Annotated in this window: 95 protein-coding genes and 3 tRNA genes (2 of these 98 running past the window's edge); 40 read left to right on the top strand and 58 right to left on the bottom strand. The window is 71.1% G+C overall.

Translation table 11 applies throughout. The features are described 5' to 3' along the window. From ACYSUO_RS19495 to ACYSUO_RS19485, 3 genes are all read left to right on the top strand, one after another. Positions 1-1,916: the 3' portion of an MMPL family transporter gene (locus ACYSUO_RS19495; RefSeq protein ID WP_461777424.1), read on the top strand. Its footprint begins 157 nt before the window's first position; the window shows 1,916 of its 2,073 coding nt (coding positions 158-2,073); its start codon lies beyond the left edge, outside the window; it ends in the stop codon at positions 1,914-1,916. 67 nt (positions 1,917-1,983) lie between these two features. Then, positions 1,984-3,234 (top strand): sensor histidine kinase, encoded by a 1,251-nt coding sequence (locus ACYSUO_RS19490; RefSeq protein WP_461777422.1) that lies wholly within the window; start codon positions 1,984-1,986, stop codon positions 3,232-3,234. Continuing rightward, the gene (locus ACYSUO_RS19485) at positions 3,231-3,902 is read left to right on the top strand and encodes a response regulator (RefSeq protein WP_461777421.1); all 672 of its coding nucleotides are present in this window, start codon (positions 3,231-3,233) and stop codon (positions 3,900-3,902) included. Before ACYSUO_RS19490 ends, ACYSUO_RS19485 begins: the two co-directional genes overlap by 4 nt. 4 nt (positions 3,903-3,906) lie before the next feature. On the opposite strand, the gene ACYSUO_RS19480 is transcribed toward ACYSUO_RS19485, so the two are convergent. Beyond that, the gene (locus ACYSUO_RS19480) at positions 3,907-4,254 is read right to left on the bottom strand and encodes a VOC family protein (RefSeq protein WP_461777420.1); all 348 of its coding nucleotides are present in this window, start codon (positions 4,252-4,254) and stop codon (positions 3,907-3,909) included. Between the two features lie 216 nt (positions 4,255-4,470). Further along, positions 4,471-6,543: an ATP-binding protein gene (locus ACYSUO_RS19475; protein WP_461777418.1), complete on the bottom strand. Its 2,073-nt coding sequence runs from the start codon at positions 6,541-6,543 to the stop codon at positions 4,471-4,473. 248 nt (positions 6,544-6,791) lie between these two features. On the opposite strand from ACYSUO_RS19475, the gene ACYSUO_RS19470 reads away from it, so the two are divergent. Next, positions 6,792-7,877, top strand: a complete 1,086-nt coding sequence (locus ACYSUO_RS19470) for a PP2C family protein-serine/threonine phosphatase (RefSeq protein ID WP_461777417.1) — start codon at positions 6,792-6,794, stop codon at positions 7,875-7,877. Here the strand turns inward: ACYSUO_RS19470 and ACYSUO_RS19465 are convergent. Beyond that, complete coding sequence (locus ACYSUO_RS19465; protein WP_461777416.1) at positions 7,855-8,784, bottom strand: LysR family transcriptional regulator; 930 nt, start codon at positions 8,782-8,784, stop codon at positions 7,855-7,857. The two genes, ACYSUO_RS19470 and ACYSUO_RS19465, sit on opposite strands and share 23 nt — an antisense overlap. A gap of 100 nt (positions 8,785-8,884) precedes the next feature. On the opposite strand from ACYSUO_RS19465, the gene ACYSUO_RS19460 reads away from it, so the two are divergent. Further along, complete coding sequence (locus ACYSUO_RS19460) at positions 8,885-10,084, top strand: MFS transporter (protein ID WP_461777415.1); 1,200 nt, start codon at positions 8,885-8,887, stop codon at positions 10,082-10,084. On the opposite strand, the gene ACYSUO_RS19455 is transcribed toward ACYSUO_RS19460, so the two are convergent. Continuing rightward, a complete protein-coding gene (locus ACYSUO_RS19455; protein WP_461777414.1) occupies positions 10,071-12,164 on the bottom strand; it encodes an ATP-binding protein in 2,094 nt (697 codons plus the stop codon). The genes ACYSUO_RS19460 and ACYSUO_RS19455 overlap by 14 nt on opposite strands. Before the next feature lie 236 nt (positions 12,165-12,400). On the opposite strand from ACYSUO_RS19455, the gene ACYSUO_RS19450 reads away from it, so the two are divergent. After that, positions 12,401-13,525, top strand: coding sequence for a PP2C family protein-serine/threonine phosphatase (locus ACYSUO_RS19450; RefSeq protein WP_461777413.1), 1,125 nt, complete (start codon positions 12,401-12,403; stop codon positions 13,523-13,525). Here ACYSUO_RS19450 and ACYSUO_RS19445 read toward each other — a convergent pair. Together ACYSUO_RS19445 and ACYSUO_RS19440 are read right to left on the bottom strand one after the other, a co-directional pair. Further along, positions 13,467-13,748, bottom strand: a complete 282-nt coding sequence (locus ACYSUO_RS19445) for a DUF397 domain-containing protein (protein ID WP_461777412.1) — start codon at positions 13,746-13,748, stop codon at positions 13,467-13,469. The genes ACYSUO_RS19450 and ACYSUO_RS19445 overlap by 59 nt on opposite strands. Continuing rightward, positions 13,730-14,563, bottom strand: coding sequence for a helix-turn-helix domain-containing protein (locus tag ACYSUO_RS19440; protein ID WP_461777411.1), 834 nt, complete (start codon positions 14,561-14,563; stop codon positions 13,730-13,732). The genes ACYSUO_RS19445 and ACYSUO_RS19440 overlap by 19 nt, the downstream gene beginning before the upstream one ends. 354 nt (positions 14,564-14,917) lie before the next feature. Here ACYSUO_RS19440 and ACYSUO_RS19435 point away from each other — a divergent pair, with 354 nt between their 5' ends. Further along, complete coding sequence (locus tag ACYSUO_RS19435) at positions 14,918-15,133, top strand: hypothetical protein (protein ID WP_266719837.1); 216 nt, start codon at positions 14,918-14,920, stop codon at positions 15,131-15,133. Between the two features lie 9 nt (positions 15,134-15,142). Here the strand turns inward: ACYSUO_RS19435 and ACYSUO_RS19430 are convergent, their stop codons facing one another. Then, entirely contained in the window at positions 15,143-16,594 is a 1,452-nt protein-coding gene (locus tag ACYSUO_RS19430; RefSeq protein ID WP_461777410.1) for an MFS transporter, read from the bottom strand. Between the two features lie 65 nt (positions 16,595-16,659). On the opposite strand from ACYSUO_RS19430, the gene ACYSUO_RS19425 reads away from it, so the two are divergent. The 4 genes from ACYSUO_RS19425 to ACYSUO_RS19410 all read left to right on the top strand — a co-directional run bounded on the left by ACYSUO_RS19425 (position 16,660) and on the right by ACYSUO_RS19410 (position 21,382). Further along, the gene (locus ACYSUO_RS19425; protein WP_461777409.1) at positions 16,660-17,181 is read left to right on the top strand and encodes an RrF2 family transcriptional regulator; all 522 of its coding nucleotides are present in this window, start codon (positions 16,660-16,662) and stop codon (positions 17,179-17,181) included. Positions 17,182-17,230: 49 nt separating this feature from the next. Next, complete coding sequence (recO, locus tag ACYSUO_RS19420) at positions 17,231-17,980, top strand: DNA repair protein RecO (RefSeq protein ID WP_461777408.1); 750 nt, start codon at positions 17,231-17,233, stop codon at positions 17,978-17,980. Between the two features lie 37 nt (positions 17,981-18,017). Next, the gene (locus ACYSUO_RS19415) at positions 18,018-18,848 is read left to right on the top strand and encodes an isoprenyl transferase (RefSeq protein WP_266719845.1); all 831 of its coding nucleotides are present in this window, start codon (positions 18,018-18,020) and stop codon (positions 18,846-18,848) included. Between the two features lie 134 nt (positions 18,849-18,982). Further along, positions 18,983-21,382 carry an ATP-binding protein gene (locus ACYSUO_RS19410; RefSeq protein ID WP_461777406.1) on the top strand — a complete coding sequence of 800 codons (2,400 nt, stop codon included), beginning with the start codon at positions 18,983-18,985 and terminating at the stop codon, positions 21,380-21,382. Between the two features lies 1 nt (position 21,383). On the opposite strand, the gene ACYSUO_RS19405 is transcribed toward ACYSUO_RS19410, so the two are convergent. From ACYSUO_RS19405 to ACYSUO_RS19390, 4 genes are all read right to left on the bottom strand, one after another. Then, positions 21,384-21,797, bottom strand: coding sequence for a Fur family transcriptional regulator (locus ACYSUO_RS19405; RefSeq protein ID WP_461777405.1), 414 nt, complete (start codon positions 21,795-21,797; stop codon positions 21,384-21,386). Positions 21,798-21,864: 67 nt separating this feature from the next. Further along, positions 21,865-22,737 (bottom strand): metal ABC transporter permease, encoded by an 873-nt coding sequence (locus ACYSUO_RS19400; protein ID WP_461777404.1) that lies wholly within the window; start codon positions 22,735-22,737, stop codon positions 21,865-21,867. A gap of 1 nt (position 22,738) precedes the next feature. Beyond that, positions 22,739-23,512: a metal ABC transporter ATP-binding protein gene (locus tag ACYSUO_RS19395; protein ID WP_461777403.1), complete on the bottom strand. Its 774-nt coding sequence runs from the start codon at positions 23,510-23,512 to the stop codon at positions 22,739-22,741. 17 nt (positions 23,513-23,529) lie between these two features. Beyond that, entirely contained in the window at positions 23,530-24,495 is a 966-nt protein-coding gene (locus ACYSUO_RS19390) for a metal ABC transporter substrate-binding protein (protein ID WP_461777402.1), read from the bottom strand. Between the two features lie 188 nt (positions 24,496-24,683). On the opposite strand from ACYSUO_RS19390, the gene ACYSUO_RS19385 reads away from it, so the two are divergent. After that, a complete protein-coding gene (locus ACYSUO_RS19385; RefSeq protein WP_461777401.1) occupies positions 24,684-26,066 on the top strand; it encodes a glycine--tRNA ligase in 1,383 nt (460 codons plus the stop codon). A gap of 81 nt (positions 26,067-26,147) precedes the next feature. Here ACYSUO_RS19385 and ACYSUO_RS19380 read toward each other — a convergent pair whose 3' ends face one another. The 3 genes from ACYSUO_RS19380 to ACYSUO_RS19370 are packed head-to-tail and all read right to left on the bottom strand — an operon-like array spanning position 26,148 to position 27,498. Then, positions 26,148-26,414 carry a DUF397 domain-containing protein gene (locus ACYSUO_RS19380; protein ID WP_461777400.1) on the bottom strand — a complete coding sequence of 89 codons (267 nt, stop codon included), beginning with the start codon at positions 26,412-26,414 and terminating at the stop codon, positions 26,148-26,150. After that, a complete protein-coding gene (locus ACYSUO_RS19375) occupies positions 26,411-26,641 on the bottom strand; it encodes a DUF397 domain-containing protein (protein WP_266719861.1) in 231 nt (76 codons plus the stop codon). Before ACYSUO_RS19375 ends, ACYSUO_RS19380 begins: the two co-directional genes overlap by 4 nt. Beyond that, the gene (locus ACYSUO_RS19370; RefSeq protein WP_461777399.1) at positions 26,641-27,498 is read right to left on the bottom strand and encodes a helix-turn-helix domain-containing protein; all 858 of its coding nucleotides are present in this window, start codon (positions 27,496-27,498) and stop codon (positions 26,641-26,643) included. The genes ACYSUO_RS19375 and ACYSUO_RS19370 overlap by 1 nt, the downstream gene beginning before the upstream one ends. Positions 27,499-27,672: 174 nt before the next feature. Here ACYSUO_RS19370 and ACYSUO_RS19365 point away from each other — a divergent pair, with 174 nt between their 5' ends. Next, entirely contained in the window at positions 27,673-28,119 is a 447-nt protein-coding gene (locus ACYSUO_RS19365) for an ATP-binding protein (protein WP_461777397.1), read from the top strand. A 428-nt stretch (positions 28,120-28,547) separates the two neighbouring features. On the opposite strand, the gene ACYSUO_RS19360 is transcribed toward ACYSUO_RS19365, so the two are convergent. The 3 genes from ACYSUO_RS19360 to ACYSUO_RS19350 form a co-directional block, all read right to left on the bottom strand. Then, the gene (locus ACYSUO_RS19360) at positions 28,548-29,147 is read right to left on the bottom strand and encodes a TetR family transcriptional regulator (protein ID WP_461777396.1); all 600 of its coding nucleotides are present in this window, start codon (positions 29,145-29,147) and stop codon (positions 28,548-28,550) included. A gap of 24 nt (positions 29,148-29,171) precedes the next feature. Continuing rightward, positions 29,172-30,182, bottom strand: coding sequence for an aldo/keto reductase (locus ACYSUO_RS19355; RefSeq protein ID WP_461777394.1), 1,011 nt, complete (start codon positions 30,180-30,182; stop codon positions 29,172-29,174). Positions 30,183-30,262: 80 nt separating this feature from the next. Continuing rightward, the gene (locus tag ACYSUO_RS19350; RefSeq protein WP_461777393.1) at positions 30,263-31,693 is read right to left on the bottom strand and encodes an MFS transporter; all 1,431 of its coding nucleotides are present in this window, start codon (positions 31,691-31,693) and stop codon (positions 30,263-30,265) included. 101 nt (positions 31,694-31,794) lie between these two features. On the opposite strand from ACYSUO_RS19350, the gene ACYSUO_RS19345 reads away from it, so the two are divergent. Further along, positions 31,795-32,679, top strand: coding sequence for a helix-turn-helix transcriptional regulator (locus tag ACYSUO_RS19345; protein WP_461777392.1), 885 nt, complete (start codon positions 31,795-31,797; stop codon positions 32,677-32,679). On the opposite strand, the gene ACYSUO_RS19340 is transcribed toward ACYSUO_RS19345, so the two are convergent. After that, a complete protein-coding gene (locus ACYSUO_RS19340; RefSeq protein WP_461777391.1) occupies positions 32,674-34,143 on the bottom strand; it encodes an MFS transporter in 1,470 nt (489 codons plus the stop codon). The genes ACYSUO_RS19345 and ACYSUO_RS19340 overlap by 6 nt on opposite strands. Positions 34,144-34,225: 82 nt before the next feature. Then, positions 34,226-35,659, bottom strand: a complete 1,434-nt coding sequence (locus ACYSUO_RS19335) for an MFS transporter (RefSeq protein ID WP_461777390.1) — start codon at positions 35,657-35,659, stop codon at positions 34,226-34,228. Between the two features lie 101 nt (positions 35,660-35,760). On the opposite strand from ACYSUO_RS19335, the gene ACYSUO_RS19330 reads away from it, so the two are divergent. Next, positions 35,761-36,675 carry a helix-turn-helix transcriptional regulator gene (locus ACYSUO_RS19330; RefSeq protein ID WP_461777389.1) on the top strand — a complete coding sequence of 305 codons (915 nt, stop codon included), beginning with the start codon at positions 35,761-35,763 and terminating at the stop codon, positions 36,673-36,675. Between the two features lie 95 nt (positions 36,676-36,770). Next, a complete protein-coding gene (gene dusB, locus ACYSUO_RS19325) occupies positions 36,771-37,898 on the top strand; it encodes a tRNA dihydrouridine synthase DusB (protein ID WP_461777388.1) in 1,128 nt (375 codons plus the stop codon). A 134-nt stretch (positions 37,899-38,032) separates the two neighbouring features. Here the strand turns inward: dusB and ACYSUO_RS19320 are convergent, their stop codons facing one another. Further along, on the bottom strand, positions 38,033-40,003 hold the full coding sequence (locus tag ACYSUO_RS19320) for an amylo-alpha-1,6-glucosidase (RefSeq protein ID WP_461777387.1): 1,971 nt from the start codon (positions 40,001-40,003) through the stop codon (positions 38,033-38,035). Further along, positions 40,000-41,355, bottom strand: coding sequence for an MGH1-like glycoside hydrolase domain-containing protein (locus tag ACYSUO_RS19315; RefSeq protein ID WP_461777386.1), 1,356 nt, complete (start codon positions 41,353-41,355; stop codon positions 40,000-40,002). The genes ACYSUO_RS19320 and ACYSUO_RS19315 overlap by 4 nt, the downstream gene beginning before the upstream one ends. Before the next feature lie 145 nt (positions 41,356-41,500). Between ACYSUO_RS19315 and ACYSUO_RS19310 the strand changes: the two genes are divergently transcribed. The 3 genes from ACYSUO_RS19310 (at position 41,501) to ACYSUO_RS19300 (ending at position 46,929) form a co-directional block, all read left to right on the top strand. Further along, positions 41,501-42,703 carry an ROK family protein gene (locus ACYSUO_RS19310; protein WP_461777385.1) on the top strand — a complete coding sequence of 401 codons (1,203 nt, stop codon included), beginning with the start codon at positions 41,501-41,503 and terminating at the stop codon, positions 42,701-42,703. A gap of 415 nt (positions 42,704-43,118) precedes the next feature. Continuing rightward, positions 43,119-45,836 (top strand): pyruvate, phosphate dikinase, encoded by a 2,718-nt coding sequence (gene ppdK / locus ACYSUO_RS19305; RefSeq protein WP_461777384.1) that lies wholly within the window; start codon positions 43,119-43,121, stop codon positions 45,834-45,836. 169 nt (positions 45,837-46,005) lie between these two features. Next, positions 46,006-46,929 (top strand): oxidoreductase, encoded by a 924-nt coding sequence (locus tag ACYSUO_RS19300; protein ID WP_461777383.1) that lies wholly within the window; start codon positions 46,006-46,008, stop codon positions 46,927-46,929. A gap of 84 nt (positions 46,930-47,013) precedes the next feature. Here ACYSUO_RS19300 and ACYSUO_RS19295 read toward each other — a convergent pair whose 3' ends face one another. The 4 genes from ACYSUO_RS19295 to ACYSUO_RS19280 form a co-directional block, all read right to left on the bottom strand. Continuing rightward, positions 47,014-48,309 (bottom strand): LPXTG cell wall anchor domain-containing protein, encoded by a 1,296-nt coding sequence (locus ACYSUO_RS19295; protein ID WP_461777382.1) that lies wholly within the window; start codon positions 48,307-48,309, stop codon positions 47,014-47,016. Between the two features lie 212 nt (positions 48,310-48,521). Next, positions 48,522-48,866, bottom strand: coding sequence for a nitrite reductase small subunit NirD (gene nirD, locus ACYSUO_RS19290; protein WP_461777381.1), 345 nt, complete (start codon positions 48,864-48,866; stop codon positions 48,522-48,524). Beyond that, entirely contained in the window at positions 48,863-51,400 is a 2,538-nt protein-coding gene (gene nirB, locus ACYSUO_RS19285) for a nitrite reductase large subunit NirB (protein ID WP_461777380.1), read from the bottom strand. Before nirB ends, nirD begins: the two co-directional genes overlap by 4 nt. 1 nt (position 51,401) lies before the next feature. Beyond that, positions 51,402-52,661, bottom strand: coding sequence for an NAD(P)/FAD-dependent oxidoreductase (locus tag ACYSUO_RS19280; RefSeq protein WP_461777379.1), 1,260 nt, complete (start codon positions 52,659-52,661; stop codon positions 51,402-51,404). A gap of 239 nt (positions 52,662-52,900) precedes the next feature. Between ACYSUO_RS19280 and ACYSUO_RS19275 the strand changes: the two genes are divergently transcribed. Further along, entirely contained in the window at positions 52,901-54,355 is a 1,455-nt protein-coding gene (locus ACYSUO_RS19275) for a ferredoxin reductase family protein (RefSeq protein WP_461777378.1), read from the top strand. 293 nt (positions 54,356-54,648) lie between these two features. Beyond that, complete coding sequence (locus ACYSUO_RS19270; protein ID WP_461777377.1) at positions 54,649-55,431, top strand: sulfite exporter TauE/SafE family protein; 783 nt, start codon at positions 54,649-54,651, stop codon at positions 55,429-55,431. A 22-nt stretch (positions 55,432-55,453) separates the two neighbouring features. Here ACYSUO_RS19270 and ACYSUO_RS19265 read toward each other — a convergent pair whose 3' ends face one another. The 5 genes from ACYSUO_RS19265 to ACYSUO_RS19245 all read right to left on the bottom strand — a co-directional run bounded on the left by ACYSUO_RS19265 (position 55,454) and on the right by ACYSUO_RS19245 (position 62,188). Next, positions 55,454-56,122 carry a class F sortase gene (locus ACYSUO_RS19265; protein WP_461777376.1) on the bottom strand — a complete coding sequence of 223 codons (669 nt, stop codon included), beginning with the start codon at positions 56,120-56,122 and terminating at the stop codon, positions 55,454-55,456. A gap of 100 nt (positions 56,123-56,222) precedes the next feature. After that, the gene (locus tag ACYSUO_RS19260; protein ID WP_461777375.1) at positions 56,223-56,768 is read right to left on the bottom strand and encodes a hypothetical protein; all 546 of its coding nucleotides are present in this window, start codon (positions 56,766-56,768) and stop codon (positions 56,223-56,225) included. 124 nt (positions 56,769-56,892) lie between these two features. After that, positions 56,893-58,452 carry a M4 family metallopeptidase gene (locus ACYSUO_RS19255; RefSeq protein WP_461777374.1) on the bottom strand — a complete coding sequence of 520 codons (1,560 nt, stop codon included), beginning with the start codon at positions 58,450-58,452 and terminating at the stop codon, positions 56,893-56,895. An 869-nt stretch (positions 58,453-59,321) separates the two neighbouring features. Then, complete coding sequence (locus ACYSUO_RS19250; protein ID WP_461777373.1) at positions 59,322-61,421, bottom strand: molybdopterin oxidoreductase family protein; 2,100 nt, start codon at positions 61,419-61,421, stop codon at positions 59,322-59,324. Positions 61,422-61,501: 80 nt separating this feature from the next. Beyond that, positions 61,502-62,188 carry a SanA/YdcF family protein gene (locus tag ACYSUO_RS19245; protein ID WP_461777372.1) on the bottom strand — a complete coding sequence of 229 codons (687 nt, stop codon included), beginning with the start codon at positions 62,186-62,188 and terminating at the stop codon, positions 61,502-61,504. 158 nt (positions 62,189-62,346) lie between these two features. Here ACYSUO_RS19245 and ACYSUO_RS19240 point away from each other — a divergent pair, with 158 nt between their 5' ends. The 5 genes from ACYSUO_RS19240 (at position 62,347) to ACYSUO_RS19220 (ending at position 69,356) form a co-directional block, all read left to right on the top strand. Further along, on the top strand, positions 62,347-63,231 hold the full coding sequence (locus ACYSUO_RS19240) for a sirohydrochlorin chelatase (protein ID WP_461777371.1): 885 nt from the start codon (positions 62,347-62,349) through the stop codon (positions 63,229-63,231). Between the two features lie 46 nt (positions 63,232-63,277). Further along, complete coding sequence (locus ACYSUO_RS19235; RefSeq protein WP_461777370.1) at positions 63,278-64,609, top strand: deoxyguanosinetriphosphate triphosphohydrolase; 1,332 nt, start codon at positions 63,278-63,280, stop codon at positions 64,607-64,609. Between the two features lie 78 nt (positions 64,610-64,687). After that, entirely contained in the window at positions 64,688-65,953 is a 1,266-nt protein-coding gene (locus ACYSUO_RS19230; RefSeq protein WP_461777369.1) for an NAD(P)/FAD-dependent oxidoreductase, read from the top strand. Between the two features lie 55 nt (positions 65,954-66,008). Then, complete coding sequence (gene dnaG, locus ACYSUO_RS19225; RefSeq protein WP_461777368.1) at positions 66,009-67,916, top strand: DNA primase; 1,908 nt, start codon at positions 66,009-66,011, stop codon at positions 67,914-67,916. A gap of 153 nt (positions 67,917-68,069) precedes the next feature. Then, positions 68,070-69,356, top strand: a complete 1,287-nt coding sequence (locus tag ACYSUO_RS19220) for an RNA polymerase sigma factor (RefSeq protein WP_461777367.1) — start codon at positions 68,070-68,072, stop codon at positions 69,354-69,356. Between the two features lie 125 nt (positions 69,357-69,481). On the opposite strand, the gene ACYSUO_RS19215 is transcribed toward ACYSUO_RS19220, so the two are convergent. The 4 genes from ACYSUO_RS19215 to ACYSUO_RS19200 form a co-directional block, all read right to left on the bottom strand. Then, positions 69,482-71,398 carry an ABC transporter ATP-binding protein gene (locus tag ACYSUO_RS19215; RefSeq protein WP_461777366.1) on the bottom strand — a complete coding sequence of 639 codons (1,917 nt, stop codon included), beginning with the start codon at positions 71,396-71,398 and terminating at the stop codon, positions 69,482-69,484. Beyond that, complete coding sequence (locus tag ACYSUO_RS19210) at positions 71,398-73,137, bottom strand: ABC transporter ATP-binding protein (protein WP_461777365.1); 1,740 nt, start codon at positions 73,135-73,137, stop codon at positions 71,398-71,400. The genes ACYSUO_RS19215 and ACYSUO_RS19210 overlap by 1 nt, the downstream gene beginning before the upstream one ends. A gap of 197 nt (positions 73,138-73,334) precedes the next feature. Further along, complete coding sequence (locus tag ACYSUO_RS19205; RefSeq protein WP_461777364.1) at positions 73,335-74,765, bottom strand: xylulokinase; 1,431 nt, start codon at positions 74,763-74,765, stop codon at positions 73,335-73,337. A 67-nt stretch (positions 74,766-74,832) separates the two neighbouring features. Then, positions 74,833-75,144 (bottom strand): YtxH domain-containing protein, encoded by a 312-nt coding sequence (locus ACYSUO_RS19200; protein ID WP_461777363.1) that lies wholly within the window; start codon positions 75,142-75,144, stop codon positions 74,833-74,835. A gap of 180 nt (positions 75,145-75,324) precedes the next feature. Here ACYSUO_RS19200 and ACYSUO_RS19195 point away from each other — a divergent pair. From ACYSUO_RS19195 to ACYSUO_RS19185, 3 genes are all read left to right on the top strand, one after another. Continuing rightward, positions 75,325-75,397 (top strand) — tRNA-Asn (locus tag ACYSUO_RS19195). Positions 75,398-75,402: 5 nt separating this feature from the next. Next, positions 75,403-75,475, top strand: a tRNA-Asn gene (locus tag ACYSUO_RS19190). A 177-nt stretch (positions 75,476-75,652) separates the two neighbouring features. Next, positions 75,653-75,726: transfer RNA gene (locus ACYSUO_RS19185), tRNA-Ile, on the top strand. A gap of 130 nt (positions 75,727-75,856) precedes the next feature. Here the strand turns inward: ACYSUO_RS19185 and ACYSUO_RS19180 are convergent. From ACYSUO_RS19180 to ACYSUO_RS19130, 11 genes are all read right to left on the bottom strand, one after another. Beyond that, positions 75,857-76,894: a rod shape-determining protein gene (locus tag ACYSUO_RS19180; RefSeq protein WP_461777362.1), complete on the bottom strand. Its 1,038-nt coding sequence runs from the start codon at positions 76,892-76,894 to the stop codon at positions 75,857-75,859. A 483-nt stretch (positions 76,895-77,377) separates the two neighbouring features. Then, positions 77,378-77,959 (bottom strand): hypothetical protein, encoded by a 582-nt coding sequence (locus ACYSUO_RS19175; protein ID WP_461777361.1) that lies wholly within the window; start codon positions 77,957-77,959, stop codon positions 77,378-77,380. Next, a complete protein-coding gene (locus ACYSUO_RS19170) occupies positions 77,940-78,767 on the bottom strand; it encodes an FkbM family methyltransferase (RefSeq protein WP_461777360.1) in 828 nt (275 codons plus the stop codon). The genes ACYSUO_RS19175 and ACYSUO_RS19170 overlap by 20 nt, the downstream gene beginning before the upstream one ends. After that, on the bottom strand, positions 78,764-79,006 hold the full coding sequence (locus tag ACYSUO_RS19165) for a Trm112 family protein (protein ID WP_461777358.1): 243 nt from the start codon (positions 79,004-79,006) through the stop codon (positions 78,764-78,766). Before ACYSUO_RS19165 ends, ACYSUO_RS19170 begins: the two co-directional genes overlap by 4 nt. Then, positions 78,996-79,910 (bottom strand): hypothetical protein, encoded by a 915-nt coding sequence (locus ACYSUO_RS19160; protein WP_461777357.1) that lies wholly within the window; start codon positions 79,908-79,910, stop codon positions 78,996-78,998. The genes ACYSUO_RS19165 and ACYSUO_RS19160 overlap by 11 nt, the downstream gene beginning before the upstream one ends. Positions 79,911-79,916: 6 nt before the next feature. Continuing rightward, complete coding sequence (locus ACYSUO_RS19155; protein WP_461777356.1) at positions 79,917-80,663, bottom strand: class I SAM-dependent methyltransferase; 747 nt, start codon at positions 80,661-80,663, stop codon at positions 79,917-79,919. Then, a complete protein-coding gene (locus tag ACYSUO_RS19150; protein WP_461777354.1) occupies positions 80,660-81,958 on the bottom strand; it encodes a condensation protein in 1,299 nt (432 codons plus the stop codon). The genes ACYSUO_RS19155 and ACYSUO_RS19150 overlap by 4 nt, the downstream gene beginning before the upstream one ends. Continuing rightward, a complete protein-coding gene (locus ACYSUO_RS19145) occupies positions 81,955-86,193 on the bottom strand; it encodes an alpha-(1->3)-arabinofuranosyltransferase (protein WP_461777353.1) in 4,239 nt (1,412 codons plus the stop codon). Before ACYSUO_RS19145 ends, ACYSUO_RS19150 begins: the two co-directional genes overlap by 4 nt. Next, positions 86,190-86,945: a class I SAM-dependent methyltransferase gene (locus ACYSUO_RS19140; RefSeq protein ID WP_461777352.1), complete on the bottom strand. Its 756-nt coding sequence runs from the start codon at positions 86,943-86,945 to the stop codon at positions 86,190-86,192. Before ACYSUO_RS19140 ends, ACYSUO_RS19145 begins: the two co-directional genes overlap by 4 nt. Then, positions 86,942-88,096: a glycosyltransferase family 4 protein gene (locus tag ACYSUO_RS19135; RefSeq protein ID WP_461777351.1), complete on the bottom strand. Its 1,155-nt coding sequence runs from the start codon at positions 88,094-88,096 to the stop codon at positions 86,942-86,944. Before ACYSUO_RS19135 ends, ACYSUO_RS19140 begins: the two co-directional genes overlap by 4 nt. A 181-nt stretch (positions 88,097-88,277) precedes the next feature. After that, positions 88,278-89,288: a PorA family protein gene (locus ACYSUO_RS19130; protein ID WP_461777350.1), complete on the bottom strand. Its 1,011-nt coding sequence runs from the start codon at positions 89,286-89,288 to the stop codon at positions 88,278-88,280. A gap of 220 nt (positions 89,289-89,508) precedes the next feature. Between ACYSUO_RS19130 and ACYSUO_RS19125 the strand changes: the two genes are divergently transcribed. The 9 genes from ACYSUO_RS19125 to arfA all read left to right on the top strand — a co-directional run bounded on the left by ACYSUO_RS19125 (position 89,509) and on the right by arfA (position 98,498). Continuing rightward, complete coding sequence (locus tag ACYSUO_RS19125) at positions 89,509-89,661, top strand: hypothetical protein (RefSeq protein ID WP_461777349.1); 153 nt, start codon at positions 89,509-89,511, stop codon at positions 89,659-89,661. Positions 89,662-89,698: 37 nt separating this feature from the next. Continuing rightward, positions 89,699-90,895 carry a helix-turn-helix domain-containing protein gene (locus ACYSUO_RS19120; protein ID WP_461777348.1) on the top strand — a complete coding sequence of 399 codons (1,197 nt, stop codon included), beginning with the start codon at positions 89,699-89,701 and terminating at the stop codon, positions 90,893-90,895. 148 nt (positions 90,896-91,043) lie between these two features. Then, a complete protein-coding gene (locus ACYSUO_RS19115; RefSeq protein ID WP_461777347.1) occupies positions 91,044-91,820 on the top strand; it encodes an IclR family transcriptional regulator in 777 nt (258 codons plus the stop codon). After that, on the top strand, positions 91,817-92,665 hold the full coding sequence (locus ACYSUO_RS19110) for an SMP-30/gluconolactonase/LRE family protein (RefSeq protein ID WP_461777346.1): 849 nt from the start codon (positions 91,817-91,819) through the stop codon (positions 92,663-92,665). The genes ACYSUO_RS19115 and ACYSUO_RS19110 overlap by 4 nt, the downstream gene beginning before the upstream one ends. 177 nt (positions 92,666-92,842) lie before the next feature. Then, positions 92,843-94,192: an extracellular solute-binding protein gene (locus ACYSUO_RS19105; protein WP_461777345.1), complete on the top strand. Its 1,350-nt coding sequence runs from the start codon at positions 92,843-92,845 to the stop codon at positions 94,190-94,192. After that, positions 94,189-95,133 (top strand): carbohydrate ABC transporter permease, encoded by a 945-nt coding sequence (locus ACYSUO_RS19100; RefSeq protein WP_461777344.1) that lies wholly within the window; start codon positions 94,189-94,191, stop codon positions 95,131-95,133. The genes ACYSUO_RS19105 and ACYSUO_RS19100 overlap by 4 nt, the downstream gene beginning before the upstream one ends. Next, positions 95,130-95,993, top strand: coding sequence for a carbohydrate ABC transporter permease (locus ACYSUO_RS19095; RefSeq protein WP_461777343.1), 864 nt, complete (start codon positions 95,130-95,132; stop codon positions 95,991-95,993). Before ACYSUO_RS19100 ends, ACYSUO_RS19095 begins: the two co-directional genes overlap by 4 nt. Next, the gene (locus ACYSUO_RS19090) at positions 95,990-96,952 is read left to right on the top strand and encodes an arabinan endo-1,5-alpha-L-arabinosidase (RefSeq protein WP_461777342.1); all 963 of its coding nucleotides are present in this window, start codon (positions 95,990-95,992) and stop codon (positions 96,950-96,952) included. The genes ACYSUO_RS19095 and ACYSUO_RS19090 overlap by 4 nt, the downstream gene beginning before the upstream one ends. A gap of 40 nt (positions 96,953-96,992) precedes the next feature. Then, on the top strand, positions 96,993-98,498 hold the full coding sequence (arfA, locus tag ACYSUO_RS19085) for an arabinosylfuranosidase ArfA (RefSeq protein ID WP_461777341.1): 1,506 nt from the start codon (positions 96,993-96,995) through the stop codon (positions 98,496-98,498). A gap of 179 nt (positions 98,499-98,677) precedes the next feature. Here arfA and ACYSUO_RS19080 read toward each other — a convergent pair whose 3' ends face one another. The 5 genes from ACYSUO_RS19080 to ACYSUO_RS19060 all read right to left on the bottom strand — a co-directional run bounded on the left by ACYSUO_RS19080 (position 98,678) and on the right by ACYSUO_RS19060 (position 102,460). Further along, on the bottom strand, positions 98,678-99,205 hold the full coding sequence (locus ACYSUO_RS19080) for an SUKH-4 family immunity protein (RefSeq protein ID WP_461777340.1): 528 nt from the start codon (positions 99,203-99,205) through the stop codon (positions 98,678-98,680). A 3-nt stretch (positions 99,206-99,208) separates the two neighbouring features. After that, positions 99,209-99,742, bottom strand: a complete 534-nt coding sequence (locus tag ACYSUO_RS19075; protein WP_461777339.1) for a hypothetical protein — start codon at positions 99,740-99,742, stop codon at positions 99,209-99,211. Further along, positions 99,717-100,541 (bottom strand): hypothetical protein, encoded by an 825-nt coding sequence (locus ACYSUO_RS19070; RefSeq protein ID WP_461777338.1) that lies wholly within the window; start codon positions 100,539-100,541, stop codon positions 99,717-99,719. The genes ACYSUO_RS19075 and ACYSUO_RS19070 overlap by 26 nt, the downstream gene beginning before the upstream one ends. Then, complete coding sequence (locus tag ACYSUO_RS19065; RefSeq protein ID WP_461777455.1) at positions 100,538-101,239, bottom strand: WXG100-like domain-containing protein; 702 nt, start codon at positions 101,237-101,239, stop codon at positions 100,538-100,540. Before ACYSUO_RS19065 ends, ACYSUO_RS19070 begins: the two co-directional genes overlap by 4 nt. A 279-nt stretch (positions 101,240-101,518) precedes the next feature. Next, positions 101,519-102,460, bottom strand: a complete 942-nt coding sequence (locus ACYSUO_RS19060; protein ID WP_461777337.1) for a sulfite exporter TauE/SafE family protein — start codon at positions 102,458-102,460, stop codon at positions 101,519-101,521. Between the two features lie 133 nt (positions 102,461-102,593). Here ACYSUO_RS19060 and ACYSUO_RS19055 point away from each other — a divergent pair, with 133 nt between their 5' ends. After that, entirely contained in the window at positions 102,594-103,058 is a 465-nt protein-coding gene (locus tag ACYSUO_RS19055) for an RrF2 family transcriptional regulator (protein WP_326023324.1), read from the top strand. Here the strand turns inward: ACYSUO_RS19055 and ACYSUO_RS19050 are convergent. Then, a complete protein-coding gene (locus ACYSUO_RS19050) occupies positions 103,055-104,272 on the bottom strand; it encodes a pyridoxal phosphate-dependent aminotransferase (RefSeq protein ID WP_461777336.1) in 1,218 nt (405 codons plus the stop codon). The two genes, ACYSUO_RS19055 and ACYSUO_RS19050, sit on opposite strands and share 4 nt — an antisense overlap. Before the next feature lie 169 nt (positions 104,273-104,441). On the opposite strand from ACYSUO_RS19050, the gene ACYSUO_RS19045 reads away from it, so the two are divergent. Continuing rightward, positions 104,442-105,467 carry an arabinan endo-1,5-alpha-L-arabinosidase gene (locus tag ACYSUO_RS19045; RefSeq protein WP_461777335.1) on the top strand — a complete coding sequence of 342 codons (1,026 nt, stop codon included), beginning with the start codon at positions 104,442-104,444 and terminating at the stop codon, positions 105,465-105,467. Between the two features lie 63 nt (positions 105,468-105,530). On the opposite strand, the gene ACYSUO_RS19040 is transcribed toward ACYSUO_RS19045, so the two are convergent. The 7 genes from ACYSUO_RS19040 to ACYSUO_RS19010 all read right to left on the bottom strand — a co-directional run. Then, entirely contained in the window at positions 105,531-106,703 is a 1,173-nt protein-coding gene (locus tag ACYSUO_RS19040) for an aldose epimerase family protein (protein WP_461777334.1), read from the bottom strand. Between the two features lie 35 nt (positions 106,704-106,738). Continuing rightward, complete coding sequence (mmsB, locus tag ACYSUO_RS19035) at positions 106,739-107,992, bottom strand: multiple monosaccharide ABC transporter permease (protein WP_461777333.1); 1,254 nt, start codon at positions 107,990-107,992, stop codon at positions 106,739-106,741. Beyond that, positions 107,989-109,539: a multiple monosaccharide ABC transporter ATP-binding protein gene (gene mmsA, locus ACYSUO_RS19030; protein ID WP_461777332.1), complete on the bottom strand. Its 1,551-nt coding sequence runs from the start codon at positions 109,537-109,539 to the stop codon at positions 107,989-107,991. Before mmsA ends, mmsB begins: the two co-directional genes overlap by 4 nt. Positions 109,540-109,569: 30 nt before the next feature. After that, positions 109,570-110,685 (bottom strand): multiple monosaccharide ABC transporter substrate-binding protein, encoded by a 1,116-nt coding sequence (gene chvE, locus ACYSUO_RS19025; RefSeq protein WP_461777331.1) that lies wholly within the window; start codon positions 110,683-110,685, stop codon positions 109,570-109,572. A gap of 136 nt (positions 110,686-110,821) precedes the next feature. Then, positions 110,822-111,778, bottom strand: a complete 957-nt coding sequence (locus tag ACYSUO_RS19020; RefSeq protein WP_461777330.1) for a hypothetical protein — start codon at positions 111,776-111,778, stop codon at positions 110,822-110,824. Positions 111,779-111,966: 188 nt separating this feature from the next. Beyond that, positions 111,967-112,974 (bottom strand): zinc-dependent alcohol dehydrogenase, encoded by a 1,008-nt coding sequence (locus ACYSUO_RS19015; RefSeq protein WP_461777329.1) that lies wholly within the window; start codon positions 112,972-112,974, stop codon positions 111,967-111,969. Further along, positions 112,971-113,945, bottom strand: the 3' portion of a protein-coding gene (locus tag ACYSUO_RS19010; protein ID WP_461777328.1) for a mandelate racemase/muconate lactonizing enzyme family protein. Its footprint extends 183 nt past the window's final position; 975 of the gene's 1,158 nt are visible here — the last part of the coding sequence; the start codon falls outside the window, past its right edge — the gene reads right to left on this strand; it ends in the stop codon at positions 112,971-112,973. The genes ACYSUO_RS19015 and ACYSUO_RS19010 overlap by 4 nt, the downstream gene beginning before the upstream one ends.

The raw sequence follows: 113,945 nt of genomic DNA, 5'->3' as shown, positions 1-113,945 counted from the left end.
AGGACCGGTTGCCGGGCGGCGAGACCACCGAGTTGGTGCTCGTGTACCACCGGGACGGCGGGCTCGGCTCCGCCGACCGCGCGGCGGCGTCGGCGCAAGTGGCAGAGGTCGACCGGGAGTTGAGTCTCGTACGGGCGCCGGAGGCGGTGCCGTCCAAGAACGGTGACACGGTGATGTACCCCGTCGCCAGCACCTCCCCGGGGCAGGACGAGGAGGCCCGGGACGCGTTCGTGAACGACGTGCGGGACATCGCCCATGACACCGGCGCCGGGATGAGCGTCGACGTCGGCGGGCCAGGGGCGGTGGCCACCGACGCGTCCGAGGTGTACAAGTCGCTCGACGGGCCGCTGCTCTACACCACCGTGGCCGTCGTCGCGCTGCTGCTGATCCTGATCTATCGCAGCCCGTTCCTGTGGCTCGTGCCGCTCGCCGTCGCCGGGGTCGCCGACTTCCTGTCGATGGGCGTCGCGTACGGCCTCAACCAGGCCTTCGGGACCACGATCAGCGGGCAGAGCCAGGGCGTGATGACGATCCTCGTGTTCGGCGCGGGGACCGACTACGCGCTGCTCATCGTGTCCCGGTACCGGGAGGAGCTGCGGAGGTTCGAGCGGCCGTACGACGCCATGCGCGCGGCCCTGCGCGGCTGCGGGCCCGCCGTGCTCGCCTCGTCCGCGACCGTCGCCGCCGGGCTGCTGTGCCTGCTGGCGGCCGACCTCAACTCCAGTCGCGGGATGGGCCCGTTGGGGGCCGTCGGTGTGCTGTGCGCGCTCGTCGCCATGCTGACGCTGCTGCCGGCCGTGCTCGTGCTGCTCGGGCGGCGGGTGTTCTGGCCGCTGGTGCCCGCGTTCGGCTCGCGGCCGAAGGAGCGCAGGTCGCTGTTCACGGCGATGGGCTCGTCGGCGGGGCGCAGGCCGCTCACCGTGCTGGGCGTCGGGGCCGTGCTGCTCGGGGCGCTCGCGCTGGGGGCCTTCGCGCTGCCCGGCAGTCTCAAGCAGGAGGACTCCTTCACCGACAAGCCGGACTCGGTCGTCGCGATGCGGACCCTCGCCGATGCCTACCCCGAGGCCAGCAGCCAGCCGATCACCGTCATCGCGCCCACCGGCAAGGCCGCCGGGGCGGTCGCCACCGCGCGCGACACCAATGGCGTCACCGACGTGACACGCGGGCGTAGCGGCGGCGGCTGGACCGAGATCAACGTGGTCGCGAAGGCCGCGCCGCAGACCGCCGCCGAGACCGCCACCATCGAGGCGCTGCGCGACGGGCTCGACGGGCAGGGGGCCTACGTCGGCGGGCCGAGCGCCGAGCAGCTCGACCTGAAGGACACCAACGCCCGCGACCGGCTCGTCGTCGTGCCGATCGTGCTCGGCGCCGTGCTGCTGATCCTGATCGCGCTGTTGCGTTCGCTCGTCGCGCCACTGCTGTTGCTCGCCGCCGTGGTCGCGGTGTGGGGAGCGGCGCTCGGCATCGGCGGGCTCGTCTTCGGGCCGCTGTTCGGCTTCGAGGGCACCGACCCCGGGCTCGGGCTGCTGTCCTTCGTCTTCCTCGTCGCCCTCGGCGTGGACTACGGGATCTTCCTGATGCACCGGATGCGGGAGGAGGTGCTCGGCGGGGCGCCCACCGGGGCGGCGGCGCTCACCGCGCTGCGGACGACCGGGGCGGTGATCGCGTCGGCGGGCCTGGTGCTCGCGGCCACGTTCGCCGTGCTCACCAGCATGCCGCTGGTCCAACTCGTCGAGCTGGGCTTCGTGATCGCGGTCGGGGTGCTCCTCGACACCTTCCTCGTACGGACGTACCTCGTGACGTCGGCGTCCTACGCGCTCGGCCGGAAGGTGTGGTGGCCGGGGCCGCTGTCCCGGAAACGGGACGAGGCCGCGCCGCCGTCGGCCACGGAGCGGGAGTTCGTGCCGGCTCCGTGACCGGGGAACCCGCAACGAACGTGCCTCTCCCTGCCGGAGGGGCACGTTCCTCACCGAGGATGGGGCGGTGGATGTGCCACGTGTTCTCCTGAACGGTCCCGCGCGCCGCGCCGGGCCGCCCGACCCCGGCCGCGTACGGCGCCAGGACGCGCTCCTCGCGGCGGGGCTCGCGCTCGTCGACGCCTGTGTGGCGCTGGCCGTGCCCGCCGTCGACGGGCGTCAACTCACGTCTGTGGGCTGGGCGTTGCTGCTGGGTGCGCATGTGCCGTTGATCTGGCGGCGGAGTGCGCCGCTCGGCTCGTTCCTCGTACTCATCGCCTTCGTCCTGCCATATCACGCGATGGACTTCCACCACTCGGCGCCGCTGGCCGCCTCGCTGTTCGCGCTGTTCACCGTCGCCGTGTCCGGGAGGCCGCGGCGTACGGTGCTCGTCGGCGTGAGCGTGATCGGGCTGATGCTCGGGGTCAAGTTCAGCGCCGGTATGGCCGAGGGCACGGACGCGCTCAGGATCTCCGGGTGGGTCGTCGTCGTGCTGCTGCTCGGTGTGTACGTGCGGGTGCACCGGCAGTACCTCGCCTCGATCGTCGAACGGGCTGAGCGGGCGGAGCGGACGCGGGAGGAGGAGGCGCGGCGGCGGGTCGCCGAGGAGCGGTTGCGGGTGGCGCGTGATCTGCACGATCTGCTGGCGCACAGCATCACGTTGGTCGGCGTTCAGACGGCCGTCGCGGCGCATGTCCTGAACGCGGATCCCGATCGGCTCGACCGGGCCGCCGTGGCCGGGGCGCTCGACGACATCGCCGAGACGTGCCGTGCGGCGCGCGGGGAACTCCGGGCGACGTTGGAGGTGTTGCGGTCGCCGGCCGACGAGGCGAGGGGGGCGTTGCCGGGGGTGGACGGGATACCGGAGTTGGTGGAGGCGGCGCGGGCGTCGGGGGCGTCGGTGCGGTGCGACCTTGAGGCGGTCGTGGTGCCGGCGGCCGTGGGTGCGGCGGCGTACCGGATCGTTCAGGAGGCGTTGACGAACGCGGTGCGGCACGGTGGGGCGGGTCTGTCGGTGCGGGTTGCGCTGCGCGCGGCTTCGGGGGTGGTGGAGGTTTCTGTGGTGGATGACGGGGTGGGTGTGAATGCGGATGCCGTCCCGGGGTTCGGGTTGGTGGGGATGCGGGAGCGGGCGCGGAGTGTGGGCGGTGTGGTGGAGGCGGGGCCGCGGGCCGCGGGTGGGTTCGAAGTTCGGGCTACGTTGCCGTTGACGCCACGGGGCGCTGCCCCGGACCCCGCTACCCAATCGCCGCAGGGGCTAGAAATGGGGACCCGGTGACGTCCATTCGTGTGGTGCTTGCTGACGATCAGACGCTCGTGCGGGCCGCGTTTGCCATGCTCGTGGAGTCCGCTGCCGATATGGATGTGGTGGGGCAGGCCGGGACCGGGCGGGAAGCTGTTGAGTTGGCCAGGGAGGCTCGGGCCGACGTTGTCGTCATGGATGTCCGGATGCCCGAGCTCGATGGGATCGAGGCCACCCGGCTGCTCGCCGCCGATGAGGATCTGGCGGGCGTGAAGGTGCTGGTGCTGACCACGTACGACACCGACGAGTACGTCGTCGAGGCCTTGCGCGCCGGGGCCTCCGGGTTTCTCGTGAAGGACACCAGGCCGGCCGAACTCCTCGACGCCATACGGATCGTGGCCGCGGGGGACGCCCTGCTGTCGCCGGGGCCCACCGCCCGGCTCATCGCCCGTGTGCTGCGCGCCCCGGAGGTGCCCGCGCCGTCGTCGGTGGACGCTCTCGGTCAGCTGTCGGAGCGCGAGCGCCAGGTGCTCGCGCTCGTCGCGCGTGGGCTCAACAACACCGAGATCGCCGAGGCGCTGGGGCTCAGCCCGCTCACCGCGAAGACCCACGTCAGCCGGATCATGGGCAAGCTGGCGGCGCGGGACCGGGCGCAGCTGGTGATCGCCGCGTACGAGTCGGGGCTCGTGGCCCCGGCGGGTTAACGGCTCAGGAGTGGGCCGTCCGGTGGAGGGGCTGGTACAGGCCCACCTCGCCGCCGCCCGGCAGGCGGATGGACGTGAGGCGGCCCCAGCGCATGTCCTGGACGGGGGACGTGAACTCGACGCCCTTGTCCGTGAGTTCGGTGATCGTGCGGTCCACGTCGTCGCACATCAGCATCAGCTCGTGCCGGGGCGCGTCCTCCGTCGGATGCACCGCGATCTCGGAGGGCGGCGCCGTGAAGATCAGCCAGCCGCCCCCGGCGTCGACGTTCGGGAAGCCGAGCACGTCCCGGAGGAAGGCCCGGTCGGCGTCCGCGTCGGAGGAGTAGAGGATGGTGTGCGCTCCTGTGATCATGCGGGCGAGCCTAGGGCCCTTCTGACGGATCTTGCTGGAGTCGCGGGCCCTGGCACGCGCATCTGCGGCGTTGTCGTCGGTTGCCAACGCTCCGCGTTGACGCCCTCCTCCGCCTTGCAGCTGCACGCACCAGACCCCGCTCGCCGGCACCGAACGTGACAGCCGACCGCGTCCAGCCTGACCCGTCAGAAGGGCCCTAGCGGCGTAGCGGCGCGGTCACCGGGTGTCGACACCGGTTTCCGTGGCCAGGCTGTAGGCGATGCCGTCCGGGGTGTCCATCTCCAGGCCCGCCGCGTACTGCGACTCGTACGCGCTGTCGCCGACGGATTCCCGGATGCGGCGCTCGGTGTTGTTCCGGGCGGCCACCAGGTCGGGGGAGCCGAGCTGGGGGCGGCCCAGGCTCTGCCACACGCGCTGGCCGATGCCGAGCAGCCGGGCCGCGCGGTGGGGATCGCCGAGCGTGCTCAGCGAGGCGGCCAGCGCGTCGATCGCGACGCCGACGCCCACCCGGTCGCGGAACCGGGACTTGCCCGCGATGGTGGTGAGCGCGTGCCGCGCGGCCTCGGCGGGACGGTCCTGGCCGTTCGCCGCGAGGGCCGCCGTCCAGCTGGCCCAGGCGCGCGCCCACTGCTCGCCGCGCCGGTCGCATTCGGCGACCAGCTTGGCGGCCACCTGGGCGGCTTCCGTGAACTCGCCCGACATGACGTGGACGACCGAGCGGCACGCCGTCACCACGAACCAGGCCGCATCGTAGGGGCCGGTGTACGCAGGGGTGGCCAGGGCGGTGTCGAGCACGACGGCGGACTCGCTCAGGCGGCCCGACAGGCACAGCGCCACGCCTTCCAGGTAGGCCGCCGCCATCATCTCGCCCGGTGTCGGATCCGGCCCGATGCGCTCGCGGAACAGCCCCGACACCCTCAGGCCCGTCTCCATGTCGCCGCCTGTCATCGCTGCCACCCCCCAGGCCCAGAGGGCGAGCGGATGCTCCGGGCCCGGCCGCTCGGACAGGGCCAGCGCCGCCTCCGCGTACCGCCGGCCCTCGCGGGCGAACCCGCAGGGGAACCAGAGGATCCACAGGTGCCCGCAGAGCCGCTGCGCGGCCGGTCCGTCGCGGGTCTCCAGGCAGAAGTCGAGCGCCGTACGGAAGTTGGGGTGGTCGGTGATGAGGCGCTCGTACCACTGCTCCTGCTCGCGCCCCATCCAGCCCGCGTCCGCGCGCCGTGCGAGCTCCAGGTGGAAGTCCCGGTGCCTGCGCCGCGCCCCCGTCACCTCCTCGGGCCCGAGCTGCTCCAGCCACGACGCCCCGAACTCGCGGACCGTGTCGAGCATGTCGTAACGCCCGCCGGGCCTGCGCCGCACCAGTGACTTGGCCACGAGCCCGTCGAGCGCCCCGGACACCGCGTCCTCGCCGAGCGGCCCGCCGCGGCCCACCGCCCGCGCGCCCGCCGGGTCGAAGCCGCCGCTGAACACGGACAGCCGCGCCCACAGCAGCCGTTCGAGCGGCGTGCACAGTTCGTGGCTCCAGCCGATGGTGGCGCGCAGTGTGCGATGACGCGGGGGTCCGGTGTGCCCGTCCGACGCGGTCAGCGCGTCGAGGCGGTCGCCGAGCAGGGAGCCGAGCCGCTCCAGGGGGAGTTCGGCGAGCCGGGCCGCCGCCAGTTCGATCGCCAGCGGGATGCCGTCGAGGTGCCGGCAGACGGCCTCGGCGACGCCCCGCTCGCCGGGCCCGAGCCGGAAGCCGGGGGAGGCGAGCGCGGCCCGGTCGGCGAAGAGCGCGACCGCGTCGCCGGGCCGCTCCTCGTCGCCCTCGGCCGTGACGGGCAGCGGCGCGACCATGAACCGGGTCTCGTCGGCGAGCCCCAGCGGCTGCCTGCTCGTCGCCAGGACGCGAAGGCCGGGCGCGACGTCGAGCAGCTTGCGGACCAGGCGGGCGCAGTCGTCCAGAAGGTGCTCGCACGTGTCGAGGACGAGCAGCACCCGCTTGTCGGCGAGCCACTGGGCGACGACGTCGGTGGCGGCCTCGTTCGAGTTGTCGGCGAGGCGCAGCTCCTCCAGGAGGACGTTGCCGAGCAGTGCCGGGTCGTGCAGCGGGGAGAGCGGTACGAAGCACACCGCGTCCGCCAGGCGCGGGCCCGTGCGCAGGGCCAGGCGGGCTGCGAGCCGCGTCTTGCCGACGCCGCCCACGCCGGTGAGCGTGAGCAACCGATGGTCGCTCAGCTCCTGCTCCAGGTACGCGAGTTCGGCCTCGCGGCCGATGAACTGGGTGGCCTCGACGGGCAGAGTTTCCACAGTGACATTTTGCTCCGTCCGGCGCGCCGACCTGCCGGGTTCGGTCGAGTCGAGCGCCTGCGGCACATCCCTTCTCCGGATACCGGACCGACTGCGACGGAGAGTGATCAGTTCCGGTCCGCACTGGTCCGATGGGGTGCAACGGAACGTGACCGTCCTTGTGTTGGGCCATAGTGGGCCGTTCACGCACGCGGGGCAGGGCGGGGCGGCGAGGTCGAGACATGTTACGAAGTCGGTGGGGAGCCCACGTGCCGTGCGTCGCCCTGCTCGGCCTGTGCGCCGCGCTCGCGGCCTGCGCCGACGCCTGGCGCCCCGCGCATCCCGCTGTCGCGGTCCTGCTCATCGGGCCGCTCCTGGCCTGCGCCCGGCTCGGCGTGCGGGCCACGCTCACCACGGCCGCGTGGGCGGTGGCCCTCGCGGTCGGGGCGGCCGCCGTACGGCACGTCGGCGCGGGTCCGCAGCTCGTGGTCGAGTACCTCGTGCTGTTCGTCGGCGGCCTCGCCGCGGTCCACATCGCCCGCCGGGCCGCGGCCCGTTCGGCCCGGCTGCGGCTGCTCGACGAGGTCGCGCAGGTGACGCAGGCGGCGCTGCTGCGGCCGGTCGACGCGCGGTTCGGCGACATCGACGTGCACACACGCCACCACTGCGCGGTCGCCTCGGCCACGGTCGGTGGTGACGTCTACGCCGTGGCCAACACCCCGTACGGGCTCAGGGTGTTCATCGGCGACGTACGGGGGCACGGGCTCGACGCGGTGTGCGTCAACGCGACGGTCGCCGACGGGTTCCGTGACCTCGCCTACGTCACGGCGGACCTCACGGAGCTCGCCGTGCGGCTCGATGCCCGCATCGCCCCCGTGCTCGGCCCGGAGGACTTCGTCACGGCCGTGTTCGCCGAGTTCGCACCGGGCGAGGTCAGGATCGTCAACTGCGGCCACCCGCCACCGATACGGGTGGGCGCCCGCCCCAAGGTCCTCACCCCGGTGACCTGTTCGCTGCCGCTGGGGCTCGGCTGCGATCCCACCCAGTCCCGGTACTGGTTGCAGTCCGGTGACCGGCTGCTCCTCTACACGGACGGCCTCGTGGAGGCGCGGGACGCGCAGGGCCGGGACTTCCCGCTCTTCGAGCGCGCCCCCGGCGCCCTGTCCCAGCCCCTGCCGTGGGAGGCGCTCGACCAGTTGTACGCGGAGGTGACGGCGCACACGGGTGGGCCGTTGCGGGACGACGTGGCGCTTGTCCTGTGTGAGAGCGGCGCACACTCCGCACCTCCAGCCCCGCCGTGGGACGGGAGGCAGCTCAATCGCCGCAGGGGCTCTAATGCAACGGACGCGCGTTGATGACCGGCCCCAGGTCCCTCGCCAGCGCCGTCGCCAGCGCGCGGAAGATGCGGACCTCCGGGTTGTCGTCGCCCGCCCGCACCGCGAGGTAGCTGCTCTCCCAGGGCGCGTCGAGCACCGGCACGAACACCGCGCCCGGCCACGCGTAATAACGGGCGAAGGACCGGAGCCCCGAACCCGCCGCCCGTCCGGTCACGACGCCCGTGAGGACCTCCTGCGGGGTGAGCGCGCACTCGGTGCTGCGGCGCCGCGCCCGGTCGTCGAAGTACAGGTAGTCGACGAAGGTGTGCGGCGTGTGCCGTGGCACACGGAAGATCGGCAGGTCGGCCACGTCCGCGACACCCACCCCGCTCTCCCGCGCATCGGCCAGCGGCGACCGCTCGTGCACCACCACGATCCGCTGCTCCGTGGTGAGCACGTCGGCGACGACCCGTTCGTCGTCGGGGCTCGGCCGCACGAACGCGACGTCGACCCGGTCTTCGAGGAGCGCGGTCACGTGCTCGGTGAAGTTCAGCTGGCGGATCTCGACCTTCACGTCGGGCCGGGCCCGCCGGTACGCGTTGATGGCCGCCGGTGTCAGCTCGGCAGAGCCGTGTCCCATGATCCCCACCCGCAGCGGCCGGCCGGTCTCCGGTTCCCGGGCGGTGACCTCGGCGACGTCGTCGAGCGCGGCGTTCGCGGCGGCGAGCAGGACGCGCGCGTGCCCGGCCAGGCGCACCCCGGCGGCGGTCGGCACGACAGGGGTCGCCGTCCGGTCGAGCAGCCGCGCGCCGACCTCGTTCTCCAGGCGCCGCACGTGCTGGGTCACGGCGGGCGGCGACAGAAAGAGCCGCCCCGCGGCCCGTCCGAAGTGCCCCTCTTCGACGACCGCCAGGAACGACGACAGAAGCCGCAGGTCAAGCGCCATACGCCCAGCGTAGGCGCACGCGCGCGCGGGTGACGCGTCCCGTTCACGAAACGTGAATGTACGGCGCGCGCCGAACGGTCTCGGCCGTAGGAATGAGGGCATGACCGCAGCATCCGCCCTCGCGCCTCCCACCTCCACAGCGAAGCCCCACGGCACCCGGGCCGCCTGGATCATGCTCGCCTCCGGCTGGAGCGCCAACCAGTTCTCGGCGCTGCTCGGCCCGTACCACTCCGAGCTCGGCCTGACCGCGTCGGCGGTGACGGGCCTCTTCGCGGTGTACGTCGTCGGCCTGATCCCGGCGCTGCTGGTCGCGGGCCCGCTGGCCGACCGGCACGGCCGCCGCCCGGTGGCGCTCGCCGCCCTGGGCCTCAACGTCCTGTCGACCCTGATGCTGATGGCGGGCGCCCTGTGGGGCACCGCGCTGCTGCTGCCCGGCCGCTTCCTGACCGGGATCAGCGCGGGCGCACTGCTCGCGGCGGGCAGCGCCTGGATCAAGGAACTGTCGCACTCGCCCCGCCTCTCCGGCCTATACGTCTCGGCGGGCTTCGCCACCGGCGGCCTGGCGGCGGCGCTCATCGCGCAGTGGGCGCCGGAGCCGATGGTGACGGCGTACGTGCCGCACGTGGTCCTTGGCGTGGCGGCGGGCCTGCTCGCGCTGACGGCCCCGGAGACGGGCAGGCGTCGTACGAAGGCCCCGATACCCGACGCAGAACCGAACGCCGAACCGGCTTCCGTAACAAGGGACTTGGACGCCGAGGCGCGCTCCCGCTTCCGGCGCAGGGTGCTGCCGGTCGCCCCCTGGGTGTTCGTGGCGCCCACCATCGGCTTCGTCACGCTCCCCGGCGCGATCCACGCGGGCCTGTTGTTCACCGGTGTCGCCACGGCCGTCGTCCCCGGCGTCGGCCTGCTCACCGCGCGCCGTGCGGTCGCCACACCGGTGCCGGGTCTGCTCACGACCGCCGTCGGCGCGGCGGCGGCAGCGTTCGCCGCCGCGAGCGGCAGCCGCGTCCTCGCGATGGCCGCCGCGGCGGTCCTCGGCGCGGGCTACGGACTGAGCCTCGCCCACGGCCTGACCCGCACGGCGACCCTCGCCCCGCCGCACCAACTCGCGCGCTGGACCGCCAAGTTCTGGACGGCGGCGTACCTCGGCATGTTCACCCCGTACGTCCTGACCCTCCTCGGCGCCGCGGCCCCCACCTGGGAGCTGCTGGCGGCGGTGGCCGTGCTCGCGCTGGTCGTGGCGGTGGTCACGCGGCTGCGGGCGGCGGGAGCGCGGGTGGCGGAGGTCAGTCGGGCGTGAGGCAGTAGGCGATGGCGTCGTCGGGGGACATCGCGCGGCCCGCGGCGTACTCCGTCTCGTACGTGGCGTCGCCGATGGCCGCGCGGATCTGGCGCTCGGTCGCGGCGCGGGCGTCGATGACCTCCGGGGAGCCCACCTGAGAACGGCTCAGCGCGTTCCACATCCGCTGACAGATGCCGAGCAGCCGGGCGGCCCGTGCGGCCCGGCCGGTGGCTGTGGTGGCGGCGGCCAGCACCTCGACGGCCATGACGAAGCCGAGATCGTCGTGGAACAGCGACTTGTGCGTGAGGGCCTTCAGGGCATGGGCGCGGGCCTCGTCGAGGCGGCCGCAGGAGAGCGCGTTGAGGGCTCGGGCGTAGTAGGCGTACCCGCGCAGCCACAGCTCCCCGCGCCGCTCGCACTCCTCGACCACCTGGCACGCCGTGGCCTCGGCGGCCTCCGACTCCCCCAGGTGGATGTGGGCGTACGCGTGGGTGATCCGCAGCGTGATCCATGCCGCCGGATAGGCGCCGTGCCCCGGAGGCGGGGACTGTGTCGCGGTGAAGGCCGCGGTGGCCTGTTTGTGCTCGCCCGCCAAGCTCAGGGAGATGGCCTGTACGTGGAGGATCGCGAGTCGCGTGGTCGCATCGCCGTCGGCCTCCGCGTACTGCTGCAGGTCGTCCGAGATGCGCTGCGCCGTGGGGACGTCGTTCAGCGTGAGCGCGACAAAGGCGCGGGCCCATGAGCCCTTGGCCCGCTCGGGGCAGGGCTCGCGGCAGAGGTCGAGCGCCAGGTCCAGGTAGTGCGTCCCCTCCCGCGCGTGGCCGAAGCACATCCACATCATCCACAGCGCGCCGCCGATCTTCAGGGCGGTGCGCCCGTCGCCCTGGGCGAGGCAGAACCGCATCGCCGTACGGAAGTTGGCCCGCTCGGCCTCCAGGCGCCGGTACCAGTGCTCCTGGTCGGGTCCGATCCACGCGGCGTCGGCCCGGCACGCCAGGTCCCGGTAGAAGTCCCGGTGGCGGAGGCGTGCCTCGTCCTCCTCGCCCAGCTCGTACAACCAGTGCGCGCCGAACTCGCGCACGGTGTCGAGCATGCTGTAACGCTCGCCGCCCAGGCCGTCGGGGTGCTTGCGTACGAGCGACTTCGTCACGAGTCCCGCGAGCACATCCGCCACCCGCTCGACCGCCAACGGCCCTCCGCAGCCGATCGCCTGTGCGCCCGCGAGGTCGAAGCCGCCGGTGCACACCGAGAGGCGTGCCCACAGCAGCCGTTCCAGAGGCGTGCACAGCTCGTGGCTCCAGCCGATGGTGGTGCGCAGCGTCCGGTGCCGGGGCAGTGCCCGGCCGGCCGTGCCGGACTGGGCGACGAGGGTGTCGAAGCGGTGCTGGAGCCGGTCGTTGAGTTCGTACACCGAATGCCCGGGAAGCTCGGCGAGCTGGGCGGCGGCCAGCTCCACGGCGAGTGGGATGCCGTCGAGCCGACGGCAGACGGCGGCGGCCGCCAGCTGTGCATTGCCGGTGAACCGGAACCCGTCGACCGCGTCGGCGGCCCGCACGGTGAAGAGTTCCATGGCGTCGCCGGAGGCCGGTGCGTCCCCGGCGGCCACCAGGCCCGGCAGCGGCAACGGGTCCACCGCAAAGACCAGTTCACCGGGTGTGCCGAGCCCCTGCCTGCTGGTGGTCAGGATCCGCAGGCCCGGCGCCGCGTCCAGCAGCTTGCGCACCAGACGGGAACAGGCCTCGACTAGGTGCTCGCAGGAGTCGAGGACCAGCAGCAGCTCCTTGTCGGCCAGCCACTCGGCGACGAGTTCCTCGGGCGACCGGTTGTGCTGGTCGGCGAGGCGCAGGTCCTCCAGAAGTACGTGCCCCAGCAGCGCGGGGTCGCGCAGTGGTGCGAGGGCGACGAACCGGGCGCCGTCCGCGAGCGTCGGGGCGACGCGTGCCGCCGCCCGCGCCGCGAGCCGCGACTTTCCGACGCCGCCCACCCCGGTGAGGGTCACCAGTCGGCTGTCCGCCAACGCCTTCTCGATCCCGTCGAGTTCGCGGGCGCGGCCCACGAAGCTCGTGGTCTCGGCGGGTAGGTACCTCGTGGGCGACATGTGCCCTCCACTGTCCGTGTGCACTCCGCAGGCCCGGAAGCAGTCTCCTCCGGTGCGGGGGCGGTACGGGGCCGACCAGGCCTGTTGGCTGCCGGATGGACGCACTTCGGTCATACATGGTCGATGTGTGATCGACTCCGGACAACAGGTCGTGAACGTTCCGTAGTTGGGGCATCGTGGCCGACTTGGTACGGCGGGGTGGAGCGTACGGGGGAAGAAAAGTCAGGAGGCCGCCCATGGCTGAGCAGGACATGGGTCGGGGAGGACGGCCACGGCCGGCGGAGGTGATCCCGCTGTTGGGATCGGGGGTGCTGTTGGCCACGCCGGGACTCCTCGTGCCCGGCTGGCCGCCGATGGTCGCTTCCCTGTTGATCGTGCCGCTGCTGGCCGCGCTCCGTCTCGACGTGCGGTGCACGGCGGGCGCGGCCGCCCTCGCGATGGCCCTCGCCCTCACCGTGACGGTGGTGCGCGATCTGGTGCTGACGCCGTGGGCCGCCGTCGAGTGTCTGGCACTGCTGATGGGCGGCGCGCTGACCGTACGGCTCTCGATGCGCGACGTCGTGCGCGCGGCCGCGCTCTCCCGTGCCACGGAGATCGCCCGCGTCGCCGAAGCCGCGATCCTGCGGCCGGTCGCCGCACGGGTCGGCGGGATCGCCGTGTGCACCCGGCACCACTGTGCCGTGCCCGGGACCACGGTGGGCGGCGACCTGTACGACGTGGTGCACACCCCGTACGGCACGCGGCTGTTCATCGGGGACGTACGAGGGCACGGCCTGGACGCGGTGCGCATCACGGCGAGTGCGCTGAGCGGCTTCCGCGATCTCGCGTACGTGACGCCCGAACTACCGGACTTGGTGCGCGAGTTGGATGTACGCCTGGCGCCCGACCTGGGTGCGGAGGATTTCGTCACGGCTCTGTTCGCCGAGTTCGGGCCGAGCGAGGTCAAGAGCGTCAACTGCGGGCATCCTCCGCCGTTACGCCTCGGGTCGCCGCCCAAACTCCTCGAACCCCACGTCGCGTGCCGGCCCCTGGGCCTCGGCCCGGAACCGGAGCAGAGCAAGTTCTGGTTGCAGCCCGGCGACCGCCTGCTGTTCTACACCGACGGCCTCACCGAGGCCCGTGACCGGCAGGGCGTCGAGTTTCCGCTGGAGGAGACGGCCGCCGACGCCGCCTCCTCCGCGGTCCGGCCCGACGACTTCCTGGACTCGCTGTACGAGGCGGTGACCACGCACACGGGTGGGCCGCTCCGGGACGACGTGGCCCTGGTCCTCTGCGAGGACGCGGGCTCCGCCGGGGGCCGGTTCAGCCCCGCGGCCGCACCGTACCCGTCACAAAGGCGGCCCATGCTGCCGCGCCGATGACGACGACGTGCCCGTCCGGGACCTTGGAGTCCCGGACGGGCACGACGCCGGCGACTCCGTCGGCGACTTCGAGGCAGTTGCCGCCCTCGCCGTTGCTGTACGTCGACTTCCGCCAGCGGGCAGCACCCACGAAGTCGCGGGCAACCTCGACGCAGCTGCCGCCCTCGCCATTGCTGTAACTGCTCTTGTGCCAGCTGGCGTTGCTCAGGTCGTACTCGCGCATCGTCTGTGGTCCTCCGCCGCCGATTCGATCAGGGCCAGTGCCACCTCCGGCGGTAGCGCGTCGCCCCTGACCAGATCGTAAGCGCGCTGCGCACGCTTCACCACGGCCGGATCGTCGATGAGCGTTCCCGAAAACGCGGTCTCTGTATAGGCGACGGGCGGGGCGTCGTTGAACTCCATCAGCTGCAGCATCCCGCCCATCAAGGCGTACGCTCCCACCGCGTACGGGAGCACCGCCACCCACACGGCCCGCTGGCGCATCAACGCCGCGATGTGCTCCAGCTGTTCGGCCATCGCTGCCGCGCCGCCCACCGGCGTGCGCAGCACGCCCTCGTGCAGTGTCACCCAATACTCGGGGCGTGTGGCGTCCCGGAGGACGTCCGCCCGCTCCCGGCGCGCGGCCACCTTCTCCTCGACGTACTCGTCGGTGACGAACGGGTTCGCCGCGATGGTGACGGCCCGCGCGTACGCGGCCGTCTGCAACAACCCCGGCACCACGGTCGGCGCGCACTCGCAGATCTTCGTAGCCGTCCGCTCAAGCTCGACCACCTCCGCGAAATACCCCGCGTAGCGATGGTCGTCGATGAGGCTGCGCCACATCCGCTCGAAAATACCGTCGGATTGCAGCGCCTCGTCAATCCTCTGGGCTACATCCAACTGCGGTTTGCGAATTGCCTGTTCGAACTGGCCGATGTAGCCGCCGGAAACGAATACGCGTAACCCCAACTCCACTTGGGTCAGCCCCGCGTCCTCACGGCGCCGCTTCAACTCGACGCCGAAGAACTCCCACGCCGCCTGCCGCGAACCCTTGGCCATGGCCAACCCCCATGTGAAGCCACGCAGTTGTAGTGCGCAGACCTCTCCCCACTGTAGGGACGGGACGCCACGGTGGAGACGCAAAGCGTGAAATTCAATGAGGCAGGGGAGCCACGTGACGGAACAATCGAAGCACGCCGCGCTGTGCGTGGAGGAAGCCGAGGAAATGGTGGAGACATTGCGAGCCGCACTTGCCGGGGCGGGAATTGTGCTGCCCTCGCTCGGCCTCGATCCCGGGTCAATCGCACGGAGTGCCCCGTGTCCCTTGGTGGAATTGGGGCGTTGTCCGGTTGACGCGGCGGCCCGGCTCGCCGCCGTACTCCTCGCAGGGACGGACGACAGGAGCGCTACGCCATGAAACCGCCGATCGGTTCGTACGCGATCGACACGAGCACGGGTCAGGTGGGACGAGTGATGGGGCACGAGGGGCCGTACGTACAGTTGCGGCCCTTCGGGGGCGGGCGTGAGTGGGACTGTCCGCCGGAGGTGCTGCGCGTGGCGTCGACGACGGAGCGGGTGCGGGCGGCGACGGCGTACGAGAACAGAAGAAGCCGGGGTGAGGTCCCTTAGGTCCTCCGGCTAGGTCCTTCGGTGGGTCGACCACATCAGGGCCGCCGCCACGGCCACCAGCACCGCGAAGACCGCCGATACGGCCGTCATCCCGGCCCGCGCGTCCCGCAGGCCGGGTCCGGACACCGCGAAGAACAGCATGCCGAGCAGCGCGACACCGAGGGAACTCGCGGCCTGCTGAGCCGTGTTGAGCATCCCGGACGCCGCGCCCGCCGTCCCGGGTGTCACCCGCGACAGGGCCGCGCCGATGATCGGCGGCATCAGCAGGCCGTTGCCGAGGCCGTTGAGGAGGAGGGCGGGCGTCAGGGCCCAGGGGGAGACCGTACCGTCGGACGCGGTGAGCTGGATCGCGGCGAGGGCCAGGCCGCCCACCACCAGCGCCCCGCCCGCCACCGGCCACCGCACCCCGTAGCGTGCCGTGAGCCGCCCGCTGAGCAGCGAACCCGTGGTGAACATGACCGCCTGCGGGACGAACACCGCGCCGGCCGTGAGCGGGCTCGCGCCGAGGCCCGCCTGGAGCAGCAGCGCGAGCGTGAACATATAGGCGCCGAAATAGAGCTGGAAGGCGCCGAGGCCCGCGAGCAGGGTCAGGTACGGGCGGTTGCGGAAGAGGGCGGGATTGAGCACGGGCTCCCCGCCGCGAGCCCGCAGTGCCCGCTGCCACCGCCACGTCGCCCACGCCACGGGGGCGGCCGCCGCCAGGCACACCCACGTCCACACCGGCCATCCCTCGTCCCTGCCGAGCGCCAGCGGCACCAGGAGCAGGGCCAGCGTCGCGGTGACACCCAGCGCGCCCAGCACGTCGAACTGCCGCCGGGGCCCGGCGAGATGGGGCGGCAGCATCCGCCAGGCGGCGATCGAGGCGACCACGCCCACGGGAACGTTCACCAGGAACACCGCGCGCCAGCCGAGCCCGAACACGTCCGCCTGGAGGAGTACGCCGCCGAGGAGCTGGCCCGCGATCGACCCGATGCCCGCCACCGCCCCGTTCCAGCCGGTGGCCCGGCCCCGGTGCGCCGCCGGGAAGCGGGCCGTCACCAGCGACAGCACCTGCGGCACCATCACCGCCGCCGAGAGCCCCTGCGCCATCCGCGCCACCACCAGCTCCTCGGCCCCCTGCGCGAGCCCGCACAACAGCGACGTCACCGTGAACGCCACCATGCCCGCCACGAACGTCCGCCGGTAACCGAACCGGTCCCCGAGCCGGCCGCCCGTGATCAGCCCCGCCGCGTACGCGAACGCGTAGCCGGACACGACGAGTTCGAGCGCCGCGTCGCTCGCACGCAGGTCCGCGCGGAGCGCCTCGGTGGCGACGTTCACGACAAAGAGGTCGAAGCTCCCCATGAACGTGGCGGTGAGAGCGACCGCGAGCATGCGCCGGTCGGCGGGGGAGGGTCCGGCGGAGGCGTCCTTCTGCTCGGGCGTGGTGCCGATGGTGGTGCCGATCCGGATGTCAGCCATGAGGCCCATCGGTATCATGGACATTGAATATCCATCAAGTGGCCGGAAGGGTAGCCTCGGACCCCATGAAGTTGTCCCAGGGTGTCGAGTGGGGCGTGCACTGCTGCGTGCTCCTCGTGCAGGCGCCACCCGGTGCCGCCGTGCGCCGCTCCACGCTCGCCGGGTACTACGGGCTGCCCGAGGCGTACCTGGCCAAGCACCTCAAGTCCCTTGCCGCCGCCGGGGTGCTGACCGCCACATCCGGGCCGCGCGGCGGGTTCCGGCTCGCCCGCGATCCGAAGGACATCACCGTGCTCGACGTGGTGGAGGCCGTCGAGGGCTCCGCGTCAGCCTTCGTCTGCGGCGAGATCCGGCAGCGCGGCGCGTGCGCCATCCCGCCGGAGCGGTGCACGGGGCCGTGCGGAGTGGCACAGGTCATGTACGACGCGGACCGGGCCTGGCGGGAGTCGCTGCGGGCCGTGACGGTGGCGGACCTGAGCGCGGGCCTGAGCGAGACGGTGCGCTCGCGCGGGCGCGCATGGCTGGAGGATCCGACCGCACCCCTGCCCCCGTTCCCGCAAACGGGCTCCGTGCGTAAGGGACAATGAGAGGCATGAGCCTGTTCCGCGACGACGACGAGAAGCGCGAGGGCGCGCGATGAGTCTCATTCGGGACGACGGCGTCGTGCTGCGCACCCAGAAGCTCGGCGAAGCCGACCGCATCATCACGCTGCTCACCCGCAACCACGGCCGCGTGCGCGCCGTCGCCCGCGGTGTGCGGCGCACGAAGTCCAAGTTCGGGGCCCGGCTCGAACCCTTCTCGCACGTCGACGTGCAGTTCTTCGCGCGGGGCAGCGAGTTGATCGGCCGCGGGCTCCCGCTGTGCACGCAGAGCGAGACCATCGCCGCGTACGGCGGCGGCATCGTGACGGACTACGGGCGGTACACGGCCGGCACCGCGATGCTGGAGACGGCGGAACGCTTCACCGACCACGAGGGCGAACCCGCGGTGCAGCAGTACCTGCTCCTCGTCGGCGGCCTGCGCACGCTCGCGCGCGGAGAGCACGCGCCGGGCCTCGTACTCGACGCGTTCCTGTTGCGCTCGCTCGCGGTCAACGGCTACGCGCCGAGCTTCGGCGACTGCGCGAAGTGTGGATTGCCCGGTCCCAACCGGTTTTTCTCCGTCGGTGCGGGCGGCTCGGTTTGCGTCGACTGCCGGGTACCGGGCAGCGTCGTACCCTCACCGCAGGCCCTCAACCTGCTCGGAGCGCTGCTCACGGGGGACTGGGAGACGGCGGACACGTGCGAGGCACGGTTCGTCCGGGAGGGCAACGGGCTGGTGTCGGCCTACCTGCACTGGCACCTTGAGCGCGGACTGCGCTCGCTGCGCTACGTAGAGAAAAGCTAGCGAGAGCTGGCACTGAGCTAGGGGAGAGGCCCGGAACATGGCACGTCGCGGAATCCTCGGACGGAACCGCCGTGAGTACACAGCGCCCGAACCGCACCCGTCGGGCGCGCGGCCGCCGAAGATCCCCGGCGAGCTGGTGCCCCAGCACGTGGCGATCGTGATGGACGGCAACGGACGCTGGGCCAAGGACCGCGGCCTGCCGCGCACGGAGGGCCACAAGGTCGGCGCGGAGCGTGTCCTCGACGTGCTCCAGGGCGCCATCGAGATGGGCGTCGGCGCCATCTCCCTGTACGCCTTCTCCACGGAGAACTGGAAGCGCTCGCCCGACGAGGTCCGCTTCCTCATGAACTTCAACCGGGACTTCATCCGCAAGACCCGCGACCAGCTCGACGAGCTGGGTGTGCGGGTGCGGTGGGTGGGGCGGATGCCCAAGCTGTGGAAGTCGGTCGCCAAGGAGCTGGAGATCTCCCAGGAGCAGACCAAGGACAACGACAAGCTGACCTTGTACTTCTGCATGAACTACGGCGGCCGCGCCGAGATCGCCGACGCGGCGCAGGCGCTCGCGGAGGACGTGAAGGCGGGGCGGCTCGACCCGTCGAAGGTCAGCGAGAAGACGTTCGCGAAGTACCTCTACTACGCCGACATGCCCGACGTGGACCTGTTCCTGCGCCCCAGCGGCGAGCAGCGCACGTCCAACTACCTGCTGTGGCAGAGCGCGTACGCCGAGATGGTCTTCCAGGACGTCCTGTGGCCGGACTTCGACCGGCGTGACCTGTGGCGGGCGTGCGTCGAGTACGCGTCGCGTGACCGGCGGTTCGGCGGGGCGACGCCGAACGAGGTGCTGCTTCAGCTGGAGGGCGGGCAGTAGGCCACAGCGACCGGGTCCGACCCGCGGCCGGAATCAGCAGCGGTCAAAACCGGTCGAACCCTCCCGCCACGCACCGCTGCCCCCTACGGTGAGTAACGGCCCACTCGGGGTCGACCGGACAAGGGGGGCGGTGGATGGACGTGGCTGTGCGGACGCAGGGCGAGCTGCCCGCGGAGACCACGAGCTTCGTCGGCAGGGCGCCCGAACTCGCCCGGATCAAGGACGTCTTCACCCGCTCACGCCTGGTCACCCTGACCGGCCCCGGCGGCGTCGGCAAGTCGCGTACGGCGATGCGCTCCGCGCGCGATCAGCTCGGCGACTTCCCCGACGGGGCGTGCGTCGTACCGCTCTCCGGGCTCAGCGACCCCGAACTGCTGCCGCACGCCGTGTGCGGCGCGCTCGGCGTGCCCGAGCAGGGCGGGCGCGGGGTGCACGAGGTGCTCGCCACGCATCTCGCGGGGCGGCGGACGCTGATCGTCCTGGACACCTGCGAGCACCTCGTCGACGCCTGCGCGACGCTCGCCGACGCCCTGCTGAGCGCCGCCCCCGGCCTCCGTCTGATCGCCACCAGCAGGCAGCCCCTCGACATCCCCGGCGAGCAGGTGCTGCCCGTGCCACCGCTGGCGCTGCCGGAACCGGAAGCGGACAGCCGTCCCGGCGCCGAACTCTCCGACGCGGTCCGGCTGTTCGTGGACCGGGCGGAGTCCGCCGCGCCCGAGTTCGCCCTCACCGACGGCAACCGCGCCGCCGTGCACGCGCTCTGCCGCCGCCTCGACGGCATCCCGCTGGCCATCGAACTCGCCGTCGCCCGGCTGCGGGTGATCTCACCGGAGCAGCTGCTGCGCCGCCTCGACCACCGCTTCCGGCTCCTCACCGGCGGCCGCCGCGTCAGCGTGCCGCGCCACCAGACGCTGCGGACGACCATCGACTGGAGCCATGAGCTCTGCACCGACCGGGAGCGGCTGCTCTGGGCGCGGCTCGCCGTGTTCGCCGGCGGGTTCGACCTGGAGGCCGCCGAAGTGGTGTGCGCCGACGCCGAGTTGCCCATGGACGAGGTCTTCGACGCCCTGGTGGGGCTTGTCGACAAGTCCATCGTGCGGCACCTGGAGACCGGAGACGGGTCGCGCTACCGGATGCTCGACACCATCCGCGAGTTCGGCCTGGAACACCTCGTGCCGGCGGAGGAGGAGGTGCGGGCCAGGCGGCGCCACCGGGACTACTACCTGGAGGTCGCCGGACAGTTCGACGCGGAGTGGTTCGGCGACGGTCAACTGCCCTGGGTGCGGCGCCTCGTCGCCGACCACGAGAACCTCCAGGCCGCCATGGAGTACTCGTTCGGCACCCCCGACGAGCCGTACGCGGGACTCCAACTCGCGGTCCGGCTCTGGGGGTACTGGGTCTGCACCGCACTGTTCATCCAGGGCCGGCACTGGATGCGGCGCGGTCTGACCGGATCGAAGAAACCGTCCCCGGAGCGGGTCAAGGCCCTGTGGAGCACCAGCGGTTTCATGGACGTCCAGGGCGAGCGACAGGACAACCGGACCCTGCTGGACGAGGCGAAGGAGATCGCGGAGACCATCGGCGACCGGTCGGGGCTCGCCTGGACGCTGGCGTTCCGCACGTTCAACCGGGTGTTCCTCGGAGACTACGAAGGATGCGAGGAGCAGTACGCCGAGGCACGCCGGATGATGGCCGAACTGGGCGACGAGTTCGGGATGGTGTCGACCACGTACTACGCCGCGGGCCTGTATGTCCTGTCGGGCCAGGACAGCGACCAGGGCATCCGCCTGTGCGACGAGGCGCTGGAGCGCATGGCCGTGATCCCGGAGGAGCGCTGGGCACGCGGGGTGATCCTGTGGGTCAAGTCCATGGGCCTGTGGATCAGGGGCGATCACGCCGACAGCATCGAGTGCGCCCGCGAGGGCATCCGCATCAAGCTCGCCCTGCACGACAGGGTGGGCATCGCCCAGCTCCTGGACGCCTTCGCCTGGCGTGCCGCCGAGGAGGGCAAGGCGTCCCGCGTCGCGGTGCTGCACGGTGCCGCCGACCGGCTGTGGGCGCTGTCGGTCCTGACGCCGCGGTTCGCGATACCGCTCCTGAGCGGCCTGCACGAGGAGGCGGCCCGGGCGTCCCGGGTGGCGCTGGGGGAGCGGGAGTTCCAGCGGTTCTACCGCGAGGGCGAGGCCCTCAGCACACAGGCGGCGGTCGAGCGGGCGCTGACCGAGGATCTGCCGTCGGCCGCCGCGGTACCGACCCCGCGCGCACCGGAGGTGGCCGAGGCGCTCACCCCGCGGGAGCGGGAGGTGGCGTCCCTGGTCGCGGTCGGCCTGACCAACCGGGAGATCGCGGAGCGGCTCGTCATCTCCAAGCGCACGGCGGACGCCCACGTCGAGCACATCCTGGCCAAGCTCGGGGTCGCGACCCGCACCCAGATCGCCGCCCCGTGCGCATCCGACGGCAAGGACGACGGGGAAGTCGGCGACGCGTCCGGGGCCGGCGACGTGTCAGGGGCCGGCGACGCGGCCGGCGGGTGACTCAGCGCGCGGAGGTCGCCGCCGCGCAATCCGCGCACGTGCCGAAGATCTCCACCGTGTGGGCCACGTTGACGTAACCGTGCTCGGAGGCGATCGCCTCGGCCCACTTCTCCACCGCGGGGCCCTCGACCTCGACCGCCTTGCCGCAGACGCGGCAGACCAGGTGGTGGTGGTGCTCACCCGTGGAGCAGCGGCGGTACACCGCCTCGCCCTCCGAGGTGCGCAGCACGTCCACCTCGCCCGCGTCGGCGAGGGACTGCAACGTCCGGTACACCGTGGTCAGCCCGACCGAGTCGCCCTTGTGCTTGAGGACATCGTGCAGCTCCTGGGCGCTGCGGAACTCGTCCACCTCGTCGAGCGCCGCCGCCACGGCCGCGCGCTGGCGGGTCGACCTGCCTCGAACCGGGGCTGCCACGGGTTTCTCCTCACATCCCTGCCACGTACGTACGGCCGCCATTGTGCCAGGCGGCGCCGTGCGCGGGTCAGAGCTTGGCCGCGGCCTGCTCCGGGATCGGGCACTCGGAGTGCGCCGGGACCGACCGCGCCCTGCGCCGGGCGAGCGGCTTCGAGAGCAGCGCGAGGACGATGAACGCCGCGATGGTCAGCAGCACGATCGTCGCTCCGGGCGGCACATCCTGGTAGTACGACGTGGCGGTCCCGCCGAGCGTCACCGCGACGCCGAGCGCCACCGAGATCACGAACGTCGCCTTGAAACTGCGGGTCAGCTGCTGCGCCGCGGCGACCGGCACCACCATCAGGGCGGAGACCAGGAGCAGGCCGACCACGCGCATCGCGACGGTCACCGTGACCGCAGCCGTGATCGCGATCAGCAGGTTCAGGAAGCGCACCGGCAGGCCCGTGACCCGCGCGAACTCCTCGTCCTGGCTCACCGCGAACAGCTGCTTGCGCAGGCCCACCGTCACCAGCACCACGAAGGCCGCGAGCAGACAGATGGCGAGGACGTCGTCCTGCGACACCGTCGACAGCGAGCCGAAGAGGTACGAGTTGAGGTTGGCGTTGGAGCCGCCGGGCGCCAGGTTGATGAACATCACGCCGCCCGCCATGCCTCCGTAGAAGAGCATCGCGAGCGCGATGTCGCCGCGCGTCTTCCCGTACCAGCGGATCAACTCCATGATCACGGCGCCGAGTACGGAGACGAGCGTCGCCATCCACACCGGCGAGGTGGAGAGCAGGAAGCCGAGGCCGACGCCCGTCATCGCCACGTGGCCGATGCCGTCGCCCATCAGGGCCTGGCGGCGCTGCACGAGGTAGATGCCGACGGCCGGGGCGGTGATGCCGACGAGGACGGCGGCGAGCAGCGCCCGCTGCATGAAGTCGTAGGAGAGGAGTTCCATGTCAGCTCAGCAGTCCTGTCCGGATCGGCTCGGCGGCCGCGTGCGTGTGCGGGTGTACGTGGTCGTGTCCGGGCAGCGCGTGCTGTCCCACGGCCTTCGGGGGCGGGCCGTCGTGCAGCACACACCCGTCGCGAAGGACGACCGCACGGTCGATCAGCGGCTCCAGCGGGCCGAGTTCGTGCAACACGAGAAGGACCGAGGCGCCGGCCGCGACCTGCGTGCGCAGCGTCGCCGCGAGGATCTCCTGGCTGGCCAGGTCGACGCCCGCCATCGGCTCGTCCATGATCAGCAGCTCGGGTTCGGCGGCCAGGGCGCGCGCGATGAGCACGCGCTGGTGCTGGCCGCCGGAGAGCGCGTCCACGGAGTCCTTGGCGCGGTCCGCCATCCCGACGAGTTCGAGGGCGCGGGTCACCGCGACCCGGTCGGCCTTGCGCATCATGCCGAACTTCGTGCGCGACAGGCGGCCGGACGAGACGACCTCGGACACCGTCGCGGGCACGCCGCCCGCGGCCGTCGTGCGCTGCGGTACGTAGCCGACGCGCGCCCAGTCCTTGAAGCGCCGCCGCGGCGTGCCGAAGATCTCGATGCCGCCGCCGGTGGTCGGTACCTGGCCTATGACGCTGCGGACGGCGGTGGACTTGCCCGAGCCGTTCGCACCGAGCAGGGCGACGACCTCGCCGCGGTGCACGGTCAGGTCGATGCCGCGCAGCACCGGGCGCCCGCCGAGCTCGGCGGTCACCTTGCTCAGCGAGATGACGGCTTCCCGTTCACCCATGTAGCCCTCCTTCGGGGTCACTTGCTGCCCAGAGCCTTCTGCAGGGCCGCCAGGTTCGACTCCATGACCGAGATGTAGTCGTCGCCCTTGGACTTGTCGGTGATGCCCTCGATCGGGTCGAGCACATCGGTCTTGAGCTTCGCGTCGCCCGCGAGGGTCTTGGCCGTCCTGTCGCTGACGAGCGTCTCGTAGAAGACGGTGTTGACCCCGTCCTCCTTCGCCGTCTTCTGGAGCTCCTTGACGCGGGCGGCGCTGGGCTCGCTCTCCGGGTCCAGGCCGTTGATGGCCTCCTCGGTGAGGCCGTAGCGCTCGGCGAGGTAGCCGAAGGCGGCGTGCGTGGTGATGAAGGTCGAGGACTTGGTGTCCTTCAGGCCCTTCTCGAACTTGGTGTTCAGCTCGTCCAGGTCACCGACCAGGGCCTTGGTGTTCTTCTTGTAGTCGGCCGCGTGGTCCGGGTCGGCCTTCTGAAGGGCCTTGCCGACGCCCTCGGCGACCTCGGCGTACTTCACCGGGTCGAGCCAGATGTGGGGGTCGGCCGCTTCCTCGTCGTGGGTCTCCTCGCCGTGCCCGTGGTCGTGGCCGTCGACCTCGTTGCCGTGCTTCTCGAGGGCGGTCAGGGTGCCGGCGTCGATCTTGGTCTTGATGTCGGACTGGCCGATGGCCTCGTCCACGGAGGGCTGCAGGCCCTTCAGGTAGACGGCGACGTCGGACTCCTCGAGCTGGGCGCGCTGCTTGGCGCTGACCTCCAGGTCGTGCGGCTCCTGGCCGGGCTCGGTCAGGCTCGTGACGTCGACGTGGTCGCCGCCGATCTCCTGGGCGAGGTACTGCATCGGATAGAACGACGCGACGACGCTCAGCTTGCCGCCGCTCCCCTTGTCCTCCGCGGCGGAGCTGCCGCACGCGGTCAGGGCACCGAGACCGAGGGCGGTGACGGCGGCGACGGGTATCAGGCGGCGAGGACTGCGGGGCACACGTACGTTCATGACTGTCATTTTCAACAAAACTGGAAACGGTTGTCAACAAGATGTTCGTCGAGGTCTTCGTCACGCTCGGTCCCGCTCTGTCCCCGGAACCGATTTGGTTCGGGGGGTGGGCCCGCCGGTAACCTGAAGCATTCGCTCCCGGAGCGCGTATCCAGCGCGCTCACCGTCGTCGTAATGAAGAGAGCACCGTGGCCGCCGACAAGATCGACACCATCGTCAGCCTCAGCAAGCGCCGTGGCTTCGTCTACCCCTGCAGCGAGATCTACGGTGGTCAGCGTGCCGCCTGGGACTACGGGCCGCTGGGCGTGGAGCTGAAGGAGAACCTCAAGCGCCAGTGGTGGCGCTACATGGTCACTTCGCGCGAGGACGTCGTCGGTATCGACTCGTCCGTGATCCTGGCGACCGAGGTCTGGCAGGCCTCCGGTCACGTCGCCACGTTCACCGACCCGCTGACCGAGTGCACCTCCTGCCACAAGCGGTTCCGTGCGGACCACCTGGAAGAGGCGTACGAGGCGAAGAAGGGCCGGCTCCCCGAGAACGGTCTGGCCGACCTCTCCTGCCCCAACTGTGGCAACAAGGGCACGTTCACCGAGCCCAAGCAGTTCTCCGGCCTGCTCTCCACGCACCTCGGCCCGACGCAGGACAGCGGCTCCGTCGCCTACCTGCGCCCCGAGACCGCGCAGGGCATCTTCACCAACTTCAGCCAGGTGCAGACGACTTCGCGCCGCAAGCCGCCCTTCGGCATCGCGCAGATGGGCAAGTCGTTCCGCAACGAGATCACGCCCGGCAACTTCATCTTCCGCACCCGCGAGTTCGAGCAGATGGAGATGGAGTTCTTCGTCAAGCCCGGTGAGGACGAGGCGTGGCAGGAGTACTGGATGGAGCAGCGCTGGAACTGGTACACGGGCCTCGGCATGCGCGAGGAGAACATGCGCTGGTTCGAGCACCCGAAGGAGAAGCTCTCCCACTACTCGAAGCGCACCGCTGACATCGAGTACCGCTTCAGCTTCGGCGGCAGCGAGTGGGGCGAGCTCGAGGGCGTCGCCAACCGCACCGACTACGACCTGTCCGCGCACTCCAAGGCCTCCGGCCAGGACCTCTCCTACTTCGACCAGGAGAAGGGCGAGCGCTACACGCCGTACGTCATCGAGCCCGCGGCCGGTGTCGGCCGCGCGATGCTCGCGTTCATGATGGACGCGTACCTCGAGGACGAGGCGCCCAACGCCAAGGGCAAGATGGAGAAGCGCACGGTCATGCGCTTCGACCACCGCATCGCCCCGGTGAAGGTCGCGGTCCTCCCGCTGTCCCGCAACCCGGAGCTGTCGCCGAAGGCCAAGGGCCTCGCGCAGGCGCTGCGGCAGAACTGGAACATCGACTTCGACGACGCCGGCGCCATCGGCCGCCGTTACCGTCGCCAGGACGAGATCGGTACGCCGTTCTGCGTCACCGTCGACTTCGACACCCTCGACGACAACGCGGTGACCGTGCGCGAGCGCGACACCATGAAGCAGGAGCGCGTCTCCCTCGACCAGATCGAGGGCTACCTGGCCAGCCGCCTGGTCGGCTGCTGACCGACTCCGCACGTACGAACGCCCCGGCCCGCCGCTTGTGCGGTGGGCCGGGGCGTTCGGTTTTCGGTCTCGGTTTCAATCTCAGTCGAACTCGCCGTGCAGTGCCCCGAGTTTGAACGCCTCCCACTCATGGGCGGTGAAGCGCAGGACGAGCCCTCGGGGGTCGGCCGGATTGCGCAGGGCCACCGCGCCGTCGCCGAGCGCGGCGATCTCCACGGGGCCGCCCCGGGTCGGACCGCCGGGGGCGCTCAGCCATTGGGCCTCGGAGATGTCGAGCGCATAGAGCCGCTCTTTCTCTTTCTCCAGCGCGATACCGAACGGAATGCTGTCCGTGGTGCCCGTGCTCATAGTGGCAGGACTCCAGAGTTGACGCTTGAAACAAATGCGTGCCACGCCGAGGATTCGAAGACGACCGCCCCGAACTCCCTGTGCTTCGTGTCGCGAATTGCCCGCCGGTCCGATGTGAGTTCGGCGTGCTCGACACATCCATTGGATGCGCCGCTGAACGTACTCTTTCGCCAGACCGCTGACCCGACTTCGACGTGCGAGGCGGTGGGGGCGGAGGTGGGGAGCATCACGGCCCACTTTCTTGCTTGATTCGGTCACTGATGTACAGGCGGGACTGCGCGGGGGACAGCGCGGCGGCCGTCAGGTCGTCCCAGGCCTTCGTGTACATCTCCACGTCGGGGCGCTGCTCGAGGAGCGTGCCGCCGGTCATGTGCTCCAGCCACGCCACCTGCACGGGCGGTTCGCCGCGCATCGTGAAGAGCGTGTACGGAGCGTACTGCGCGAGGGGCAGCGTGATGTCCAATGGCAGCACCTGAATGGTGACATTGGGCAATCCGCTTGCTTCCATCAGGTATTCGAACTGCTCACGGATCAATGCCCGCGGCCCCGGTATGCGGTGCAGTGCGGGCATGTCGATGACCACTCTCAGGCGGAATTCCGCAGGTCCGTCGAGTAGATCCTTGCGCCTCATTCGAGTATTCACAAGGGGTTCGACGCGATCCTCTTCGGCCCCCACGGTGAATATCTCTCGCATATATGCTTCTGTCTGCAAAAGCCCTGGCAGTACGGAAGGTTCAAAGGACCGTACGAGCGAGGAATCCGCTTCGAGGGTGAGGTAGTCGCGCAAGTCGTCGCTCAGCAGCGGCCCTTGGCCCGACCACCAGTCGACCTTGTGGATGTCCCGGGCGAGCCGCTTGAGGTTGGTGCGCTGCCTGTCGTCCTCGACTCCGTACAGATTGAGGAGTGTCGTCAGATCGAGCCGGCGGATGCCCCGTTTTCCGGTCTCGATCTGGCTGATCTTCGGCTGCCCGCATTCGAGTGCCAGTGCCGCGTCGCTGACCTTCAGGCCGGCTTCGGAGCGCAGTCGTCGCAGCTCGGCACCGAGGCGACGGCTCCGCATGGTGGGCATCTCGCTCTGGGGCATGGCCACATGATGTCCCGCGCCTTCAGGCCACACAACTGTCATATGCCTAACCGCTCCATCGGAATGGGGATTCTTACGTAATACTTGCCTAAGGCAGGGTTTCGGCACCAAGATGGCGTTCCAACGCCCGTTGTCCACAAGCGAGTTCACTCCCATGGGACCCCCGGAGGGGTAATGCCGGACCAGTCGACGGATGAGATCGATGTGATCGACATGCTCGATCAGCCGTGCTCGATCCGTATGGAGTACAGCCCGCACCGCCTGGAGCAGATTCGCCGGATCGTCGGTGCCCGCCTGCGCTGCTGGGGCCTGCACGGGCTGGTGTACGACACCTCGTTCGTGGTGACCGAGCTGTGCAGCAATGTGCGGCACTGCGGCGGCGGCACCTTCGAGTTGGCCATCATCCGAACCGTCGATGGTGTCCGGCTCGAGGTGGCCGACACGTCCACCGAGCTCGTGGTCATCCCCATGGAGCCACCGGACTTCCTCGAGCCCGGGGGCCGGGGCCTGTTCCTGGTCTCGGCCTACGCCTCCGCCGTCGGTGTGCGGCCGACGCCCACCGGAAAGGTGGTGTGGGCCGAACTGGCCCTCAAGGACAGAGGCGCGGGCGGATCCGGCTGACGGAGCCGGCGCTCCGCAGGGCGGCACCCTGGTGCGTCTGTGGGGGGTCAACTCAATCCTCTGGTCGCGCCGTCCGCGGGACTGCCGGGGTCGATCCGCTGTCGCGGGGGTCCAGGGGTCGACCGCGCCGGGGTCCGGGGCGCTGCTTCCGTTTGGGGCGGAAGTCGGGAGAGCGTGGGGAAGATCTGTGATCCAGCCCTCGTGCGGAGCGTACGAGCGGCTGCGAAAACTTCACAGTGGCAGCCATGTGGATTCGGTCAGATGTGTGAGGGTGTGCATCGGCCGAAGTCAAGCCATGGCCAACGGTGTTACTGCTGGTATCGGCCGCTGTGATGGCGGCGCATGCCGAGGGCGGGCCTCCTGCTCAGCGCTGAAAACGGCCGCACAGCATGGCCGAGAGTGAATGCACGATTCCGTCGGGAGTTCCGTCAGGAGAGCCCTGGTCGGTGGGCCGAGATCCCGCGCACCACGAGGGACACCAATGTGTCGAAGGCGTGCTGCGCGTCCGGGTGCGACCACTCCGGCGCGTACACCGGGTCGTGGAAGTGGGCCGTCGCCTCGAAGACCGCCCGGGCCGTCGCGGGAAGATCCTCGATCTCGAACTCGCCCGCGGTCACGCCCTGTTGGAGGATCGCGGTCAACTGGCCCGCCAGTTCGTCGATATGGGCGTGGACCACGCCGCCCTGCTCGTCCGTCAGGACGGAGTACGTGGCGAACAGCTCCGGGTCGTCGCCCGCCTTGTGGCGCTTCGCCTCGAAGAGCGTCGCCAGCCAGTGGCGCAGCTTCGTGGCGGCGGGCTCGTCGGCCGCGACGACCTCGGCGAGCCGCGCCGTCGTGCGGTCCAGCCAGCGCTTGGTGACCGCGCCGCGCAGCTCCGCCTTCGTACGGAAGTGGCGGTACACCGAGCCGTGACTGACCCCCAGCGCGCGGGCCACGTCGACGACGGTCGCCTTCGCGGGACCGTGCCTGCGCAGCACGTCCTCGGTCGCGGCGAGGATGCGCTCGGGGGTCAGGGTCTCGGGGGCCATGGCTACGAAGTTACCCGGCGCCGATCAGCGCTCGCTGTCGAGGTGTGCCATCTGGGCCGCCGGGTAGCGCTCGCCGGCCGCGGCGTCGGCGGGCACGGCGGCCTCGATGGCGGCGAGGTCGGCGGCGTCCAGGCGCACGTCGAGCGCGCCGAGGGCCTCCGAGAGCCGCTCGCGGGTGCGGGCGCCGATCAGCGGCACGATGTTCTCGCTGCGGGCGGCCACCCACGCGATCGCGATCTGCGCGACGCTCGCGCCCTTCTGCTCGGCGATCTTGCGGAGCTGGTCGACGAGGTCCAGGTTGTGCTGGAGGTTCTCGCCCTGGAAACGCGGGCTGAAGGCGCGGAAGTCGCCGGCGCCGAGCTGTCGGTCGCGCGTGAAGTGGCCGGAGATCAGACCGCGGGACAGCACGCCGTACGCGGTGATGCCGATGCCCAGCTCGCGGGTGGCGGGCAGGATCGACTCCTCGATGCCGCGCGAGATGAGCGAGTACTCGATCTGGAGATCCGAGATCGGGGCCGTGGCGGCGGCCCGGCGGATGGTGTCCGCGCCGACCTCGCTGAGGCCGATGTGGCGTACGTAGCCCTGCCCGACGAGCTCGGCGATGGCGCCGACCGTCTCCTCGATCGGCACCTCGGGGTCGAGGCGGGCGGGCCGGTAGATGTCGATGTGGTCGACGCCGAGGCGCTGGAGCGAGTACGCGGCGAAGTTCTTCACCGCCTCGGGGCGGGCGTCGTAGCTGTTCCACGAGCCGTCCGGGCCGCGCAGGGCGCCGAACTTCACGCTGGTCAGCGCGTTCTCCCGGGCTGCCGCGGGGGCCGTGCGCAGGGCCTCGCCGATCAGCATCTCGTTGTGACCCATCGCGTAGAAGTCACCGGTGTCGAGAAGCGTGACGCCCGCGTCGAGCGCAGCATGGATCGTGGCGACGGACTCGGCGCGGTCGGCCTCCCCGTACAGCGCGGACATGCCCATGCAGCCGAGGCCGAGGGCGGAGACGTCGGGGCCGGTGGTGCCCAGAGGGCGGGTGTGGAGGTTCATGTCCTCCACCATGACATGACAGGTGACAGATTTCAATATCTGTCACCTGTCACTCGCTCGGGCAGGCAGGCCCGGGCGGGTCAGGTAATTACTCGCGGCAGCCGCAGACTCATGACCACCGTCACCGTCACCGCCGCGAGCTGCACGAGCAGCGTCGTGATCAGGGCGTCGCGCATGCCCTGGGAAGGGGCCAGGGAAAGGAACAGCGAACCCAGCGTGGCCACGCCCAGGGCCAGGGAGGCCTGTTGGGTCGTCGTCATGACGCCGCCGCCCACGCCCGCCCGCGCCGAGGGGACCTCGGAGAGGATGATCCGGAAGAGGATGGGCAGTTGGAGCGCCTGGCCCGCCCCGGCGAGCACCGCGCCCGGCAGCATCTCCAGGACCCCGAGGTCCGGCCAGGCGCGCCACGCGGCGAGCGCGAGCAGCGCCACCCCGGCCGCCTGCAGCAGCCCGCCCACCGTGACGACCCGCGCGCCCCAACGGGACACCAGGCGCGGCCCCGCGAGCGAGGTCACGAAGAAGACCCCCGCCATCGGCGCGATCGTCAGCCCGGCCTCCGTCGCGCCGAGGCCCTCGCCGCGCTGCAACGCCACCGCGATCACGAACATGAAGCCGCTGAAGCCGATGGAGAACGGCACCACCATCATCAACCCCCGGCGCAGCGACACCAGTTGGAGGAGCGACGGCGGGATGAGCGGCGTGTGTCCCGCCCGGTCGGCCCGGCGCTCCACCGCGTAGAACGCGTACGCCAGGCCCGGGAACGCCGCGAGCGACAGCCACGTCCACAGCGGCCAGCCCGCCGCCCGGCCCTCGGTCAGCGGGGCCAGCAGTGCCATCAGGGCGAGGGCGAGCAGCACCGTTCCGGGCACGTCCACCGGCTCGGGGCGGTCGGAGCGGGTCTCGGGGACCGTACGGGCGGTGAGCACCAGGGCCAGGACGACCACCGGCACGTTCACCAGGAACACCGAGCGCCAGCCCGTGCCGAACAGGTCGGCCGAGACGAGCAGGCCGCCCAGCACCTGGCCCGCCACCATCGAAAGGCCCGCCGTGGCGCCGTACTTGCTCATGGCGCGCGCCCGGTGCGGTCCGCTCGTCGTGGCCTGGATGGTGGCGAGGACCTGCGGCAGCATCAGGGCGGACGCGGCGCCCTGCGCGATCCGGGCGGCGACCAGGGTCCATGCGGTGGGGGCAAGACCGCAGGCCAGCGAGGTGAGGCCGAAGGCGGCCGTGCCGAGGACGAACAGGCGGCGGCGTCCGAGGAGGTCGCCGAGCCTGCCGCCGAGCACGAGCAGCACCGCGTACGTGATGCCGTAGCCCGCCACGACGAGTTCGAGGACGGGTTCGCTCGCGTGCAGATCGCGGCCGATGGTGGGCAGGGCGACGTTGACGATGAAGAAGTCGATCAGAGGAAGGGCCGCGCCGAGCAGCACGGTGAGCAGGCCGAGGCCGCCGAGTGCCGGCGGCGTCAGGTCACCGGTGTGCGCCGGGCGGGCCTGGGTGTGGGTCGTCATGCCACTGAGCGTCGGCCGGATCCGAGACGGGTACCAGAGTGTTCTTATCCTGGTAGAAGCGCTACCTGGAAACAGGCTCCGGCCGGGTCCATCCTGGGTGAATGGCCACGATGACACGGGACGTACCGGATGTGCGGGACAGTGGTTCGGCCGACATCCGGCGGCACGAGCTGGGGGACTTCCTGCGCAGCCGCCGCGAGCGGATCGCGCCCGAGGACGTGGGCCTGCCGCGCGGTCGGCGCCGCCGCACCCCAGGGCTGCGCCGCGAGGAGGTCGCGCACCTCTCGGCGGTCGGCGTCACCTGGTACACGTGGCTGGAGCAGGCCCGCGACATCCAGGTCTCCGCGCAGGTCCTCGACGCGCTCGCCCGCACGCTGCGGCTCGACGGGAGCGAGCGGGCCCATCTGTTCGGCCTCGCGGGCGCCATCGACCCGACACCTGCGGCGAGCTGCGCGACGCTCACCCCTGAACTGCTCGACCTGATGGACCGGTTGGAGCCCGTCCCGGCCTGCGTACAGAACAGCCGCTACGACATCCTCGCCTACAACCGCACGTACGGGATGCTGCTCTGCGACCTCGACGAGATCCCGCCGGAGGACCGCAACTGGATGCTGCTGGCGTTCACGCACGAGGGCTGGCGCTCCGCGATCTCGGACCTCGACAGCGTGCTGCGGATCATGGCGGCCAAGTTCCGCTCCGGCATGGCCGAGCACCTCGGCGAGCCCGCCTGGAAGCTGGTCCTCAAGCGGCTCACCGAGGAGTCCGCCGAGTTCCGCGAGCTGTGGGAGCGGCACGAGGTGGTGCAGTCCGTGCCCAGCAAGGTGAAGCACTTCCACAACCCGTACGTGGGTCCGCTCTCCGTCGTCCACACCGATCTGTGGCTCGGCCGGGACTGCGGCGCCCGCATGGTCACGTACACACCGGCGGATGCCGTGACCGGTGAACGCCTCGAAGCGCTCAGGGAGTTGGCGGCCGCCCGGTCATGAGCCGGTGGACGCCTTCGTGACGGCCGCGTCCTCCGCGTCCTCAAGGCGCTCCGCCGTCCGCCGCGCCGTCTCCCGCGCCCAGTGCCCGCTGGTCAGCGCGCCGAGCACCAGGACCGCGAGGCCGCAGCCCGCGATGATCCACCAGCAGGAGCGGCTGGCTTCGACGAAGGCCTTCGCGTACGAGGATCCGGCGACGCCCGACGCGAGCACCGCGCCGATCACCGCGACGCCGAGGGTCTGGCCGATCTGGCGGCTGGTGGAGGCGACCGCCGCCGCGACGCCCGCCTGGGCGCGCGGCATTCCGGAGACCGCGGTGTTGGTGATCGGGGCGTTCACGAAGCCGAAGCCGATGCCGAACAGGACGTAGCCGATGAACAGCGTGACGTTCGAGGTCTCCGCGTCGAACGCCGCGAAGAGGGTCCCGCTCGCCGTCATCATCACGCCCGCGACGAGGAGGGGCAGGCGCGGTCCGTGGCTGCCGACCAGACGGCCGGAGAGCGGGGCGCACACCAGCGTCATCGCCGCCATCGGCAGCATCCACAGGCCCGCGTGCAGCGCGTCCAGGCCGCGTACGTCCTGGAGGTAGAGCGTCGAGAGGAACAGGAAGCCGCCGAGCGCCGCGAAGCCGCAGATCGCGATCACGGTGGCGCCGCTGAACGGCGCCGAGTGGAAGAACCGCAGGTCGATGAGGGGTTCCTCGCGCCGGGGCTCGTACAGCAGGATGCCGATGAGCGCGGCGACGGCGATCGCGGCGAAGACGATGATCCGCACGGAGGTCCAGCCCGCCGAGGGCGCCTCGATGATCGCGTACGTCAGCGAACCGAGCAGCGCGATGATCAGGAGCTGGCCGACCGGGTCGGGGCGGCGGGCCTTCGGGGCGCGGGACTCGGGGACGTAGCGGATGGTGAGCAGGAGCGCGGCGAGGCCGACCGGCAGGTTGATCCAGAAGATCGAGCGCCAGCCGACCGAGTCCACGAGCAGCCCGCCGACCAGCGGCCCGGCCGCCATGGAGATGCCGACGACGCCGCCCCACACACCGATGGCGCGGGCCCGCTCGCGCGGGTCCGTGAAGGTGTTCGTGATGATCGACATCGCGACCGGGTTGAGCATCGAGCCGCCGACGGCCTGGAGCATCCGGAACGCGACCAGGGACTCCAGGTTCGGCGCGAGGGAACAGGCCACCGAGGCGGCCGTGAACACGATGAGGCCGATCTTGAAGACCTTGCGCCGCCCGATCCGGTCGGCGGTCGAACCGGCCAGCATCAGCAGGGCCGCGAGGACCAGCGTGTAGGCGTCGATCGTCCACTGCATGCCCGAGAGCGTGGCGTCGAAGTCCTTCGCCATGGACGGGAGGGCGACGTTCAGGACGGTGTTGTCGAGGCTGACGATCAGCAGGCTCATGCAGCAGATCGCCAGGACGAGCATGCGCCTGCGGTGGGGGAGGGGGGTGGGTGCATCGGGCATGTGTTTGACGTTAGCCGGAGGTGCTGTGTGCGGGCATGTGCGGTGGGCGTGGGCGGATACGTGCGGCGCGCGGAGGGTGGTCTCAGTCCAGGCTTCGCGGCAGGCGCAGCGCCAGGGCCGCGAGGCCGAGCAGTCCGGCCGCCTGCACCGCGAGGACGACGGCCAGCGCCGTCCGCATCCCCGCGCCCGGCACCAGCGCCAGGAACAGCGAGCCGAGCGTGGCCACGCCCACCGCGAGGCACGCCTGCTGCACGGTGGCGGCGAGGCCGCTGCCCGCCCCGGCCCGCGCGGCCGGAACGGCGGCGAGCACGATCCGGTAGTAGAGCGGCAGCTGGAGGCCGCCGCCGACGCCGATCAGGGCGAGCCCGGGCGCCAGGACCAGCGGAGTGATCCGGTCCCAGGGCACCCACAGCGCGGTCAGCGCCACCGTCGCGAGGCCCGCGATGTGCACGGCGGCGCTCAGCGCCAGCGTCCGCGCGCCGAACCGGGCCGCGAGCCGCGGCGCGAGGACCGAGGCCGCGAACTGGGCCACGCCCATCGGCACCAGCGTCAGGCCCGCCTTCAACGCGCCGTAGTGCAGGCCCTGTTGGAGGGTGACCGCGCTCACGAACATCCAGCTGGCGAACCCGACGAAGACCGGAAGGCCGAGGATCAGCCCGCGCCGCACCGCCGGGGCGGCCACCAGCGAAGGCGGCAGCAGCGGGCTCCCGCCACCGCGCTCGGCCTGCCGCTCGACGGAGACGAAGGCCCAGGTCAGGAACGGCGCGGCCAGCAGCGTGAGCACCGACCACAGCGGCCAGCCCGCCGCCCGGCCCTCGGTCAGCGGCAGCAGCAGCGCGGTCAGCGACGCCGCGAGGAGCACCGTCCCGGCGAGATCCCCGCGCGCGGGCCGCTCGGCCCGGCTGTCCGGCACGGTGCGGACGGCGAGGAGCAGGGCGGCTGCGGCGACCGGCACGTTCACCAGGAAGACGGCCCGCCACCCGGTCCCGGCGAGATCGGCGGCGACGAGCACCCCGCCGAGGACCTGCCCGAGCACGACGGAGACGCCGCCCACGGACCCGTACAGGGACACGGCCCTCGCCCTGCGCTCCCCGCTCGTCGTGGCGTGGATGGTGGCGAGGACCTGCGGCAGCATCAGCGCGGACGCGGCGCCTTGCGCGACGCGGGCGGCGACCAGGGTCCATGCGGTGGGGGCGAGGCCGCAGGCCAGCGAGGTGAGGCCGAAGGCGACGACGCCGAGCAGGAACAGCCGGCGCCGCCCGAAGGTGTCGCCGAGCCGGCCGCCGAGGACGAGCAGCACGGCGTACGCGACGGCGTACCCGGCGACCACCATCTCCAGGCCGGCGGGGGAGGCGTGGAGATCGCGGGCGATGCTGGGGAGGGCGACGTTCACGATGAAGAAGTCGATCATCGGGAGGGCGGCGCCGATGAGGACGGTGAAGAGGCCGACGGGGCCGAGAAGCGGTGGCGCGGCGGGGGTCGGCCGCGTGGGGGCGGTGGTGGTGACGGTGGTCATGACGTCGACGATCGTCGCCCGCGCAGCCTGGTACCAGAGTCTCCTCATCCTGTTACAGGCAGTACCTGGCAACCGGATGAGGGGCGGGGCATCCTGGTGGCATGAGTGGCACGACCGATCGCATCAGTGGCACGACCGACGTGAGGCCCGTGAAGCGCGTGAGCACCCGCCCCGTTTCCGAGGACCCCCGCAGGCTGGAACTCGCCGCGTTCCTGCGCAGCCGCCGCGAGCGGATCACGCCGGAGCGGGCCGGACTGCCGCGCACCGCGCGCCGCCGCACCCCGGGCCTGCGCCGCGAGGAGGTCGCGCACCTCGCCGCCGTCGGCGTCACCTGGTACACGTGGCTGGAACAGGGCCGCGCGATCAACGTCTCGCCCGCCGTCCTCGACGCGATCGCCCGCGCCCTCCAGATGGACCCGACCGAGCGCTCCCACGCCTTCGCGCTCGCGGGCACCACCGACCCGCACGCGGAGACCGTCTGCCCGGCCGTCACGCCGACGATGCTGCGCCTCATGGAAACCCTGGCGCCCTACCCGGCGTCCCTCCAGAACGCCCGCTACGACGTGCTCGCCTCCAACCCCGCCTACGCCGCCGTCTTCGGCGACCCCACCGAACTCGCCCCCGACGAGCGCAACTGCATGTGGCTGCTCGCCATGAGCGACCGGTGGCGCGAGGAGTTCCTCGACCGCGACGAGATGCTGAGTGACCTGGCCGCGAAGTACCGCACGTCGATGGCCGAGCACGTCGCCGAACCGGCCTGGAAGGCGCGGGTGGCGCGGCTCCTGGAGGCGTCGGCGGAGTTCCGCGCGATCTGGGAGCGGCACGAGGTCGCGCCGATGGCGCCGCACGTGAAGCGGTACCGGCACCCCGAGGTGGGGCTGCTGCGCCTGGAGCACCGCAACCTGTGGCTGTCGCCGGAGAACAGCGCGTACCGGCTGGTCGCGTACGTTCCCGCGGACGAGGAGACCGGCGGGCGCCTGGAGAAACTGGCGGCGCTCACGGCGGTGACGGGCTGAGTCGGCGGCCGTGACGGGCTGGGCGGGGGCCGGGCGGAGAGTGAGGGACAATGGATGCTTGCCCCCTCCCGTCGTCCGTCCCGGAGAGCCCTGAGATGTCCGCTCTGACCATCGGCCCCCACCTGGTGCAGCCCCCCGTGGTGCTCGCACCCATGGCGGGGATCACGAACGCGCCGTTCCGCACCCTGTGCAGGGAGTTCTCGGGCGGCAAGGGCCTGTTCGTGAGCGAGATGATCACGACGCGGGCGCTGGTCGAGCGCAACGAGAAGACGATGCAGCTCATCCACTTCGACGAGACCGAGAAGCCTCGTTCGATCCAGCTGTACGGGGTGGACCCGGCGACCGTCGGCAAGGCCGTCCGCATGATCGCGGAAGAGGATCTGGCCGACCACATCGACCTGAACTTCGGCTGCCCGGTCCCGAAGGTGACGCGCAAGGGCGGCGGGTCCGCGCTCCCGTACAAGCGCCCGCTGCTGCGCGCGATCCTGCGGGAGGCGGTCTCGGGCGCCGGTGACCTGCCGGTCACGATGAAGATGCGCAAGGGCATCGACGACGACCACATCACGTTCCTCGACGCGGGCCGGATCGCGGTCGAGGAGGGCGTCACGGCGATCGCGCTGCACGGGCGTACGGCGGCGGAGCACTACGGCGGCACGGCGGACTGGGACGCGATCGCTCGGTTGAAGGAGCACGTTCCGGAGATCCCGGTGCTCGGCAACGGCGACATCTGGTCGGCGGACGACGCGCTGCGCATGGTCCGCGAGACCGGGGTCGACGGGGTGGTCGTGGGACGTGGCTGCCTGGGGCGGCCGTGGCTGTTCGCGGACTTGGTGGCGGCGTTCGAGGGACGCGAGGAGCGGGTCCGGCCTACGTTGCGGGTGGTGGCGGACGCGATGGTGCGCCACGCGACGCTGCTCGGCGAGTGGATCGGCGACGAATCCCGCGGTGTCATCGACTTCCGCAAGCACGTGGCCTGGTACCTGAAGGGTTTCGCGGTCGGCGGCGAGCTCCGCAAGCGTCTGGCGACGACGTCGTCCCTGGCCGAACTCCGTTCCGGGCTGGACGAGTTGGACCTCGACCAGGGGTGGCCGGCGGGTGCGGATGGCCCGCGCGGCCGTACGTCGGGCAACGGTCGGGTGGTCCTGCCGGACGGCTGGCTGAACGACCCCAACGACTGTGCGGGGGTCTCGGCCGACGCGGAACTGGACACGTCCGGGGGCTGACCGGGTCCTCTTGACCGGCACCGCGCCTACGCCACGGGGCTCCGCCCCGGACCCCGCGCCTCAAACGCCGGCGGGGCTGGAAAGATCGGGGCTCCGCCCCGGACCCCGCGCCTCAAACGCCGGCGGGGCTTGATTTACCCGCCCACCGCACTGAGCAGTGCCAACGGTGCCGCCGCCGAGCGCGATTCACGCTGGCACGCGTGGGGGTAAGGGACCGGCGCCGGGTAGGCCGAGCTTGCGTAGCCCGCCATCACCTCCGGCAACCGGCCGCCGCACGCGGTCGACGCCGCGATCAGGCCGCCCGCCACCGTCCGCGCCTCGTCATGCAGCCCGTACCGCGCCAGGCCCAGCGCGATCAGGGCGTTGTCGTGCGGCCACACCGAACCCCGGTGGTACGAGAGCGGGTGGTACGCGGCCTGGCCGGAGGCCACCGTGCGGACGCCCCAGCCGGAGAAGAAGTCCGGTTCGAGGAGGCGACGGCCGACCGCCTCCCCGTACTCCTTGTCCAGCAGGCCCGACCACAGCAAGTGGCCCGCGTCGGAGGCGAGCGCGTCCAACTGGTGGCCCTCGCCGTCGAGTGCCAGCGCGGGGAATCCCGCCTCCTCCATCCAGAAGTCCCGTACGAAGCGGTCCCGCAGGTCCGACGCCGCCTGCGTCAGCAGATCCGCGTACACCGTGTCGTCCCAGATCGTCCGGGCGAGCAGCGCCGTACGGCGTAGCGCGTCGTACGCGTAGCCCTGCGCGCCCGCCGCCATCACCGGGCCCGTCGCCCTACCGCCGTCCGCCGAGCAGATCGCGCCGGGGGAGTCCTTCCAGTTCTGGTTGGCGAGGCCGCCCCGGTCGGCGCGGTAGACCAGGTAGCCGCGGGACGTGAGGCCGCCGTGGTCCAACATCCAGCCCACCGCCGCCCGCGCGTGGGACTCCAGACGCCGGGCGAGCGTCACGTCCGCCGTCTGTTCCACGTACGCCCCGAGCAGGATCAGGAACAGTGGCGTCGCGTCCACCGAACCGTAGTAGCGCCCGTACGGCACCTGCCCGAAGTGCGCCAACTCCCCGTGCCGCACCTCGTGCACGATCTTCCCGGGCTGCGCCACCGCCCCCTCCACCTGCTCGGTCGCCTGCGTCGCGGCCAGCACGGGCAGCGTCGCCGCGGCCAGTTCAGGCCGGTACGGCAGCGCGAAGAGCGAGGTCAGCGCCGCGTCCCGGCCGAGCAGCGTCAGGAACCACGGCACCCCGGCCGCCGGCACCAGATGCCGCTCCCCGTCGGGCCCCGCCGCCGGCACCCGCAGCACCGCCAGATCGGCGAGGCCCCGCGTACAGGCGTCCGCGAGCTCCGGCCACGCACCCGGCAACTCGACGCCCTCCGTGAACTCCCTTACCGTCGCAGCCAGTTCGGCCGCCACCGATGCCGGGCTCGTCGCCCCCGGGCTCGCCACCGCCTCGGCCGGCTCCGCCCCCGACGGCCGCGCCACCACCCGCAGCGCCAGCTCCGCACCGCCCTGCCCCGCGAGGTCCAGCGTCCACACGAGGCGGCGCGCCCCGGTCCCCGTCTCCTCCACCGCGTCCGGCGCGGGCTCGCTCGTCACCGTCGACGACGAGCGCCAGTCGCCCCGCGTGTACGTGAACTCCACGCCGTCGTCCAGGACTTCACGCGTGCGCACCGCCCCGGGCTTCTGGTACGTACGGTGGTCGGAGCGCAGCTCGAACTGGTCGGTGAAGTCCGCGTCCACCGTGAGCGCGACACGTACCGTCGTCGGCACCGGGCGGTTCGAGACGACCTTCAGGAGCTCCACGAACGAGCCCTCCGTCACCGCCTGTTCGCGGAACAGGGCGTACGCCGGCGGCTCCTGGCGCCCGCCGCGCGGCACGAGGACGCAGCGGCCGACGCCCTCCTCCTCGTACGACATCGGCGTCAGCACCTCGGGCGCCGCCCCGTCGACCGTGAGCTGCCAGCGGCACAGGTGGCGCGCGTCCCGCACGAACAGGCCGTCCGGCGAGGAGCCGCCGCGCACCGCGGTCAGCGCCCCCGACGGGTCCGTCGCCACGAACGTCCCTCCGTGCACCAGGAGTTGACGCCCCTGCCCGTGTCCGTACCCGTCCGTCATCGTGTCGTCCTCTCGGCCAGCAGATCCAGCGTCAGCGCGGCCGTCCAGCCGAAGCCGCGGGCGCCGCAGCCCGCCCCCGTTCGGGGATCCACGTACTCGGCGAAGTCCGAAGCCCCCGCGACGTCGAGCATGGCGGTGCGCAGGCGCCCGGCCCGCGCGTGCTCGCCGTGCAGCCGCAGCCCGTGCTCCAGAAGCCAGTTGGTGTTGAACCAGGCCGGGCCGCGCCAGTAGCGGTGCGGGTCGAAGGCCGGCCCGAGCAGGTCGTAGCTGGGCGCCATCCGCACCAGGCCCCCGACGCCGAAGTGCGGTCCGCACGCCGTGTCGACGAGCGCCCGCACCACCTCGCGCGGCAGCGTCGGCAGGATCAACGGCAGCAGCCCGGAGATGCCGTACTCACGGACGAGGCCGCCCCCGCCCCGTAGATCCCGGCAGAAGAACATCCCGGCCCGCGGATCCCACAGCCGCCGCACCAGCGCCGCCGTCAGCCGCTCCGCGCGCGCATGCCGCGCCGTCCCCGCGGCCCCCAACTCGCAGGCGATCCGGGCCAACGCGTGCTCGGAGGCCGCGAGCAGCGCATTGAACGAAGGGTCCTCGACCGCGAACTCCCCGCCCCCGTCCGCGTATTCGGCGTCCCGGTAGTCGGCCGCAAGCCGTACGTACCGTCCGTAGTCGAGGTCCGTCGGGCGGTCGTCCGCCGCGCCGTGCTCCAGATCCGCGCGGCGGAACGAGCGTGCCGGGGCGGGGGAGATCCGGTTCAACGGGGCGTCCCAGCAAGGGCTGTTGTCCATGCCCTGCTCCCAGGGGTGGACCACGGAGACGAGGCCCGCGCCGCCGTGGTCGCGGCGGTGGAGGAGATAGCGGTGCCAGGCGGCGAGGCCGGGGTACACGCGCGCCAGGAAGCCGCGGGAGCGGGACAGACCCGGGTCCGCGCGGTGCACCAGCCAGGCGGCCAGCGCGTGCACGGGCGGCTGCACGATGCCGGAGGTCTGCACGGCGGCCGGGGCGCCCGCGGCGCGGCCCGCGGTGGAGGAGCGCCAGAAGTCGGGGCTCGGGAAGTAGGCGTCGAGCGCGACGGCGGGGTTGAAGACGATGTGCGGGATCCGGCCGTCGCCCCACTGCGCGGCCAGAAGCGTCTCCAACTCGCCCTGGGCGCGCAGCGGAGAGACATGACGCAGGCCGATCGCGATGAACGCCGAGTCCCACGACCACTGGTGGGGGTAGAGCGTGCGCGAGGGGACGGTCGAGGTCCCCGTCCAGTTCGCGTCGAGCACGCGCGCGGCGCGGTCCCGTAAGGAGGAGCGTGGCCGCGCAGGCCGCAGCGCTGCTCCTCGCCGCTCGGTCGTGTGCTCCACAGGCTTTCCCACACCCCTTCCAACGGGTGTCGGTTACGCGGTTCGCCGCATAGGGTTACGTCTATTTAACACGCAAAACCTAGAATGTAACGCACAGTTGATGAACGCAAGGGGGCCGGACGGCCCGTGAGGGGGTCGGAACGGGATGGCGGGGAATCAGGCGAGCGCCGGAGAGCTGCTGCACCTGGTGCGCAGCGGCAGAGCGACCACGCGAGGTGCCCTCCAGGAGGTCACGGGCCTGTCCAGGGCCACGGTCGGCCAGCGGCTCGAACGGCTCTTCCGCGCGGGCTGGCTGCGCGAGGGTGCGGCAGGCCCCGTCAACTCCCGGCTCGGCGGCCGCCCTTCGATCCACCTGGAGTTCGACGACGCGCACGCCGTGGTGCTCGCCGCCGACCTCGACACCCGGCACGCCCGCGCCGCGGTCCTGTCCCTGACCGGCGAGGTGCTCGCGGAGCACATGGACACCCTCACCGTCGACGACGGCCCCGAGCGGGTTCTGTCCCAACTGGGCGGCTGGTTCGGTGACTTGCTGCGGAAGGCCGACCGATCGCCGGACCTGGTGTGCGGGATCGGCCTCGCGGTGCCGGGCCCCGTCGACTTCGCGTCCGGCCGGGTCGTCCAGCCGCCGATGATGCCCGGCTGGGACGGCTACGACATCGTGGGCCGGCTCGCCCGCGCGGCGGCCGAGGGCGCGGGCACCGCGGCGGACGTCCCGGTCCTCGTCGACAACGACGCCAACCTCATGGCGTACGGGGAGCAGCGCACCGCCCACCCCGACTGCCGCGCCTTCGCCCTCGTCAAGGTCTCCACCGGCATCGGGGCGGGCGTCGTCGTGGACGGCGCGATCTACCGGGGCATCGACGGCGGCGCGGGCGACATCGGGCACATCCGCGTGCCGGACGGCGCGGACGCGCTGTGCAAGTGCGGCTCGTACGGCTGCCTGGCCGCCGTCGCCAGCGGCCGGGCCGTGGCGCGCCGGCTGACGGAGGCGGGCGTGCCCGCGACGTCCGGCTCCGATGTGCGCGAGCTGCTGGCCGCCGGGCACCCGGAGGCGCTGCGGCTCGCGCGGGAGGCGGGGCACTCCGTCGGCGAGGTCCTCGCCACCGTCGTGACGCTCCTCAACCCCGGCGTTCTCATGATCGCCGGAGATCTGGCCGGAACCGCCTTCCTCACGGGCGTCCGTGAACTCCTGTATCAACGGGCCCTGCCGCGCTCGACCGCGCACCTGGACGTGGTCACGTCCCGGCTCGGCGAGCGCTCGGCGCTCATCGGAGCGGGAGCGCTGGTGGTGGAGGAGCTGTACGGCCCCGCGCGGGCCGAGCGGCGGCTGGCGGCCCTGGGCCTGTGACGCGCCCGTTTCGTCCCCGAGGCGCGTCCGCATGCTGGAACGGGAGCGTCCGGGAGCCGCTTCAAACGGCGTGATTCTCGCCACCCCTGATCGGGGTTGCGCTCAGATGAGCGCTTAAAACCCGTCTGCACTTCTCCAAGCCCTGGCACTCAGTGCCACCGTTCGATCATTTACGACCTGAACGCACAAACGAGCAGGGCGCGCTCAAGTGAGCGTTGAGCCGGGTCTACGGGGGTAGTACCTTCAAGTAATGAACAAATGGCCGAGAGGGGCACCTGCCGTCCGCCACTTTCGATCTCCTGGCGGACGGGTGGTTACGCCCGTGTGACAGCTGAGTGGACGTACCCACAGGCCTTGGATCTGGGTATGTTCCTCGCCGTCAGGGCAGCCACCGAGCCTCGAGGAGTCGAGACACGTGTCGGAGAACAAGGATCCTCAGGTAGCGAAGTTCGTTTACGACTTCACCGAGGGCAACAAGGACCTCAAGGACCTGCTGGGCGGCAAGGGTGCCAACCTCGCCGAGATGACCAACCTGGGACTTCCCGTCCCGCCCGGCTTCACCGTCACCACCGAGGCCTGCAAGGTCTACCTCGACAGCGGCGAGGAGCCGGTGGCACTCCGTGACGAGGTCTCCGCGCACCTCGACGCGCTCGAGAAGAAGATGGGCAAGAAGCTCGGCCAGGCCGACAACCCCCTTCTGGTGTCGGTCCGTTCGGGCGCGAAGTTCTCCATGCCCGGCATGATGGACACCGTCCTCAACATCGGTCTCTCCGACAAGTCGGTGCAGGGCCTCGCCAAGCAGGCCGGCGACGACCGCTTCGCCTGGGACTCGTACCGCCGCCTCATCCAGATGTTCGGCAAGACCGTCCTCGACATCGACGGCGAGCTCTTCGAGGACGCCCTGGAGAAGGCCAAGGAGGCGAAGAAGGTCGCGGTCGACACCGACCTGGACGCCGCCGACCTCAAGAAGCTCGTCACGCGCTTCAAGAAGATCGTCAAGACCGAGGCCGGGCGGGACTTCCCGCAGGACCCGCGCGAGCAGATGGACCTGGCCATAAAGGCCGTCTTCGAGTCGTGGAACACCGACCGCGCCAAGCTGTACCGCCGCCAGGAGCGCATCCCCGGCGACCTGGGCACGGCCGTCAACGTCTGCTCGATGGTCTTCGGCAACCTCGGCGCGGACTCCGGCACGGGCGTCGCGTTCACCCGCGACCCGGCCTCGGGCCACCAGGGCGTGTACGGCGACTACCTGCAGAACGCGCAGGGCGAGGACGTCGTCGCGGGCATCCGCAACACCGTGCCGCTCGCCGAGCTGGAGCAGATCGACAAGAAGTCGTACGACCAGCTCATGCAGATCATGGAGACCCTTGAGAACCACTACAAGGATCTCTGCGACATCGAATTCACCATCGAGCGCGGCCAGTTGTGGATGCTCCAGACCCGCGTCGGCAAGCGCACCGCCGGTGCCGCCTTCCGCATCGCGACGCAGCTCGTCGACCAGGGCCTGATCGACGAGGCCGAGGCGCTCCAGCGCGTCTCCGGCGCCCAGCTCGCGCAGCTGATGTTCCCGCGCTTCGACGACGAGGCGAAGGTCGAGCTGCTCGGCCGCGGCATCGCCGCCTCGCCGGGCGCGGCGGTCGGCAAGGCGGTCTTCGACTCGTACACGGCCATCAAGTGGTCTCGGTCCGGCGAGAAGGTCATCCTGATCCGCCGTGAGACCAACCCCGACGACCTCGACGGCATGATCGCCTGCGAGGGCATCCTGACCTCGCGCGGCGGCAAGACCTCGCACGCGGCCGTCGTCGCCCGCGGCATGGGCAAGACCTGTGTCTGCGGCGCCGAGGAGCTGGAGGTCGACACCAAGCGCCGCCGGATGACCATCGGCGAGACCGTGGTCGAGGAGGGCGACGTCGTCTCCATCGACGGCTCCACCGGCAAGGTCTACCTCGGCGAGGTGCCCGTCGTGCCCTCCCCGGTCGTCGAGTACTTCGAGGGCCGGATGCACGCCGGCGCCGACGACGCCGACGAACTCGTGGGCGCCGTGCACCGGATCATGGCCTACGCGGACCGAGTACGCCGCCTGCGAGTACGCGCCAACGCCGACAACGCGGAAGACGCGCTGCGCGCCCGCCGCTTCGGCGCGCAGGGCATCGGCCTGTGCCGCACCGAGCACATGTTCCTCGGTGACCGGCGCGAGCTGGTCGAGAGGCTGATCCTCGCGGACACCGACGCCGAGCGCGAGGAGTCCCTCAAGCAGCTCCTCCCGCTCCAGAAGCAGGACTTCGTCGAGCTGTTCGAGGCGATGGACGGCCTCCCCGTCACCGTCCGCCTGCTCGACCCGCCGCTGCACGAGTTCCTGCCGGACATCACCGAGCTGTCGGTCCGTGTCGCGCTCGCCGAGTCCCGCAAGGACAACAACGAGAACGACCTGCGCCTCCTCCAGGCCGTGCACCGGCTGCACGAGCAGAACCCGATGCTGGGCCTGCGCGGTGTCCGTCTCGGCCTCGTCATCCCCGGCCTGTTCACCATGCAGGTCCGCGCCATCGCCGAGGCCGCGGCCGAGCGCAAGGCCGCCAAGGGCGACCCGCGCGCCGAGATCATGATCCCGCTCGTCGGCACCGTCCAGGAGCTGGAGATCGTCCGCGAGGAGGCCGACCAGGTCATCGCGGAGGTCGAGGAGAGCCACGGCGTCAAGCTGAAGCTCGCCATCGGCACCATGATCGAGCTGCCCCGCGCCGCCCTCACGGCCGGGCAGATCGCCGAGGCGGCCCAGTTCTTCTCCTTCGGCACGAACGACCTCACGCAGACGGTCTGGGGCTTCTCCCGCGACGACGTGGAGGCCTCGTTCTTCACCGCGTACCTGGAGAAGGGCATCTTCGGGGTGTCGCCGTTCGAGACGATCGACAAGGACGGCGTGGGCTCGCTCGTGAAGTCCGCCGTCGAGGCGGGACGCGCCACGCGCCCCGACCTCAAGCTCGGCGTCTGCGGCGAGCACGGCGGCGACCCGGAGTCGGTCCACTTCTTCCACGAGGTGGGTCTGGACTACGTCTCCTGCTCCCCGTTCCGCATCCCGGTCGCCCGTCTGGAGGCGGGCCGCGCGGCCTCCACCTCCGTGGGCAGCGACCACCGCTGACCGGCGGCTGAACTCCGGGGCCGTCGCGAGTCCCCGACCCTCACCGATTCGCGACGGCCCCGGTTTCCACGAAGGGCGGCACCCCGTGCGGGGGGTGCCGCCCTTTTCCGTGCGTGCGTACCCTTCGGTAACCCCCACTGATGACGTCCCCCCGAAGGAGAGCCGACCCATGAGCGGCTGGAGCGCGACCGACATCCCCGACCAGCAGGGCCGTACGGCGGTGGTCACCGGAGCCAACACCGGCATCGGCTACGTCACCGCACGCGAACTGGCCCGCGCGGGCGCCCACGTGGTCCTGGCCTGCCGCAGCGAACGGCGGGGCGTCGCGGCCCTGGAGCGTCTGACGTCCGAAGTGCGCGGCGCGCAGGCCGAGTTCGCGCGGCTCGACCTCGGCGACCTCGCCTCGGTACGGGGCTTCGCCGAGGCCCGTGAGGACCGCCCGCTCGACCTCCTGGTCAACAACGCGGGCGTGATGGCCCTCCCGTACGGCCGCACGGCCGACGGCTTCGAGACCCAGTTCGGCGTGAACCACCTGGGGCACTTCGCGCTGACCGGGCTGCTGCTGCCGGGACTGCTCGCGGCGCCCGCGCCCCGCGTCGTCTCCGTCTCCAGCGGGCTGCACGCTCTCGCCAACATCGACATCGCCGACCTCAACAGCGAGCGTAAGTACGGGCGTTGGGTGGCCTACGGGCGGTCCAAGACGGCCAACCTGCTGTTCGTGCACGAACTGGCGCGCCGCGTGGAGGCGGCGGGTGCGGGGCTCGTGGCGGCCGCGGCGCACCCCGGCTACGCGGCCACGGAGCTGCAGGCGCGCAGCGCCCGGATGGAGGGCCGCAGGGGCATGGAGCGGTTCTTCGAGGTCGGGAACCGGTTCTTCGGCCAGCCCGCCGCGGACGGTGCGCTGCCGACGCTGCGCGCGGCCACCGCCCCCGACGTACGGCCCGACGACTTCTACGGCCCGCGCGTGGCGATGTGGCGCGGTGCCCCCATCAAGTCCTGGCGGGCGTCGTGGACGGTCAACGACGCGGCGGGGGAGCGGCTGTGGGCCGCGTCGGAGCAGCTGACGGGAGTGAACTTCAAGGCGCTGGGCTGAACAAGGCGCTGGGCCGAACAAGACGTTGGACCGGCACCCCCTCCAGCAGGGGTGCCGGTCCAACGTCGGCTATCGGTGTGGGCCTCAGTTGTTGGCGTCGGCCTTGCGGCGGCGCATCACGTACACCGCACCGGCGCCGAGCACGACGGCGGCGCCGCCCGCCAGGCCGATCGTCGGCAGGGCGGAGGAGGAACCGGTGGAGGCGAGGGAGCCGTCCGTGGTGCCGGAGCCGTTGCCCGAGCCGGGAGTGGCGACGGGGGAGGCGCTGCCCTGCGGCTTGGGCTTGTTGCCCTCACCGGCGGGGGTGTCGGAGTTGCCGGCGCCGACCGGGTTGATCGTGAACTCGTACACGGCGACGTCGCCGACGCCGCAGCTCATGTCCTCGTTGAGGTACTGACCCAGCGCGAGGCTGGCGCCGTAGCCGGCCGGGGCCGAGCGGTCGATCGACAGGCGCAGCGGCAGGTCGACGTGCGCGCCCGCCTTCACGTTGGTGAACTCGCCCGCGTAGTCCTCCGCCGTGACGGACTTCCACTGGCCGCCCTGCTTGGACTTGAGGTGCAGCTTGCTGCTGATGTCCTTGTCGGACTTGTCGATCGCACCCACGACCACGAACGGCAGCACCTCGTCGAGGGTCTGCTTGGTGTTGTTGGTCAGGCGCATCCGGAAGTCGACCGTGGAACCGGCGGCGATCTTGGAGGGCAGGCCGGAGAGCGTGGTGTTCAGCGCGGCGTCCTCCGAGCACTCGGCGGGGTCCGTCGGCTCCTCCGGCTCGCCGGGCTCGCCCGCCTCGTCCTTCGCGTCGGCGAGGGCCTTCTCGGCGGCTTCCTTCGCGGCGAGCGCGGACTTGACGTCCTTCTGGGCCTGGTCGAGCTTCCGGAGGATCTCGACCCGGTTGTCGTCGACGGCCGTCTGGGCCGCAGTGGCCTTGGCGTCGGCGGCGGTCTTGGCGGCGGCGGCGTCGGTCGCTGCGGTCTTGGCGTCGGTGAGCGCCTTCTCGGCGGCCTCCTTGGCGGCAGCGTCCTCGCCGGCGTTGGCCTCGGCCAGCTTCTGCTCCGCGGCGACGACGGCCGCGTCGGCGTCGTCCTTCGCCTTCGCGGCGGCCGCGGCCTCCTTCTTCGCGTCGGCGAGGGCGACCATGAGCGGGTGCTCCGGAGCCGTCGTGGCGTCGATCTCCTTCTCCAGGGCCTGCTCGGCGGCGACGGCCGCGCGGTACGCCGCTCTCGCCTCCTTCACAGCCTTCCGCAGCTTGGCTATGGAGGACTTCTCCTGGGTCTGCACGGTGGACTGGGTCCCGGCGTACGCCGGAGAGACGGACAGCAGCGCCACCGGAGCGGTCACGGCGGCGACTGCGGCTGTCGCGAGAATCTGACGGATCTGCACGGAACGCCCTCTGTTCGAAGTCGGAGTAAGGCGCGTGTAAGCGCTGAGGTCCGAGATCCTAGGACGGTTCGAGGGCGCCCGTGCGGGGCTTTCTGTCCGGGTGTAAGCGGTGTTCTGTGCTTACTGGAGTTGAAATATGGACAGATTGTGAAAGTTGCTCTCTATCCCTGTGTTTTCTCTGTGACTGATGTCACGGCGCCGTGCGGGCGGTGTCAACGCACCGCGTACGTCCGGACGGTGACCTCGTCGTCGTCCAGGCACCGCCCCGTCTCCAGGTCGAACCGCTGCTTCAGCAAGGGTGAGGCCACGAACGGCCGCCCCTCCGCCGAGCCGAGCAGTCCTCGCGAGAGTACGGACGCCCCGGTGAACGGGTCGGTGTTGTCGATCGCGTAGATGCGGCCCGCGCGGTCCATGAAGACCGCGGCCTGCCGGCCGTCGGGCAGCAGGACGGCGACCCCGCGCCCCGCGTCCAGGCGGGACGGTTCGCACACGGCCAACAGCTCGCCGTCCACGTCGAGTTGCACGAGAGTGGTCGTCAGTTCAGGAGCGATGGTCATCGGACAGCCAGTCCTTCCAGGGGAATCAGCGGCAGCTCGGGCTTGATCTGGTCGCGCTCGGGCATGAAGCGGACCGTCGGGTCCGGGGTGTCGGGGGCGTTGACGAAGGAGACGAAGCGGGAGAGGCGCTCGGGGTCCTCGATGGTCTCGGCCCACTCGTCGCGGTAGTGCGCGACGTGCGCCCGCATCAGGGCTTCCAGCTCGTCGCAGATGCCGAGCGAGTCGTGCACGACGACGTCCCGTACGTGGTCGAGCCCGCCCTCGATCCGCTCCAGCCAGGCCGCGGTGCGCTCCAGGCGGTCGGCGGTGCGGATGTAGAACATCAGGAACCGGTCGATGAGCCGGATCAGCTCGGCGTCGCTCAAGTCCTGGGCCAGTAGGTCGGCATGACGCGGCGTCATGCCGCCGTTGCCGCCCACGTACAGGTTCCAGCCGTTCGCGGTCGCGATGACGCCGAAGTCCTTCGACTGGGCCTCCGCGCACTCGCGGGCGCACCCGGAGACCGCCGACTTCAGCTTGTGCGGCGCCCGCAGGCCCCGGTAGCGCAGCTCCAGGTCGATCGCCATCCGGACCGAGTCCTGCACCCCGTAACGGCACCAGGTCTGCCCCACGCACGACTTCACGGTCCGCAGCGCCTTGCCGTACGCGTGCCCGGACTCGAAGCCGGCGTCCACCAACCTCGCCCAGATCATGGGCAGTTGATCGACCCGCGCGCCGAACAGGTCGATGCGCTGACCGCCCGTGATCTTCGTGTAGAGACCGAAGTCCTTCGCGACCTCCCCGATCACGATCAGCTTCTCGGGTGTGATCTCGCCGCCGGGGATCCGGGGCACGACCGAGTACGAGCCGTTCTTCTGCAGGTTGGCGAGGAAGTGGTCGTTGGTGTCCTGGAGGGCGGCCTGCTCGCCGTCGAGGACGTAGCCGTCCGCACCGATCGAGGGGGCGAGCGAGGCGATGATCGAGCCGACGGTCGGCTTGCAGATCTCGCAGCCCTCGCCGCCGCGCGCACCCTCCCTGCCGTGCTCGTCGAGGAGCTGCGCGTACGTCGTGATCCGCTTGACGCGCACGATCTCGTACAGCTGCTCGCGGGTGTGCTTGAAGCAGCCGCACAGTCCGTCGTCACCGCTCTTCGGCAGCAGCTGGCCGATGAGCTTGACGCAACTCCCGCAGCCGGTACCGGCCTTGGTGCACTTCTTCACCTCGGGCAGCGAGGTGTGCTCGCAGATCGCGCCCTTCGTGACGTTGTGGCAGGAGCAGATGACGGCGTCGTCGGGCAGCGCCTCCGGGCCGAGCTGGGCGGGTGCGCCGGCGCCCGCCGGGAGGACCAGCTGCTCGGGGGCGATCGGCGGCACGGTCCCGGTGAGCGCGCGCAGCGTCCCGTAGGCCTCCGCGTCGCCGACGAGGATGCCGCCGAGCAGCTCGCCCTCGCCGCCGATCACGAGCTTCTTGTACGTGCCCGAGCGCGAGTCCGAGTAGACGACGTCGAGGCAGCCCTCGGTGGCGCCGTGCGCGTCGCCGAACGAGGCGACGTCGACGCCGAGCAGCTTGAGCTTGGTGGAGAGGTCGGCGCCGGTGAACGACGCGTCCTCGTCGGCGATGGTGTCGGCGACCGCGAGCGCCATCTCGTAGCCGGGGGCGACGAGTCCGTACACCCGGCCGTCCGAGGCCAGCGCGCACTCGCCGATCGCGAAGATGTCGGGGTCGCTGGTGCGGCACCGCTCGTCGACGGTGATGCCGCCGCGCTCGCCCACCGACAGGCCCATGTCGCGGGCGAGTTGGTCGCGGGGACGGACACCCGCGGAGAAGACGACGAGGTCGGTGGCGAGTTCACTGCCGTCCGACAGCTTCATGCCACGCACCGCGTCCCCGTCGTCCGTGACGATCTCCTGGGTGCCGACGCCCGTGTGCACGTCGAGCCCCATGTCCGAGATGGTCCGCAGCAGGGCCGCGCCGCCGCCCTCGTCGACCTGCACCGGCATCAGGCGCGGCGCGAACTCGACGATGTGCGTGGCGAGTCCGAGCCCCTGGAGCGCGCCCGCGGCCTCGAGCCCGAGCAGGCCGCCGCCGACCACGGCGCCGACCGTCGCGTTGTTCTTCGCGTACTCCTCGATCGCGTACAGGTCCTCGATCGTCCGGTACACGAAGCAGCCGGTCGCGTCCTTGCCGGGCACCGGCGGGACGAACGGGTACGAGCCGGTGGCAAGCACCAGCGTGTCGTAGGGCACCTTGAGGCCGGAGCGTGCGTGCACGACGCGGGACTCGCGGTCGACGACCACGGCGGGGTCGCCGACGTACAGCTCGATGCCGTGCTTCTCGATGAACTCCGGGTCCGTCATGGAGAGTTCCTCGGGCGTGGTGCCCGAGAAGTACGAGGTGAGGTGCACGCGGTCGTAGGCGGGACGCGGCTCCTCGCACAGGACGACCACGCGGTGCGAGTCCGTGAGCCCGCGCTCGGCGGCGGCCTCGAGGAAACGCTGGCCGACCATGCCGTGGCCGATGAGGACGATCGTGGGCAGTGCCTTGTCGGTCGGCATGTCAGAGGCCTCCGTCGTGGGTGAGCAGGTGCAGCAGAGGCGCGCCGACAGCGTCGTCGGCGGGCAGCGATTCGTTGGACTCCCAGGCGTGTGCGAGCGCGCCGACCGTGGCCAGTTCCCCGATCAGCACCCCGCCGACGAGCCGGTCGCCGCGCACGACGACCTTCCGGTACGTGCCGCGGGTGGCGTCGGCGAGCTGCACGACGTCGTCGCCGGGCAGCGCCTCGGTCTCGCCGAACGCGGCGAGGTCCAGCGGACCTGCCTCGTGAGGGAGCGTGAGCCGGGTCAGGGTGCGGGTGCCGGTGTACCCGGGGTGCGCCGCGTCGGACCCGGTCAGCAGGTCGGCGAGCGCGTCGGCCTGTTCCAGGGCCGGGGTCGCGAGGCCGTAGACGGTGTCGGCGTGCTGGGCGCAGTCGCCGACCGCCCGGATGCGGGGATCGCTGGTGCGCAGCTCGTCGTCGACGACGATCCCCTTGCGGACGTCGAGCCCCGCGGCCTGCGCGAGACCGGCGCGCGGTCGGACGCCGCAGGCGAGGACGGTGACATCGGTGCCGAGCACGTAGCCGTCGTGCAGCTCGACGCGGCGTACGTGTCCGTCGACGACGCCGACGCCGCGCACCCGGCACTCGGTGTGGATCTCCACGCCGAGCGCGGTGAGATGGCGGCGGACGAGTTCGGAGGAGCCCGGGTCGAGCTGGCGCTCCATCAGCCGCTCGGACTGCTGGGTGAGGACCACCTGCGCGCCGCGTCGGGCGAGCGCGCGGGCCGCCGAGACCCCGAGGAGGCCGCCGCCGATGACGACGGCGCGGGTGCCATCGGTGACGGCCTCGGTCAGCGCCAGGCAGTCGTCCATCGTGCGGAACGCGTGGACGCCGCCCGGCAGTTCGGTGGCATCGGGCGCGAACAGGCCGCGCAGCGGAGGCAGTACCGGGTTCGAGCCGGTGGCGAGGACGAGGGTGTCGTAGCCGACCTCGTCCCCGTTCTCGCACTGCACGAGCCGCCGCTCGCGGTCGATGCGGACGGCGCGGGTGCGCAGGTGCGGCCCGGTGGCGCGGGGCAGCTCGATGACCTCCGGCGCGTACGTCCCGGCCAGCACCTCCGCGAGCAGCACGCGGTTGTACGGGGCGTGCGTCTCCTCGCCGATCAGCATGGCCCGCTCGCCCAGGCGGTGGGCGATACGGGTCCCGGCGAGGCCGGTGCCGATGACGACGACGCGGCCGGGGCCGGTCGTGGCGTCGTCGTGCTCGTACGGTGCGGTCATGCTTCGCAGCGTGCGGGGCGGGTGTTTCTCGGTGGCGTCTCCTTCGTTTCCCACGAGGAACGCTGCGCTCAGCGGGGGGCGGGTGACGGTGTGAGGGTTCCGTACGGGCGCGGCGGCGGGCCTGTGAGGGGCGGTTCGCCGCCGATGGCTTAACCCGTGTTCAGTCCGCCCTCAAGAGCGCCTTAAGGATCGGCCGTACGGCGCTGACCAGCCGAAATCCGGTCCCCTCGGAACCTAGTGTGCCGGTCGTGACCACCAAGGCCGTCGATCCCGAACTCGCCCGCTACCCCGCTCTGGCGTCCTACCGCAGGCAGACCGAGCCGCGCCGCAAGGCCCCGCCGATCCCGCCGCGCCCCCGCAGGGCACCCCGCGTGCGGCCCGCCGCGCCCGCCCGGCTCACCGCGTACCAGCTGCGGGCCGGGATCCGCGCGGGCGCGCTGCTCGTGACCGCCCTGTGGATGGCGCAGGTCCGCCCCTCGGCACGGATCGACGCGCTGTTCACGACCGGCGCCCATCTGACCGGACTGCTCGCCGGGTACGGAATCCTGGTCATGCTCTTCCTCATGGCCCGGGTGCCCGCCGTCGAACACGGCATCGGCGCCGACCGGCTCGCCCGCCACCACGCGCGCGGCGGCCGCCACGTCCTCACCCTCTGCGCCGCCCACGTCCTGCTCGCCCTGTGCGGGTACGCGGCGCACACCGGAACCGACCTGGTCGGCACGGTCACCGAACTGCTCGGCTACCCGGGGCTCGCCGCCGCCGCGGCCGGCACCGCGCTGTTCGCCGCGGTCGGCGTGAGCAGCGCCCGCGCCGTCCGCCGCCGCGTCGGGCACGGCGCGTGGCGTGGGCTGCACCTGCTGACGTACATCGCCGCCGCGCTGGCCTTCGCCCACCAGCTGTCCGGACCCGACATCGCGTCCAATGCGCTCAGCCTCGGACTGTGGTCGCTGCTGCACGCAGTCGTCGCGGTGCTGCTCGTCTGGTACCGGCTGGTCGTGCCGGTGCGGCAGGCGCTGCGGCACCGGCTGCGGATCGTCGACGTACGGCAGGAGGGCCCCGGCGTCGCCTCGGTCCTGATGCGCGGCACCGACCTGGGCCGACTGCGTGCGGAACCGGGCCAGTTCCTGCGCTGGCGGTTCCTGACGCGGCGGCTGTGGCACACGGCGCTGCCGTTCTCCCTGTCCGCGCCGGTCGACGGAGACCACATCCGGATCACCGTGAAGGCCGTCGGAGACCACACCCGGCGGGTACGGAGGCTGCGGCCCGGGGTGCGGGTGGTCGCGACCGGACCGTTCGGCGCGCTCACGGCGCACCGCCGCACCCGGCGCAAGGTGCTGCTGCTCGCCGGGGGAGTGGGCATCACGCCGCTGCGGGCGCTGTTCGAGACGCTCCCCGGCGAACCCGGGGACATCACACTCCTCTACCGCGCGAGCAACGCCGAACAGCTGGTCCTGCGCGAGGAGTTGGAGGCCATCGCCCGCACCCGCAAGGCGGCCCTGCACTACCTCCTCGGCCCCTCGGGCGCGGCCTTCGACTCCCTGGCCCCGGGGGCCCTGCGCGACCTCGTGCCCGAACTCGCCGACCACGACGTCTACTTGTGCGGCCCGCCCGGAATGACGCAGACGGCGACGGCGGCACTGACCCGGGCCGGCGTCCCCGAGAACCGCATCCACGCGGAGTCCTTCACGTACTGACGCGCCCCACCCGCCCCGTCTACCGGAGAAGAGAAGACACACCGCCATGGGCCGCCACACCAGACCCACCCGCACCGCACACGCCCCCACGATCCAGGCCCGCCGCAGGCTCACCGCCGGGCTCGCCTCGGCCAGCGCCGTGGTCGCGGCGTGCCTCGCGCTCACCGTCGAACCGGCGGCGCCCCCGGCCCCCGACCGGGCCGTCCCACATACCGGTACGGAACCCTCAGATCAACCTCAGCCTTCCAGGGGGCCGTGGGCCGTGCAGGCGGCGGATCCGTAGAGTCCCGATCATGCCTGACATATCCCTGACCACCGTCGTCGTGCTGTGCATCGCCGCGCTCGCGGCGGGCTGGGTCGACGCGGTGGTGGGCGGCGGCGGACTGCTCCTGCTCCCGGCCCTTCTCCTCGGTCTGCCGAACTCCGCCGCGGCGGGCCACGCCCTCGGCACCAACAAGGCCGTCGCCATCGTCGGCACCACCGGCGCCGCCGTCACCTACGCCCGCAAGGCCCCCGTCGACGTACGGCTCGCTGTACGCATCGGCGTCGCGGCCCTCGCCGGATCGACCTTCGGGGCGCTGCTCGCGACGGGCATGAGCACGGAGGTGCTGAAGCCCATCGTGATGGTGGTGCTCGTGGCGGTGGGCGCGTTCGTGATCTTCCGCCCGGCGTTCGGCACGGCGCCGACGGCGGTCCCCGCCTCGCCCCGCCGGATCTGGGCGGCCATCGGCTTCGCGGGCCTCGGCATCGGCTTCTACGACGGCCTGATCGGACCGGGCACCGGTACGTTCCTGGTCCTCGCCCTGACCGCGATCCTCCACCTCGACCTGGTCACCGCCTCCGCCACCGCGAAGATCGTCAACTGCTGCACCAACGCGGGCGCGTTGGCGATGTTCGCCTGGAAGGGCCAGGTGTACTGGCAGCTCGCGGGCCTGATGGCGGTGTTCAACCTGGCGGGCGGCATGGTGGGCGCGCACACCGCGCTGAAGCGGGGCGCCGGGTTCGTGCGGGTGGTGCTGCTGACGGTGGTGTGCGCGCTGGTGGTGAAGATGGCGTACGAGCAGTGGGTGGCGTGAGCCGCATTGTTGCGGTCGGTGGTCAGCGGCTGCCCGTCAGGTGCGCGAAGACGACGACGTTCCCCTGATAGCCCGTCTTGCGTGAGTACGGGCCGCCGCAGGTGATCACCCGGAGTTCGGGTCGGCGGGCCGCGCCGTACACCTTCGCGTCGGGGAAGTGCTTCGTGTCGTACACCTCGACCGCGTCCACCGTGAACACCGCCGCCGAACCGTCCCGCCGTTCCACCTCGATCGTGCGGCCGCGCTTCAGCGAGCCCAGGGCGTAGAAGACGGACGGGCCGCGCGCGTTGTCGACGTGGCCCGCGACCACCGCCGTACCCGTCTCTCCGGGCTTGGTGCCCGCCTCGTACCAGCCCGCGAGGTTCTTGTTGCCGGCCGGAGGCACGTCGAGGCTGCCGGAGCGGGTCAGGTCCAGGCCCATCAGAGGGGCGTCGACCTCGATCGACGGGATGCGGATGCGGTCCGGCGGGGACGGGGCCAGGGGAGCGGCGGCCGGTGGTTCGCGGCCGGTGTCGACGTGGGCCTGTGCGGCGGACGGCTGGGGCGGCGGCTGCCCCTCCGCCCCGCCGGCCAGGAGCCAGGCGCCGGCGGCGAGGGCCAGGGCGGTGGCTGCTCCTATGGTCGCGTTGACGCGGTTCGTGGCGCGCGGGCGCGGGCGCGTGTGCGTGCCGGTGCGCTTGGGGGTGCGCATGGGGGCTGGGGTTCCTCGCAGTTCTTCATGGGGCGGTTCTTCACCGGCTCGCGGGGCGGTTCTCCGGGAGCCGGGCGGGGAGAGAGGGGGCGCCCCGGGCTCAGATGCGGTCGCCGCGCGCCCTGCGGTGCAGCAGCCAGGTGCCGCCCGCGGCGGCAAGCGCCAGCGCCGCGACGCCGGCGGAGGTCCGCGTGGGTTCGGGGCCGAGCGCGCCGCCGACGCCCGTGTTCACGTGCCCCTTGGGGAGCTGGGCCACGGAGGTGCCGGTGCCGGTCACGGAGACGATGAGGTCGCCCGTCACCTCGGGGCCGCCCGCGCACTTCGCGACGATCTCGTACGTTCCCGGCTGCGCGGAGACCGGGATCCGGAAGCGGCCTGTGGCGTTCGAGGCGTTCGGGGCGGCCGGCGCCAGCGTGAAGGTGCCCGCGCCGACCGCGCTGGCGTCACCGGTCGCCGTGTCGCTCCCGCCGCACGCGGTGGTGCCCACCGTGACCCGGTCGCCCGGGGCGGCCGTCGCCGGGTAGATCTCCAGGCCGCCCTGCGCGGCGGTCGCGGGGGCGGCGACGGCGAGCAGCGCCGTCGTGGCCGCGGTGGTGAGGAACGCCGCCGCGGTCAGCGGTCGGCCCATGCCCCTGCGCACGCGCATCGTCCAAGCTCCTTCGCGGGCGTCGGGCGCGCCCTGCCAAGGTCGAGGTAAGTGCCAGTCGTGGCCGCCCGCCTCCTGATGCGTGCGACCGGGTGACGGAGGCGGGCGTGCGAGTGACGACCGGTCAGTTCACCGCCACCGCCGACCAGGTGGCCGCCACCGCCGCGTACTCCTTGCCGTCCGCCCCGTACAGGTCCTTGGCGGCCTTCAGCGTCGCCGTGCGCGCGCCCTTGTAGTCCGTCGAGGACGTCATGTAGACGGTCAGCGCGCGGTACCAGATCTTGCCGAGCTTCTCCTTGCCGATGCCGGTGAGCTTCGACTTGTCGCACGTAGGGCTGTCGTTGCGGACGCCGCCGATCGTCTTCGGGCCGCTGCCCTCCGCGAGCAGGTACGCGAAGTGGTTCGCGACGCCGGAGGAGTAGTGCACGTCCAGGCCGGCCACCTTGGAGTTCCAGCAGTCCGCCGACTTGCCGTCCCGGCTCGGCCTGTCCATGAAGCGCAGCGCCGCCGTCTTCGCGCCGGGCTTGACGATCTTCTCGCCGATGAGCCAGTCGCCGGGGTCGGAGTCGTTCTTCGCGTGGAACTCGACGAGCGTCCCGAAGATGTCGGAGGTGGCTTCATTCAGGCCGCCGGACTCGCCGGAGTAGGTGAGGGCCGCGGTGGACGAGGTGACGCCGTGGGACATCTCGTGGCCCGTGACGTCGAGGGCGACGAGCGGGCCGAACGTCTTGCCGTCGCCGTCCCCGTACGTCATGCAGAAGCAATTGTCGTCCCAGAAGGCGTTGTTGTAGCTCTTCCCGTAGTGGACGCGGTTGTACGAGCCCTTGCCGTCGTCGGCTATGCCGATCCGGCCGTGGACGTCCTTGTAGTAGTCCCACGTTTGGTCGGTGCCGTACTGGGCGTCGACGGCGGCGGTGCTCCGGTCCGCGGCCTTTCCGGTGCCCCAGTGGTTGTCGGCGTCCTTGTAGACCTTGGCGGGGGCGCGCTCCAGGCAGATGCCGAGGATGCAGGTGTCGGTCTTGTTGGCGGCGTCGCCGGTGTACGTGTTGCCGCGGGTGGAGTCGTCCAGCCGGTAGTCGCCGGAGGAGGCGCGGGTGGTGGTGAGGGGGACGGTGCCGGAGTAGAGGGAGCGGCCGTCGCCCGTGGCCGTGGTGGAGGTGGCGGTTTCGAGGCTGTCCCAGGAGTCGATCCCGGCGCCGGTGGTGGCGTCGGTGAGGACCGTGCGGGCCATGGGGTTGCCGAGCGAGTCCTTCGCGGCGGCGGTCGTCCGCCAGGCCAGTTTGGGGCTTCCGTGCAGGGCGTCCACGACGAGCTGCGGCTTGGCCATGAGGCTGTGCAGCACCCTGCCGGGGTTGGCCTCGCGCAGGAGCGTCGTGGCGAGGTCCGCGGCCTTGGGGGCGGAGAGGCGGGGCGTGGTGCTCGGCACGGAGACGCTGCCGGAGACGGCGCGGTCGGTGCCCTCGTACGTGCCGTCCGCGGCCTGGTGCACGACGAAGTCCCCGCCGAGTACGGGGAGTTGACCGTACGTACGGTCGTAACGGGTGTGCCGGGTCCCGTCGGGGTCGGTGATCACGTCCCGTACGGAGGTGGCCTCGGCGGTGGTGGGGGCCGCGGTCGCCGTGGGGGCGAGGGCGAGGGTGGCGGCGAGGAGGGTGGCCAGGGTGGTGGCCCGTATGTGTCTCATCAGGCGGCTCCGTGGGGATGGTGAGACGAGCGGCGGCGACGGCTTCCTGACGCTGGTTCAGTTTTAGGCGGTCATGACAAATGGAGTCCATGGATCCGCGGTGTCGGCCCTGTGAAGGACCGGGTCACCTTCGCCCACGCCACGGGGCTCCGCCCAAGGGGAGGGCTTGCCCACGCCACGGGTCTCCGCCCCCGGTAGTCGTCCCCCTACGCCACGGGGCTCCGCCCCGGCCCCCGCGCCTCAAACGCCGGCGGGGCTGGATGTGCCGAACCGGCGTTACGGCCTCGGGGCTCCGCCCCGGCCCCGCTGCTCAATTGCCGCAGGGGCTTGATTGGCCCACCCGCCGTACGCCTCGAATTACCCACCTGCCGAAGCGGCTTGATTTGCCCCGCCCATCTCCCACCCACCCGCCCCCTCCGGGGGCGTCGGCCCGACGGGGCGCCCGCCCCGCCCGGGGCAACTTGCCGCCTGGGCCTACGGGTGGCCGCCGTCCGACCGGGGCAACTTGCCGCGCAGGTCCACGTGTGGCCGCCCCCGCCTTGGGCAATCTGCCGCCTTGGGCGGCAGGGTGGGCAAGGCGGCGCCCGGTGCGGCGCACCAGTTACGAGGGGTTCGGCCCCGGCCGACGTGGCGAGTCCCCGGTGCGGCGCACCAGTTGTGAGGGGCCCGGCCCCGGACAAGGCGGCGGCCGGTGCCGCGCGCCAGTTACGAGAGGCCCGGCCCCGGCCGACCTGGCGAGACCCCGGTGCCGCGCACCAGTTACGAGAGGCCCGGCCCCGGCCGACCTGGCGAGACCCCGGTGCCGCGCACCACGCACGACGGCCCCCGCCCCGCCGCAGGTGACACGGAACCGGTGCTGCGCAGCACCGTCACCCCACCCGCTCCACCCGCACCGCACACACCTTGAACTCCGGCATCCGGGACGTGGGGTCGAGCGCCGGATTGGTCAACGTGTTGGCCCGCCCCGCCCCCGGCCAGTGGAACGGCATGAAGAGGGTGTCCGGGCGAATCGTGGAGGTGAGGCGCGCCGGCGCCTCGACCCGGCCACGGCGCGACGTCACCGCGACCACGTCCCCCTGCCCGACCCCGAGCCGCCCCGCGAGCCGCGGATGCAGCTCCACGAACGCCCCGGGCGCCGCCTTGTTGAGCTCCGGCACCCGCCGCGTCTGGGCCCCGGACTGGTACTGGGCCACGACCCGCCCCGTCGTCAGATACAGCGGATACTCCGCGTCCGGCTCCTCCGCCGCGGGCCGATGCGCCACCGGCACGAACCGCGCCCGCCCGTCCTCCGTGGCGAACCGTTCGAGGAAGAGCCGCGGCGTCCCGGACCCACCGGGCTCGGCGACCGCGTCGTCCGAGGAGTACGGCCAGAAGATCCCGTCCCCCTCGGCCAGCCTGTCGTAGCTGATCCCGGAGTAGTCCGCGGGACCGCCCGCCGACGCCCGCCGCAACTCGTCGAACACCTCCCGCGCATCCGTCGGGAAGCCCTTCTCCAGGTCGGGCGCGAGACGGGCCGCGAGTTCCTGGAGGACATAAAGGTCCGTACGCACCCCCGGAGGGGGTGTAAGGGCGCGCTGCCGCAGCAGCACCCGCCCCTCCAGGTTCGTCACCGTGCCCGTCTCCTCGGCCCACTGCGTCACCGGCAGGACCACGTCGGCCAGTTCGGCGGTCTCGGAGAGGACGACATCGGCGACGGCCAGGAAGTCCAGCGAACGGATCCGGGACTCGACGTGCGCCGCGCGCGGCGCCGAGACCACCGGGTTCGAGCCCATCAGCAGCAGCGCCCGGATGTCACCGCCCAGCGCGTCGAGCAGCTCGTACGCCGACCGGCCAGGGCCCGGCAGCGTGTCCGGGTCCACGCCCCAGACCTCCGCCACATGCGCCCGCGCCGCCGGATCCGTGAGCTTGCGGTAGCCGGGCAGCTGGTCCGCCTTCTGGCCGTGCTCGCGGCCGCCCTGACCGTTGCCCTGACCCGTCAGGCACCCGTAACCGGAGTACGGCGTGCCCGGCCGCCCCGTCGCGAGCGCCAGGTTGATCCACGCGCCGACCGTGTCCGTGCCCTTGGACTGCTGCTCGGGCCCGCGCGCGGTGAGGACCATCGCCCGCTCGGCCGCCGTGAACATGCCGACCGCCTCGCGCAGTTGGGGCACCGGCACGCCCGTGACCCGCTCCACGTACTCCGGCCAGTGCGCCATCGCCGCCGACCGGGCCTCCTCCCACCCCTGCGTACGGCCGCGTACGTACTCCTCGTCGACCCGGCCCTCCGCCACCACCAGGTGCAGCATCCCGAGCGCGAGCGCCAGGTCCGTGCCGGGGCGGGGCGCCAGGTGCAGGTCCGCCTGGTCCGCGGTGCGGGTGCGGCGGGGGTCGATCACGATCAACGTGCCGCCGTTGGCCTTGAGTTCGCTGAGGTAGCGCAGGGCCGGGGGCATGGTCTCGGCGAGGTTCGAGCCGACCAGGATCACGCAGCCCGTACGCGGAATGTCCTCCAGCGGGAACGGCAGACCCCGGTCCAGGCCGAACGCCTTCTGCCCGGCGGCCGCCGCCGACGACATGCAGAACCGGCCGTTGTAGTCGATCTGCGACGTGCCGAGCACGATGCGGGCGAACTTGCCCAGCGCGTACGCCTTCTCGTTCGTCAGGCCACCACCACCGAACACGCCGCACGCGTCCGGACCGTGCCCGGTACGCGCGCGTGCCAGACCGTCCGCGACCTTGTCCAGGGCCTCCTCCCAGGTGGCGGGTGTGAGCCGACCGGTGGCGGGGCTGCGGACCAGTGGCTCCGTGAGCCGCACCTGGGAGGAGAGCACGGAGGCGGCGCTCTGCCCCTTGCCGCACAGCGCGCCCTGGTTGACCGGGAACTCCGCGCGGCCCTCGACCGTGGGGGCTTCGGTACCGGGCAGCACGTTCATGCCGCACTGCAGGGCGCAGTACGGGCAGTGGGTGGGCGTCGCCGTGGTGTTGAGCATGCCCCTGAGGGTGCGCCGGGTGTGTTGCCGGTCGGCGCGCCTGGAGGTTACGTAGCCGGAACGAGCATCTCCCGGCCGTCCTACGGACGGCGTGAGGTCGCGCCCAGGGCCTCGCGCACGCCCCGCTCCTCGCGCCCCAGGAAGTGCGGATCAGGCCGCACCACCACATCGAGCGCCGCCTTCGCCGCCGCGAGCGTCTCCCGCGCCCCGCCCGCGTACCAGGTCACGTCGTGCGGTTCGGCGACCCCGATCCCGTACGAGGAGACGCCCGCGGCCTCGCACAGCGCCACCGCGCGCCGCGCGTGGAAGTCCTGGGTGACCAGGACGGCGCGGTCGACGCCGAAGATCTTCTTCGCGCGGACGCAGGAGTCCCAGGTGTCGAAACCCGCGTAGTCGCTGACGACGGCCCGGGACGGCACCCCGTGGCGGGTCAGGTACGCGCGCATGGCGTCGGGTTCGTCGTACTCCTCGCGGCTGTTGTCGCCCGTGACCAGGAGCACACGGACCTTTCCCGTGCGGTACAGCTCGGCCGCCGCGTCGAGCCGGTGCGCCAGGTACGGCGAGGGCTCCCCGTTCCACAGGCCCGCCCCGAACACCACCGCCACCTCGCCGCGCGGCGCGTCCGCCACCGTCCGCAGCCGGTCCCCGGTCGACACGAACAGCCAGGTCGCCGGCAGCAGCGCCAGCACACAGGCCGCCATCACCGCCTGCACCGTCCTGCGCTGCGCCCTCCTGGTACGTGGCAGGCGTGGACGTGGCAGACGCATTCGGGACCCCCGGGGCAGGCGTGGCTCGGTGCTGACAGGAGACGCGCGGCGCGGCCGCGTGGTTGCTCACCGCCGCGCGACCCGCCCCGTGAAGGACCGGCAACCACCCGTCACCGCGCGGCAACAGCCCGGCAACCGGGGACCGGCACGATCTGTTCATGACGGACGAGTCGTACGGCCCCAAGGACCACGGCACGACCTACCTGGATCACACAGTCGGCACGGCGGGACTCCTCACCATGATCAGCGACCAGCTCGGCAGCAGACTCAGTCACGTGTCCCCGCTGCGCGGGCACCGGCAGCCGCCCGCCCTCGTGCTCGTGGCGCACGGCAGCCGCGACCCACGGGCCCTCGCCACCGTCTCCGCGCTCGTCGAGCGGATACGCGAGCGACGCCCCGGCCTCACCGTCCGCCTCGGCCACATCGAGCTCAACGAGCCGCTGCTGAGCGACACCCTCGCCGACCTGCCCGCCGGCCGGGCCGTCCTCGTGCCGCTGCTCCTCTCCCGCGGCCACCACGTCAAGCACGATCTGCCGCGGGCCGCCGACGCCGCCGGGCACCTGCGCACCCGCGTCGCGGACCCGCTCGGCCCGCACCCGCTGCTCGTCGACGCCCTCCACGACCGGCTCGTCGAGGCCGGCTGGCCCGAGCGGTCCACCGACCGTGACCGCCGCCGCTCCGGAGTCGTCCTCGCCGCCGCCGGATCCCGCGACCCGCATGCTGCCGACGACGTCCGCCGCACGGCCGCGCTCCTCGCCGACCGCCTCGGCGTCCCCGTCGTAGCCGGATACGCCTCCGCCACCGCCCCCGACGTCGCCACGGCCGCGCGCTCCCTCGCCGCACGCGGCCGCGACCGGATCGCCGTCGCCTCCTACTTCACCGCCCCCGGCCGCTTCGCCACGGAGACCGCCGCGGCCGCACCCGGCATCGCCGCGGCCCCGCTCGGCACCCACCCGTCCCTGGCCCGCCTCGTCCTGCACCGCTACGACCGGGCCCCGGCCACCACCGCGTACGCCCCTGTGGCGCAGACCGCATCCGTCTGAGCCATCACAAGCCCCGGTTGTCGGTGGCTGCCCTTACTGTCAGGACATGGAAGGCAGCGACACATACGACGAGGTGGCGGTCGAGCGCTGGGCCCCCGAGCCCGACAAGCGCCCGGGGCGCACGGCGTTCCAGCGCGACCGGGCCAGGGTGCTGCACTCGTCGGCGCTGCGCCGCCTCGCGGGCAAGACCCAGGTCGTCACGCCCGGCACCCTCGGCCACCACTGGGACGCGAGCCCGCGCACACGGCTCACGCACTCCCTCGAATGCGCGCAGGTGGGGCGGGAGTTGGGCGCCGCGCTCGGCTGCGACCCCGACCTCGTCGAGACGGCCTGCCTCTCGCACGACCTGGGCCACCCGCCCTTCGGGCACAACGGCGAGCAGGCGCTCAACGAGGTGGCGGAGGACTGCGGCGGCTTCGAGGGGAACGCGCAGTCGCTGCGCCTGCTGACCCGCATCGAGCCCAAGCGCTTCGCGCGCAGCGACAGTTCCGGCGAGCTGACCAGCGTAGGCCTGAACCTGACGCGGGCCGCCCTGGACGCCGCGACGAAGTACCCGTGGCCGCGCGGCGAGCACCCCAGTGACCCCGAGTCGCTGAAATTCGGGGTCTACGAGGACGACCGCCCGGTCTTCGACTGGATCAGGAAGACGTCTCCCGGCCGCCGCACCTGCTTCGAGGCGCAGGTCATGGACTGGTCGGACGACGTGGCGTACTCCGTGCACGACCTCGAAGACGGCCTGCACGCGGGACACTTGGATCCGAACGTGCTGCACGCCGAGCCCGAGCGCGCCGACATCTTCGCCGTCGCCATCGGCCGCTACGTTCCCGAGGACACGGATCCCGCCGAGCTCTCCGCCGCCCTCGACCGCCTCCTCGACCAGGAGTGGTGGCCGCACGGCTACGACGGCACGGCGGTCGCCCAGGCCGGGCTGAAGGACGCGACCAGCCAGCTGATCGGGCGTTTCTGCCTCGCCGCCGAGGCCGCGACACGCGCGAGACACGGCACGGGCCGTTTGACACGGTACGGGGCCGAGCTGGTGGTCCCGCGCGCCGCCCGGTACGAGTGCGCGGTGCTCAAGGCGGTCGCCGACCGGTATGTGATGCAGCGCCCCCAGCAGGAGCGGCTCCGGGCCGATCAGCGCATCGTGGTCGCCGAGTTGGCGCAGGCGCTCGTCGCCCGCGCGCCCGACGGCCTCGACCCGCAGTTCCGCGCCCTCTTCGACGCGGCGCCCGACGACCGCGCGAAGAAGCGGGTGATCGTCGATCAGATCGCCTCCCTGACCGACGCCTCGGCCCGTTCCCTTCACGCGCGGCTTACCGTCGCCGGGCATCATCGAGAGGGAGACGCGACCACTGGGCGTGACGAAAAGATGCCCTGATCGGGCCACGCCCCCTTCCCGCATTACGCTGCGTGCGGGACGCTCGCATATGACGGCATGGCAATGAGGAGGCATCAAGTGGTCGACGCGGACCAGACGTTCGTCATCGTCGGGGGAGGGCTCGCCGGAGCCAAGACCGCCGAGACACTTCGCTCGGAGGGGTTCACCGGCCGGGTGATCCTCATCGGTGACGAACGGGACCACCCGTACGAACGGCCGCCCTTGTCGAAGGGCTACCTCCAGGGCAAGGAGGACCGCGACAGCGTCTTCGTCCACGAACCGGCCTGGTACGCGAGCAACGACATCGAGCTGCACCTCGGCCAGACGGTCACCACGATCGACCGCACGGAGAAGACCGTGCTGCTCGGCGAGGGCACCGTCGTCCGCTACGACAAGCTGCTCCTCGCCACCGGAGCCGAGCCGCGCCGCCTCGACATCCCCGGCACCCACCTCGCGGGCGTCCACCACCTGCGCCGCCTCGCCCACGCCGAGCGCCTCAAGGGCGTACTCGCCTCGCTCGGCAGGGACAACGGCCACCTGGTGATCGCCGGCGCCGGCTGGATCGGCCTGGAGGTCGCCGCGGCCGCCCGTGAGTACGGCGCGGAGGTCACCATCGTCGAGCCCGAGGCCACGCCGCTGCACTCCGTGCTCGGCCCCGAGGTCGGCCAGATCTTCGCCGAGCTGCACGGCGACCACGGCGTCCGCTTCCACTTCGGCGCCAGGCTCACCGAGATCACCGGCCAGGACGGCATGGTCCTCGCCGCCCTCACCGACGACGGCGAGGAGCACCCCGCCCACGACGTGCTGGCCGCGATCGGCGCCGCCCCGCGCACCGGGCTCGCCGAGGCCGCGGGCCTGGAGCTCGCCGACCGGGCGCACGGCGGCGGCATCGCCGTGGACGCGACGCTGCGCACCTCCGACCCCGACATCTACGCCGCGGGCGACGTGGCGGCGGTCCGGCACCCGCTCTTCGACGACCGGCTGCGCGTCGAGCACTGGGCGAACGCGCTGAACGGCGGCCCTGCCGCGGCCCGCGCCATGCTCGGCAAGGACGTCAGCTACGACCGCGTGCCGTACTTCTTCTCCGACCAGTACGACCTGGGCCTGGAGTACTCGGGCTGGGCGCCCCCGGGCTCGTACGACCAGGTGGTGCTGCGCGGGGACGCGGGCAAGCGCGAGTTCATCGCGTTCTGGCTGAAGGACGGCCAGGTCCTCGCGGGGATGAACGTGAATGTGTGGGACGTCACGGAGCAGATCCAGCGGCTGATCAGGTCCGGGGCCAGGCCCGGGGTCGAACGCCTCTCGGACCCGTCGGTTCCGCTCGGTGATCTTCTGGAGCAGTGAGTTGATCTTCTGGTGCCGGGACGGAAGTGTCAGTCCGCACCCGTAGAATTGCCGCGTGGCAGGCAGGATCAATGACGAGGACGTGAAGGCTGTTCGGGACGCGGTCCCGATCGACGCCGTGGTGTCCGAGTACCTGCAGCTGCGCAACGCGGGCGGCGGAAACCTCAAGGGTCTGTGCCCGTTCCACGACGAGAAGTCCCCGTCCTTCCAGGTCAGCCCCAGTAAGGGCCTGTTCCACTGCTTCGGCTGCCAGGAGGGCGGCGACACCATCACATTCGTGATGAAGGTCGACCACCTCTCCTTCTCCGAAGTGGTGGAGCGCCTCGCCGCCCAGGCGGGCATCACGCTGCGCTACGAGGAGGGCGGGTACAACCCCACCCACCAGCGCGGCGAGCGCATCCGCCTCGTCGAGGCGCACAAGGTCGCCGCGCAGTTCTACGTCGACCAGCTGGAGTCACCCGAGGCCGAGATCGGCCGCAAGTTCCTCGCGGAGCGCGGCTTCGACCAGGCCGCGGCCCAGCACTTCGGCGTCGGATACAGCCCGGCGGGCTGGGACCACCTCACCCGCTTCCTGCGCGGCAAGGGCTTCAGCGACAAGGAGATCCTGCTCTCCGGGCTCTCCCAGGAGGGCCGCCGCGGCCCCATCGACCGGTTCCGCGGCCGCCTGATGTGGCCGATCCGCGACATCGGCGGCGAGGTCGTCGGCTTCGGCGCCCGCCGCCTGCGCGAGGACGACAACGGACCGAAGTACCTGAACACGCCCGAGACGCCGATCTACCGCAAGTCGCAGGTCCTGTACGGCATCGACCTCGCGAAGAAGGACATCGCCAAGTCCTCCCGCGCGGTCGTCGTCGAGGGGTACACGGACGTGATGGCCTGCCACCTGGCCGGCGTCACCACCGCCATCGCCACCTGCGGCACGGCGTTCGGCGGCGACCACATCAAGATCCTCCGCCGGCTCCTGATGGACAACGGCTCGGCGCGCGTGATCTTCACCTTCGACGGCGACGCGGCGGGCCAGAAGGCCGCCCTGCGCGCCTTCGAGGACGACCAGAAGTTCGCCGCCGAGACGTACATCGCGATCGCGCCGGACAACATGGACCCGTGCGACCTGCGCCTCGCCAAGGGCGACGACGCGGTCGCCGAACTGGTCGAACCCCGCACGCCGCTCTTCGAGTTCGCGCTCCGCCAGATCGTCGGCCGGTACGACCTGGAGACCCCGGCGGGCCGCGCCGCCGCGCTCGACGAGGCGGCGCCCGTCGTCGCCCGCATCAAGAACAGCGCCTCGCAGCACGAGGTCGCGGTCCAGCTCGCCGGGATGCTCGGCATCCTCGACACCCAGTTCGTGGTCAAGCGGGTCGGGCAGCTCGCCCGCTGGGCCCGCGAGCGCGGTGGCCGCGGACCCGCGCCGGCCGCCGGGCGCGGCGGTCAGGGGGCCGACCCCGCCGCCACCACGGCCCGTCCCTTCGGCGGACCGGCACTCACCCTGCGCAACCCGGTGTTCACGACCGAACGCGAACTGCTCAAACTCGCGTTGCAGTACCCGCAGTTGGTGTCCCCGGCCTTCGACGCGTACGGCGTCGACGAGTTCACGGCCGACCCGTACGCCGCCGTCCGCCAGGCCATCATGGACGCGGGCGGCGCCGAGCAGGGCGTCCACGACCCGCAGGAGTACCTGATCGCGGTGCGCGAGGCGGCGCCCGACGACGCGGTGCGGGCGATGGTGACCGAGCTCGCCGTCGAGGCCATCCGCCGCAAGACCGTCGACGAGGCGTACGCGGGGGAGCAGCTGGTGACCGTGCGCAAGCGGGCCGTCGACCGCCGCATCCGTGACGTCCAGGGCACGCTCACCCGCCTCGGCGCGGGCGGCGACCCCCACCAACTGGCCGCGGTGCAGAACGAGTTGTGGGTGCTCCAGCAGTACGGCCAGGCGCTGCGCGAGCGGGGCGCGGACGCCCTGTAGGTGCCCGCACTCCGACGCGCCGTTTGCGGCCGTTCGGATCCGGGAAAGGCGGGTAACCGTCCAGCACGGTAACCACGCGGTCACGCACCGGACTCAAAAAGTCAACGCACGCCCCTCGTGGCGGCACTGTGTCGTACTCCACACTGGGTTGCGGTGCCTGAGTCCTCGGAGCGCGGCCGGAGCCCGGACAACGGGTCCGACACCCCCGCGGTTCCGCTCATCGCGTACGGGACGGACAGCGGCGAGGCCGTCGTTCCCGCCCCCCTGCCGCACGCCTCAGATGCGATCACTTTGGAGGTCGCCCCCGTGCAGACCCAGACCCTCGCCCAGAGCGACAGCACAGCGCAGGCCCTCGCCGAACCCGAAGCCGCGCCCAAGGGTGCCGTGCCGCAGGGCGACGTACTGGCCTCTGTGCCCTCGCAGAGCCGCGTCGAGCACCATCCCGAGGCCGAGCCGGAGGAACCGGCCGGCCCCCAGGAGTCCGTGGACCCGCCCGAGCCGGTGCGCGGCGCCCGCACCGAGAGCGCCAGTCCGTCCTCCGACCTGTTCCGGCAGTATCTGCGCGAGATCGGCCGGATCCCGCTGCTCACCGCGGCCGACGAAGTGGACCTCGCGCGGCGCGTCGAGGCGGGCCTGTTCGCCGAGGAGAAGCTCGCCCACGCCCCGGATCTCGACTCCCAACTCGCCCTGGACCTCGACAAATTGGTGGTCATGGGCCGGATGGCCAAGCGCCGCCTCATCGAGGCGAACCTGCGCCTGGTCGTCTCCGTCGCCAAGCGGTACGTGGGCCGCGGTCTGACCATGCTCGACCTGGTTCAGGAGGGCAATCTCGGCCTGATCCGCGCGGTCGAGAAGTTCGACTACGCCCGCGGCTACAAGTTCTCGACGTACGCGACCTGGTGGATCCGCCAGGCGATGAGTCGCGCCCTCGCCGACCAGGCGCGCACCATCCGGGTCCCGGTCCACGTCGTCGAGTTGATCAACCGGGTCGTCCGCGTGCAGCGCCGCATGCTTCAGGAGCGCGGGTACGAGCCGACCCCCCAGGAGGTCGCCGTCCACCTCGACCTGACGCACGAGCGGGTCAGCGAAGTGCTGCGCCTCGCTCAGGAGCCGGTGTCGCTCCACGCCCCCGTCGGCGAGGAGGACGACGTGGCGCTCGGCGACCTCATCGAGGACGGCGACGCCACGAGCCCCGTGGAATCGGCGGCGTTCCTGCTCCTGCGCGAACACCTGGAGGCCGTGCTCTCCACGCTCGGCGAGCGCGAACGCAAGGTCGTCCAGCTCCGCTACGGCCTCGCCGACGGCCGCCCCCGGACGCTGGAGGAGATCGGCCGCATCTTCGGCGTCACACGCGAGCGCATCCGCCAGATCGAGTCAAAAACCCTCAACAAACTCCGCGACCACGCCTTCGCGGACCAACTGCGGGGCTACTTGGACTAGTTCCACATCAAGCCCCGTCGGCGGTTCGGCCACATCAAGCCCCGCCGGCGATTGAGGCGCGGGGCCCGGGGCAGAGCCCCGCGACCGCAACCCCGACGGGGCAAGAGATCAGGCGGACCTGGGAATCAGTCCACCTCGGCCACCGCCTGAGCGAACTGCGCCTCGTACAACCGCTGATACGCCCCGTCCGCAGCGACCAGCGCCTCGTGCGAGCCCTGCTCCACGATCGCCCCGTTCTCCATCACGAGAATCGTGTCGGCGTCCCGGATCGTCGACAACCGGTGCGCGATCACGAACGACGTCCGGCCGGAGGCCAACCGCGCCATCGCCTTCTGGATCAGCACCTCGGTCCGGGTGTCGACGGAGGAGGTCGCCTCGTCGAGCACGAGGATCACCGGGTCGGACAGGAACGCCCGCGCGATGGTGATCAGCTGCTTCTCACCGGCGCTGACCCCGGTGCCCTCGTCGTCGAGCACCGTGTCGTACCCGTCGGGCAGCGTCCGGATGAACCGGTCGGCGTGCGCGGCCTTCGCCGCCTCCTCGACCTCCTCGCGGGTGACGTCCTTCGGGGCCCCGTACGCGATGTTCTCCGCGATGGTCCCGCCGAACAGCCAGGTGTCCTGGAGCACCATGCCGATCCCGGCGCGCAGCTCCTCCCGCGACATCTTCGCGATGTCGACGCCGTCGAGCGTGATGCGCCCGCCCGTGACCTCGTAGAACCGCAGCAGCAGATTGACGAGGGTCGTCTTGCCCGCGCCCGTAGGACCGACGATCGCCACCGTGTGACCGGGGTCCGCCGTCAGCGACAGGTCCTCGATGAGCGGCTTGTCCTTCTCGTAGCGGAAGGCCACGTGCTCGAACTCGACGTGCCCGCGCAAATGATCCGGCTTCTCGCCCTGCTCGGGGTCGGCGGACTGTTCCTCCGCGTCGAGGAGTTCGAAGATCCGCTCGGCCGATGCCACACCCGACTGCACCAGGTTCGCCATCGACGCGACCTGCGTCAGCGGCATCGAGAACTGCCGCGAGTACTGGATGAACGCCTGCACGTCACCGATGGAGAGCGAGCCGCTGGCCACCCTCAACCCGCCCACGACGGCGACCAGCACATAGTTCAGGTTCGAGATGAAGAACATCAGCGGCTGCATGATCCCGCTGTTGTACTGCGCCTTGAACGAGGCCTGGTACAGCTCCTCGTTCTGCTCGGCGAACTGCTCCGCCGACTCCTTCTGCCGGCCGAACACCTTCACCAGGTTGTGCCCGGTGTACATCTCCTCGATGTGGGCGTTGAGCTTGCCGGTGGTCCGCCACTGCTGGACGAACTGGGGCTGCGCCCGCTTGCCGACCTTCGCCGCGACGATCACCGACAGCGGCACCGTGATCAGCGCGACCAGTGCGAGCAGCCACGAGATCCAGAACATCATGGCGAGCACGCCGATGATCGTGAGCAGCGAGTTGAGCATCTGCCCGGTCGTCTGCTGCAGCGTCTGGCCGAGGTTGTCGATGTCGTTGGTCGCCCGGCTCAGCACCTCGCCGCGCTTCTGCTTGTCGTAGTACGACAGCGGAAGCCGGGAGAGCTTCTCCTGGAGGTCGCCGCGCAGCCGCGCCACGGCCAGGTTGATCAGCCGGTTCGCTATCCGCGTGCCGATCATCATCGCGAGGCCCGCGCACGCGAACACGGCGAGCCCGAGCAGCAGCACCTCGCCGATCGCGCCGAAGTCGACGCCCTGGCCCGGGGTGAAGTCGACGCCGCCGAGCATGTCGGCCATGCCGCCTTCACCCTTGGCACGCAGGCCCTCGATGACCTGCTCCTTGGTCTGCCCGGCCGGCAGCTGCCCGCCGATGACCCCGCCGAACAGCAGGTCGGTGGCGCGGCCGAGGATCTTCGGCCCGACCACCGAGAGGGCGACGCCGATCACGATCGCGGCCAGCACCCCGGTCACCGCCGCGCGGTGCACGGTGAGCCGCTTCAGCAGCCGTTTGCCGGACCCCTTGAAATCCATCGAGCGGGCGCCCGGCGCGCCCATCGCTCCCGGTCCGGCCATCAGGCGGCCTCCGCTTCCGTCAGCTGGGAGAGAACGATCTCCCGGTACGTCTCGTTGTCCGCCATCAGTTCGTGGTGGCGGCCGGTGCCGACGACCCGGCCCTCGTCGAGCACGATGATCCGGTCGGCGTCGCGGATGGTGGCCACGCGCTGGGCGACGATCACCACCGTCGACTCGGCCGTCTCGTTGCCGAGCGCGCGGCGCAGGGCGGCGTCGGTGGCGTAGTCGAGCGCGGAGAACGAGTCGTCGAAGAGGTAGATCTCCGGCTGCTGCACGAGCGTGCGCGCGATGGCGAGCCGCTGGCGCTGACCGCCGGAGACATTCGTGCCGCCCTGGGTGATGGGCGCTTCGAGCCCGCCCTCCAGCTTGCCGACGAAGTCCTTGGCCTGCGCCACTTCCAGCGCGTGCCACAGCTCCTCGTCGGTGGCGTCCGGACGCCCGTAGCGCAGATTGCTCGCCACGGTCCCGGAGAAGAGGTACGGCCGCTGGGGCACGAGCCCGACCGTCCTCGCCATCAGCTGCGGGTCGATCCCGCGCACGTCCTCGCCGTCGACGTACACCGTGCCTGCCGTGGTGTCGTACAGGCGCGGTACGAGGCCGAGCAGCGTCGACTTTCCGCTGCCGGTGGAGCCGATGATCGCGGTGGTCTCGCCGGGCAGCGCGACCAGGTCGATGCCGTGCAGGATGGGCTCCTCGGCGCCCGGGTAACCGAAGTCGGCGCCCCGGATCTCCAGGTGCCCGTGGCGGCGCAGCTCGCGCACGGCGGCCTTCTCCGAAGGCGGCACGACGCTGGTGTCGGTCGTCAGGACTTCCTGGATGCGCTCGGCGCAGACCTCGGCGCGCGGCACCATCATGAACATGAACGTGGCCATCATCACGCTCATCACGATCTGCATCAGATACGCGAGGAACGCGGTCAGGTCACCGATCTGCATGCCGCCGCTGTCGATGCGGTGGGCGCCGAACCAGACGACGGCGATGGACGCGACGTTCACGATCGTCATCACGAACGGGAACATCAGTGCCATGATTCGCCCGGTCGCGAGCGAGGTCTCGGTCAGATCCCGGTTCGCCTCGCCGAAGCGGCCCTTCTCGAAGTCGTCCCGGACGAAGGCACGGATCACGCGGTTGCCGGTGATCTGCTCGCGCAGCACCCGGTTCACGGTGTCCAGCTTGACCTGCATGGACCGGAACAGCGGCCGCATCTTACGGATGATCAGCGACAGCACGATCGCCATCACGGGCAGCACGGCGAGCAACACGCCCGACAGCGGCACGTCCAGGCCGAGCGCCATCACGACACCGCCGACGCACATGATCGGCGCCGACACCATCAGCGTGAACGTCATCAGGGCCAGCATTTGGACCTGCTGCACGTCGTTCGTGGTCCGGGTGATCAGCGAGGGCGCCCCGAACTGGTTGACCTCGCGCGCGGAGAAGGACTGCACCCGGTCGAAGATCCCGGCCCGGACATCGCGCCCGAACGCGGCGGCGGTACGGGCGCCGTAGAACACGGCGCCCATGTTGCACACCACCTGGGCGACGGTGACGCCCAGCATCAGGGCGCCGTACTCGAGGATGTAGCCGGTGTCGCCGTTCACGACACCGTTGTCAATGATGTCGGCGTTCAGAGTGGGCAGATACAGCGAGGCACAGGTCTGCAGGAACTGCAGCAGCACCAGCAGCCCGATGGGTTTCTTGTACGGACTGAGATGGGTCCGCAGAAGTCTTATGAGCACGCTCGGTCTCTCGGTGGTCGGCGGGTGTGGGAGGAGCGGTGTTCGGGGAGGGGGATCGATCCGCGCCGACGCCGAAACGGCGACGCATGGACCCCTATCGTCGAACACTCCACCCGCGTTACCTCAACCGAATTAACCAAGAGCGCCCAAAGGTTCGGCGGACGCGGGGTTTGTGGAACGGCCGGGAGCCGGGAGCGTCAGGCGAACGCGCCGGGGTGGATCTGGTCCCGCACGGCCCGGTACTGCTGCCGCACCGCCTGGCCCACCGGCAGCTCGTCGCCCGCCTCGAAGACCTGCGCCGCAGCCCCCTGCCACTGCGGCAACTGCCCGTTCAGCGCCCACGCGGCCTGCCGCGCCGCGCCGATCGCCGCGTAGTCCGCGGGCTGCGGCACCACGACCTGCGCCCCGAACACGGCCGGCGCCACGCTCTGCACGGCGTGCAGCTCGGAGGCGGCGCCCAGCAGGAACACCCGCCGGATCTCCACGCCACGCCCGCGCAGCACGTCCATCGCGTCGGCGAGCCCGCACAGCATGCCCTCGAAGGCGGCCCGCGCCAGGTGCTCGGGCTTCATGGACTCTCTTCGCAGCCCGCTCAGCGTCCCCGCGGTGTGCGGCAGGTTCGGCGTCTTCTCACCCTCCAGATAGGGCAGGAGTACGAGTCCGTGGGCGCCCGGCGTCGACTTCATGGCCAGCTCGGACAGCTCCTCCAGGCCTCCGTCGAGCCCCAGCATCTCGACCGTGCCCCGCAGCGCCCGTACGGCGTTCGACGTATGCACGACGGGCAGGTGCATCCCGGTCGCGTCGGCGAGCGCGGTGATGGAGCCGCTGGAGTCCACGAGCGCCTCGTGGTGCACGGCCATCACGGAGCCCGAGGCCCCGAGCGAGACCACGGCGTCGCCGGACTGCACGCCGAGCCCGAACGCGGCGGCCATCGTCTCCCCGGTCCCGGCCGAGATGACCAGCCCCTCCGGGGTCCGCCCGGCCGCCTCGCCGGGGCCGATCACCTCCGGCAGCGCCACCTGGTGCCCGAGCGCCAGCTCCACCAGATCGGGCCGCCACGTGGCGCTCGCCGCCGACCAGTACCCGGTGCTGGAGGCCCCGCCGCGGTCGGTGGTCCGGCGCGCGGGCCGGCCGAGCAACTGCCACACCAGCCAGTCGTGCGCCTGCATCAGGGCGGCCACCTGCTCCGCGTTCTCCGGCTCGCTGCGCGCCAGCCAGCGCAGCTTGGTCACCGGCAGCGCCGCCTGCGGCACGCTTCCGACGGCCTCGGCCCACGCCTCGCGCGAGCCGAGCCGGTCGACCAGGTCCGCGGCCGCGACCTGCGCGCGCTTGTCCCCGCCGACCAGGGCCGGGCGCACGGTGTTGCCCTGCGCGTCCAGCGGCACCACGGTGTTCTGCTGCGCGGAGACCCCGATGGCCTGCACGCCTTCCAGCAGCCCCCCGCCGGCGGCCTCGCCGAGCGAGAGAAGCCACGCCTGGGGATCCACGTCGGACGGCCGTCCGCCGCCTTCCGGTGCCTCCAGCGGGTGCGGGGCGTACCCCTGCCGCAGCACGGCCCCGGTGTCGGCGTCACAAACGACTATGCGCGTAAATTCGGGCGAACTGTCCAGCCCGGCGACTATCCCCATGACTGAAATTCTGCCGTACCGCCGGATGATCCTGTGCCGTCGGTCTCGTGCCGTGGGGTCCGGGGCGTCAGGTGTTGCTGGTGCCCCAGTCGTCGGTCGCCCCTTCGTCGGCGGGGCCGCCGCGCTCGCGCAGGGTGCGCACCCGGTCGGCGACCGAGTCGGGCACCTTGCTCTCGACCTTCTCGCTCACCGAGTGGAAGGCCTTGCCCGCGACGTTCCGCGTCTGCTGCGCCGCCGTCTCCGCCGTATTGCGCACGGCCGGGTTCTGGGCGATCTCGCGCGCGGACTTCTTCAGCTTCTCGTAGCGCTCGCGACCTGCCCTCGTGCCCAGCACGTAGCCCAGGGCCAGACCTGCGATGAATGTGAGCCGATAGCGCATGGTCGGCCACCCTTTCCGTAGTGAGGCGTCGTGGTCAGTGCGGTCCTCGTGGAGCTTGTTGATCACCTGAGGGATACCGATTGGCGGAGCACCCCCCACCTTGCGCTAATGTATGTGTCGCAGCGAGCGCACGCCGCCTGGCAAGTACCCAGGTGGGTTCGTTCGAAGCAACGAGGTCATTCCCCTGTAGCTCAATTGGCAGAGCAGTCGGCTGTTAACCGGCAGGTTACTGGTTCGAGTCCAGTCGGGGGAGCTCGATCTCCTGTAGCTCAATTGGCAGAGCAGCCGGCTGTTAACCGGCAGGTTACTGGTTCGAGTCCAGTCGGGAGAGCTGTGAACAAGTCCCTCCGGAGTCCACTCCGGAGGGCTTTTTCTTGCCTGGTGGAACCGTCCGCGCGCGCGGGGAGTCCTCATGGTCGTGCAGAGCCGGACCATCCGAGGCAGGAGATCGTATGAGCGGCTATGCTGCGGCAGACGGCGCGCACACTTGTACGCGCCACGCCGAGACGGGGCGGTAGCTCAGCCGGTTAGAGCAGCGGACTCATAATCCGTCGGCCGTGGGTTCGAGTCCCACCCGCCCCACCGCAAGTACGCGGCGCAGAAACGATGCGACCAGCTCGTACGTAACCTGATGGCCCGTCACGGAAACCGTGACGGGCCATCTGTCATCCGATGGGCGGGCGCGGCGCCCGGGGGCGCGCGCCGCGCCGGGTCAGTCGGTCAGCGGGCTCAGGGCCATCGGCTGGATCCTGCCCTCCAGCATCTCGCCGAGCCCGCGCACCGCGCACACGTCGGGGCGCTCGGCGATGTGCACCGGGACGCCCGTCGCGGACCGCAGCATCTGGTCGAGGCCGGGCAGCAGGGCGGAGCCGCCGACCATCATGATGCCGCGCTCCGTGAGATCGGCGACCAGGTCGGGCGGGCAGTCGCGCAGCACCCTGCCGATGCCGTCGAGGACGGCGGTCAGCGGGGTGTGGATCGCGCTGCGCACGGCGGCGGTGTCCACGTGCACGGAGCGGGCCAGGCCCGTCGCCACGTCGCGGCCGTGGATCTCGGTCTGCTCCGGGCCCTGCGGGGTGAGGCCGTTGCCGCTCAGGGCGACCTGGAGGGGGCGTACGGACTGGGACGGCAGCATCAGCGCGTGGTGCTGGCGCAGGTGCTGGACGACCGCGTGGTCGATGGCGTCGCCGCCGACGGGGATACGGGCCGCCGTCACGATCGAGCCGAGCGAGAGGACCGCGATCTGGGTGGTGGCCGCGCCGCAAACGATGATCATCGTGGCTTCGGGCTGCTCCACCGGGAGGCCGCAGCCGACCGCGGCCGCGATCAGGGTGTCGACCAGTTCCACGCGGCGGGCGCCGAGGCCGATGAGGGTCTCCATGGCCGCGCGCTGGGCCAGCGGGTCCGCGTCGTGCGGGATGGCGGCCGCCGCGCGGAGGCGGGGCTTGCGGCGAAGGGTGCGGCGGAGCTTGTCGCCGAGCAGGTGGCGCAGCATCCGCTGGGCCATCTCGATGTCGACGACCGTGCCGCCGGAGACCGGGCGTACGACGCGGATGTAGTGCGGGGTGCGGCCTGTCATCTTCTCGGCGAACTCGCCGACCGCGATGAGCGCGCCGGTGCGGGTGTTGACCGCCGCCGCGCTGGGCTCATCGACGACGAGGCCCGCGCCCTTCACGTACACGCGGGTGCGCGCGGCACCCAGATCGACGGCGAAGTGGCAGCGGCGCAACTGCTCCAGACTGGCGGTCATGGCAGATCCTCCCGAGAGCGCGGACCGTGGTGGGCTCGCCGGATGGCGACCCTTCTGGCATCCTGCGGTCGCGCGCGGGAGGGCGCTCGTTGGAGTAGGCCGGGCGGGTCCACGAACGCCGGGGCGCCGCCTCCCGTGGGACGTGGGAGACGGCGCCGCTTCGGTGTCCGACGGTGTTACACCAGCCAGCCGAGGAAGTGGGCGAGGCCGGCGACGATGTCGGTGATGACGTTCATGTGACGCGTTCTCCTAGCGATGATGCAAAGTGCATTGGTGATGCAAAGTGCATATGGGACTTGGGACTTGAGATGTGCATCGCGATGCGGTCGCTACGGTCTGCAGCCCGTTGCTTGCGCACCGTAAGCATCGTTGTTCACGTACGTCCCATGCAAACTCTTCGGCTACGACCACCTGTTCAAGGGAACAACTGCGCCCCTGTTCGTTTCTTGTGTTCGTATTCCGGTTGGGCTCCGCGGGTGAATCTCAGGCCTCGTACCAGCGCTGGAGCAGCCCCCAGGTGAACTCCGCCCGCACCTCGCGGGGTGTTCCCGCCTCGTCCGGGGCGCGGAACGCCAGGCCCCAGCGGGTGGGCGCCGAGCCTTCGAGGGGGCGGGCCGGGGCGAAGGCGCGGGCCGCCTCGTCCACCGTGCAGGACCAGGGCGTCAGATCGGCGAGGGTGCGCAGGGCCGGGCCCGGGGTGCCGGGGGTGCGGATCAGCCACTCGTTCCAGATCCCGCCCGTGGGGGCGAGCAGCACCTCGAAGCGCAGGTCGGGCCAGAGCGGCACCGGCCACAGCAGCGCCTCGCACTCCAGGTCGCCGACCTTGCGCAGCAGGGTGCGCTCCGGGGCGCCGAGCACGGACCGGTAGCGGGAGACCGCCGCCTGCGGGTGGCGGGAGTGCAGCTTCGCCTGCCAGCGGCGGTTCGCCTCCCGCATCTCGGCGACGGAGACCCCGAGGTCGGCGCGGGCGGTCTCCACCAGCTCCGGGTTGTGGTCGGCCATGCGGCGCAGCAGGACCAGTTGGAAGTCCAGCGGGGTGAAGGGCTCAGCGGGGCGTCCGGACATGCGCTCCATGGTGGCTTACGTCGCCGGGGGCCCGCCCGTCCGGCAGGAACAGCACCGAGTTCACGTACCGCGGGCGGCGCCCGGCCGGGGTGAGGGCGCGGCGCAGCAGGCCCTGCGAGGCGATGTGGGAGGTGCCGCGCTGATGGGCCGCCAGATCGTAGGAGGGCAGGGGCAGCCAGTCGGTCTCCGGCAGTACCCAGCCCTCGTAGCCCTGGGCGCGCAGATGGTCGACGACCGGGGCGATCGGCTGGATGCGGGTCTCCAGCTCGATGAAGAGGGCGGGCCGGTCGTGGGCGAGCAGGGCCCGGGCGCCGCGCAGCACCCGCAGCTCCGCCCCGTCCACGTCGATCTTGATGAAGTCGACGTCGCGCAGGGCGAGTTCGTCCAGGGTCACGCAGGTCACCTCGCGGCCGGTCGTCGCGTGCAGGTCGTCGCGGCGGACCAGCGAGGAGACCCCGCGTTCGCCGCGCTCGTCGTGCGGCGGCTGCCACAGCGGGGCCGTGCCGGGGCGGTCGCTGGCGGCCGCCCTGACGACCCGCACGTTCGCCGGCGCGGACGCGGCGAGCACCCGGGCCAGGTGCGGGACCGGTTCGAGGGTGATCACGCGGCGGGCCAGGACCGCGAGGCGGTGGGTCCACGGGCCGTACCAGCCGCCGACGTCGACCGCCGTGCCGCAGGCCCCGGCGGCGGGCAGCATGTCGGCGAGCCGGGTCAGCTCGGGCTCGAAGCGCGGGTACAGGGCGCGGGCCGTCGCCGCGGTCAGCCGGGCGGGCAGCCAGGGGGCGATCCGGGCGGCGAGTGTCGTCATGGCAGCGTCCGTTTCGCCTGCTCGGCCCGTTGCAGGAGCTGCTCGTGCTCGCCTTCCGGGACCTGTTCGCCGGACGACGGGAGGAGCTGCGGGATGCCGTCGACGATGGGGTAGCGGCGGTGCAGCCGGGGGTTGTAGAGGCTGTCGCCCGTGTTCCCTTCCGGCGCGGGCAGCAGGAGCAGGGGCCCCTTGTCGAGCGGGCAGGCGAGGATCTTGAGCAGCGGGTCGTCAGGGTTCATGCGGGAGCAACTCCCTTGGTTCTTGGTCCGGTTGTGTGGGGGCGTCGTGCTTCGGCATCAGGAGGAGCACGGTGACCGCGAGGGCCGTGCCCGTCAGGCGCAGCGTCAGGCGCACCGGCTCGTGGGGGAGCGACTCGCCGAACGCGAGCGTGCCGAGGACCGCCGTGAACAGGCAGGTCACCGTGGTGCACACCGGGACGATCAGCGAGGCGCGGCAGCGTTGCAGGGCCGCCTGCGACATGACGAGCCCGAACGCGCCCGTGCACATCAGCAGATACGGGTACGGGGAGGCGAACAGGGCCGGGATGTCCGGGAGCACGCCCGACACGCCCTTGATGGCGAGCGAGCTGACCCCGTAGAGCAGGCCCACCGCGACCCCGTACTCGACACCCGTGGTCGGGAGCCGGTGGCGGTGCCGCGCGCGGCGTTCCGCGGCGGCGTACAGGGACAGGCCCGCCGCGAGCGAGGGCACGCACACCAGGAGGATGAGGGGCGCGGGGGAGCGGTGCCCCACGGCGTCCGCGTCCTGCTCCAGCGAGAGCACCACCATGAGCAGCGCCGCCAGGATCGCGGCGATGGCGTAGCGCTCGCGGCCCGAGGTGCGTTCGCCGAGGAGCCGGGCCGACAGGAGCAGGAGGATGACCAGGCCGGAGACGAAGATCCCCTGGGCCGCCGCGATGGGAAGCGTCCGGTAGACGGCGAGCTGGGCGCCGAAGCCGGAGGCCAGGGCGATGGATCCGGCCAGCCAGAGCGGGCTCGTGACCACCTGCCGCAGGAGGTGGGCGGGGCGGCGCACGCTCACTTCGGGCAGCCGGGTGAGGGCCCGCTTCTCCAGGACGAAGCCCACGCTGTAGAGCGCGTTGGCGAGCAGTGCCGCGCCGACTCCCCATGCCACGGCGGGCATCGCCGCTCACGTCCTTCGTGCGTGCAGGAGAAGGATCGAGGCGAGGGACGGGGCCGCGCAGGCGAGCCGGTCGAGGGGGCGCAGCGGGCGGGGCACCCCGTGGAACGGAGCCCCCGCGAGGCGTACGACCTCGAAGCCCGACGCGGCGACGAACTCCCGCAGGGCGCGGGCGGTGTAGAGGCGCAGGTGGCCGACCACTTCGGTGCCCGGCCTGCCGTGGATCGCGCGCAGGCTCACCTCCGAGAAGACGGGCTGTACGCCGGCGAGCAGCAGGGCCCGGTTGTACCAGGCGGCCAGGTTCGGGGTGGACAGCATCAGATGGCCGCCCGGGCGCAGGACGCGGCGGATCTCGTCGAGCGCGGCGTCGGGGTCGACGAGGTGCTCGACGACCTCGGAGAGGAGGACCGCGTCGGCGGACGCGTCCGCGAACGGAAGGCCGTGGCCCGTGAGTTCGCCGCGTACGACGCGGGGGACGCGGCGGGCCGCGCGGCGCAGCGCGTCCTGCGACCAGTCGATGCCGATGAGGCGGTGCTCGTCGGGTCCCGGCAGGAGGCGGGCGGTGGTGGCGGCGGCCGTGCCGTCGCCGCAGCCGATGTCCAGGACGGTGGCGCGGCGGGTGCCGGACAGGGCGGTGGCGAGGATGCGGGCCTGGCGGCGGGTGCGGGGGGTGCCGGAGGCCACCGGGACGGTCGGGTTCTCGTAGAAGTCCCTCAAGTCCTTTGGTGGGGCTTCGAGTTCGGTGTGCGTGGTCATGGTGCCTCCTCCTGCGTCGCGTGGAGGTGCTGCTCGAAGAGGTCGCGCAGGCGGGCGCCGTCGCCGGGCCCGAGCAGGGTGCGCGACCAGCGCAGGGCCAGGTGGAGCCGGCCCGCCGTGGACGCCGTCGTGAAGGTGAGGCCGCGCGGCATCCGGGCCGGGGCCGAGAACCAGACGGCGCGGGCCTTGCCGCCGTCGCCGAAGTCCAGCGGGTAGGGGACGCGGCCGATGTTGCTGAGCAGGGTGGTCGACGTCCATGGCGCCGCCGCCGTGCGCAGGGCGCGGGTGGCGGCGGCGCGCCAGGCCACCGGGGCGTAGGGGCTGGTCAACAGCGCTGCCCCGTGGCCGAGTTGGGGTCTGGGCTGGGACTTGAGGGTCGCGGTGCGGGTGGCCGTGAGGCGCAGGAGCGTGGGGGTGTCCTTCTCCAACTCGGCTGGCGTGAGGGCCAGTTCCACCAGGCGGGTGCCGTTGCCGATGGGCATCGTCGTGTCGCGCGGGCGGTCGTCCACCGGCATGGTGACGCGCAGGGGGCGGCGGGTGTGGTGGGTGCCGTGCTCCTCGTTCCAGTCGGCGATCGTGCGGGCCGTGGCCACCATCAGCTGGTCGTTGACCGTGTACGGGGCGCCCTTCGGGCGGCGCGGCACCGACAGTTCGGTGACCACGAGGCCGTTGCCGGGGCGGGGGTCGGGGGTGCCTGCGGAGACGCGGGCCGGGCGCGACCAGGGGGAGGGCGGGGGTTGCGGAGGGCGTGGGCTCAGGAGCGGGGGAGTGGTGGGCGGTGGGGAGTTGTCGCGGCCGGAGTAGAGCTCCGCCGCGGTGGCGATGACGCGGAGGCAGGCGGGGCCGTCGAGGGCCGTGTGGTTGATGGTGACGAACAGGACGGTGTTCCGCGTCTGTGGGTCCTCCACCGCTTCCAGGCGGATGGGTGGGGAGGCGGTGAGGGGTGGGGCGTCGGCGAGGGAGCGGGTGCGGGCCTCGTGCAGGGCGTTCGGGGTGGGGGCCGGGAAGGAGACGGGGGGTACGTCCGGGGTCTTGGTCAGTTCCCACTCGTAGCGGCTGCTGTACCAGTGGCGGGGGGCCTCGCGCATGAGGATGCGGGGGTGGTGGTGGAGGGCGTTCGTGAAGGCGTGGGTGAGGCGGGTGGGGTCGAGGCGGGCAGTGAGGTGGATCTCGATGTGGACGGTTTCCGGTTCGCGGTCCTGGAGGCAGTGGCGGGAGACCTCGTCCACGGTGGGGAAGGGGATGCGGGTGGGCGGGTTGCCGTTGCCCCGGGCGGGGCGGTCCAGGGTGGTCATGGGGCGCTCCCCGGGGGTGTGGGTTTCTGCGGGGGTGTGGGGGTGCGGTTCGGGGGAGTCGCCCCTTCCGCCCCTTCCCGTCCCGTCGTTGGGGCTGCGCCCCCGGGGGTTGCGGACGCGGGGCTCTGCCCCGGACCCCGCGCCTCAAACGCCGGCGGGGCTTGATTTGGCGGCGTGAACGTCGCCAGCGCTGCGAACAGGGCGATCAGCGCCAGGAGTTGGGCCGCCGTGCTGTATGCGCCCGCGCCCTCGCGGACCGGTTCTCCCGCGCCTGTTGCGGCCACCGCGCCCGCCGCCGTCATCGCGACGAACGCGATCGGGATCAGGAGCGTGTGGCGTTTCCAGGAGAGGAGGGCGAGGGCCGGGACCAGGGCTGCCCAAGGGCCCGCGATCACGATGCCGATGGCCGTGAGCAGGGCCGTGCCGATGATCCAGCCGGGGGGTGGCGGGGGCTCGGGGAGTGACTGTTCCGTGTCCCGCCTGCGCCACAGGCACAGCGCGCCGAGGATCAGGATCGCCGCGCCGGACGCGAACAGGCCGATCTCGTAGGTGCGGGCCGGGGCGTAGGAGAGCTCGACCGTGCCGCTCGCTCCGCCGGGGATCAGCCACGCCTGCTGCCAGCCGTCGAGGCGCAGCGAGCTCAGCTTCTTGCCGTCGAGGGTGGCCTCCCAGCCGTCGTTGGCGTTCTCGTACATGGTCAGGTACGTCGACTCGCCCGCGTCGACCCGTACTTCGCGGCGGTCGCCGAGCCAGTCGCGGACCGTGAGGCCGCGGACGGTGGGCGCCGCCTCAGTGGTGGCCGTCGTGTTCGTGAGGGTGATGTCCGTGAGGGAGAGGGGGCCCAAGGGTGAGGTCTTCAGGGTGTGGCGGCCCGCGGGGAGGTCCGGCGCGTCGCCGCACGGTTTCACCGTGACCGGGCGGCGTTCCGTCAGGGCGCGCAGGGTGCCGCTCGCCGAGGTGCGGTGGCGGGTGCCGTCGATCGTGATCGTCGGGCCCTTGCCGCAGGGGAGGCTGAACCGGCGGTCGGGCGTGGGCTGTTCGACGCGGTAGGCGTCGAGGGTCGGGATGTAGGCCTCGGTCAGGCCCACCGGGAGTTGCAGGTCCTTGTCGGCGACCGGGTTGTGGACCTTGAGCGGGGCCGACTTGGTGATGGTGATGTCCAGGCGGTCCGTGGTGATGGGTTCGAAGCGGGCCACGCCGTTCTTGTCGACGCCGGCCACCGCCGCGCCGTCCGGACTGCTGATCTCGATCTCCTCGGGGCGCGTGGTGAGGCCGCCGGCCCCGGCGAGGACGAGCGTGGAGACGGGCTGCTTGTCCGGCCAGCGCAGGTGGATCGTGGGGTCGTCGCCCGCGATCCAGGCCGTCGTCAGATCACCGTCGGTGAGATTGCGGGGCGTGGTGTTGAGGCCCAGCTCGGCCGTGGAGTCCGCGGTCGCCGTCATCTTGCGGCGCTGGTCGGGGGCCAGGTCGTAGAGGAGCTTGTCGAGCGCGGGTCCGGGGGTGGGGGCGGCCTTCGCCTCGATGTCGTACGTGGACTCGCCCGTCGTCGTGAAGACGCGGTTCAGGGAGCGCTCGGTGTCGGTGAGGGTGAGGGCGCCGTCGCTCGTGGCGCGGTAAAAGGAGTACTGGTCGGCCTGCTCGGAGTCGGACGGGAGGCGCAGCGCGCGGGTCGCCCTGACGCCGGGGATGTCGATGGACGTGAATCCGGCGCCGGTGAGCCCGGGGCGGGCGCGCTGGGTGTCGAGGATTGTCACACGCAGCCAATTGGCGGTGCCCGCAGGCGACTTGATCGCCTGGCGTTTGCCGTTCGGCTGGATGTTGGCCGTCGTGGAGCCCTTGTCCGTCTCGATCCGAACGCGGGTCGGGGCCGCCCGCACGTTGTCCTGCGGCAGCGGTGTCAGATGGATGGTGGCCGGGATCCGTGTCGGGCCGGAGAAGTCGATGCGCGCCCATTCGCCCTTGGCGGAGTCGGGGGCACCCTCGACCCACGCCGTGTCGGGGTCCTTGTCGAAGGCGTTCACCGGGTCGAACTGGGGAAGGTGCAGCAGCCAGTTGCCGCTGGAGGAAGCCGTGACCGAGCGGGCGCCCTGGATGTCCGCCGTCGTCTGATGGGTCAGGCCCTCGGTCGGCAGGATCTGCTTCGGCGGCTCGTCCGGGTTCTCGGAGGAGTTCGGGCTGTTGCGTTCCTTCGGCGTGTACGGGTACGAGGTGTTGGTGTTGACCAGGCCGAAGCGGGTGTCCGCGCGGCGCAGGCCGTCGGCGGCGATCCGCAGGGCGGGGTTGCCGATGCCGGGGTGGTTGTCGCCGGTCAGGACGGCGGGGCGGTTCAGGAAGGACGGGTCGGCGGAGAGCTGGAGCAGGGCCTCGGGGCCGCCGCTGACCTCCGCGGTGTTCCCGACCGGGAGCAGGCCCGCCTGGCCCGGCCGGTCGGCGTCGTCCCGCGGCGCGTAGATCTCGACGGCGCGGCTGCGCGGGTAGAGGCCCTCGATCTGGATCGGCGTCTTCTCGGCGATGCGGCCGCCCGTGGTGAGCGGGCCGAAGCCGGTGACGCGCTCATAGCCGGACTCGGACAGTGTCCGCTTGACCGTGGCCGTGGGGACGTAGCCGAGCTGGTCGGGGTCGAGGTCGCCGCGGACCACCACGTAGTGCAGGCCCGCCCGGCTCAAGTAGTCCTGGAGGCCCGGTACTTGGGTTCCGCTCATCAGGGCCTGCTCGACGGCGTCCATGGCGCGCCGGTTGCCGCGCGTGCCGAACGGGACGTAGTCGCGCTGCGCCCAGCGGGACTCGGCGAGCACGTCGAGCGGCTGGTCGATGGGGGAGCCCCAGGTGTAGATGCCGTGGGCGGTCGCGGGGACGACCAGGGCGCGGGAGTCGGGCGAGTACTTCTCCAGCCAGTCCGCCGTCGTCTGCCAGTACGTGGGGAGCTTCTGGAACGCGCCCGGTTGCAGGATCGAGCCGTTGAGGTACGGCCAGGCGAGGCCCGGCACGATGAGGATCGCGGCGATCAGCGTGGCGTAGCGGCGGGCGCGCACCGGGCGGGCGCCGCGCGGATTGGCGGCGACGCCCACGAGGTGGGCGATGCCGAGGGCGAGGGCGAGCGCGATCCCCGTCTGGAACTTGTAGATGTTGCGGAACGGGGCGAGGCCCCCGTCCAGCCACGACTGCACCGTGTCGTGGAAGGGCGCGCCGAGCGAACCCCCGTATCCCGCAAGGAGGATGAGGGCCGCCGTCATGACCGTAAGGAGCAGCCAGCGGCGCTCCGGGATGTCGCGGCGCGCCAGGCCCGCGAGCCCGATCGCGGCGGCGAGCGCCGAGCAGACGATGACGACCACCGACGTCGCCACGGCCCAGCCCGCGGGCAGCCAGGCGTCGCCCAGATGCAGATACGCCACCCAGTTCCCGGCCCCGCGCAGCGCCTCCGTCGCGGACATCGCCTCGGTCGTGGTCTGCGAACTCTCCACGTACGGAAGGAAGTTCTCGCCGTGGATGCCGAGCAGGACGAGCGGGATCGTCCACCAGGCCGTCGCCAGGACCACCGAGGGGAGCCACCAGATGATCTGGCGGCGTTTGCGGGCGGACGGTGGCCGCGAGAGCAGATACAGGCCCACGGGGAGCAGGGATGCCAGCGTCGAGGACGCGTTCACGCCACCCATGAACGGGATCAGGAGGGCCGACCGTGTGGCCGAAATGCGGGCCGTCGTACGGGGGTTGGTGAGCGGGAGCAGCACCCACGGCAGGAACGCGCCGGGCAGCGCCGCCGCCGACGTCGAGCCGATGACGATCGTGAACGTCGGCCACAGCGCGTACGCCACCGCTCCGAGCAGCCTGCTGCCCGGCGCGCCGACGCCGAGACGTTCGGCCAGGCGCAGGGCGCCCCAGAAGGCGACGGTCACGATGATCGACATCCACAGCCGCTCGGCCAGCCACACCGGGATCTGCAGCAGATCGGTCAGGCCGTAGTACGGCAGCATCGGGAACGCGTAGCCGATGTACTGGTCGGCGATCCCGCCGAAGCCGGCTCTGTCGTGCCACAGCTCCCCGAGGTCACCGAGGAACTTCCAGGGGTCCTGCGAGACGCCGAGCTTCGTCTCGAACGTGGCACGCCCCGGCTGCACCGCGCAGAACGCGACGAACAACACGGCCCAGAACGCGAACAGCCAGCGGCGCGCACGCGGACCCGGTTCGGGATCCGGGTGCGTCGCCGCGGCGGGTGGGGCCTGGACCACGGTCGTCATGGACACCGCCTGAGGATGAGGAGAAGGTTCCAGGTGGCGAACTCGCGCACGCCGGGGACCCGCGTGACCGCCTCCGCGAGGAACGGCCAGTAGCGGGAGCGCGCCGCGACGACCGACACGTCGTCGCGGGCGCGCACATGGCGCAGGGTGGGGCCGATGTGATGGGCGAAGAGGTTCTCGCCGAGGGTGTGCTTGGGTGCCCGGCCGGTACGCCGCAGATAGCGGGCCCGCGCGCGGTCGGCGCCCAGGTAGTGCCAGGGCGCCCACTCGTGACCGCCCCACGGGGACAGCCAGTTGGTGAACGCGACGTAGATCAGGCCGCCGGGCCGGGTGACCCGGATCAGCTCGCTCATGAACGTGTCGCGGTCGGCGACGTGCTCCAGGACGTTCGAGGAGAACGTGACGTCGGCCGACGCGTCGTGCAGCGGCAGCAGATAGCCGTCCGCGACCACCGTGCCGGCCGGCGGATCGGTGCCGAGCTCCGCGGTGTCCGGCTCGAAGAGGAGGGCCTGCGCGCCGCGCGAGCGGAACTCGCGTGTGAAGTGCCCGCTGCCGCCGCCCACGTCCACGACGACCTTCCCGGCCACCTTCCCGTACGCCTCGACCTGGTCGGCGGCGTCCCGGGCGAGCAGCGCGTAGCACGTCTCGGGATCGCGCTGCTCGCGCAGGAACGCCCGGAAGAGCGCGAGCGAGCGGGCCGGCGACGGATCTCTGAAGCCGGCGCGCCCCTTGACCCCCGTGGCCGCCGTCATGGCGTCCAGCCCCGCACCGCTTCCGCCGCCACCGCGCCGAACTGCCGCACGGTGTGGGCCCATCGGTAGCCGGAGGCCCGCTCCTGGGCCGCCTTGCCCATCAGCTCGCGGCGGTGCCCGGACAGGGCGAGCGTGCACCAGGCCGCCGCGAAGGACGACTCGCCGTGCGCGAGCAGTCCGGTGGCGCCGTCCTCGACGGAGTCGCGCACGCCCGGCACGTCGAAGCCGACCGCGGGAGTGCCGCGCGCCGCCGCCTCGGTGATGACCAGGCCCCAGCCCTCGACGGCCGAGGGGTGCAGCAGCAGCCAGGCCTCGCAGAGCAGACGGTGCTTCTCGGCTTCGGAGACATGGCCCGTGAACTCGACTCCCTCGCCCGCCAGTTGGCGCAGGCGTGGCGCCTCGGGGCCGTCCCCGACGATCGCGAGCCGGCCGCCCGTCACCGGACGCACCCGTTCCCACAGGCGCAGCAGCAGGTCGATCCGCTTGTACTCGACGAGCCGGCCCATCGCCAGGAACAGCGGGTCCGGGGAGCGGTCCGCGGCCGGGCCCGGCTCCTCGACGCCGTTCGGCACGAGGCGGATCCGGTCCTGGTCCACGCCGATGGCGTGCAGCGCGTGCGCCGTCGACGGCGAGACGGCCACGAGCAGATTGCGGCGCTGGGCACCGGAGAGCGCCCAGTGCTCAAGTCTTCGGCCGAGGTGGGCCGCGGGCGCGAGCGGTCCGCGCAGCCGCATCTTCCACAGGTCCGTATGGACGTGGTTGACGAGGCAGATCGTGGGGCCGCGGTGCCACAGCGGGGCCAGGTACGGCATCCCGTTGCAGACCTCGACGAGCAGATCGCAGTCGCCCACCTGGCGGGCGAAGGCCGAGCGCGCCCGCAGGTAGTGGGTGTGCTCCCCGCCGGCGGAGACGACCCGGTAGTCGCGGAAGGCCGCCGGGCCGCCGCACAGCAGCGTCACCTGGTGGCCCTGGCGGGTCAGTCCGTCGGCGAGCCGGTCGACCAGGAGCTCGGAGCCGCCCGCGGCCGGATTGCCGAGGTCGCGGTGGGCGAGGAACACGATGCGGCGCGGGTGTGGGGGGTCGGCCTGCGGATGCCGCGCGCCGGGTGGGGCCGACGTGGCGCGCAGCGGGAGGGGCACGTGCTGGGGCATTGGTGCTCCAACTCGTCGGGCGTACGCGGGTGTTCGGGCGTACTTGGGTGTACTGGCAGGTACGGTGCCGAGGCTGTGCGGAGCCTGTGCACGGGGTGGGGAGGGACAGTTTTCGCCCCGCTGTTCGATGCGGCTACTCACCCGCGTGACAAGTTTCGGTCCGTATTTGACTGACGTACCGTCACATCGTGGAGGTTTCCAGGGTCGTCGGGGACGTATCGGGATCCGGACGCTGTGACCCTTCCGGCTCCGACCTGCCACCCCTGCCCCGTACGACGAACACCAGACCGGCCGCCACGAGCAGCACACCCAGACCACCCGCCAGCAGCGGCAACGTCGTGCCGATCAGCGTGAGCCGGTCGTTGTCGTCCTGCGCGAGCGCCACCTGGTCGCGCTGCGTGTCCGGGGTGAAGGCGATCTTCCGGCTGTCCAGGAGTACGGCCGCGTCCTTGTCCGTGCCGGGTGCGCGCAGCGTCTTGCGCGGGCCGATGGCGGCGTACAGGACCCGGCCCGTGCGCTGGTCGACGACGAGCTCGACGCCGTGGTTGGCGTACCACTCCTCGGCGAGGACCTGGCTCTTGCTGGGCTGTCCCACGATCCGGCCCGGTACGAGCCGGGAGCCGGTCCTGGCGGGGGCGACGGTGCCGGTGAACCGGTAGCCCTCGTAGCCCTGCACCTTGGTCACGCCGCTGAAGCGGAGCGGGACCGTCGCGCCGAGCGTGTTGTCCCACCAGGTGTAGGTGCGCTTCTCCACGTTGAAGGGGAACTTCAGGTAGGCCTCGCCGCTGAAGGCGGGCTGCTCGCCGCAGCAGTGCACGGCGGCGTTGGTCTTCCGGTCGGTGACCCAGCGCTCCAGGGTCCATTGCAGCGAGTCGTGCGGATCGGCCGCCGGGAGGGTCTTCGCGGTGTCGACGGACGTCGTCACGTCCCAGACCGCCCGGCCGCTGCGCTCGCTCGCGGCCACGTCGCCGCGGGCCTGCCGGGTGATGGTGAGCTTGCGATCGCGCACGGTCTTGATCTTCTCGGTGTCGAAGTAGCTCCCGGTTCCGGTGAACACGGTCGTCGCGTCGATGTCGATGCTGGTGCGCTCGGCGCGCGGCTCCACGTACCAGGCGAGCAGCCCCGCCAGGACGAGCAGGAACGTGCCGAGACCTGTTGCGACCAGCGAGAATGGTGAGGCTGTACGGCGCATCCGGCACTCCTGGTGGAAGGGCATCCGCGCTCTTTTCGCGGGCGGCCGGTTATGGGCCGGGAACCGTAGACGTACTCTTGACGAAGTGTCAACGTCGTGTGGAGACTGGGCACTTGAGACGGACGGCACGCCGTACGTCGCAATCGCACGGGTGGGGAACGACCTCGATACCCCGATCGGAGAACTCCGGATCGGGCACGGACGAGAGGCTGACCCTGCGATGAACCGACTGCTCGCCGCCGTGCTGTCCGCGGCCACGGGAGCCGCGCTCGCCTTCGCGGCCGCCTTCGGCGTGCTCGCGCTGATCAACGCGACGCCGGACCAGCCCAATACGCCCCTGGTGACCTACGAGACGCCCGGCCAGGGCGGCTGAGCCGGTGCCGGCCACCGCTCGCTCCGCATGGTGCGACGTGCCGCGCCTCCAGGCCAAGCAGTTCGTGGCGCTCGCCCTCGACGAGGCACCGCGGCTCGCCCGGGACATCCTCGACGAGATCCATCGCGAGTTTCCCCAACTGCCCGTCGTACTCGACGAGTCGGGCGAGGCGGTCGCCCTCGTCGGCATCCGCCGCGCCGTCGAGGACTTCGTGCGCGGCTTCGCCGACGGGGCCTCGGACGGCCTCCCGGAGGGCCAGGCACCGGCCCTCTTCCAGGAGTTCGGACGCGGCCAGTCCCTGCACGGCCGCAGCCTCGACTCGCTCCAGGCGATGTACCGGCTCGGCGTGAAGATGGCCTGGCGCCGCCTCGCCGACATCGGACAGCGGCTGCACATCCCACCCCCGGCGATGTACGAACTCGCGGAGGCCGGCTACGAGTACCTCGACGGCCTCGTCGACCAGTCGGTCCGCGGCTACGCGGAGGCGGCCGCCCGGCAGGCCGGTGAGCGGCTGCGCCAGCAGCGCAAGCTGATGGACCTGCTGCTCGAAGGGCGGACCGCGGCCCCCCGCGACCCCGTGCAGGCGCTCACCGAACGGGCGGCGCGCATCGGATGGCCGGTGCCCGCACACGTCGCCGTCGGCGTACTGCTCCGGCCGGCCCGCGACGCGGTCGCCCCCGCCGTCGGGGCCGACGTCCTCCTCGACATGGAACCGGAGCGGCCCCGGCTCGTCCTGTCCGAACCCGACGCCGCGGGCCGCGCCGATCTGCTGCGCCGCGCCCTGTCCGGCTGGACCGGGGCGATCGGGCCGCCCGTCGCGCCCGCCGATGCGGCGAAGTCGCTGCGCTGGGCCGAGGCGGCGGTCGGCCTCATGGAGCGCGGACTGCTGCCCGACGCCGAAGTGGTGCAGTGCACCCAGCACACCCAGGCCCTCGTCCTGCTCCAGCCCGAGGAGCTCGTCGACGACCTCGCGCGGCGCGCCCTCGAACCCCTCACCCGCTGCGGCCCCGCGCACGCGCGGCGGCTCGCCGAGACCCTGCTCGCCTGGCTGGAGACCCGCGGCGGCGCCCCCGAGGTCGCGGCCCGGCTCGGCGTCCACCCGCAGACCGTCCGCTACCGCCTGCGCCAGATCCGGGAGCTGTGGGGCGACGAGGTCGACGATCCGGACCGCCGCTTCGAGCTGGAACTGGTGTTGCGGGCCCGGCGCCTTCGGGGGGAACTCGGGCCCGTGTAGCCGTTGAGGTAGCCGTAGGCGTCGGTGCCCCGTGCAGACCGTGTACAGGGCACCGGATCACCCATTGCCCGGCCAATGCCCATGTGCTTAGCCTATGTTCGCGATACCGACCGTCTGTTGAAATACCGAACATAGGGAGGGGTCGGTTGTGGGACGTCTCGTACCAGCCGTGACCCGCGCTCTGGACATCCTGGAGCTGTTCCTGGACGGGGACGGCACGCTGTCCGCCCCCGACATCGTCCGCAAGCTACAGCTACCGCGGACCACGGTCCACGAACTTGTCACCACGCTCGCCGCCCGCCAGTACATCGTGCAGGTCCCGGGGCAGCCGGGCCGCTACCGCCTCGGCGTGCGCCCCTACCAGCTCGGCAGCCGGTACGCCGAGCAGCTCGACCTCGCCGCCGAGGGGCAGCACGTCGCCCGCGACGTCGCGGAGACCTGCGACGAGACCGTCCACGTGGCGATCCTGGAGGGCACCGACGTCATCTACATCGCGAAGGTCGACTCCACGCACGCCGTGCGCATGGTGTCCGCCGCCGGCCGCCGCCTCCCCGCGCACTGCACGTCGGTCGGCAAGATGCTGCTCGCGTCGCTGCCCGAGGCCGAGCTGAGCGCGCGGGTCCCGGACGACGCGGACCTCGTCGCGATGACCGAGAACTCGATCACCGACCCGGCGGCCCTACGTGCCCACCTGGTCGGGGTGCGCGAGCGCGGCATCGCCGTGGAGAGCCGCGAGTCGAACACGGACGTGTCGTGCGTCGCCGCGCCCGTGCGCGACCGCACCAACCGGGTCGTCGCCGCGCTCTCCATCTCCGTACCGATGATCCGCTGGAGCGACGCGCGCGAGGACGAGCTGGCGGGGCTTGCCGCGAAGGGCGCCGCCGATCTCTCCGAGCGCCTCGGCCACCGGGGGGTGGCGCGATGAGGATCCGCGTCGAGGAGGCCGTGCGGGCCTCGGCGGAGCTGGGCGAGGGCCCGACCTGGGACCCGGCCACGGGCCGCGTGATCTGGGTGGACATCCTCAACTCCCGCGTGCACACCTACGATCCGGGCAGCGGCCGCCGCACCGTCCTCGCCACCGAACAGCACGTGGGCGCCGCCAAGCCGCGCGCGGGAGGCGGCCTGGTCGTCAACCTCCGTGACGGCGTGGGCAGTTACGGCCCCGACGGCGCCTTCGCATGGCTGCACCGCGAGCCCGTCCCCGGGCGCCGCGGCAACGACGCGGCGGTGGCCCCCGACGGCGCGCTGTGGGCGGGTTCCATGGCGTACGACGAGACGCCCGGCGGCGGCAACCTGATCCGCGTCGCCCCCGACGGGGCGGTGACCGAGGTCCTCGACGACGTCACGATCTCCAACGGCACCGGCTGGAGTCCTGACGCCGCGCGCATGTACTACGTCGACACACCGACGGGACGTATCGATGTCTTCGACGTGGACGGCGAACGGATCCGCAACAGGCGGGAGTTGGCGGCCGTCGAGGACGGCGCCGGCTCTCCCGACGGCCTCACCGTCGACGCGGACGGCTGCGTGTGGGTGGCCCTGTGGGACGGGGCGGCGATCCGCCGCTACACCCCCGAGGGAAAGCTCGACCGGGTGCTCCCGCTGCCGGTGAGCCGCCCCACGGCCTGCGCCTTCGGCGGCGCGGACCTCAAGGATCTGTACGTGTCGACGGCCCGGGTCGGCCTCGAGGCGCCGGAGCCGCTCGCGGGATCCCTGCTGGTGGTGCCGGGGGTCGGACAGGGGTTGGCCCAAGCCGCCTTCGGGGGCTGAGAGTTCGGCTCGCGGGTCATTGACCCCCTCCGGGGCGTACGGCGTTCGCGTCGTGCGCCCCGCACCTTTTTCCCACGATTCCCGCGCGACCCATTGACGCGCAAGCGCTTCGATTTTACGGTCCCGTTCGAAGTTACGAGCGGCATTCGAAATATCGGACGTAGGGAGGGGCCGGTTGTGGGACGACCTGGCCTGAACCGCAGACAACTCCTCGCAGGTGCGGGCGGGTTGGCGGTCGCGGGAAGCCTGGGATTCGCGGCCATGGGCACGGGCGCCGACGCGCTCACCTCTGGCGCGGACACCCGCGTGCGCTACTGGAACCTCTTCAGTGGCGGTGACGGGTACAACATGATCTCGATGCTGAACGACTTTCGTCGGGGGCATCCGGACATCGACGTGAAGGACTCCACGCTCCAGTGGGGCAATCCGTACTACTCCAAGCTCGCGATGACCGCGTCCGGGGACCGCGCCCCCGACCTCGCCGTGATGCACCTCGGCCGGATCCCCGGCTTCGCGCCCGGGACCCTCCTCGATGCCTGGGACGTCGGCCTGCTCGCCAAGTACGGCGTGCGGGAGGAGGACTTCAACCCGGTCCTGTGGAAGCGCGCGACGGTCGACGGCAAGCTGTACGGCCTGCCGCTCGACATCCACGTACAGCTCTGCTTCTACCGCAAGGACGTGCTGAAGAAGGCGGGGCTGCTCGACGGCGACGGACGGATGGTCAAGGTGACCTCCACCGACGAGTGGTTCGACGTGCTGAAGGAGGCCAAGAAGGCGTCCAGGGAGGGTGTGCAGACCGTCGGTCTGAACGTCCAGGACCTCAACATCCAGTGGTGGATGTTCGTCGCCTTCTACACCCAGCTCGGCGGCACCTGGTTCAGCGCCGACCGCACCGAGGTCACCTTCGACACCGACAAGGCGACCCAGGTCCTGGAGTTCCTGCGCAAGCACGTCACCGACGGCTACTCCGTCAAGGGGGCCAAGGGCGCCGAACAGATGGTCAACGGCGCCCCGTTCACCTGGGAGGGCAACTGGTCGGTGCCCGTCTTCGACACCGCGAAGGTGCCGTACGGGGCGACTCCGCTGCCACCGGTCTTCGGCAAGGAGGCCACCCACGCCGAGTCCCACGCCTTCGTCCTCCCGCACCAGGCGGAGCGCGGCGGCGCCGCCAACGAGGGCGCCCACCAACTGGCCGCGTACATCGTCAAGCACGCCAGGAAGTGGGCCCTCGGCGGCCACATCCCCGCGTACACGCCGACCCTGTCATCGGCCGCGTACCAAAAGATGGAGCCGCAGAGCGAGTACGTGTCCGCGATGAACCACATGGCGACCGAGCCGAAGGCGTGGTTCGCGGGCTCCACCGGACTGCTCGGCCAGCGCACCGGCCCGATCGTGATGTCCGCGTCGGCGGGCTCCGCGACCCCCGAGGCCGCCGCCCGGCGCCTCAAGGGCGCCCTCTCCCAGCTCCTCGCCTCGAAGAACCCGATGGACGGCAAGACCGCCGCCCAGGGAGGTGCGGTCTCATGACGACGACCACCCCGCAGACCGTCATCGCCCCGGCGCCCGCGCGCTCCGCCACCAAGGCCACCACCGTCCGCCGCCGCAAGCAGGGCTTCCAGCACGGCGGCTGGTTCGTGGCGCCGTTCCTGGCACTGTTCGGCCTCTTCGTGATCTGGCCGGTGGTGCGCGGCCTGTACCTCTCGTTCACCGACGCCAACATCTCCGGCGAGGGCGCGAGCTTCATCGGCCTCGACAACTACCGCGAGGCCCTCCAGGACGACATGCTGTGGGACTCGCTCGGCCACAGCGCGTACTTCACGCTCCTGGTCGTGCCCTGCATCACCGTCATGGCGTTCCTGCTCGCGATGCTGGCGCACCACATCGAGCGCGGGAAATGGCTGTGGCGGCTCTGCTTCTTCCTGCCGTTCCTGCTGCCCTCGACCGTCGCGGGCAACCTGTGGGAATGGCTGTTCAACCCCACCGCGGGCATGGTCAACCATGTCTTCGGCCTGGAGACGGCCTGGCTGGCCGACAAGTCCTACTCGATGCTCGCCGTCGTCATCTGCACCCTGTGGTGGACCGCCGGCTTCAGCTTCCTGCTCTACCTCGCCGCCCTCCAGGGCATCCCGGCCCATCTGTACGAGGCCGCCAAGCTGGACGGCGCGAACGCCTGGCACCGCATGGTCCACATCACGCTGCCGATGCTGCGCAACATCACCGGACTCGTCATCGCGCTCCAGATCCTGGCCTCGCTCCAGGTCTTCGACCAGGCGGTCGTGATGTTCGACTTCGGGCCAGGACCCGAGGACAGCACCCGCACCTTCGTGCAGTTCACCCTCGAAGAGGGCTTCACCGCCTACCGCGTGGGCTACGCCTCCGCCACCTCCATCATCTTCTTCGTGATCATCGCGTCCGTCGCCCTCGCGCGGATGTGGCTGCTGCGCAACCGTGAGGAGGGCGCCCGATGACCACCACCGCCCCGCAGATCCGCGTCAAGGCCCGCCGTGGCTGGACCCCGAGCCAGATCGTGCTCACCGCCCTCGGGGTGGCCGTGTCAGCCGTGTTCCTGTCGCCGCTGGTCTGGGCCCTGTTCACGTCGCTGAAGTCGGAGACGGAGGCCGTCGCCTCACCGACGCACTGGCTGCCCGAGGACTGGACCGGGCAGGCCTGGTCCGCCATCTTCGAGACCGGCAACATCACCAACTGGTTCGTCAACTCCGTGGTCGTGTCCGTGTGCGTCACGGCCGTCGTGGTGATGACCAGCGCGCTCGCCGGATACGGCTTCGCGCGCACCGAGTTCAGGGGCAAGGGTGCCCTGATGGGCCTGGTCATGGCGGGCCTCATGATTTCCCCGGCCGTCCTCGGCGTGCCGCTGTTCACCACGGTCCAGCAGATGGGGATGGTCGACACGTACTGGGGCATGATCCTGCCGCAGTGCGCGCACGCGTCGATGGTCTACATCCTCTACAAGTTCTTCCAGGGCATCCCGCGGGAGCTGGAGGAGGCCGCGGCCATCGACGGCGCGGGCCGCTGGCGGATCTTCTTCACCGTCATCCTGCCGCTGTCGCGCCCCTCGCTCGCCGCGGTCGGCATCTTCACCTTCATCAGCTCGTGGAACAACTTCCTGTGGCCGTACATGGTGACCCACAACCCCGACCTGATGACGATGCCCAACGGCATCGCGACCATCATGAACTCCTACGGCATCCAGTGGGCCCAGCTGATGGCCGGCGGCCTCATGGCGGGCCTGCCCCTGATCATCGTCTTCATCTTCTTCCAGCGGCAGATCGTGGCGGGCGTGGCCCATACGGGATTGGCGGGACAGTGACGGCAAGAAGAGCGCTGATCGCGGCCGTCGCTCTGGTGGCACTGTTGCCCAACACGGCTCACGCATCGGCGAGTTACCCCGACCCGCAACCCATCACCGGCCAGCAGATCATCCACGACCCGACCGTCATCAAGCTCAAGGACGGCCGCTACGTCGCGTACTCCACGGGCGGGGTGATCGGCGCGCGCCTGTCGAAGGACAGGGTGAACTGGACGGACGAGGGCAACGCCTTTGCCGCGCCCCCGAGTTGGTGGCTCGACTACAACGACACGGGCGACCCGTGGGCCCCCGACATCTCGTACCGGGACGGCACGTACTGGCTGTACTACGCCGTTTCCTCCTGGGGCACGAACCACTCGGCGATCGGCGTCGCGACGTCGACGTCCGGTCTCCCGGGCACCTGGACGGACCACGGCAAGGCGTTCTCGTCCGAGACCACGGACACCTGGAACGCCATCGACCCGGCCGTGATCAGGGCGAACGGCAAACTCTGGATGAGCTTCGGCTCGTACTGGTCCGGCATCCGCATGGTCGAGCTGAACCCGAGGACGGGCAAGGCGGTGCCGGACGCGAAGGTCCACCACCTGGCCACCCGCCCCGATGCCCCGTACGCGGTCGAGGGCCCGGCGATCGTCCAACACGGCCGGTACTTCTACCTGTTCGCCTCGTACGACTCCTGCTGCCAAGGCGTGAACTCCACGTACAAGATCCGGGTGGGGAGGGCCACCTCGGTCACCGGCCCCTACGTCGACAAGGACGGCAAGCCGCTCCTGGAGGGCGGCGGCACCCTGCTCCTGGCCGGACACGGACGGTTCGTCGGGACGGGAGGCGAGTCGGTCTTCCGCGACAAGGGGAAGGACGTGCTCGCCTACCACTACTACGACGCCGAGGACAACGGCACACCCAAGCTGGGCCTGAACGAGCTCAGTTGGACCAAGACCGGCTGGCCGGGCCTCTGACGACGCCCCGCGCCGACCAACCACAAACGAAAGGACCCCCTTGCGCACCGCACGCTTCACCCTGGACCCCGCCTTCACCGTCGCCCAGGTCAACCCCCGGCTCTTCGGCTCGTTCGTGGAGCACCTCGGCCGCTGCGTCTACACCGGCATCTACGAGCCGGGCCACGAGCACGCGGACGAGGCGGGCCTGCGCACCGATGTCCTGGAACTGGTACGGGAGTTGGGGGTGACGACCATCCGTTACCCCGGCGGCAACTTCGTCTCCGGCTACAAGTGGGAGGACTCGGTCGGCCCCGTCGAGGACCGCCCGGCCCGCCTCGACCTGGCCTGGCGCACCACGGAGCCGAACCGCTTCGGCCTGTCCGAGTACATCGGTTTCCTCCGCAAGCTCGGCCCGCAGGCCGAGCCGATGATGGCACTCAACCTGGGCACGCGCGGCGTCGCCGAGGCCATCGAGCTCCAGGAGTACGCCAACCACCCCGCCGGCACCGCCCTCTCCGACCTCCGCGTCGAGCACGGCGACAAGGACCCCTTCGGCATCCGCCTGTGGTGCCTCGGCAACGAGATGGACGGCCCCTGGCAGACCGGCCACAAGACGGCCGAGGAGTACGGGCGGATCGCGGCGGAGACGGCGCGCGCGATGCGCCAGATCGACCCGGACGTGGAGCTGGTCGCGTGCGGCAGCTCGGGCCAGTCGATGCCGACGTTCGCCGAATGGGAGGCGAAGGTCCTGGCCGAGACGTACGACCTCGTCGACCACATATCGCTCCACGCCTACTACCAGGAGCACGACGGCGACCGGGACTCCTTCCTCGCCTCGGCGGTCGACATGGAGTCGTTCATCGAGAACGTCGTCGCGACCTGCGACCACGTGGGCGCGCGCCTCAAGTCGTCGAAGAAGATCAACCTCTCCTTCGACGAGTGGAACGTCTGGTACCAGTCCCGCACCCAGTCCGAGGTCGCCGCCCTCGACTGGCCGGAGTCCCCGCGCCTCCTGGAGGACGTCTACACGGTGACGGACGCGGTCGTCTTCGGCTCGCTCCTCATCGCGCTCCTGCGCCACGCGGACCGCGTCACGGTGGCGTGCCTCGCCCAGCTGGTCAACGTGATCGCCCCGATCATGACCGAGCCGGGCGGCCCGGCCTGGCGGCAGACGACGTTCTACCCGTTCGCGGCGGCCTCGAAGTACGGCCGCGGCGAGGTCCTCGACGTCCGCGTCTCGGGCCCCACCTACGACACGCAGCGCCACGGCACGGCCGACCTCCTGCACGCCACGGCGGTCCGCGCCGAGGACGGCACGCTCACCGTCTTCGCGGTGAACCGCAGCCAGACGGAGACGCTCCCCCTGGAGGTCGCCCTGAACGGCCTTGACCTCACCCGCATCGCCGAGCACACCGTCCTCTCCGACACCGACCCGGACGCCCGCAACACCCTCACGGAACCGGACCGTGTGGCGCCGCACGCGGCGACGGGAACGGTCCTGGAGAACGCCACGCTCAAGGCGAACCTGGAACCGCTGTCGTGGAATGTGATCCGGTTGGCGTGACAGCGGATTTGTGAAATAGCGGAGTTGTGAAACAGCTGCACGGAACGTGGGTGAATTCCGGAACTGGGTTCCGATGAAAAAGCTGAGGGGACAGGGTTGTCGTCGGCCGGTTCAGCCGACAACAACCCCGCCCCCTCGGTGGTGTGTCCAGAAGCCAGGGGAGTCACCGGAGAGCTCGGCTAGCTCAACTGGTCGTACACCATGCTCCACCAGCTCTTCGGGTCCGCGAAGGCTTGCGGGTCGCGGCTCTTCAGGTAGTCAATCAGTTCCTGGGTGTACTTGGTCTTCTGGTTCGGGTCGGCGGACTTTATGTGAACCAGGCGCAGGGCGAACCTGTACAAGAACTCGATGAACAGATCGAGCGTGCTGTTCACGATCTCCGCGCGAGGCCGGTCCCCCTGGGACAGCAGGATGACCAGGCCCTGGTCGAGATCGAGGCAATAGCTCATGTGGGGACTGTCGGTCGGGCCGCCCAGGCAGAAGATCTCGATGCTCTCGCCGCCGGTCTCGACGGGGAGGATGCTGAACGAGGCGGGGTCGCCGTCCGGCCGGAGGGTGAAGATGACGTCGAGGAATGCGGGGAGGCCGGTGGCCGACAGGGTTTCGGCGTCCTCTTCCGAAATTCCGTTGTCGAGGGCGTCGCCCTTGTTGAGCGTGATGACTCCGTCGGACCCGAACAGGGAGATCAGCTCTGCGTGGTTTGTCATTTTCTACTCCCCAGGGTGGTCGACGTCGATGCCGACTTCTTTCAGAAGTGTCACCCACTCGTCCTGGTCGAAATCCTCGTGTGTGAGCTCGGCAAGGCTAGCATATCGGGTTGAGATGATCCACTCGTTCAAGAAGTCGAATACACCGTCACTCAACTTTTTAATACCCTCGTTCATCCACCACAATGTCGTGGTGTCCGGCGGGTACCAGATACCTCCGTCTCTCCTGTCCAGGAAGATCGGATTTTCGTTGATGAGGCCGATGCAGAAGTGTCGTTCCGCTGTAATGGGAAGTGGACAGTCCTCGATCGGCTCGGTGTAGAACTGCTGACTGGTGGAGCGTGCGGCGTCGAAGAGTGTGACCGCAGTTCCGCAGTACATCCCGTCGGCCAGCTGCAGGAATTTCATGTAACTCGGCGGAATGTTGGAGGGTAGGGGTGATGAGCGAAACCCTTCGCGGATCTCGGACATCACCATCTCTGGACGAGTGTCGAGTTCCTGGCGGAGTTGCTCAATGACGGCTTCTGTCGCGGTCATGCGAGATCCAGTCGGTTTCTATCTGCAAGGGGGTCCCGGGAGAGAGTTTCGATATTTGAGGTCTTATTTGTTGTGTGCCGATGTCGAAGTTCACGTCGGAGTCGAGCATGCGGAGATTTTCCCAAGAATCGCGTCCCCCCGTCTGGAGCTCGGCTACGTGGTCGGGTTGCATGCTTTTCGCGAGGTCGCGTGCGGGACCGGCCAGGTCGGGGTCGATTCCGCTGTCCTTTCCGGTGATGATTCTCACGAGGGCACCTTTATAGTCGGCGGTGATGTTACTGTCCCGGTCGACTTTTCCGTCCAGCTTGAAGAGTTCCCCGGCATCCCCCAGCCTCTTCAATGCGTCCGACTTCTCTTCGAACTGGGTCTCGTCCAACCCTGGCTTCCACTTCAGCGTGACCGTCGTGGGCTCCTTGGTCGGATCAGGTCGCGAGATGCCGACGCCCTGCCGGCCCCGCTTCTCGACCTGGGCATCCGAACGGTCGACGATGCGCTTGAGCATTCCTTCCAGGGTCTTGTCGTTCCGTCGATGGTTCTCGCCCATCTCGTCGACGCCGTCGGCCACCCGCCGCAAGTGCTGGTGCAGCTGACGTTCGGCGGCGCGGACCGCCCCCAGGACCCCGTCCACCGCACCGCCGATGGACTCGGCCATCGCGCCCCGACCGCGTGTGCGGTCGCGTGCGCCCTGTGCCCGGTCCAAGGCCGGGCGCGTGCGGGCGTCATGGTCGTCGGCGTGGCTGCGGATGCGGGCGCTCAGGTTGCGCAGCTCGTCCAGGTCGGCACGTATCTGGTCGCTCATTCTGCACCGCCGGATGACGCCGACTCTCCGCCGGTGAGGGCCGAGACCTGGGCCTCGGCATCGTTGACGCCCGTGGCGAGGCCTTGCTTGCCCGCGTTCACGGTCTGCCCGAGGTCGTATCCGCCCTGGGCGCCGAGGGCGTTGGCGCCGACCTGGATCGCGAGGTCGCCGGCCATGCTGCCGAGTGCTGAGAACACCGGGCCCGATGCCAGGCCCATGATCTCGTCCACCACCATCTGCTCGGCCTCCCGAAGAAGCCGCCGCACAACGATGCGGGTGGCCTGAGTGGCACCGAGCGCGCCGAGTTCGGAGAGCCCGAACGTGAACGGAGCGGCCGCCTGTGCAGTGGCGATCTCCACGCCGAGTGCCACGAGTTGAGCGATCGCCATCGCCTTCGCCCCCGTGACGGCGATCGCCGCTCCGTCCAACGCCATGGCGCCCAGTCGGCCCGCTTCGGCCAAGTTGTGCAGGTGCTTGCCGTCGACCTTTCCCCAGTGCGCAGCGAACGCGTCAGTGGCAGGGCCTTCGTTGACGGACAGGAGACGCTGTACGGCTGCCGCGGTCGTGTTGCGGCTTCCGTCGATCGAGTTGGCGAACTCCCGGAGCGCATCGGCCATTTCCCGGTAGTCGTCCTCGTCGACGTTCGGCCACTCGATGCCGATCAGATCGAGCAGCCATGTCAGTTCGTCGGGTAGCACGACGCCCAACGTTGCCTCCCCCCGCGATGATCTTCGAAACAGTGTTCCGAACTGTAGTAGTAGGAGAGGAGAGAGGAATAGCGGAGCTTGAGGTGAGCGGTGGAGGTGGACACCGCACAGCACGACAGCCGACGGGCACCACCTCTGGGACGACACGCTCAAGGCGGGCCTGGAGCCGCTGTCGTGGAATGTGATCCGGTTGGGGTGACCGGAAGAACGGACTGTGACGCGGAACCACGATATTTCCGTGGTTCCGCGGCACAGTCTCCGCTTGCCCGGCTACGCCCTCGAGCCCGCCTCCGATGGGGTCTTTTCCGTGTCGGCGGGCGTGGGCGCGGACGAGCCCGCCACCACCACAGAGCGTCGCCGACCCCGCAGCGTGACCACCACGCCCGCCGTCGCGAACGCCGCGCACACCAGGAGCAGTGGCGTTCCCGACACACCCCACATCGCCAGGCCCGAGCCCGCGAGCAGGGTTACGAGTGCCCAGCGCAGGGCCGGGCCCGAGAGGCGGGTGGAGAGGAGGGCGCCGGCCACGACGCCCGGGATGGCGCCGATCAGCAGTGTGCCCGCCATGCCGAAGGCGACGTCGCCGAAGATCACGTGGCCGAGGGCCGCCGCCGCGACCACCGGGATGGCCTGCACGAGGTCCGTGCCGACCAGGTGGTTCGCCTTCAGGCGCGGGTGCGCCAGCATCAGCATGACGATGATGAGCGAGCCGGAGCCGACGGACGTCATGCCGACGATGAAGCCGCCGATCAGGCCGATGGTGAGGGTGGCGAGGGGGCGGACCGGTACGTGGGCGTCCTCGGCCTCGGAGGAGCCCGTGCCGCGCCGCGCGTCCAGCCACATGCGGGCCAGCATGCCGATGACCGCCAGGACGAGCGCGCCGCCGATGACGTACTTCACGCGTTCCTGGAGTTGCTCTCCGTCACCGAGCAACCCCAGGCAGAGCGCGCCGAGGACCGCCGCGGGCATCGCCGTCGGCAGCAGCCAGCGCACGATGTCCCAGCGCACGGTGCCAGCGCGCTGGTGCACTGCCGCCCCGAAGGGCTTCATGAAGACGGAGGTGGCCAGGTCGCTGCCGATCGCCGCCGTCGGATTGACGCCGAACAGCATCACCATGATCGGTGTCATCAGCGCGCCGCCGCCCATGCCGGTGAGGCCCACTGCCACACCGACGAGCGCACCCGCGACGACTATCGCCCATGAGAAATCCATGGTCGCGACTGTACGCACCATCCCTATGGGGATGGTAGGGAACGACTGGGTTTCCCAGATGCTGGAAGGTCCGCTGAGGACTCGAACAAGATCCACCGCACCGTGCGCCGCGAACGTCCACCACAATGTGCGCATGAGGATCTCCGCCCGCGCCGACTACGCCGTACGTGCCTGCCTGGAAATCACCGTTCATGCCGAGGGGGACGGTGTCCCGATCAAGGCCGAGGCCGTCGCCGCGGCGCAGGAGATTCCGCACAAGTTCCTGGAGGGGATCCTCAGCGATCTGCGGCGCGGCTGCATCGTCGTGAGCAAGCGGGGTGGGAACGGGGGGTATCTGCTGGCCCGGCCCGCCGCCGAGATCACCGTCGCCGATGTCGTACGCGCCGTGGAGGGGCCCATCGTCTCCGTGCGGGGTGAGCGGCCGAACGCGCTCAGCTACACCGGTCCCGCCGAACCGCTGCTCCCGCTGTGGGTGGCGCTGCGGGCCAACGTGCGCAAGATCCTGGAGGGCGTCACGCTCGCCGATCTCGCGCACGACCGGCTGCCGGACCCGGTGAAGGAACTGGCCGAGGATCCCGCCGCCTGGCGCAACCCCTAGGAACCCACCGATGTGATCAGGCGGTCGACCGCCGCCGTGCCCGAGCTGTAGGTGGTCCCTCCGCTCAGCTCGGGCACGGCGACTCCATTCCCGCTCCCCATGAGCGACTCCAGGCCGGCCACCAGGCGCAGGACGTCCGGTTGGGGTCGCACCACGAGGCGCAGGAAGCTGCTGGACGAGCCGATCTTGTTGCCGCACTCGCGGACCAGGACACTGTGCTCGGCGAGCAGCCGGTCGCGGACCGCCACGCCGTCGACGCCGTCCGGCAGGCGCACGTAGAGGAAGTTGCCCTGCGAGGGGTAGACGGTGAGCGGGCGCAGGCGCGCCAGGTGCCAGCGCATCTCCTGGCGGTCGCGGGTCACCTGGCGGAGGCTGTCGGCGTACTCCTGGCGGTGCTCGCGGAGCATGAAGACGACGGTCTCCGCGAAGGAGTTGAGGTTCCATTTGGGGAGCGCCGAGCGGACCCGGCCGGCCAGGCCCGGGTTCGCGACCAGGTAGCCGAAGCGGACCCCGTGCAGGCCGAAGTTCTTGCCGAGGCTGCGCAGCACGATCACGTTCGGGCGGAGTACCGCTTCCTGTACGAGGCTGGGGTCCTGCCCGCCGTCGGCGTCGGCGAAGTCGAGGAACGACTCGTCGATGACGATCAGGTCCAGGTGGCGCAGCTCGTCGACGAGGGAGAGCAGGGCCCGGCGGGTGAGCAGGCCGCCGTCCGGGTTGTTCGGGTTGCAGACGACGGCGACCCGTGAGCCGCGCGCGTGGATGAACTCCGCGTACGCGGCCGGGTCGAGCGCGAACCCGTCGCGCTCGGGCAGCGGGAACATGTCGACCCGCTTGCCCGTCTCCATCGGCTGGTCCGTCCACCGGCCGAACGTCGGCACCGGCACGGCGAGGGAGTCGCGGACCAGCAAGTGGTCGATCCAGGTGATGAGTTCGGTCGAGCCGTTGCCCATCGCCACGGTCTGCGGATTGAGGCCGAGGACCTGGCACAGCTCGGCGGTGATGTGCTCGGCGCTGCTCGGGTAGTACGTCAGGATCTCGTGCAGCCGGGCGCGGAGTGTCTCCAGCATCGCGGGGGTGGGGAAGTAGGGGTTGCAGGGGATGCAGAAGTCGACGACCCCGCCGCTGCCGCCGCCCGCTCCGGCCCGCGTCAGCTGGCCGTACGACGGGGAGTGGGCCGTCGAGCCCTGGAACAGCGAGACGACGCTTCCGCTCATCACATGCCTCCCATCGGCCGGGTGGGTGTCGGGCATCAGTACGGGGGTGTGCCGGCCGGTGTTCAGCGCGTGGGGCGAATGTGACGTGCGTGACGCCGCACCCCCCCCGCCCCAGCAACCTCAGCCCCGCCCACGGCAACCTCCACCCCCTCCGCGGCGACTCACCGGCATGAAGGATGAAACCCCCACACGAAGAGCGCGCGTCCGCCGCCACGCACTGCGCAAGCGCCGCCTGCTCCCGGTGCTCGCCACCGCCGTCGCCGCCGCGACCGCCTACGCCCTCGTCCCCGGCAGCGCCCACGCCGCCTACCCCGGTTCCGGCGTCCTCACCGGCGACGTATCGGTGCACGACCCGTCGATGATCAAGACGTCGAGCGGCTACGTCGTCTACTCCACGCACAACGGCGTCGAGGCCCGCACCTCCACCGACCGCACGGCGTTCAAGCGCGCGGGCGCCGCCTTCACGACGCTCCCGTCGTGGTGGTCGACGTACAACCCGGACAAGGACGTGTGGGCGCCCGACGTCTCGTACCACGGCGGCAAGTACCTGATGTACTACTCCGTCTCGACCTTCGGCTCGACGCATTCGGCGATCGGCTTCGCGACATCGCCGAGTGGGCAGCCCGGCACCTGGACCGACCACGGCGTTGTGCACGCCACGACCACGTCCTCCGGTTACAACGCCATCGACCCGAACCTCTTCGTGGACGGCGACGGCAAGTGGTGGCTGTCGTTCGGGAGTTGGTCCTCCGGCATCAAGATGATCAGGCTCGACCCGTCGACGGGCAAGCAGTACGCCGCCGACAAGGCCGTCCGCTCGCTGGCCGCCAGGCCGACGGGCACGAAGGCCGTCGAGGGCCCCGCGGTCGTCAAGCACGGCGCGTACTACTACCTCTTCGCCTCGTACGACACCTGCTGCGCCGGCACCTCGTCCACGTACAAGATCAAGGTGGGCAGGGCGAGTTCGCCGACCGGACCCTACGTCGACAAGAACGGCGTCCGGATGACGGAGAACGGCGGCACCGAGGTGCTTGCCACGCACGGCAAGTACATCGGGCCCGGCGGCCAGTCCGTCCTCTCCGACTCCGACGGCGATCTGCTCGTCTACCACTACTACGACGGGACGGACGGCGGGGCGCCCAAGATGGGCGTCAACCTGCTGAACTGGGGGAGCGGCTGGCCCGTCGCCTACTGAGGCCGGGCACGCGAACGGCCGGGACCCCGAAGGGCCCCGGCCGCCGCCGTGTTCAGAAACTGCTTACACGCCGAACGAGTGCACCGTCGTCGTCCGGTACGTCTCACCAGGACGCAGCACCGTCGAAGGGAACTTCGGCTGGTTCGGCGAGTCCGGGAAGTGCTGGGTCTCCAGGGCCAGTCCGTCGCCCTGCCGGTAGGTGCGCCCCGACTGGCCGACGAGCGTGCCGTCGAGGAAGTTGCCCGAGTAGAACTGCAGGCCCGGCTGGTCCGTGGCGATCTTCAGGCTGCGGCCGGAGCCCGGATCGCGCAGCGTCGCCACGAGGACCGGCTTCGCGGTGATGCCCTTGTCCATGACCCAGTTGTGGTCGAAGCCCTTGGCGGTGATCAGCTGCGGGTGGCTGGTGCGGATGTCGCGGCCGATCGCCTTCGCCTTGCGGAAGTCGAACGGGGTGCCCTGCACCTTCGCCAGCTCACCGGTCGGGATGAGCCCCGCGTCGGTGGGCGTGTAGCGGGAGGCGGCCAGCGTCAGCTCGTGATCGTAGATCGTGCCGCTGCCCTCGCCCGCGAGGTTGAAGTACGTGTGGTTGGTGAGGTTCACGACGGTCGCCTTGTCCGTCGTCGCCTCGTAGTCCACGCGCCAGTCGCCGCGCGCCGTCAGCGTGTACGTGACGGTCGTCTTCAGCGTGCCGGGGTAGCCCATCTCGCCGTCGACGGACGTGTAGTGCATGTGCAGGCCGACGTCGGAGCCGGAGGTGAAGGGCTCGATGTCCCACACCCGGGTGTTGAAGCCCTTGGCGCCGCCGTGCAGCGAGTTCTCGCCGTCGTTCACGGAGACCTGGTACGCCTTGCCGTCCAGGGTGAACTTCCCCTTGGCGATGCGGTTTCCGTAGCGGCCGATGGTGGCGCCGAAGAACGTGGTGCCCGCCACGTACTCCTCGACGGTGTCGTAGCCGAGGGAGACGTTCACGTACCGGCCGTGCCGGTCCGGGAGTTCGAGCGACTGGACGATGCCGCCGTAGTTCAGGACCTTCAGTCGAGTGCCGCCGTTCTCCAGCGACCAGCGGTAGATCTTCGTGCCGTCGGCGAGCTTGCCGAAGGACTCCTTCACGGGCTTCCTGCTTCCCGACGCGTTCGCGGAGGTGCTCCCCGACGCGTGTGCCGTGCCGCCGAGCGCGGTGGCTGCGACACCGGCCGCCGCGGCGGATGCCATGACCGTACGTCTGCTCAGTTCCATCTGTGCGGCTCCTGAAAGTGAGTAACGAAACTGACTTACGAACCGGACTTGCGCTTGTTCCACACGTCGAAGCCGACCGCGGCGAGCAGGGCCAGGCCCTTGATCACCGACTGCCAGTCGGAGCCGACGCCGAGCAGGTTCATGCCGTTGTTCAGCACGCCGAGGACGAGACCGCCGATGATCGCGCCGAGGATGGTGCCGACGCCGCCGCTCATCGACGCGCCGCCGATGAACGACGCGGCGATCGCCTCGAGTTCGAAGTTGAGGCCCGCCTTCGGCGAGGCCGCGTTCAGGCGGGCGGCGACGACCAGACCCGCCAGGGCCGCGAGCACGCCCATGTTCAGGAAGACGTAGAAGGTGACCTTCTTGTTCTTCACGCCGGAGAGCCTCGCCGCCGGCAGGTTGCCGCCGATCGCGTAGATGTGCCGCCCGAAGATCGAGTTGCGCATCACATAGCCGTAGCCGACCACCAGGACGCCGAGGACGATCAGGACGATCGGGGTGCCCTTGTAGCTGGCGAGCAGCAGCGTCACGACCGCGATCGCCGCGACGATCGCGACCAGCTTCAGCATGAACAGGTTGAACGGGACGACGTCCAGGGAGAATTCGCGCTGCCGGCGACGGTCGCGCAGCTCCTGCCACACCACGGCGGCGGCGAGCACGACGCCGAGCAGCAGGGTGAGGTTGTGGTAGTTGGTGTTCGGGCCGACCGCCGGCAGGAAGCCGTTGCCGAGACTCTGCAGGCCGTCCGGGAACGGGCCGAGCGTCTGCCCCTTGAGCAGGATCTCGGTGAGCCCGCGCCACACCAGCATGCCGGCCAGGGTCACGATGAACGACGGTATGCCGCCGTACGCGATGAGCCAGCCCTGGATCGAACCGGCGATGCCGCCCATCACCAGGCAGAGGATCATGGCGACGGGCCAGGACACGTCGTGGCTGACCGTGAGGACCGCCGCCATCGAGCCGACGAACGCCGTCAACGAGCCGACGGACAGGTCGATATGGCCCGCGATGATGACCAGCATCATGCCGATCGCGAGGATCAGGATGTAGCTGTTCTGCAGCACCAGGTTGGAGACGTTGCGCGGCAGGATCAGGTCACCGTCGGTCCACACGGCGAAGACGGCGACCAGCAGGCCGAGCGCGATCAGCATCCCGTACTGGCGCATGTTGCGGCGCATGCCGGCGACGACGAGCTGGAGCAGCCCGCCACCGGCCGCGTCGCCGGCCTTGCGCGGCGGCGGCGGTGGCGCGTCCGCCGGGACCTTGCTCGTGACGTTCGTGCTCATCGTGCTACCTCTTTGTCCTTCGTCATCAGTCGCATCAGCGATTCCTGCGTCGCCTCGGCGCGCGGCAGCTCGCCGGTCAGGCGGCCCGCGGCCATCGTGTAGATGCGGTCGCACATGCCGAGCAGTTCGGGCAGCTCGGAGGAGATGAAGACGACCGCCTTGCCCTCGGCGGCCAGCTTGTCGATGACCGTGTAGATCTCGTACTTGGCGCCGACGTCGATGCCACGCGTCGGCTCGTCGAGGATCAGCACATCGGGCCCGGCGAAGATCCACTTGCTGAGGACGACCTTCTGCTGGTTGCCGCCCGACAGCTTGCCCGCCGGCTCGAACACCGTGGGGGCCTTGATGTTCATCGACTTGCGGTAGCCCTCGGCGACCTGCCGCTCCTCGTGCTCGTCGACGATCCCGCGCTTGGCGACCTTGTCCAGGGCGCTCATCGTGATGTTGCGGCCGATGGTGTCGATGAGGTTGAGGCCGTAGTGCTTGCGGTCCTCGGTGACGTACGCGATCCCGTGGCCGACGGCGTCGGAGACGTGCCTGGTACGGATCTCCTTGCCGTCCTTCAGGACCACTCCACCCGCATACCTGCCGTACGTACGCCCGAAGACGTTCATCGCCAGCTCGGTGCGGCCCGCGCCCATCAGGCCCGCGATGCCGACGATCTCGCCGCGGCGCACACTGAGCGAGACGTCGTCGACGACCTTGCGCTCACGGTCGATGGGGTGGTGCACCGTCCAGTTGCGGATCTCCATGGCGGGCGCGGCGCCTGCCTCCGGCTGGTGCGGGGTGCGGTCGGGGAAGCGGTTGTCCAGGTCGCGGCCGACCATGCCGGAGATGATCCGGTCCTCGGTGGTCTCCGGGGCCCGCACATCGAGGGTCTCGACGGTGTGCCCGTCGCGCAGGATCGTCACCGAGTCGGCGACCTTGCGGATCTCGTTCAGCTTGTGCGAGATGATGATCGAGGTGATGCCCTGGTCCTTCAGCTCCAGGATCAGATCGAGGAGCGTGTCGGAGTCCTCGTCGTTCAGGGACGCCGTCGGCTCGTCCAGGATGAGCAGCTTCACCTCCTTGGCGAGCGCCTTGGCGATCTCCACGAGCTGCTGCTTGCCCACCCCGATGTCGGCGACGCGGGTGTTGGGGTTCTCGTTCAGGCCCACCCGGCGCAGCTGGCGCGTCGCGTGTCCCAATGTCTCGTGCCAGTTGATGAAGCCGCGGCTCGCGTGCTCGTTGCCGAGGAACATGTTCTCGGCGATCGACAGGAACGGCACGAGCGCCAGCTCCTGGTGGATGATGACGATGCCGCGCGCCTCACTGGCGTTGATGTCCTTGAACTCGCAGTGCTCCCCCTCGAAGAGGATGTCCCCTTCGTAACTTCCGTGCGGGTGGACGCCGGAGAGCACCTTCATGAGGGTGGACTTTCCGGCGCCGTTCTCCCCGCAGATGGCGTGGACCTCGCCGGGACGGACGCTCAGGGAGACGTCCGACAGCGCCTTGACGCCGGGAAAGGTCTTGACGATCGAGCGCATTTCCAGGACGGGTCCCGCCATGGTCGTGCCCTTCTCTGAGGCGTGGACGGGCTACTTCATGCCCAGGTCGGACTTGGTGTAGTAGCCGCTGTCGATCAGCGTCTTCTGGTAGTTGGTCTTGTCGACGCTGACCGGGGTCAGCAGGTACGAGGGGACGACCTTGGCGCCGTTGTCGTACGTCTTGGTGTCGTTGACCTTGGGCTTCTTGTCGTTGAGCACGTCGTCGACCATGTCCACCGAGACCTCGGCGAGCTTGCGGGTGTCCTTGTAGACGGTCGAGTACTGCTGGCCCGCGATGATCGACTTCACGGAGGCGACCTCGGCGTCCTGACCGGAGACCACCGGCAGCGGCTTCGCCTTCGTGCCGTAGTCGTCGGACTTCAGCGCCGACAGGATGCCGATGGAGATGCCGTCGTACGGCGAGAGCACCGCGTCGACCTTCTCGCTCTTGTACGTGGAGGTGAGGATGTCGTCCATGCGCTTCTGCGCGGTGGCGCCGTCCCAGCGCAGCGTCGTGACCTGGTTGAGCTTGGTCTGCCCCGACTTGACGACCAGCTGCTTCTTGTCGATGTACGGCTTGAGCACCGACATCGCGCCGTTGAAGAAGTACTTGGTGTTGTTGTCGTCGTTGGAACCGGCGAACAGCTCCAGGTTGAACGGGCCCTTCTTGCCGCTGTCGAGGCCCAGCTTCTTGACGATGGCGCCGGCCTGGAGCTGGCCGACCTTCTCGTTGTCGAACGTCGCGTAGTAGTCGACGTTCTTCGAGTCCAGGATCAGGCGGTCGTACGCGATCACCGGAATGTTCGCGTCCTTCGCCTCCTGCAGCACGTTGGTGAGCGACTTGTTGTCGATCGAGGCGATGATCAGCGCCGAGACGCCCTGGGTGATCATGTTCTCGATCTGGGAGACCTGCTGGTCGGGGTCGTCCTCACCGAACGCCAGCTTGGTCTTGTAACCCTTTGCCTTCAGCGACTTGACAACGTTATTGCCGTCGGCGATCCACCGCTCGGAGGACTTGGTCGGCATCGCGATGCCGACGGTGGAGCCCTTCGCGCTCTTCTTCTCGTCCTTGCTCCCGCCCTCGCCGCTCTGGCCGCAGGCGGACAGGGTGAGCGCGAGGGAGGCGGAGGCGGCTATCGCGGTGAGAACGGCTCGACGGTTTCGCATGGTCATCATCCTTGATGTGTGAGTGCACAAATGCGGGTGGTGCGAAGTCCCTTGCGCGGAGCGCGGGTTGACGAGTGCAGATGCGTTGGATTCTGCGCGGCCCTGTCCAGTTCTGGGAAGTTCCGTGCCCGGAACGTTATTGGCCCGTGTCGAACCGGCTCAGCGCTCCCGGCAGCCGCGAGCCCAGCGGCGACATCCCGCCGGCAGCCCCGTGCCGCTCCAGCAGGTCGAGCGCGAGCCGACCCCTGCGCACCCGCTCGCGGGCGGTGTCCAGGGTGACGTCGCGCAGCTGGGCGCCGTACGGGTAGATGGCCGGAGCCTTGGCGAGACCGAACTTCAGGTACAACGGGGCGCCGCGACGCACCAGTTCGGCGATCTCGTACATCCGGACATAGCCGCCGAGGTCGTCGGGAGCCTCGACGTACATGTCCATGGGCGCGCCGGAGACCCGCCGGATCTCGGTGAGATGCGCGAGCGTCAGATCACTCGGCACATTCAACGAGTCGGCCCCGAGCCGCTCGTACACGGCGTACGCGGCCGGGTTCACGGGCCCGACGAGCGCGGACACCTTGAGCGTGGTGTCGGCCGGGATGATGCCCTGGCTGCGCGCCCGGTGCAGCGTCCACAGCACGCCTTCGTCGGCGACGAGCAGGCACTTCACGCCCAACTCCGTGGCCCGCACGGCGTCCTCGACGCATCCGGCGACGGCGTCGTGCCCACGGGCGCGCAGCCCTGCGCCGCCCGAGTCGGTCCGCACGGAGGCGCCGGTGTCCCAGGTGCCGCGCGGCCCGGTGAACAGGCAGAGCTCGATGTCCCGTTCGGCGGTCGCCTCGACCATCTCCTGGATCTCGGCGTCCCGCAGCATCCAGATGCCGCTGCCTTGACTGATCCGGTGAATGGGCACGTCGAGCCGCGAGGACTCCTTGAGCACGGTGGCGACGGCCTCCGGCCCTTCGACCGACGGAATCTCGGTACGCCAGGTACCACCGTCGGGGAAGGCGTGCGGCGAGGCGTCGCCGGGCTCGTGCGCGGGAGCGCTGAGCCCGAGAGCGGAGAGAGCGGGTTCGCCGGGTCGGCGGGGTGTGTCGGTCACGGTGTTCCTTTACGAGTACGAGTCGTTCGACATTTCGGACGAGGTTCGGTTAAATCCAGCCCCGCCGGCGTTTGTGGCGCGGGGTCCGGGGCGGAGCCCCGCGGCCTCAACCACGGGGCGCGAAGCGCCATTTCGGGAAGGGGCGGGCATGGGGAAGAAAGCCCGCCGCAGGCGCAGCCGGCCCTCGACTAGGGCCGCAACAACACCTTGCCGACCGCAGGGTCCCCCGCCCCCACCCACTCGATCGCCTCGGCAAACCGCTCCAACGGCACCTGATGCGTCACCAGCGGCAACGGATCGAGCAACCCCGCCCCGAACATCCGCACCGCATGCCCCCACGCATCCGCCGCCGCCCCGAACACGGTCCGCACCTCCAACTGCCGCACCACAAGATCCGTCGGATCAAGACCCTCCGCCGCCCCGGCCGCCGGAATCCCGGTGAGCACGAGCCGCCCGCCCCGCCGCAGCAACGACGCGGCCGTACGCGCCGCCGAGGCGGACCCGGCGGTCTCGATGACGACGTCGAGGTCGTCCGGCAGCTCGTCCGTACGCAGCCGGAAATCGGTCCCGCCGAACTTCCGCGCCAGATCCTCCCGTTCCCCCCGCGTACCGACCACCACCAGCTCCGCAGGCGAGGCCGCCGCGAGGAACTGCACGGCGAACATCCCGAGCGTCCCGGTCCCGACCACCCCCACCCGCTCCCCGGGCCTCGCCTCCGCCTTGATCGCGGCGGCGGCGATGCACGCGGCCGGTTCGAGTAGCGCGGCGGCGGTGAGGTCGGCGTCGTCGGGCAGCGTGTGCAGCAGCCGCGCGGGAAGCGTCAACGTCGTTGCCATCGCGCCGGGTTGGGTGAACCCGGTCTCCTCGTACCCGTCGGTGCACAGCGTCGTCTCACCGGCATGGCACCGCGCGCACACCTGGCAGTTGCGGAACCCCTCGCCGACGACCTTCCGCCCGGCCAGGGACGCCGGCACCCCGGCGCCCACCGCGTCGACCACGCCGGACCACTCGTGCCCCGGCGTCAACGGGTAACGCACGTACCCCTCGGGCCTGTTGCCCTGGTACACCTCGCGGTCGCTGCCACAGATCCCCACGGCGTGCACCCGCACCTGCGCCTCGCCGGGGCCCGGCGCCGCGGGCTCGTGCGGCACGACCCGGTGCTTGCCCGGCGCCTCGACGACGACGGCGGAGCTCACGACGCCGCCTTCGGATCGCGCTTCTCCCAGCCCTCGGCCCACAGGTCGAACCGCGCCTGCTGCTGCGGGAATTCGGCCGCGGCGTCGACATCCAGCTCCACGCCGAGGCCCGGCTCGTGGGACAGCTCGAAGTAGCCGTCGACGACCTGCGGCGCCCCCTTCACGACCTTCTTGATCTCCGCGTCGGCGAAGTCGTTGAAGTGCTCGAGAATCTTGAAGTTGGGCGAGGTGAAGCCGACTTGGAGGGAGGCGGCGGTCAGCACAGGCCCGCCCACGTTGTGCGGAGCCACCAGCATGTAGTGCGTCTCCGCGGTGGCGGCCAGCTTCCGCGTCTCCCAGATGCCGCCGATGTGGCCGACGTCCGGCTGCAGAATGTCGACGGCCTGGTTCTCGAACAGCTCCCGGAACTCGATCCGGTCGTGGATCCGCTCACCGGTCGCCACCGGCATCTCCACCTTCGCGGCCACCTTCTCCAGCGCCTTGAGGTTCTCCGGCGGCACCGGCTCCTCCAGCCACGCCGGGTTGAAGGGCGCCAGGTCGCGGGCGAGCCGGATCGCCGTGGCGGGGGAGAACCGCCCGTGCATCTCCAGCATCAGCTCGGCGTCGGGCCCGATGGCGTCGCGCACGGCCTCGATCAACGAGACGGCGTACAGGGACTGTTCGTGGTCGAGCTCGAAGTGCCCGGTGCCGAACGGGTCGATCTTCAGCGCCTTGTACCCGCGCTCCATGACCGCCTGCGCAGCCTTGTGGTACGCCTCCGGCGTGCGCTCGGTGGTGTACCAGCCGTTCGCGTACGCCTTGACCTTGTCGGTCACCTTGCCGCCGAGCAGCTGCCACACCGGCACGCCGAGGGCCTTGCCCTTGATGTCCCAGCAGGCCATCTCGATCACGGCGATGCCGGACATGACGATCTCGCCGGCCCGGCCGTAGTCGCCGTACTTCATCCGCCGTACGAGGTCCTCGACGGCGAA

It is taken from the genome of Streptomyces sp. UC4497, assembly GCF_054871485.1.
Note: the sequence above shows the minus strand (reverse complement) of the source record. Positions and strands in the feature narration are given on the sequence as shown.

What these genes read in the sequence shown, in the direction of transcription:
- ACYSUO_RS19480 (WP_461777420.1), bottom strand. Translation starts at nt 4,254, where the DNA reads ATGATCACAGGAGCGCACACCATCCTCTACTCCTCCGACGCGGACGCC.
- ACYSUO_RS19465 (WP_461777416.1), bottom strand. Translation starts at nt 8,784, where the DNA reads ATGGCGCTTGACCTGCGGCTTCTGTCGTCGTTCCTGGCGGTCGTCGAA.
- ACYSUO_RS19460 (WP_461777415.1), top strand. Translation starts at nt 8,885, where the DNA reads ATGACCGCAGCATCCGCCCTCGCGCCTCCCACCTCCACAGCGAAGCCC.
- ACYSUO_RS19455 (WP_461777414.1), bottom strand. Translation starts at nt 12,164, where the DNA reads ATGTCGCCCACGAGGTACCTACCCGCCGAGACCACGAGCTTCGTGGGC.
- ACYSUO_RS19450 (WP_461777413.1), top strand. Translation starts at nt 12,401, where the DNA reads ATGGCTGAGCAGGACATGGGTCGGGGAGGACGGCCACGGCCGGCGGAG.
- ACYSUO_RS19445 (WP_461777412.1), bottom strand. Translation starts at nt 13,748, where the DNA reads ATGCGCGAGTACGACCTGAGCAACGCCAGCTGGCACAAGAGCAGTTAC.
- ACYSUO_RS19440 (WP_461777411.1), bottom strand. Translation starts at nt 14,563, where the DNA reads ATGGCCAAGGGTTCGCGGCAGGCGGCGTGGGAGTTCTTCGGCGTCGAG.
- ACYSUO_RS19435 (WP_266719837.1), top strand. Translation starts at nt 14,918, where the DNA reads ATGAAACCGCCGATCGGTTCGTACGCGATCGACACGAGCACGGGTCAG.
- ACYSUO_RS19430 (WP_461777410.1), bottom strand. Translation starts at nt 16,594, where the DNA reads ATGGCTGACATCCGGATCGGCACCACCATCGGCACCACGCCCGAGCAG.
- ACYSUO_RS19425 (WP_461777409.1), top strand. Translation starts at nt 16,660, where the DNA reads ATGAAGTTGTCCCAGGGTGTCGAGTGGGGCGTGCACTGCTGCGTGCTC.
- recO (WP_461777408.1), top strand. Translation starts at nt 17,231, where the DNA reads ATGAGTCTCATTCGGGACGACGGCGTCGTGCTGCGCACCCAGAAGCTC.
- ACYSUO_RS19415 (WP_266719845.1), top strand. Translation starts at nt 18,018, where the DNA reads ATGGCACGTCGCGGAATCCTCGGACGGAACCGCCGTGAGTACACAGCG.
- ACYSUO_RS19410 (WP_461777406.1), top strand. Translation starts at nt 18,983, where the DNA reads ATGGACGTGGCTGTGCGGACGCAGGGCGAGCTGCCCGCGGAGACCACG.
- ACYSUO_RS19400 (WP_461777404.1), bottom strand. Translation starts at nt 22,737, where the DNA reads ATGGAACTCCTCTCCTACGACTTCATGCAGCGGGCGCTGCTCGCCGCC.
- ACYSUO_RS19395 (WP_461777403.1), bottom strand. Translation starts at nt 23,512, where the DNA reads ATGGGTGAACGGGAAGCCGTCATCTCGCTGAGCAAGGTGACCGCCGAG.
- ACYSUO_RS19390 (WP_461777402.1), bottom strand. Translation starts at nt 24,495, where the DNA reads ATGAACGTACGTGTGCCCCGCAGTCCTCGCCGCCTGATACCCGTCGCC.
- ACYSUO_RS19380 (WP_461777400.1), bottom strand. Translation starts at nt 26,414, where the DNA reads ATGAGCACGGGCACCACGGACAGCATTCCGTTCGGTATCGCGCTGGAG.
- ACYSUO_RS19375 (WP_266719861.1), bottom strand. Translation starts at nt 26,641, where the DNA reads ATGCTCCCCACCTCCGCCCCCACCGCCTCGCACGTCGAAGTCGGGTCA.
- ACYSUO_RS19370 (WP_461777399.1), bottom strand. Translation starts at nt 27,498, where the DNA reads ATGCCCCAGAGCGAGATGCCCACCATGCGGAGCCGTCGCCTCGGTGCC.
- ACYSUO_RS19365 (WP_461777397.1), top strand. Translation starts at nt 27,673, where the DNA reads ATGCCGGACCAGTCGACGGATGAGATCGATGTGATCGACATGCTCGAT.
- ACYSUO_RS19360 (WP_461777396.1), bottom strand. Translation starts at nt 29,147, where the DNA reads ATGGCCCCCGAGACCCTGACCCCCGAGCGCATCCTCGCCGCGACCGAG.
- ACYSUO_RS19355 (WP_461777394.1), bottom strand. Translation starts at nt 30,182, where the DNA reads ATGAACCTCCACACCCGCCCTCTGGGCACCACCGGCCCCGACGTCTCC.
- ACYSUO_RS19350 (WP_461777393.1), bottom strand. Translation starts at nt 31,693, where the DNA reads ATGACGACCCACACCCAGGCCCGCCCGGCGCACACCGGTGACCTGACG.
- ACYSUO_RS19345 (WP_461777392.1), top strand. Translation starts at nt 31,795, where the DNA reads ATGGCCACGATGACACGGGACGTACCGGATGTGCGGGACAGTGGTTCG.
- ACYSUO_RS19340 (WP_461777391.1), bottom strand. Translation starts at nt 34,143, where the DNA reads ATGCCCGATGCACCCACCCCCCTCCCCCACCGCAGGCGCATGCTCGTC.
- ACYSUO_RS19335 (WP_461777390.1), bottom strand. Translation starts at nt 35,659, where the DNA reads ATGACCACCGTCACCACCACCGCCCCCACGCGGCCGACCCCCGCCGCG.
- ACYSUO_RS19330 (WP_461777389.1), top strand. Translation starts at nt 35,761, where the DNA reads ATGAGTGGCACGACCGATCGCATCAGTGGCACGACCGACGTGAGGCCC.
- dusB (WP_461777388.1), top strand. Translation starts at nt 36,771, where the DNA reads ATGTCCGCTCTGACCATCGGCCCCCACCTGGTGCAGCCCCCCGTGGTG.
- ACYSUO_RS19320 (WP_461777387.1), bottom strand. Translation starts at nt 40,003, where the DNA reads ATGACGGACGGGTACGGACACGGGCAGGGGCGTCAACTCCTGGTGCAC.
- ACYSUO_RS19310 (WP_461777385.1), top strand. Translation starts at nt 41,501, where the DNA reads ATGGCGGGGAATCAGGCGAGCGCCGGAGAGCTGCTGCACCTGGTGCGC.
- ACYSUO_RS19300 (WP_461777383.1), top strand. Translation starts at nt 46,006, where the DNA reads ATGAGCGGCTGGAGCGCGACCGACATCCCCGACCAGCAGGGCCGTACG.
- nirD (WP_461777381.1), bottom strand. Translation starts at nt 48,866, where the DNA reads ATGACCATCGCTCCTGAACTGACGACCACTCTCGTGCAACTCGACGTG.
- nirB (WP_461777380.1), bottom strand. Translation starts at nt 51,400, where the DNA reads ATGCCGACCGACAAGGCACTGCCCACGATCGTCCTCATCGGCCACGGC.
- ACYSUO_RS19280 (WP_461777379.1), bottom strand. Translation starts at nt 52,661, where the DNA reads ATGACCGCACCGTACGAGCACGACGACGCCACGACCGGCCCCGGCCGC.
- ACYSUO_RS19270 (WP_461777377.1), top strand. Translation starts at nt 54,649, where the DNA reads ATGCCTGACATATCCCTGACCACCGTCGTCGTGCTGTGCATCGCCGCG.
- ACYSUO_RS19265 (WP_461777376.1), bottom strand. Translation starts at nt 56,122, where the DNA reads ATGCGCACCCCCAAGCGCACCGGCACGCACACGCGCCCGCGCCCGCGC.
- ACYSUO_RS19260 (WP_461777375.1), bottom strand. Translation starts at nt 56,768, where the DNA reads ATGCGCGTGCGCAGGGGCATGGGCCGACCGCTGACCGCGGCGGCGTTC.
- ACYSUO_RS19255 (WP_461777374.1), bottom strand. Translation starts at nt 58,452, where the DNA reads ATGAGACACATACGGGCCACCACCCTGGCCACCCTCCTCGCCGCCACC.
- ACYSUO_RS19250 (WP_461777373.1), bottom strand. Translation starts at nt 61,421, where the DNA reads ATGCTCAACACCACGGCGACGCCCACCCACTGCCCGTACTGCGCCCTG.
- ACYSUO_RS19245 (WP_461777372.1), bottom strand. Translation starts at nt 62,188, where the DNA reads ATGCGTCTGCCACGTCCACGCCTGCCACGTACCAGGAGGGCGCAGCGC.
- ACYSUO_RS19240 (WP_461777371.1), top strand. Translation starts at nt 62,347, where the DNA reads ATGACGGACGAGTCGTACGGCCCCAAGGACCACGGCACGACCTACCTG.
- ACYSUO_RS19235 (WP_461777370.1), top strand. Translation starts at nt 63,278, where the DNA reads ATGGAAGGCAGCGACACATACGACGAGGTGGCGGTCGAGCGCTGGGCC.
- ACYSUO_RS19215 (WP_461777366.1), bottom strand. Translation starts at nt 71,398, where the DNA reads ATGGCCGGACCGGGAGCGATGGGCGCGCCGGGCGCCCGCTCGATGGAT.
- ACYSUO_RS19205 (WP_461777364.1), bottom strand. Translation starts at nt 74,765, where the DNA reads ATGGGGATAGTCGCCGGGCTGGACAGTTCGCCCGAATTTACGCGCATA.
- ACYSUO_RS19200 (WP_461777363.1), bottom strand. Translation starts at nt 75,144, where the DNA reads ATGCGCTATCGGCTCACATTCATCGCAGGTCTGGCCCTGGGCTACGTG.
- ACYSUO_RS19180 (WP_461777362.1), bottom strand. Translation starts at nt 76,894, where the DNA reads ATGACCGCCAGTCTGGAGCAGTTGCGCCGCTGCCACTTCGCCGTCGAT.
- ACYSUO_RS19175 (WP_461777361.1), bottom strand. Translation starts at nt 77,959, where the DNA reads ATGTCCGGACGCCCCGCTGAGCCCTTCACCCCGCTGGACTTCCAACTG.
- ACYSUO_RS19170 (WP_461777360.1), bottom strand. Translation starts at nt 78,767, where the DNA reads ATGACGACACTCGCCGCCCGGATCGCCCCCTGGCTGCCCGCCCGGCTG.
- ACYSUO_RS19165 (WP_461777358.1), bottom strand. Translation starts at nt 79,006, where the DNA reads ATGAACCCTGACGACCCGCTGCTCAAGATCCTCGCCTGCCCGCTCGAC.
- ACYSUO_RS19160 (WP_461777357.1), bottom strand. Translation starts at nt 79,910, where the DNA reads ATGCCCGCCGTGGCATGGGGAGTCGGCGCGGCACTGCTCGCCAACGCG.
- ACYSUO_RS19155 (WP_461777356.1), bottom strand. Translation starts at nt 80,663, where the DNA reads ATGACCACGCACACCGAACTCGAAGCCCCACCAAAGGACTTGAGGGAC.
- ACYSUO_RS19150 (WP_461777354.1), bottom strand. Translation starts at nt 81,958, where the DNA reads ATGACCACCCTGGACCGCCCCGCCCGGGGCAACGGCAACCCGCCCACC.
- ACYSUO_RS19145 (WP_461777353.1), bottom strand. Translation starts at nt 86,193, where the DNA reads ATGACGACCGTGGTCCAGGCCCCACCCGCCGCGGCGACGCACCCGGAT.
- ACYSUO_RS19140 (WP_461777352.1), bottom strand. Translation starts at nt 86,945, where the DNA reads ATGACGGCGGCCACGGGGGTCAAGGGGCGCGCCGGCTTCAGAGATCCG.
- ACYSUO_RS19135 (WP_461777351.1), bottom strand. Translation starts at nt 88,096, where the DNA reads ATGCCCCAGCACGTGCCCCTCCCGCTGCGCGCCACGTCGGCCCCACCC.
- ACYSUO_RS19130 (WP_461777350.1), bottom strand. Translation starts at nt 89,288, where the DNA reads ATGCGCCGTACAGCCTCACCATTCTCGCTGGTCGCAACAGGTCTCGGC.
- ACYSUO_RS19125 (WP_461777349.1), top strand. Translation starts at nt 89,509, where the DNA reads ATGAACCGACTGCTCGCCGCCGTGCTGTCCGCGGCCACGGGAGCCGCG.
- ACYSUO_RS19110 (WP_461777346.1), top strand. Translation starts at nt 91,817, where the DNA reads ATGAGGATCCGCGTCGAGGAGGCCGTGCGGGCCTCGGCGGAGCTGGGC.
- ACYSUO_RS19100 (WP_461777344.1), top strand. Translation starts at nt 94,189, where the DNA reads ATGACGACGACCACCCCGCAGACCGTCATCGCCCCGGCGCCCGCGCGC.
- ACYSUO_RS19095 (WP_461777343.1), top strand. Translation starts at nt 95,130, where the DNA reads ATGACCACCACCGCCCCGCAGATCCGCGTCAAGGCCCGCCGTGGCTGG.
- ACYSUO_RS19080 (WP_461777340.1), bottom strand. Translation starts at nt 99,205, where the DNA reads ATGACAAACCACGCAGAGCTGATCTCCCTGTTCGGGTCCGACGGAGTC.
- ACYSUO_RS19075 (WP_461777339.1), bottom strand. Translation starts at nt 99,742, where the DNA reads ATGACCGCGACAGAAGCCGTCATTGAGCAACTCCGCCAGGAACTCGAC.
- ACYSUO_RS19070 (WP_461777338.1), bottom strand. Translation starts at nt 100,541, where the DNA reads ATGAGCGACCAGATACGTGCCGACCTGGACGAGCTGCGCAACCTGAGC.
- ACYSUO_RS19060 (WP_461777337.1), bottom strand. Translation starts at nt 102,460, where the DNA reads ATGGATTTCTCATGGGCGATAGTCGTCGCGGGTGCGCTCGTCGGTGTG.
- ACYSUO_RS19055 (WP_326023324.1), top strand. Translation starts at nt 102,594, where the DNA reads ATGAGGATCTCCGCCCGCGCCGACTACGCCGTACGTGCCTGCCTGGAA.
- ACYSUO_RS19050 (WP_461777336.1), bottom strand. Translation starts at nt 104,272, where the DNA reads ATGAGCGGAAGCGTCGTCTCGCTGTTCCAGGGCTCGACGGCCCACTCC.
- ACYSUO_RS19045 (WP_461777335.1), top strand. Translation starts at nt 104,442, where the DNA reads ATGAAGGATGAAACCCCCACACGAAGAGCGCGCGTCCGCCGCCACGCA.
- ACYSUO_RS19040 (WP_461777334.1), bottom strand. Translation starts at nt 106,703, where the DNA reads ATGGAACTGAGCAGACGTACGGTCATGGCATCCGCCGCGGCGGCCGGT.
- mmsB (WP_461777333.1), bottom strand. Translation starts at nt 107,992, where the DNA reads ATGAGCACGAACGTCACGAGCAAGGTCCCGGCGGACGCGCCACCGCCG.
- mmsA (WP_461777332.1), bottom strand. Translation starts at nt 109,539, where the DNA reads ATGGCGGGACCCGTCCTGGAAATGCGCTCGATCGTCAAGACCTTTCCC.
- chvE (WP_461777331.1), bottom strand. Translation starts at nt 110,685, where the DNA reads ATGCGAAACCGTCGAGCCGTTCTCACCGCGATAGCCGCCTCCGCCTCC.